91 protein-coding genes and 5 pseudogenes are annotated in these 93,753 nt (G+C 61.4%); 58 read left to right on the top strand and 38 right to left on the bottom strand.

Features of this window, described 5'->3' with window-relative positions; translation table 11 throughout:
- Positions 1-8: 8 nt before the first annotated feature.
- Entirely contained in the window at positions 9-1,220 is a 1,212-nt protein-coding gene (locus EXE44_RS12065) for a DNA cytosine methyltransferase (protein ID WP_137717332.1), read from the top strand.
- Positions 1,221-1,244: 24 nt separating this feature from the next.
- Here EXE44_RS12065 and EXE44_RS12060 read toward each other — a convergent pair whose 3' ends face one another.
- Together EXE44_RS12060 and EXE44_RS12055 are read right to left on the bottom strand one after the other, a co-directional pair.
- Positions 1,245-2,528, bottom strand: coding sequence for an McrC family protein (locus EXE44_RS12060; RefSeq protein WP_137717331.1), 1,284 nt, complete (start codon positions 2,526-2,528; stop codon positions 1,245-1,247).
- Entirely contained in the window at positions 2,525-4,867 is a 2,343-nt protein-coding gene (locus EXE44_RS12055; protein ID WP_137717330.1) for an McrB family protein, read from the bottom strand. The genes EXE44_RS12060 and EXE44_RS12055 overlap by 4 nt, the downstream gene beginning before the upstream one ends.
- A gap of 147 nt (positions 4,868-5,014) precedes the next feature.
- Here EXE44_RS12055 and EXE44_RS12050 point away from each other — a divergent pair, with 147 nt between their 5' ends.
- Complete coding sequence (locus tag EXE44_RS12050; RefSeq protein WP_137717329.1) at positions 5,015-6,205, top strand: hypothetical protein; 1,191 nt, start codon at positions 5,015-5,017, stop codon at positions 6,203-6,205.
- Positions 6,202-6,921: a hypothetical protein gene (locus tag EXE44_RS12045; protein WP_137717328.1), complete on the top strand. Its 720-nt coding sequence runs from the start codon at positions 6,202-6,204 to the stop codon at positions 6,919-6,921. The genes EXE44_RS12050 and EXE44_RS12045 overlap by 4 nt, the downstream gene beginning before the upstream one ends.
- A gap of 157 nt (positions 6,922-7,078) precedes the next feature.
- On the opposite strand, the gene EXE44_RS12040 is transcribed toward EXE44_RS12045, so the two are convergent.
- The 4 genes from EXE44_RS12040 to EXE44_RS12020 form a co-directional block, all read right to left on the bottom strand.
- Positions 7,079-7,333 carry a hypothetical protein gene (locus EXE44_RS12040; protein ID WP_137706922.1) on the bottom strand — a complete coding sequence of 85 codons (255 nt, stop codon included), beginning with the start codon at positions 7,331-7,333 and terminating at the stop codon, positions 7,079-7,081.
- Positions 7,334-8,237: 904 nt separating this feature from the next.
- Positions 8,238-8,675, bottom strand: coding sequence for a hypothetical protein (locus EXE44_RS12030; RefSeq protein ID WP_137717327.1), 438 nt, complete (start codon positions 8,673-8,675; stop codon positions 8,238-8,240).
- Positions 8,668-9,243, bottom strand: a complete 576-nt coding sequence (locus EXE44_RS12025; RefSeq protein ID WP_137717326.1) for a hypothetical protein — start codon at positions 9,241-9,243, stop codon at positions 8,668-8,670. The genes EXE44_RS12030 and EXE44_RS12025 overlap by 8 nt, the downstream gene beginning before the upstream one ends.
- Positions 9,244-9,952: 709 nt before the next feature.
- Positions 9,953-10,135 (bottom strand): hypothetical protein, encoded by a 183-nt coding sequence (locus EXE44_RS12020; RefSeq protein WP_137717325.1) that lies wholly within the window; start codon positions 10,133-10,135, stop codon positions 9,953-9,955.
- On the opposite strand from EXE44_RS12020, the gene EXE44_RS12015 reads away from it, so the two are divergent.
- The 3 genes from EXE44_RS12015 to EXE44_RS12010 all read left to right on the top strand — a co-directional run bounded on the left by EXE44_RS12015 (position 10,119) and on the right by EXE44_RS12010 (position 15,618).
- Entirely contained in the window at positions 10,119-11,039 is a 921-nt protein-coding gene (locus tag EXE44_RS12015; RefSeq protein WP_137717324.1) for a hypothetical protein, read from the top strand. The genes EXE44_RS12020 and EXE44_RS12015 overlap by 17 nt on opposite strands.
- A gap of 2,192 nt (positions 11,040-13,231) precedes the next feature.
- A complete protein-coding gene (locus EXE44_RS20245; protein WP_158293458.1) occupies positions 13,232-13,399 on the top strand; it encodes a hypothetical protein in 168 nt (55 codons plus the stop codon).
- Positions 13,400-13,488: 89 nt separating this feature from the next.
- A complete protein-coding gene (locus EXE44_RS12010) occupies positions 13,489-15,618 on the top strand; it encodes a phospholipase D-like domain-containing protein (protein WP_137717323.1) in 2,130 nt (709 codons plus the stop codon).
- A 195-nt stretch (positions 15,619-15,813) separates the two neighbouring features.
- On the opposite strand, the gene EXE44_RS12005 is transcribed toward EXE44_RS12010, so the two are convergent.
- Positions 15,814-17,070, bottom strand: a complete 1,257-nt coding sequence (locus EXE44_RS12005) for an RNA-guided endonuclease TnpB family protein (protein WP_137717322.1) — start codon at positions 17,068-17,070, stop codon at positions 15,814-15,816.
- Positions 17,071-17,364: 294 nt separating this feature from the next.
- Positions 17,365-18,123, bottom strand: coding sequence for a hypothetical protein (locus tag EXE44_RS12000; RefSeq protein WP_137706908.1), 759 nt, complete (start codon positions 18,121-18,123; stop codon positions 17,365-17,367).
- A gap of 121 nt (positions 18,124-18,244) precedes the next feature.
- Here EXE44_RS12000 and EXE44_RS11995 point away from each other — a divergent pair, with 121 nt between their 5' ends.
- From EXE44_RS11995 to EXE44_RS11935, 14 genes and pseudogenes are all read left to right on the top strand, one after another.
- Entirely contained in the window at positions 18,245-19,360 is a 1,116-nt protein-coding gene (locus tag EXE44_RS11995; RefSeq protein WP_137717321.1) for a hypothetical protein, read from the top strand.
- Between the two features lie 143 nt (positions 19,361-19,503).
- Entirely contained in the window at positions 19,504-20,058 is a 555-nt protein-coding gene (locus EXE44_RS11990; RefSeq protein WP_137717320.1) for a ribbon-helix-helix protein, CopG family, read from the top strand.
- Between the two features lie 144 nt (positions 20,059-20,202).
- The gene (locus EXE44_RS11985) at positions 20,203-21,537 is read left to right on the top strand and encodes an ABC transporter substrate-binding protein (RefSeq protein ID WP_241991830.1); all 1,335 of its coding nucleotides are present in this window, start codon (positions 20,203-20,205) and stop codon (positions 21,535-21,537) included.
- A 115-nt stretch (positions 21,538-21,652) separates the two neighbouring features.
- Entirely contained in the window at positions 21,653-23,704 is a 2,052-nt protein-coding gene (locus tag EXE44_RS11980) for a hydantoinase/oxoprolinase family protein (protein ID WP_137717319.1), read from the top strand.
- The gene (locus EXE44_RS11975) at positions 23,701-25,440 is read left to right on the top strand and encodes a hydantoinase B/oxoprolinase family protein (RefSeq protein ID WP_137717318.1); all 1,740 of its coding nucleotides are present in this window, start codon (positions 23,701-23,703) and stop codon (positions 25,438-25,440) included. Before EXE44_RS11980 ends, EXE44_RS11975 begins: the two co-directional genes overlap by 4 nt.
- Positions 25,437-26,588, top strand: coding sequence for a nitrate/nitrite transporter (locus EXE44_RS11970; protein WP_199241210.1), 1,152 nt, complete (start codon positions 25,437-25,439; stop codon positions 26,586-26,588). Before EXE44_RS11975 ends, EXE44_RS11970 begins: the two co-directional genes overlap by 4 nt.
- Positions 26,589-26,639: 51 nt before the next feature.
- Complete coding sequence (locus EXE44_RS11965) at positions 26,640-27,836, top strand: branched-chain amino acid ABC transporter permease (protein ID WP_137717340.1); 1,197 nt, start codon at positions 26,640-26,642, stop codon at positions 27,834-27,836.
- Positions 27,836-29,095 carry a branched-chain amino acid ABC transporter permease gene (locus EXE44_RS11960; RefSeq protein ID WP_137717317.1) on the top strand — a complete coding sequence of 420 codons (1,260 nt, stop codon included), beginning with the start codon at positions 27,836-27,838 and terminating at the stop codon, positions 29,093-29,095. The genes EXE44_RS11965 and EXE44_RS11960 overlap by 1 nt, the downstream gene beginning before the upstream one ends.
- Positions 29,088-29,924, top strand: a complete 837-nt coding sequence (locus EXE44_RS11955) for an ABC transporter ATP-binding protein (protein WP_137717316.1) — start codon at positions 29,088-29,090, stop codon at positions 29,922-29,924. Before EXE44_RS11960 ends, EXE44_RS11955 begins: the two co-directional genes overlap by 8 nt.
- Entirely contained in the window at positions 29,921-30,625 is a 705-nt protein-coding gene (locus EXE44_RS11950; protein WP_137717315.1) for an ABC transporter ATP-binding protein, read from the top strand. Before EXE44_RS11955 ends, EXE44_RS11950 begins: the two co-directional genes overlap by 4 nt.
- Before the next feature lie 464 nt (positions 30,626-31,089).
- Positions 31,090-31,821: pseudogene (locus EXE44_RS21415) on the top strand (LLM class flavin-dependent oxidoreductase); the annotation flags it as partial.
- A 3-nt stretch (positions 31,822-31,824) separates the two neighbouring features.
- On the top strand, positions 31,825-32,142 hold the full coding sequence (locus tag EXE44_RS21410) for a hypothetical protein (protein WP_241989509.1): 318 nt from the start codon (positions 31,825-31,827) through the stop codon (positions 32,140-32,142).
- Complete coding sequence (locus tag EXE44_RS11940; protein ID WP_137694986.1) at positions 32,142-32,738, top strand: NADPH-dependent FMN reductase; 597 nt, start codon at positions 32,142-32,144, stop codon at positions 32,736-32,738. The genes EXE44_RS21410 and EXE44_RS11940 overlap by 1 nt, the downstream gene beginning before the upstream one ends.
- A 252-nt stretch (positions 32,739-32,990) precedes the next feature.
- On the top strand, positions 32,991-33,566 hold the full coding sequence (locus EXE44_RS11935) for a GNAT family N-acetyltransferase (protein WP_241991829.1): 576 nt from the start codon (positions 32,991-32,993) through the stop codon (positions 33,564-33,566).
- A gap of 34 nt (positions 33,567-33,600) precedes the next feature.
- Here EXE44_RS11935 and trpB read toward each other — a convergent pair whose 3' ends face one another.
- The 3 genes and pseudogenes from trpB to EXE44_RS11925 all read right to left on the bottom strand — a co-directional run bounded on the left by trpB (position 33,601) and on the right by EXE44_RS11925 (position 35,612).
- A complete protein-coding gene (gene trpB, locus EXE44_RS11930) occupies positions 33,601-34,764 on the bottom strand; it encodes a tryptophan synthase subunit beta (RefSeq protein ID WP_137717314.1) in 1,164 nt (387 codons plus the stop codon).
- 104 nt (positions 34,765-34,868) lie between these two features.
- A pseudogene (locus EXE44_RS21405) lies at positions 34,869-34,984 on the bottom strand (EamA/RhaT family transporter); the annotation flags it as partial.
- Positions 34,985-34,991: 7 nt separating this feature from the next.
- Positions 34,992-35,612 (bottom strand): hypothetical protein, encoded by a 621-nt coding sequence (locus tag EXE44_RS11925; protein WP_137706902.1) that lies wholly within the window; start codon positions 35,610-35,612, stop codon positions 34,992-34,994.
- A 98-nt stretch (positions 35,613-35,710) separates the two neighbouring features.
- Here EXE44_RS11925 and EXE44_RS11920 point away from each other — a divergent pair, with 98 nt between their 5' ends.
- Positions 35,711-36,127, top strand: a complete 417-nt coding sequence (locus EXE44_RS11920; RefSeq protein ID WP_137717313.1) for a transcriptional regulator — start codon at positions 35,711-35,713, stop codon at positions 36,125-36,127.
- Positions 36,128-36,217: 90 nt separating this feature from the next.
- Here the strand turns inward: EXE44_RS11920 and EXE44_RS11915 are convergent, their stop codons facing one another.
- The 3 genes and pseudogenes from EXE44_RS11915 to tnpA all read right to left on the bottom strand — a co-directional run bounded on the left by EXE44_RS11915 (position 36,218) and on the right by tnpA (position 39,224).
- Positions 36,218-37,543 (bottom strand): M20/M25/M40 family metallo-hydrolase, encoded by a 1,326-nt coding sequence (locus EXE44_RS11915; protein ID WP_137717312.1) that lies wholly within the window; start codon positions 37,541-37,543, stop codon positions 36,218-36,220.
- Positions 37,544-37,625: 82 nt separating this feature from the next.
- Positions 37,626-38,838 (bottom strand): annotated as a pseudogene (locus EXE44_RS11910) (RNA-guided endonuclease TnpB family protein).
- On the bottom strand, positions 38,835-39,224 hold the full coding sequence (gene tnpA / locus EXE44_RS11905) for an IS200/IS605 family transposase (protein WP_137717338.1): 390 nt from the start codon (positions 39,222-39,224) through the stop codon (positions 38,835-38,837). Before tnpA ends, EXE44_RS11910 begins: the two are co-directional and overlap by 4 nt.
- A gap of 292 nt (positions 39,225-39,516) precedes the next feature.
- Between tnpA and xseA the strand changes: the two genes are divergently transcribed.
- Positions 39,517-40,887, top strand: coding sequence for an exodeoxyribonuclease VII large subunit (xseA, locus tag EXE44_RS11900; protein WP_137717311.1), 1,371 nt, complete (start codon positions 39,517-39,519; stop codon positions 40,885-40,887).
- 42 nt (positions 40,888-40,929) lie between these two features.
- Positions 40,930-41,139, top strand: coding sequence for an exodeoxyribonuclease VII small subunit (locus EXE44_RS11895; RefSeq protein WP_137695115.1), 210 nt, complete (start codon positions 40,930-40,932; stop codon positions 41,137-41,139).
- A gap of 59 nt (positions 41,140-41,198) precedes the next feature.
- Here EXE44_RS11895 and EXE44_RS11890 read toward each other — a convergent pair whose 3' ends face one another.
- On the bottom strand, positions 41,199-41,627 hold the full coding sequence (locus EXE44_RS11890; protein WP_137706991.1) for a TRAM domain-containing protein: 429 nt from the start codon (positions 41,625-41,627) through the stop codon (positions 41,199-41,201).
- Positions 41,628-41,783: 156 nt separating this feature from the next.
- Between EXE44_RS11890 and EXE44_RS21400 the strand changes: the two are divergent.
- Both EXE44_RS21400 and EXE44_RS11880 read left to right on the top strand, forming a co-directional pair.
- Positions 41,784-42,037: pseudogene (locus EXE44_RS21400) on the top strand (hypothetical protein).
- Between the two features lie 98 nt (positions 42,038-42,135).
- Positions 42,136-42,720, top strand: a pseudogene (locus tag EXE44_RS11880) (helix-turn-helix domain-containing protein).
- A gap of 997 nt (positions 42,721-43,717) precedes the next feature.
- Here the strand turns inward: EXE44_RS11880 and EXE44_RS11865 are convergent.
- Together EXE44_RS11865 and EXE44_RS11860 are read right to left on the bottom strand one after the other, a co-directional pair.
- Positions 43,718-44,692, bottom strand: coding sequence for a DUF3179 domain-containing (seleno)protein (locus EXE44_RS11865; RefSeq protein ID WP_321167241.1), 975 nt, complete (start codon positions 44,690-44,692; stop codon positions 43,718-43,720).
- Positions 44,689-45,048, bottom strand: a complete 360-nt coding sequence (locus EXE44_RS11860) for a helix-turn-helix domain-containing protein (RefSeq protein ID WP_137717308.1) — start codon at positions 45,046-45,048, stop codon at positions 44,689-44,691. The genes EXE44_RS11865 and EXE44_RS11860 overlap by 4 nt, the downstream gene beginning before the upstream one ends.
- A gap of 148 nt (positions 45,049-45,196) precedes the next feature.
- Here EXE44_RS11860 and EXE44_RS11855 point away from each other — a divergent pair, with 148 nt between their 5' ends.
- The 4 genes from EXE44_RS11855 (at position 45,197) to EXE44_RS11840 (ending at position 49,365) form a co-directional block, all read left to right on the top strand.
- Positions 45,197-45,820, top strand: a complete 624-nt coding sequence (locus tag EXE44_RS11855) for a cysteine hydrolase family protein (protein WP_137717307.1) — start codon at positions 45,197-45,199, stop codon at positions 45,818-45,820.
- A gap of 155 nt (positions 45,821-45,975) precedes the next feature.
- Positions 45,976-47,514: a histidine kinase gene (locus EXE44_RS11850; protein ID WP_137717306.1), complete on the top strand. Its 1,539-nt coding sequence runs from the start codon at positions 45,976-45,978 to the stop codon at positions 47,512-47,514.
- 112 nt (positions 47,515-47,626) lie between these two features.
- Entirely contained in the window at positions 47,627-48,766 is a 1,140-nt protein-coding gene (locus EXE44_RS11845; RefSeq protein ID WP_137717305.1) for a DUF3179 domain-containing protein, read from the top strand.
- Between the two features lie 56 nt (positions 48,767-48,822).
- Positions 48,823-49,365: a hypothetical protein gene (locus EXE44_RS11840; protein WP_137717304.1), complete on the top strand. Its 543-nt coding sequence runs from the start codon at positions 48,823-48,825 to the stop codon at positions 49,363-49,365.
- Positions 49,366-49,422: 57 nt separating this feature from the next.
- On the opposite strand, the gene EXE44_RS11835 is transcribed toward EXE44_RS11840, so the two are convergent.
- Positions 49,423-50,385: a prenyltransferase gene (locus tag EXE44_RS11835; RefSeq protein ID WP_241991828.1), complete on the bottom strand. Its 963-nt coding sequence runs from the start codon at positions 50,383-50,385 to the stop codon at positions 49,423-49,425.
- A gap of 1 nt (position 50,386) precedes the next feature.
- Positions 50,387-50,911 carry a peroxiredoxin gene (locus tag EXE44_RS11830; protein ID WP_137717303.1) on the bottom strand — a complete coding sequence of 175 codons (525 nt, stop codon included), beginning with the start codon at positions 50,909-50,911 and terminating at the stop codon, positions 50,387-50,389.
- Between the two features lie 99 nt (positions 50,912-51,010).
- On the opposite strand from EXE44_RS11830, the gene EXE44_RS11825 reads away from it, so the two are divergent.
- Together EXE44_RS11825 and EXE44_RS11820 are read left to right on the top strand one after the other, a co-directional pair.
- Positions 51,011-51,799 (top strand): DUF547 domain-containing protein, encoded by a 789-nt coding sequence (locus tag EXE44_RS11825; RefSeq protein WP_137717302.1) that lies wholly within the window; start codon positions 51,011-51,013, stop codon positions 51,797-51,799.
- Complete coding sequence (locus EXE44_RS11820; RefSeq protein WP_137717301.1) at positions 51,796-52,026, top strand: hypothetical protein; 231 nt, start codon at positions 51,796-51,798, stop codon at positions 52,024-52,026. Before EXE44_RS11825 ends, EXE44_RS11820 begins: the two co-directional genes overlap by 4 nt.
- A gap of 34 nt (positions 52,027-52,060) precedes the next feature.
- On the opposite strand, the gene EXE44_RS11815 is transcribed toward EXE44_RS11820, so the two are convergent.
- Positions 52,061-52,846: a TSUP family transporter gene (locus EXE44_RS11815; RefSeq protein WP_137717300.1), complete on the bottom strand. Its 786-nt coding sequence runs from the start codon at positions 52,844-52,846 to the stop codon at positions 52,061-52,063.
- Positions 52,847-53,025: 179 nt separating this feature from the next.
- On the opposite strand from EXE44_RS11815, the gene EXE44_RS11810 reads away from it, so the two are divergent.
- The 6 genes from EXE44_RS11810 to EXE44_RS11790 all read left to right on the top strand — a co-directional run bounded on the left by EXE44_RS11810 (position 53,026) and on the right by EXE44_RS11790 (position 57,511).
- Positions 53,026-53,541, top strand: coding sequence for a redoxin domain-containing protein (locus EXE44_RS11810; RefSeq protein ID WP_137717299.1), 516 nt, complete (start codon positions 53,026-53,028; stop codon positions 53,539-53,541).
- A gap of 130 nt (positions 53,542-53,671) precedes the next feature.
- Positions 53,672-54,103, top strand: coding sequence for a hypothetical protein (locus EXE44_RS11805; protein ID WP_173230860.1), 432 nt, complete (start codon positions 53,672-53,674; stop codon positions 54,101-54,103).
- 141 nt (positions 54,104-54,244) lie between these two features.
- Positions 54,245-54,388 (top strand): hypothetical protein, encoded by a 144-nt coding sequence (locus EXE44_RS20240; RefSeq protein ID WP_158293457.1) that lies wholly within the window; start codon positions 54,245-54,247, stop codon positions 54,386-54,388.
- A gap of 3 nt (positions 54,389-54,391) precedes the next feature.
- Entirely contained in the window at positions 54,392-55,303 is a 912-nt protein-coding gene (locus tag EXE44_RS11800; protein WP_137717298.1) for a sulfite exporter TauE/SafE family protein, read from the top strand.
- 87 nt (positions 55,304-55,390) lie between these two features.
- Positions 55,391-56,857 carry a dihydrolipoyl dehydrogenase gene (locus tag EXE44_RS11795; RefSeq protein ID WP_137717297.1) on the top strand — a complete coding sequence of 489 codons (1,467 nt, stop codon included), beginning with the start codon at positions 55,391-55,393 and terminating at the stop codon, positions 56,855-56,857.
- A gap of 81 nt (positions 56,858-56,938) precedes the next feature.
- Positions 56,939-57,511 carry a hypothetical protein gene (locus EXE44_RS11790; RefSeq protein WP_137717296.1) on the top strand — a complete coding sequence of 191 codons (573 nt, stop codon included), beginning with the start codon at positions 56,939-56,941 and terminating at the stop codon, positions 57,509-57,511.
- 240 nt (positions 57,512-57,751) lie between these two features.
- On the opposite strand, the gene EXE44_RS11780 is transcribed toward EXE44_RS11790, so the two are convergent.
- On the bottom strand, positions 57,752-58,801 hold the full coding sequence (locus EXE44_RS11780; protein WP_137717295.1) for an RNA-guided endonuclease TnpB family protein: 1,050 nt from the start codon (positions 58,799-58,801) through the stop codon (positions 57,752-57,754).
- Between the two features lie 236 nt (positions 58,802-59,037).
- Between EXE44_RS11780 and EXE44_RS11775 the strand changes: the two genes are divergently transcribed.
- A complete protein-coding gene (locus EXE44_RS11775; protein WP_089308263.1) occupies positions 59,038-59,394 on the top strand; it encodes a DsrE family protein in 357 nt (118 codons plus the stop codon).
- A 27-nt stretch (positions 59,395-59,421) separates the two neighbouring features.
- Here EXE44_RS11775 and EXE44_RS11770 read toward each other — a convergent pair whose 3' ends face one another.
- Entirely contained in the window at positions 59,422-59,886 is a 465-nt protein-coding gene (locus EXE44_RS11770) for a DUF302 domain-containing protein (protein ID WP_137717294.1), read from the bottom strand.
- 125 nt (positions 59,887-60,011) lie between these two features.
- Here EXE44_RS11770 and EXE44_RS11765 point away from each other — a divergent pair, with 125 nt between their 5' ends.
- A complete protein-coding gene (locus tag EXE44_RS11765) occupies positions 60,012-60,440 on the top strand; it encodes a desampylase (RefSeq protein ID WP_137717293.1) in 429 nt (142 codons plus the stop codon).
- A 66-nt stretch (positions 60,441-60,506) separates the two neighbouring features.
- Here EXE44_RS11765 and EXE44_RS11760 read toward each other — a convergent pair whose 3' ends face one another.
- Positions 60,507-61,364 (bottom strand): molybdopterin-synthase adenylyltransferase MoeB, encoded by an 858-nt coding sequence (locus EXE44_RS11760; protein WP_137717292.1) that lies wholly within the window; start codon positions 61,362-61,364, stop codon positions 60,507-60,509.
- A gap of 273 nt (positions 61,365-61,637) precedes the next feature.
- Between EXE44_RS11760 and EXE44_RS11755 the strand changes: the two genes are divergently transcribed.
- The gene (locus tag EXE44_RS11755; protein WP_137694690.1) at positions 61,638-61,901 is read left to right on the top strand and encodes a MoaD/ThiS family protein; all 264 of its coding nucleotides are present in this window, start codon (positions 61,638-61,640) and stop codon (positions 61,899-61,901) included.
- Positions 61,902-61,934: 33 nt separating this feature from the next.
- Here the strand turns inward: EXE44_RS11755 and EXE44_RS11750 are convergent, their stop codons facing one another.
- Positions 61,935-62,954 carry a PLP-dependent cysteine synthase family protein gene (locus EXE44_RS11750; RefSeq protein WP_137717291.1) on the bottom strand — a complete coding sequence of 340 codons (1,020 nt, stop codon included), beginning with the start codon at positions 62,952-62,954 and terminating at the stop codon, positions 61,935-61,937.
- A 150-nt stretch (positions 62,955-63,104) separates the two neighbouring features.
- On the opposite strand from EXE44_RS11750, the gene EXE44_RS11745 reads away from it, so the two are divergent.
- Both EXE44_RS11745 and EXE44_RS11740 read left to right on the top strand, forming a co-directional pair.
- The gene (locus tag EXE44_RS11745) at positions 63,105-63,404 is read left to right on the top strand and encodes a sulfurtransferase TusA family protein (protein ID WP_137717290.1); all 300 of its coding nucleotides are present in this window, start codon (positions 63,105-63,107) and stop codon (positions 63,402-63,404) included.
- 2 nt (positions 63,405-63,406) lie between these two features.
- Positions 63,407-63,742 (top strand): rhodanese-like domain-containing protein, encoded by a 336-nt coding sequence (locus EXE44_RS11740; RefSeq protein WP_137717289.1) that lies wholly within the window; start codon positions 63,407-63,409, stop codon positions 63,740-63,742.
- Positions 63,743-64,100: 358 nt separating this feature from the next.
- Here EXE44_RS11740 and EXE44_RS11735 read toward each other — a convergent pair whose 3' ends face one another.
- Positions 64,101-65,309, bottom strand: coding sequence for a YeeE/YedE family protein (locus tag EXE44_RS11735; RefSeq protein WP_137717288.1), 1,209 nt, complete (start codon positions 65,307-65,309; stop codon positions 64,101-64,103).
- A gap of 156 nt (positions 65,310-65,465) precedes the next feature.
- Between EXE44_RS11735 and EXE44_RS11730 the strand changes: the two genes are divergently transcribed.
- From EXE44_RS11730 to EXE44_RS11710, 5 genes are all read left to right on the top strand, one after another.
- Complete coding sequence (locus tag EXE44_RS11730) at positions 65,466-66,818, top strand: hypothetical protein (RefSeq protein ID WP_137717287.1); 1,353 nt, start codon at positions 65,466-65,468, stop codon at positions 66,816-66,818.
- Entirely contained in the window at positions 66,818-67,888 is a 1,071-nt protein-coding gene (locus EXE44_RS11725) for a sulfurtransferase (RefSeq protein ID WP_137717286.1), read from the top strand. Before EXE44_RS11730 ends, EXE44_RS11725 begins: the two co-directional genes overlap by 1 nt.
- Entirely contained in the window at positions 67,885-68,922 is a 1,038-nt protein-coding gene (locus EXE44_RS11720) for a YncE family protein (protein ID WP_137717285.1), read from the top strand. Before EXE44_RS11725 ends, EXE44_RS11720 begins: the two co-directional genes overlap by 4 nt.
- Positions 68,923-68,991: 69 nt before the next feature.
- Positions 68,992-69,375, top strand: a complete 384-nt coding sequence (locus tag EXE44_RS11715) for a SaoD/DsrE family protein (protein ID WP_137717284.1) — start codon at positions 68,992-68,994, stop codon at positions 69,373-69,375.
- Positions 69,350-70,183 carry an NAD(P)H-hydrate epimerase gene (locus tag EXE44_RS11710; protein WP_241991827.1) on the top strand — a complete coding sequence of 278 codons (834 nt, stop codon included), beginning with the start codon at positions 69,350-69,352 and terminating at the stop codon, positions 70,181-70,183. The genes EXE44_RS11715 and EXE44_RS11710 overlap by 26 nt, the downstream gene beginning before the upstream one ends.
- 23 nt (positions 70,184-70,206) lie before the next feature.
- Here the strand turns inward: EXE44_RS11710 and EXE44_RS11705 are convergent, their stop codons facing one another.
- Entirely contained in the window at positions 70,207-70,620 is a 414-nt protein-coding gene (locus EXE44_RS11705; RefSeq protein ID WP_137717282.1) for a hypothetical protein, read from the bottom strand.
- Positions 70,621-70,881: 261 nt separating this feature from the next.
- On the opposite strand from EXE44_RS11705, the gene EXE44_RS11700 reads away from it, so the two are divergent.
- A complete protein-coding gene (locus tag EXE44_RS11700; protein WP_137717281.1) occupies positions 70,882-72,573 on the top strand; it encodes a glutamate synthase-related protein in 1,692 nt (563 codons plus the stop codon).
- A gap of 66 nt (positions 72,574-72,639) precedes the next feature.
- On the opposite strand, the gene EXE44_RS11695 is transcribed toward EXE44_RS11700, so the two are convergent.
- The gene (locus EXE44_RS11695) at positions 72,640-73,614 is read right to left on the bottom strand and encodes a DUF3179 domain-containing protein (RefSeq protein ID WP_137717280.1); all 975 of its coding nucleotides are present in this window, start codon (positions 73,612-73,614) and stop codon (positions 72,640-72,642) included.
- Between the two features lie 103 nt (positions 73,615-73,717).
- Between EXE44_RS11695 and EXE44_RS11690 the strand changes: the two genes are divergently transcribed.
- Both EXE44_RS11690 and EXE44_RS11685 read left to right on the top strand, forming a co-directional pair.
- On the top strand, positions 73,718-74,236 hold the full coding sequence (locus EXE44_RS11690) for a cupin domain-containing protein (RefSeq protein WP_137717279.1): 519 nt from the start codon (positions 73,718-73,720) through the stop codon (positions 74,234-74,236).
- A gap of 4 nt (positions 74,237-74,240) precedes the next feature.
- A complete protein-coding gene (locus EXE44_RS11685) occupies positions 74,241-75,527 on the top strand; it encodes a M20 family metallopeptidase (protein ID WP_137717278.1) in 1,287 nt (428 codons plus the stop codon).
- 6 nt (positions 75,528-75,533) lie between these two features.
- Here EXE44_RS11685 and EXE44_RS11680 read toward each other — a convergent pair whose 3' ends face one another.
- Positions 75,534-76,562, bottom strand: a complete 1,029-nt coding sequence (locus tag EXE44_RS11680; RefSeq protein WP_137717277.1) for an NAD(P)/FAD-dependent oxidoreductase — start codon at positions 76,560-76,562, stop codon at positions 75,534-75,536.
- Positions 76,563-76,671: 109 nt separating this feature from the next.
- Positions 76,672-77,049, bottom strand: coding sequence for a hypothetical protein (locus tag EXE44_RS11675; RefSeq protein WP_137717276.1), 378 nt, complete (start codon positions 77,047-77,049; stop codon positions 76,672-76,674).
- A 478-nt stretch (positions 77,050-77,527) separates the two neighbouring features.
- On the opposite strand from EXE44_RS11675, the gene EXE44_RS11670 reads away from it, so the two are divergent.
- Positions 77,528-77,734 carry a hypothetical protein gene (locus EXE44_RS11670; protein ID WP_137717275.1) on the top strand — a complete coding sequence of 69 codons (207 nt, stop codon included), beginning with the start codon at positions 77,528-77,530 and terminating at the stop codon, positions 77,732-77,734.
- A 56-nt stretch (positions 77,735-77,790) separates the two neighbouring features.
- Here the strand turns inward: EXE44_RS11670 and EXE44_RS11665 are convergent, their stop codons facing one another.
- Positions 77,791-78,135 (bottom strand): co-chaperone YbbN, encoded by a 345-nt coding sequence (locus tag EXE44_RS11665; RefSeq protein ID WP_241991826.1) that lies wholly within the window; start codon positions 78,133-78,135, stop codon positions 77,791-77,793.
- A 158-nt stretch (positions 78,136-78,293) separates the two neighbouring features.
- On the opposite strand from EXE44_RS11665, the gene EXE44_RS11660 reads away from it, so the two are divergent.
- Positions 78,294-80,348 (top strand): glycoside hydrolase family 15 protein, encoded by a 2,055-nt coding sequence (locus EXE44_RS11660; RefSeq protein ID WP_137717274.1) that lies wholly within the window; start codon positions 78,294-78,296, stop codon positions 80,346-80,348.
- Positions 80,349-80,387: 39 nt separating this feature from the next.
- On the opposite strand, the gene EXE44_RS11655 is transcribed toward EXE44_RS11660, so the two are convergent.
- From EXE44_RS11655 to EXE44_RS11635, 5 genes are all read right to left on the bottom strand, one after another.
- Positions 80,388-80,813 (bottom strand): helix-turn-helix domain-containing protein, encoded by a 426-nt coding sequence (locus tag EXE44_RS11655; protein ID WP_137717273.1) that lies wholly within the window; start codon positions 80,811-80,813, stop codon positions 80,388-80,390.
- Entirely contained in the window at positions 80,806-81,234 is a 429-nt protein-coding gene (locus EXE44_RS11650) for a helix-turn-helix domain-containing protein (RefSeq protein ID WP_137717272.1), read from the bottom strand. The genes EXE44_RS11655 and EXE44_RS11650 overlap by 8 nt, the downstream gene beginning before the upstream one ends.
- Before the next feature lie 99 nt (positions 81,235-81,333).
- Positions 81,334-83,754 carry a PAS domain S-box protein gene (locus EXE44_RS11645; RefSeq protein ID WP_137717271.1) on the bottom strand — a complete coding sequence of 807 codons (2,421 nt, stop codon included), beginning with the start codon at positions 83,752-83,754 and terminating at the stop codon, positions 81,334-81,336.
- Between the two features lie 177 nt (positions 83,755-83,931).
- Entirely contained in the window at positions 83,932-84,297 is a 366-nt protein-coding gene (locus EXE44_RS11640; protein ID WP_137717270.1) for a DsrE family protein, read from the bottom strand.
- A gap of 115 nt (positions 84,298-84,412) precedes the next feature.
- A complete protein-coding gene (locus EXE44_RS11635; protein ID WP_235681779.1) occupies positions 84,413-85,981 on the bottom strand; it encodes a methyl-accepting chemotaxis protein in 1,569 nt (522 codons plus the stop codon).
- Positions 85,982-86,294: 313 nt separating this feature from the next.
- Here EXE44_RS11635 and EXE44_RS11630 point away from each other — a divergent pair, with 313 nt between their 5' ends.
- On the top strand, positions 86,295-86,600 hold the full coding sequence (locus tag EXE44_RS11630) for a putative quinol monooxygenase (protein WP_137717269.1): 306 nt from the start codon (positions 86,295-86,297) through the stop codon (positions 86,598-86,600).
- Between the two features lie 34 nt (positions 86,601-86,634).
- Here the strand turns inward: EXE44_RS11630 and EXE44_RS11625 are convergent, their stop codons facing one another.
- Positions 86,635-87,417: a methyl-accepting chemotaxis protein gene (locus EXE44_RS11625; protein ID WP_241991825.1), complete on the bottom strand. Its 783-nt coding sequence runs from the start codon at positions 87,415-87,417 to the stop codon at positions 86,635-86,637.
- 78 nt (positions 87,418-87,495) lie between these two features.
- Between EXE44_RS11625 and EXE44_RS20235 the strand changes: the two genes are divergently transcribed.
- The 4 genes from EXE44_RS20235 (at position 87,496) to EXE44_RS11610 (ending at position 91,630) form a co-directional block, all read left to right on the top strand.
- Positions 87,496-87,642 (top strand): hypothetical protein, encoded by a 147-nt coding sequence (locus EXE44_RS20235; RefSeq protein WP_158293456.1) that lies wholly within the window; start codon positions 87,496-87,498, stop codon positions 87,640-87,642.
- A gap of 421 nt (positions 87,643-88,063) precedes the next feature.
- Complete coding sequence (locus EXE44_RS11620) at positions 88,064-89,155, top strand: PAS domain-containing sensor histidine kinase (RefSeq protein ID WP_137717268.1); 1,092 nt, start codon at positions 88,064-88,066, stop codon at positions 89,153-89,155.
- A 91-nt stretch (positions 89,156-89,246) separates the two neighbouring features.
- Entirely contained in the window at positions 89,247-91,235 is a 1,989-nt protein-coding gene (locus EXE44_RS11615) for a thiamine pyrophosphate-binding protein (protein WP_137717267.1), read from the top strand.
- A 122-nt stretch (positions 91,236-91,357) separates the two neighbouring features.
- The gene (locus EXE44_RS11610) at positions 91,358-91,630 is read left to right on the top strand and encodes a hypothetical protein (RefSeq protein ID WP_137717266.1); all 273 of its coding nucleotides are present in this window, start codon (positions 91,358-91,360) and stop codon (positions 91,628-91,630) included.
- Between the two features lie 16 nt (positions 91,631-91,646).
- On the opposite strand, the gene EXE44_RS11605 is transcribed toward EXE44_RS11610, so the two are convergent.
- Complete coding sequence (locus EXE44_RS11605; RefSeq protein WP_094552827.1) at positions 91,647-91,904, bottom strand: helix-turn-helix domain-containing protein; 258 nt, start codon at positions 91,902-91,904, stop codon at positions 91,647-91,649.
- Positions 91,905-91,985: 81 nt separating this feature from the next.
- Complete coding sequence (locus EXE44_RS11600; RefSeq protein WP_137717265.1) at positions 91,986-92,330, bottom strand: helix-turn-helix domain-containing protein; 345 nt, start codon at positions 92,328-92,330, stop codon at positions 91,986-91,988.
- Between the two features lie 76 nt (positions 92,331-92,406).
- Here EXE44_RS11600 and EXE44_RS11595 point away from each other — a divergent pair.
- Positions 92,407-93,753 (top strand): NAD(P)/FAD-dependent oxidoreductase (locus EXE44_RS11595; protein WP_137717264.1); only part of this gene is annotated, 1,347 nt, incomplete at its 3' end.

Genomic DNA, 93,753 nt, shown 5'->3' with positions numbered 1-93,753 from the left:
TCCGATAGATGAGTCAGCAGGACCTGACCTACGTCGATCTGTTCGCGGGAGCGGGCGGCCTCTCCGTCGGCCTCGAACGCGCCGGCTTCGAGCTCGTCCACGCCGTCGAAGTCGACGACGACGCCCGCGCCTCGTTCGCGAACAATCGCGAGGGTCTGGAGCCGGATGAGCTGACGCAGGACATCCGTGAGGTCGACAACCAGGATGTCACCGAGGTCGTCGGCCGCGACACCGTCGACCTCGTCGCCGGGGGGCCGCCCTGTCAGGGCTTCTCCGAAGTGGTTAGCCCCGACGGGAGCGACGACCGGAACCACCTCTTCGTGAACTTCATCTCGTGGGTGAACGAGCTCGATCCGAAGGCGGCGCTGTTCGAGAACGTCCGCGGCATGCAAAACACCGCCGACGGGAAGTTCCTCGACGCCGTCGAGGAGTCGTTCGGCGAGATGGGCTACGACGTCAGCTACCGAGTCGTGAAGGCGTCCGACTTCGGGGTCCCGCAGCAGCGCCACCGCCTGCTGGTGCTCGCGACGAAGCGCTCGACCACCGAGTTCCCCTTCGACGGATTCGAGTTGGACCCGATCGAGACGCCCGGCGTGATCGCCGGGATCGGCGACCTCCCAGAGGTCGGGCCTGGTGAGGAAAAGACCGAGTACGACGCCGAGCCGACCACGGTGATTCAGGACGACCTCCGCGGCGACAACACCGAACTTACTCACCACCAGGCCGCGAACCATACCGAGGATATGGTGGAGATGATATCGCACATCTCCGACGGCGGGAACCGGACCGAGATCCCGGACGAACTCCAGCCGTCGTCAGGCTACCACAACTCCTACTCCCGACTCGACTCGCAGGAGCCGGCCGTCGCGATCACCTCGAACATGTCGAAGCCCTCCAGCGCTCGGTGTATCCACCCGTTCCAGCATCGCGGGCTCACGCCGCGCGAGGGGGCGCGGCTACAGACATTCCCGGACTGGTACCGGTTCGACGGCGGGCTCGTCTCAGTCCGAAAGCAGATCGGGAATGCGGTTCCGCCATACCTCGCGGAGTCGGTCGGCTATTACCTCAAGCAGAGTGTCTACAGTCAGACGCTCACTGACGCGGAGCGAGAGCGTATCTACAAGCTTCGGTGCGGGGGGATGGACCTTGCCGAGTTCGAGGACGAAAAAGCTGACATCGGCGGTCACGCACAGCAGGTTACGCTTGACTTCGCCAACTGACTCGTAACTCGATACAAGTGAAAATCACAGCTCTGGAAGTTGTGCTTGTAATGCTTCCCTAACCTTCTCTCTGGCTTCTCGCTCAAACTCTTGATAAGTCTCACCACCTAGCGGTACCTCGACTATCCGCAATTCACTATCTTCCTGTGTGTCATGCTCGTCGTCTGAGAGTCCATAGACGGTTTCGAGGGAACCCCCTTGCTCAGGATAGAATATCACTGAATCCCCTCCCACCTTCCGTTGGTAGCTTGTGACTTGATACAGGTCGTTTCGTGCCGGCGAGTCACTCTCCTTCCACTTTGCGTCGGCAATCCAAACTGGTGTTCCTCGATCCCTGAGGAAAATATCTGGTTGCATTCCTTGTATTCCATCTCCTGATTCGTCCCTCAACAGATGCCCGATGTCCGAATCTGCTTCTGACTCAGGATCTCCATCTCCTTCTGGAATGTAACGAGAGCCATGGACCACGTCAGCGACGAGAGAATAGACTACTTCTTCGAACAATGTCTCTGTGTTGATGAGCAGAGATTCAATCACCTTAGTCTGCTGACCGAAGGTATCGATATAATTCTCGTCGAGGATCTGTTCTGCAAACTTCACCAGCGGCTTGTACCCCTGCGTTTCTCTGGTAAGCGTGACTTCGGATGGATGTGGTGGGGTTAGAGGGAGTGAGACTATCCGTTGAAGATCTCTGATCTGTCGCCTGAGTCTGTCCTCTACTGTAGGTTCCGGAACCTCTTCTGCCAGTTTAACAGCAGCAAATAGAATTAACTGATTGAGAGGAATGTCCGCCGTGAGTTCATCATACTGACTTTCGAAGGAAGTTGCGAACGGCTCCTGACGAGCTAATTGTTTGGTCACCTGAAGCTGACCCTTGACGTGGTCAGTCGCTCGCTGCTTGGGGAGGTATCGTTTGTGGATCCCCCTTCGTAACAGTCGTTTAATCTCTTGCGCGTAGACCTGTCCTACGACTTCAATGAATGACTCTCCAACCGAGAACCCGATCTCTCCTCTACTAGTGACAAGTTCTTCGCTTACCCGACCCGCCTTCGCTAGATAGTATAATAGTTTGAATCCCTCTAGGCTATCTTTGGGGAGTACCTCAAGATACGCTCCACTTGGAAGCCCGATATGTCCAATGTGCTGCTTTATTTTGACTTTTTCAGAGGCAATGGACACACTACTTACATTATCATGCTTATCAAGGGCGGCGTAATCTTCCTCCGTGAGTGCTTGATTGGAGAGGTCCGTCTCTGTCCGCTCCTGTAAAGTAATCACCTCCTCAGTTGATTGAGAATTAGAACTCATTCAGGCGATATTTCGATGTCAAGTTCACCCTGATTGTCAATCACAAAGGTTCTGAGATTTTCTTTGAGTTTTGATGGCGTCATACTCACAACGTCGTTTGTTGACTCATTAATAAAATCAGAATCTCCACGTAAGATACTATCTTCTAGCTGTTGAGTGTCTTCGAAGAAGTACTCTTCCAAGAGCGGTAAGACATCGTACCTCCAGACATCAGTCAGTTCGATATCTCGTGGATCTTCACTATCACTCATCCAGGTATCTGGGTGTAAATACGCGTGACCGATTCGTTTCCCCTTTCCAAGTCCTCGAACAGCAGTGATCCGTTTATTAATGATCTCGAGCGCAAGCACCGATGCTGCTACCATTGCCTCAACGTCCTTCCGACCTGTCTCGACTAGCTCTGCGGCTGTTTCCTTGTCTTCAGGAAACACACTGTGGGAGTCATATAGAGCATCATAATCAGGGCTGAGCGAAATTGAAGCAAAACGTCGTCTCAGAGCGGCATCTAGTTTTGAAATCGATTGATCCGCAGTATTCATCGTCGCGATGATAAATACGTTTTCTGGGATCGTGAATTTAGCCCCAGAGTGAGAGAGGAACCGCTCTTGTCCGCGTTTATCTTTTTCAAGCAGAGTGATGATTTCGCCAAATATTTGCGGAACGTTGCCACGATTAAGCTCATCAATGACGAGCACGTATCGTGGTGGTGTTCGGTTTTCAGGTGTAGCTTCTAAGGCCTGAGCGGCTTCGATACAGATTTCCCGGAAGATCCCCTTCTTCAGTCCATATGGTGAGCCGTTCGATATTTCGGTTCTTTTCTCGTTCTCTTCCGCTGAATCCACAGCAGCTATCCCATTTGACTCCTCCCTATCTCCGGTGATCGTGTATCCCTCTATGAAATCTTCGTACGAGAAGGAAGGATGGAACGTGACGGACTCAGTTTGATACGTTCCTGGATCTGTTCCTGGCTGCTTACCCGTCCACAGCCTCGCAAATCTCTCTGCGAAGAATGTCTTTCCTGTCCCGGGTGGTCCGTACAGGATGACCTGTCTTTTCCTCTCAAGCTGACGGGCCAAGTGACGGGCGAAGTTCCCATCTAACGACCAGTTCTCATACGACCAAAAATCAAACTGGAGTTCGCCTCTTGCTTCTCTAATAAATGCCTCAACTGAGTCGTACTCATATGTGAGAACCTGACTCTGTCTCTGATCGAGTCGACTCCACTGTTGCTTTGGGTGGCTCTCCCAGCCAAAAAGCTCGAATAATTCTTCTTCTGAAACCACGGCATCATATACCTCTTCAAAGTAGATAGCAGTATCAAGAGTTGATATCGGAATATCAACCGTATCCGCTTCTAACACGGTTGTAACGGCCATATATCCTCTGTCCACGTGATGGAACAGAATTACGTCTCCTCTGGTCAGTCCACCAACGGTGTCGAGTTCATTACTGTCACATAGCCAGTATCGAACTGAATTATTCTGATACTCTTCGATGAAGAGGGGATCATCCGACTCAAGAGTTTCGTCGGACTCGACGGTACTTTCGTACCTCTCATCTGTGTTATTGCTTTTTGGCACGTGAACTGAGATTACTTTCTTATTTTTCCGCTCAATAAAAGGAAGAGTAACTGACTGATCCGTATCATCTGATGTAGTCGTCTGCGTCCCGGACTCAGATCCTTCTAAATCAATTTCAACATTCGCTTCCTGAGATGCGTTTTTATGGGGTGTGGAATCATGATCGGATCCGAGGAGGGGCAGAATATCCGGTGTCCCATATTCGTCCTGTAAGTTACTGTATACCTCTTCGCCTTGAGTAGAGAGTGTATATTCGTTAGCAGAATTCAAATCGATTACTCCTGCCAGTCGTAACCAGTCAGCCCGCTGCTTAGCCTGGCTCTTCGACTCCCAATCTAAATCGTATTTCTGGTTTAAGATTGTCTGTAGTTGGCTCACTCGCAACGGAACAGTGGAAACCAGTGCGATCGTGTCATAGAACCCGATGAACGTTTCGCAGAAAGATTTTATTAGTACCATCGGGGTATCAGGGGACCCTTCTCGCTGAAGTTCACTTAGTACCTGTTCACCAGTAGGCCGCAGTTCAATAGTCCGTGAATTTCTGCTAACGCGGACTAAACCCATCATCTCCATTTGCGTGAGCCATGACTGCGGTACTGCCGAGGCCGAATTCACTTCACGTTGATAGCCTGATTGAACCTCTTTAAGCTCTGGACCGTAATTCTCGATTGAAATTAGAAAGTGAGCCAATCTACTGAGCTTCTCTGTTGCTGTCTTGGAGAACAACGTCAGAGAGGATCGCAGATTTTCATCATCCATGATTAATTGGAAATCTAAACTCTATAATAAATTAATTACGGGTACCTGCGAATCTCTCCCACTTTCAGGAATAGGCACGTGATGTAATTTTCAGCATCGGGAACGCAACGTTTCTAAGCGTGTCTGCCAAGTGGACAGTATATTCAGATGAGCAGATGGAGCGACGATCGCGCTGATCACGAGCACGAGGCGATCGAGGCCTTTCTGCGGAGCCACTTCCCGAGTACCTACTTCGAAAATCAATCGGATCTATCCGAATACGACGGCTCAGACAAGGAAATCTCTGACGCGGAGCGTGCGATAATCGAGGCGCTCGTGTCCGAGGCGGAGACGCAGTTCAAATCCTCCAAGGGAACGCTCGGGCTCGCGATCGACTTCGTCGTTCTCGCCGAGGAGTTGGCGGAACACGACGACTGGCTCGCCGGCTTCGACCCGGACATCACCGTCGACGACATCCTCGACCGATACGAGAGTATGGCGAAGTCGTCGTTGACGCTGAAACGCGGCAACACACGGGAAGGGATCCGAACGTTCCACAACGAACTGATCGAACTGTTCCGGGAGGACCTGAACCGAACGAACTTCCCGAGCTCACCGGGTCACCACACCGGCGAGTGGGAACGGTACGACGACATGCTCGAACTCGCGTTCCGGCTCTCCCGCGACGGTCGCTTCGTCGCCGCGCAGGAACTCTTCGATCTCGGGCTGGAGCGATTGGAATCGAGCGAGTACGAACGGCGCGACCCACCGTTCGAAGAGCCGTTCCTGAAGGTACTCCGAGACTACACGCGCAAGGCCCCCAACGAGCAGGGCGGCTCGGCGTACCAGGCCCTCTGCTACGGGTACGTCAAGGCGGAGTGGCCGCACCTCTCCCTCCGCGCGAGCAAGGTTCGAACCGGCTCCTCGCGCCAGCAACGGTACGGGGACATCGACGGCTACCACGGGCCTGACCTCATGATCTCAGTCGAGGTCAAAGACCGCGTCATCGACGAGTCGAACGTCAGCGCTGAGCTCGGCACGATGATGAAAGTCGCACAGAACACGACGGCAATCGCCATCGCGATCTGTACGGAGGTGAGTCAGGGAGCTCGCGAGACGCTCAAAGAGGCGGACGTCCGGGTTCTGGATGACGAAGACCTCGGCCGACTGCTCCGATTCTGGGACTATCATAAGCAGAACCGCGCGCTTCATGGAATGGTCCACTTCTTCGCAAACGTTGAAGAGAACCCCGACGGCGTTCAGCGACTACTGCGGTTTGTTTCGAGCATTGACCCAGACAACCGCGTCCTCGACCACCTCGCTGAATCTGACATACAGATGGGGCTCGATGAAACATGAAGCGGCCAGAGGTTCGAGAGCGGTTCGTTAACCGCGACGCAGATCTCCCTTATGGACTCGAAGTCTCGCAGGTCGTGAACGCGATTGAGAGCTTCTACGAGTACTGGCATGAGGTAAACGAATGGCACCTCGACCAGGGGTACGGACGGTTCCACGAGCAGTTCCGAGCGAACAACGCGATTGGTGGATTCGTCAGCCACCGCCTGACGACCCGATTTAGAGAGGAATCACCGGACTTCGTGCTCAACCGACTCGACGATGGGTACCCAGACTTGCTATACGACGGGACTGACCACGAATGGCCAGACGATTACGCCGTCAAAGACTCTGACAACGGTCCGGGCCTGGAAGTCAAAGCCTCGATGGGCAACACGTTCTACGCGCACCACAATGTTGAGGGGTGGCTCCTTGGAATCCACTATCGAATAAACGCACGGAGCGAATCCCCAACGGACGATGCCCCTTCGCCGGACGACATGCCACCAATTGAGATCACACAGGTCCTGTGTGCGAGCATGGATCACGGAGACTGGGAGTACCGTGACGCTGAGGGCTCAAATCGGACAAACACCAGCGAATTGAAGGCGAAGGTCGGGCTCCACGAGATGCGGAAGAACCCGATCATCGAGATGGAGTCTGCCATAACCGGGGTGGGCGATCTTCTCCAAGAGTACAAGCAGACCCACGCCGAATTCGACCCAGAGTACTCGGTATAACTAAGTGGAAATCTCCACAGCGGCGCAGCACGCACCGAGAAGGAGGCATTGTTTTGCGGGCGATGCTATGCGGCCGAGAACTCTTCGAGCCGCCCGAGCGTCTATCGCACGACCAGGTCACCACGAGGTCGTATACCGGTTTCCCGCGCCGAGCGCGTCAGCCGTGATCTCCGAGGCAGACGTGTCCCAGTAGCCGAGTGGGGGGGAGCCCAAACAGCGCCGCGACGACCGCGACGCCGATAGTGGTGGTTGACAAAACGCCGCAGAAGGTAAGAGCATCGTGCGGGTCATCGTTCCCGAGGATGCCCGTGTCACTGACGAGTTCGATCTCCGGGATCGGTTCCAGCGCGACCTCGATATCGGTTGTGTGATCTCGCTTGTCGAGGACTTCCGTTTCCACGCCGACGAGCACAGTTCGTACTGATGACAGTGTCGATTAGCGGATAAGAGCTGACAACGAGCACCAAATGTGATTGCGGCGTCAGGAAAGGTGAACGCGCAAGTGTATGACTCGGTCTGGTGTGCCGTTTACATTAGTCTATTCCAAGGGCTAGATACAGTAATTTTTGCTGGAAAAGTCAGCTGATTGCCGATGTCGGTAACAACCCTGAAGATCACCTTGCTCGGGTCATGGACGTATTTCAACTCTACCCTGCTGGTCGCGACGACGCGTTTGAGGACTACAAGCAGTTCATCCGAGATGGGCACCCAATTGAGGATATTGAGTCATATCTCAATCAAGAGAGCCATGAACCGTTTCCCACGACATCTGATGTCGATCTCGTCCACATCAGGGGTACCTCACTGGACAGAACGTAGCGGAATGTCGATCGCAACGATATCTCGTTCGTCCACTATGATGGCGCATTCATCGCTAAGCATGAGAGAGTGTTCGAGATCGAGCGGCTTAACCAACAGTATAACCTCCACTGCGAATTTGTTGGGTAAGACTTGGTAACTAGTCAGTACCGCTGTTCGGCTGGTGAGCCATTTCTACTCAATGAACCTGATATCGAGCATTTACCTGCTTATCTTGGCGATAGCGCGGTTGCGTGTGCTCCAGCCCCCCAACCTCCCCCCGCGGTGGACCGTAGAGAATTTACTGAGGGGTTGCCGTACTGCTCACGAGCTAAGCGAACATCCTCCACATCGGAACCTACGTACGTTCACCCGAGTTACCGTTCGACTTCGTTTTCATTGTAATCGATAACTTGGTGTCACCAATTGAAGTTTATTACAGTGTGAGATTTTACTTATATACGAAGTGAGTGCGGCGCAGCGGCTCAGACTGGAATCAATTTTTCCTCGTCAGATAGTCACTGATCCCAGAAGGCTTCGATCCGGTCATCAAGATCAGTAAGCACAGTTGTGAGTACGTCCCGCCAGTCGTCGGGATAATCGGTATCCGCTCCAGGGGTCGATGTATCTGGGGGCGGATGAAAGTGCTTGCGGGTGTTATGATCATTGGGGTGCCGATCCCATCGGCAGTCCCACGAGTTCCCAGTCTGGTACTGCTCAGAATAGTGGATGTTGAAGTCGTCAGTCTCGAACCATCGAATCCGTAGATACGCACGGGTGACCCCGCCTGGATAGAATCCGAGATCGTAGTCAGCGACGACTGCGTTCGGCGCGTATGCTGGTTGTGTCTGGATGTCGTCGAACCGATCGCTCCGAGCGAGATGTGTAGCAATCCGGTCAAGGACCTCTGTATCGATGGGACCGCGACTGGGTGGGTCAGCCGTGTCCTCAGGCATCGACTGGTCCAGGCTTGCTCCCAGCGACTGAATTGTTTCGACGTGCTGCGTCGAGGAGTGCGGCTCGTTGTTCAAGCGTCTCCCACTCAGAAAGCGCTTCCCAGGCTGCCTCAGTGGATAGATTCTGCTCCCGAGTCGCGTCGACGAGTGACACTTTGTCCGGGTGCGTTACATCGAATTGCGCTCTGTAGTCCTCGATCTGGGTGATCGTATCGTCGAGTGCGTCAACGATCTCTTGCTCAGAGTATTCCTCTCGGATCTGGTCGATGCGCCGCCACTGGAAGTACGAGTCGTTGCGCTCATAGCGGACCGGGCGACCGGTGTGCCGGTGAACCATGCCCATCTCGTCGAACCACTCTAAGTAGTCCCGTGCCGTTTCGGTACCGCAATCAGCACGTTTGGCGATCGTCGAAACCTTCGTCGGCGTACGAAGTCCGACGACAACGTCGAGAAGTCGTTCTCGGATTGGTCCGTCCCTGAGCAGTGTGTCGGGTGATTTCAGTTCGTCGAACTCAGGGGGTGATTCCTCGCCGCCGTATACATCGTCGGGGATGTCTGTGAGGTCCATAAGAGGGGCTCCGTAGTGTGACCTACTATGGTTAGCAATTTATATCTGTGGTACACTAAATTATTTCTGCTCTAACACAGCTATCTCTCTCCTCCAAGAAAGATAGTCGTCCGAGATACACAGACTGGAACCAAGTCTGCGCAAGAGGCTCGGTTTCTTGACCGATCAGGTCGGGGTGGTTCCACTGACTGATACAAATACGAGACGCTGACTATAGCCCCTGTGCTGAGCGATCCGGCTTGACCGAATCCGAAAGAAGCTGCGTACGAGGCTCGCGCGCTGTATTCAGCACGAGATGGATAAACCATCAGCTGCTGAGGATTTCAACAGAGCCGTATTTGTTGGAATATCGGGCGCGCTATGGTCAGTGGGTTTTGTCACCGAGTGTCGGATTCATCCCCGCCCTGAAGGGCGGGGCTTTCTCCTTGTACTTCCGTAATCTCCCCGCACCGGCCTCTTTTCTCAAACCCTCTACACCCAAACAGGTAAACCAACTAGGGGCAAACCGCTTGCCAACCACGGAAAGCGGCATCTACCAGTCATGAAACGACCATCTCGACTCCCCGACCCGAGAGAAAAGATATCAGATCATGCCGTTCCAGATTCCATCGAGCACCTCCGCCACGGATTACTCACTTCACGCCCGTACGACGCGATTGCCATCTCAGGCGAGCAGGCACAACAACTCGAAGAGGCAGCCGAGTCGTACTCAGGCCACCTCAACCGTGTCCGACCGTTCGAAGGCGAAGATGGCCTCGAATATGCCGAGGAACTCATCGCGAGTCTTCACAGCGATACGGTCTCTCACTCTCCGATCGCACAGGCACTGAATGTCGCTGAAGACCCCAAGAAATTCAGTTTCGAGCTCCTCCTCGATGACGAGACAGTCCATTTCCACTGGGGGCTCCCGGATAGCATCCAACAACGGGAGTTCCGACAGCAGGTCTCCGGGCTCTACCCGAACTCCGAAATCAAACCCGTCGACTTCGGCAAGTGGTCAGACTCTCGATGATTACGAATACTTCCAACTGTGGAAGTACTGCCGAGAGAATAACCTCGTCCCAGACCACACCCCCATCCCCCTCAAGGGGCTGGTCGGATACGCACTCAAGCACGACTTCTGTGAGCCGGACGACCTCGAACAATTCTCCGACAATTCAAGTGAAAACAACAGCGACGAAAACGACGATGAGGCGGACGATGAGAAGACGGGGAAACGCAATCTGAAGCTCCCCGATGATCAGTACTTCCCAGTTCTCAAAGATATCGAGGATCGGACTGGATACACCCCCGCTCGCCTCAACGACAACGGCCGCTCGGGGGAGGGACAGACCGGCCACGGACAGGAGAGGAACAGCCCCGACGTCGACACCAAAACGGTCGCACTCGAGAGCGCGATCGACAAGTACGGCGGGTGCCTGTTCGGGGACAACTACCCCCACCCGATGAAACAGTTCGCCACCGTGTTCCTCGAGTTCGAAAATGACCCAGTGGTGGACGAGGACGAGTCGGCAGTCACCCCCACGTCTAACATCCGCTCGGCCTACAACGCATGGGCCCAAATCAACCTCCATCAACTTAGTAAAGAATCTGATATGGACCCCGACGATGTCGACCTCAAAACCCACGCGCCGGGTGGTGCTGTCTCGAAGATGAAATCGAAAATCACCCCCGATCCGCCGAGCGAACGCGTCACTCTCGACGAGGGTCGCAAGCGCGTCTGGTTCGGCGTGAGTCTCACCGAGCGTGGAGAAAAACTCGTCGAACTTGAGGACAAATTCCCCCTCGACGAGTAACCAACTGCCTCTCTTTTTCACCTCCGTACCCGCTCGTGTAGCGGGTAGTATCTCGCAAACCTACCACATTCCGGAGTATTCTATCACCCTTGTTTTCACTACTACTCACCGTCGACAGATACCATCCTTTCCGACCAATTGCCCGGCATATTGAGGTAGCACCTCGATGGAGATTCGACCAGATCACCAAGCACTTCTCACCAACTACCCACTAGAATAGAGCCGAGTCGAGCGAGGAGTACGATACACCCATCGCAACACTCTGACCGCCGGAAAAATGACCGGCAAAATCCTCCCAAACACCCCTGTCCAATCGCAAGACGGCGGCGGGTGGACAGGGGTAATCGCCCCAGTGGATATTCGCTCGTATTCACCGAGATCTGCCGATCCCTGATCGAGCCCCGATATCTCACTTTGTTCCATTCTTGTCGAGGCGCAATATGGGTAGTGGCTAAATTCGAAAATAACCATACGGTAGCGGGTGGACAGGGGTGCCCACGATTTTGACGATTCGCGCTAACACCCCTGTCCAATCGCATGACGTGAAGGGGTGGACAGGGGTGTAACTACCGCTAGACCTCACTTTATTTCGCATAAAAGTACCAACTTCTCGATATGCGGGCCAATATTTCTGAAAATAACCACACGTCGCCGTGTTAGCCCCCATATCGACCCTTTACAGGCCCCAAAAATTACCCCCCTGTCCAATCGCATGATGGCGGTACGATCAGTGGGGTTTTCACCAGATTTGACAGTTTGATCTGAATATCAACGTCTCGCACATATGAGCGGCCAACATATCGCCGATATTCTACCCGACAATATCTGACTTTATTTCAGGGGTTTCGGATCACCCCCAGATTTCCCAGCGGCGTCTGCGATATACCGGGTAATACCCCCGTTGGGTGGGGGGTCTTCGGGCCAGAGGGCCAAGAGTAAAGAAGATGATACAGGGTGAGACTCTGAGGAGTCAGCAACAATACCCCCACCACCCCCTCTGAGGGGGTCTGGTATATGGCCATGCCAGAGGGGGAGGTGTGGCTAGTGAGAGAGACAGTCCAGCTGGTCTCTCAGCGGCCGTCTGGCCTCAGTGGTGTCTGGTCGAGACCAGTCGGCGGCCGATACCACTGGCCGCCTCGAGGGGGGAGGCACCACTGGCAGATTTGTCGGGGAGGATTATACATCGAATCCCCGGGTGACCTCCCACGGTCAGCCGGACCGACAGGCAGGGGGACACGGATGCGACTCCCCGGCGGTCGCGACAGCGGTCAGGACTCAGGCCGGTGGCCGTGGGTCACCAACTCGATCTTCGCAACGAGGGTCTAGCGACCCTCGACCCCGACCAAGGTGGCGACGACGATCGCGACGACGACTGGTGGCCCAGCACATGTCGATCCCACCGGCGACGACGTCGCCTCTCAACTGTCTCAGAATCCTGAGAAGTCGGTGGTCGCTGACCACCTCGTCTCACCGACGGTTCGTCCCTCAGGCTTGGCCACGAATCGGCCGGCAATCGACGACAGTGACCACGGGTGATGACGCGGTGGCTATGCGACGACCAGCCAGCTGAGTCGTGGTCAGCCAGTCGGCGATCGGCACTCCGATTCACCACTCAGACGCGGTGGGTGATCCCCGGCTATTGACGACGTCGACGACCACCTTCAGACGACCGGTCGGCCTCGGCTGTCAGCACCTCCAAACGCGGTGGCGACACCACCGCTTTCGAAACCCGAATGCTCCGGTGTTCGAGACCACCGTTCTGTCACCTCAGCGGCGGATGCCTCAGGAAAGTGAAACACCGGTTCGCTGGGTGGACACCCGCGACTCGACTGCGCCACAGACGCGGGGGGACACCGCTTCGAGCTGGAGGGACGGACAGGCAGTCGCGGCGACCGCAGCCGCCCCGTCTCTCTCGGCCGCTCGGGCCTCGCCGCGGTCCTCGTTCCTGCGGTCCTTTCGTCGGCCGGGACGGGCCGAGACGAGCCGTCCCAGCGGGTCCACCCAGCACGTGGACTGCGGCAGAATACCTCAGGAATCGTATGTACAGTTGCGACGCCTCGAGTCACCACACGCCGGTGGCAACGATGGCCCCGCAGACGGTAGGTGGCCACGTGGGCAGTCGGGCCGAACGAGGTCGGCCCTTGGAACGGTGAGACATTGTCACCCCCTGTCGGAGACGAGGTCATTCACCGATGCTACTCCTCATCGCACTCGTGATGAACGCACTGCTCGCTATGGTCATCGCAATCATCGTCAAGCTGGGGATCCGCATCCTGTCGCATTTGTCGACGGAGGCAGCGGCCGCCCCGGAAGACGACTGCTTCTTCTGCTCGTCGGACGACGTCGCCTCTATCCGGTGACGGTATCTTGCGTCAACAACAGTACTCACCCAACAGCTGGCCAAACACCTCGCCAATTCTTATTACCAGTCCTCACAACTCCCTAACAAATGGACTGGGATACGACGATCAATCTCGGCGGGTTTGGCAACTCCGCACAGATGGAGTGGCAAACCGTCAAGAGCTGGAAATCCTTTACAAACTTCTTCGACGAGGCGGTCCACATCGACGCAGTCACCTATTGTGAATCCCCCGAACTGCTCCTGGAACTGTTTGATCAGGAGGGCTCCACGCTGGAGACGATGGACGTCCTGATCGGGGACAAAGATGCGTACCAGTCCGCTGTCGACGATGCCACGGTAGCCCGCCGCCTCGAACGCTACTATGAAGAGGACAAACTAACTGTCAGACTCAAAAACCGGAAAGTCGTCCACTCCAAGCTGTATCGAATCGTTGCGGCCGATGAGACAGTGACGCTCATCGCTGGGAGCGCGAATCTATCCTACAACAGCTGGACAAACCAGACGAACAGCGTTGTCGTGTTCAACACAGAGGTCGGAACTCAACTTGATCAACAGTTTAAACAGTGGATCGAGCACCACCGGGAGGAGTATGCTGATACCATCTTCATGGAGGATCTCGCGGCAGAACTGGAAGACCTCGATGATGAAGAAGAGGTTGAACGCCGGATCGAATTATGGATAGACAACCGTAACACGCAGCTCTCCGAGCAGGGTGAGATCCACTCGAATGTTGGCCAAGAGCTCGAAGCGTTAGGCGATGAGGTAGACCAAGTCGTGAGCGTCACTGATGACCCCGATGAGGCGGATGAGGTCGTCAGCATCGACCCCGAACAGATCGAACCTGAGGATGGTAGCAACGACAACGGTGAGCAGTCAGAGACGGACTCAGCTGAGGGAATTACGGCAGCAAAAACACCCGAGTACTCAATCACCCTCTCAACGCAAGGATACGAAAACGACGGCTACCTCGACCAGATGGAAACCGACCTCAAGCGTCGCGGGGCGGATGTCGGCGCGGACGCCATCACAACACCCGTAGAGGGCTACACCAACTATCTCCAAACGCGGTATGACGTGCCGAAAATGTGGATCGACGAGGAGAACCAGCGCGTCCATCTCCAACACGGTAAACACCACCGTATCCTGACCGCTGACCACGAGCCCGACCCGGACCTCCTTGACGCATCCCTCGAGAACATTGAGAACTACATCAAGACCATCGACCGCTGGGGCGAAACGAACAACCCGAAGGCGGTGAAAGCCCACCTGTACGAGGGCGTGCTCTACGGGCTCTGGGCGCCGTTTGTGAACCTGTACGCGAAGCAGTTCTACGGAAGCGTCACTCTCGATAATGCCCTCCAGTATCTCTACATCTTCGGCGAGTCAGACGCTGGCAAAGACAAATTCACGGAGTTCGTGTTGCGGCTGGTCTCTGACGACCTCGTCCGTGGTGGGGCTGACGCAGACGACGTCGGAAAGAACCAGATCCGGTCGCTACGGAATATCGACACGGTGTTCCCGTACGTCGTCTCAGACATCTCCAAACAGAAAATTGAGCGGATCGATACGCTCCGGAACTTCTGGCAGGACTCGTGGCACCCATCGAATGAGATCGCGTATCCAACGCTCATCTTCACCAGTAACGACTCTCGGCCAAACGATTGGTTCCGAAACCGAGCGAAGATGCTTCATTTCGACGTCGCGTTTCCTTCGAATCCCGAAGACGAGGGGTTCTACAAAGCGCAAGAAGATCTCAATACAATCCTCGACGCTCGCAACCCCATCTTCTCGTACGTGTCACGGCGCATCTTGAGGGATGAGCGGTATCTCGATGCCGGTGGAACTGTCGACGACGTTCGCCAGGTGTTTCTCGAGTTTTACGAGCGTGCTGACCGTGAGGTCCCAAAATTCTTCCCGAAAGAGCCGGCGAACCGGAGATACAACATTGGCAAGCGCAAGTGGAAGCAAGCCTACGAGCGCGGTGACGTAACATTCGATCGGCGCGAAAATCGACTTATTGCTGAATTCGATCTCGAGCCACACGAGCTCTACAGTTATCGCAAGACCCTCCCGACGAAGATGCGGCCCGAAAAGAGCGGTCGGAGCATCATCATCAAGAACCCAGACGGCTTCGAAGAGTGGATTGAGCTTGCTGAGTTGGGAGGAAGCAACGAACAAGCGGGAAGTGAAGGATTTCTGAGCCGCCTATGGGGCTAGATCATTGACGTCAGCTAGATCAAGCGGGTCCGGTTGTAGCACAACTATATGGCTATAATTTGATTTAGAGTGGTCTTCCATCCATCTTATCCAAATTTGTTTATAAGCCGTATGACTAAGCTGCGGCAGAAACTAACTTATTCAAATTGACCTCCTCCCACCCCTGAAGGGGTGGGATTCCCGAGCGTTGGGATATTACGGTTTGCAGTCTCCCTGTTCTCTCGGTGTGAACCGTCCGCTCTCGCGGTCGAACAGGAAGACTCCGGGCTGGGCCAAACAGCCGTTACTCATATCCCCCGTCGGGGGACTCTGAGTTATCTTGCGACGAATATTCACCGCACCGTTCACGTCCGCGTTCATCGCCGTCTCGCACGACGAACAGACGTACAACCCGCGCTCCACCCGGTTCGCATCTCGAATCTGCCCGCAACACGAACACGTCTTCGAGGTGTTCTCCTCGTCCACACGGTCAACGAGAATCCCGTGTTCTTCCGCCTTGTATTCCAGCAGGGTCGTGAACCGGTCGAACTCCCACCCGTGTAACTTCTTGTTCCCCGACGTACCCCAGTTCCGCGAGCCGCCGTTCTCGGCCTTGCGGATGTCGCTGAGGTCGCCAACCGCTATCTTCCCCACACCTTCTTCGACACACCGATGGATGATGTGCTTGCTGAGGGTGTGAAGGAAGTGGTCTTTGCGCCGGGAGAGTTTCTGTTGAGCCTTTCGCGCTCGCTTCGACGGGCCGTTCTCACCTTCTGTCTGGTACTCCTCACGGGTGAAGTAGTGCTTGTCCTCTTTCAGCACGTTCCCCGGATACAACTCGCTCGACCCGTCCTCGTAGTTGATGGCGAGGTAGTTGCTGATGCCAAGGTCGATACCCGCCGTCTTGTCGCCCGGCGCGTCTTCGACGGGAATCTCTTTTTTACAGACGAGGTGGAGTTCCCACTCGTCGCCATTCCAGACGGCACGCACCTGCTGGATGTTCTCGACCCGTACGTCAGGTCGAGTTTCGTACTCGGCGAGGATGAAGTCAGACCGTGACTCTTTCAGGTTCCACCCTTTCGAGAGGCGGACACGGTTGTGTTTGGCGTCGTGTGTGATGCCTTTCTGCTTCCACGTCACGGTGGAACGCGGGTGTCGGTCGCCGCGTTTCCGGTAGCCCGGCGGATTGTTGCCGTCGTCGGAGTTGTACCAGCCGGTGAACGCCTCAGCAAGTTCTTCGAGAACTCGCTGACTTGACTGCGAATGTAGGTCACTGTAGCGTTCGTGGTCTTTCAACACCGACTTCAACTCGGCTTCGTCAGGTATTTCGCCGTCGTCATCCCACCGTTGTTGGATGTAGTAGCGGCCGACGTTCCACAGTTTCGACGCGGAGAACCCGCACTGATCGAAATCGTCACGAACCTGTTGGTGGTTCGTGATGCGTGCGACGTAGGTGCGGGTCGTCTCCAGCATCGACTGTGGTTATAACTAGTTATGAGTAAGAGCATATTAACGACTGTGTTTGGCGTGGAATATCCGGCCGACTGTTCGAGGGTGGTAAGTCACCCAGTTGTCGGCTTCATCCCACGGCTAAAGCCGTGGGTTTTCGCCTCGCACCTTCTATAAGAACAGAGGATTTGCCACCAGATGCCCCGGGGCACTATCAACAGTCGCATCCTCCCCCCTACTATATTCCAGAGAAATTGCCTCTCTCGTCGCCGATCGAGAACGACAAGGATCTCGCGGCGACGAATCAGTGACCCGGCGCTACGGAACTTTGTCCACGATATTGCGCAGGTCATCTTGGCTGGACCAGGCGAAGCATCGGTTGTGGAGTTCGAAGAGGCGGAATTCGTTGAGGTGAACCCAACTGTATGAGACAGGTGCTTGTTCGTCATCCTCTCGTTCCTCTAATCGGTCAATAACATCGGACTTCGTGAGTCTGATGTCGTTCTTATTGGCTGCGGCGAGGAGTGAGTCAAGCTCTTTTTCGGCGGTGGCCTGGTCGAGGTCGTCGTTGAAGTAAATGGTCGCGGCAGCTGCGATGACATCTGCCTCTGTATCGAGGTTCTGGTCAGTCATCCACGTGTAGTCTCGTGGGAGGACGTACGATTTGTCGAAGTATGGTGTCGTGCTGATTTTCCCGAGTTCGGTGACTTCACCGCCAGCATCCTGTTCGTACACGGCGACGATGGTATCAGCGTGCGCGGCGAGGAGGGTGAAACGGATGCGGAAGACTGGGAGCCGATCGATATCCAACTCGGGGAGATCAGCCATCAGGAAGGGGTATGTGCCGATTCGCTTGTCCAATTCGTTCTGGACGATGCGAAGGCGTCGAAGGTACGGGTCACGGTAGCTGCCAAGAATGAAATACGAGTCTTCAGGTGTGTGGAGATGTGGGAGTTCTCGGTTGGCGAACAACAGGATCTCAGAGGTTTCGCGAGGTTCTAATTCGAGCCCTTGGAGCGTGTCGTTCACGCTCTCCATAATCTCTGCCGCGTTTGGAGGCGGGCCGGGGTCAGTCATACTGTGTGCTCCTTGGCGAGTGAACAAATAGGTTACTGACCAGTATGCCTAATACGGTTTTTGACCACATTAGTTGACCCAAAGTATTATTCACGCCGCTGAAGTACTCTCAAGTGAGACCATGAGTGACGCACCTGCCGCAGAGGGTGACGGCCCGTTCGAAGAGCAGCGGCAGATCTACGATCTCCTATCCCAGGAGACGCGGCACTTGATCCTACAGTTCATCCTTGGCCATCCGGAGCATCTCCCGTCGCTCGATGAGTTGGCGTACATGATGCCGAAGAACAAGGCCGCAGTCAGAGATCAGCTGGAGGTTCTCAGTGACAACGATATCATCGAATGTTATCGGTACCCGCCGAATGAGGACGCGCGCGATCTTCCCAGTCAGTTTTACGGTCTGACTGAACACGGAGTTGAGGTTCTCTATGAGTACAATTATCTCCGTGGCCTCCCCGTAGCGCGTGCTCTCTACGATAACACGCGCCTGTCCGAAAAAGCACAACGGCACCGTGACGCGCCGCGCCCGGAACTTCCAGACAAGGTCAGAGGTGCCCTCACGGTTGATGAAGATGACAGCACTGATTTCGACCGCTTGGAGCAACACATCCGGGAGCGAAAGGGGAATACACACAGCGTTGATGATCAGGTCGCCGTCGCAAAGGCATTCTACAACGCGGAGATAGGTCCCGAAAAAGAGGGTATCAAGCGAACTGAGCTGCTGGACTCGCTTGATGTCGACATTGAGTATCAACCGCAGACGGTACTGAATCACCTTGTTGATGCTGAAGTGCTTGCGCAAACCGCTCCTCCCGGGCCGGATGTCTTTGCGATTAGCGAACGGATTGATGAGATTGTGAATGGGCAGGTGACTGAGGAAGCGGAAGCGAACCTGGATGCGCTGATCGCGCACATCGACGATGAAATACAGGTCACAGCGCTTTCTGAGGACGCTGCGGAGCGGGATGGCCCGCAGGCCCGGGTATCAGCGCCGTCTGTCGCGGTCGCTGACGGGGCTGGTCGAACAATTCGGAGTATCCTGGCCGCGGAGTTTGGTATCAAGCCAGAACAGGTTGTCGAGTTTCTTCGGTCTGGCGACGCAGTGGATCGACTCAATACGGCTGTTGAGGTGATTGAGTCCTCTGAAGAGGTCACGAAATCAGAAGATTACGGGCAGATCGTGTTTGTTCGACCGGCGTATCGCTACCGGCTGACTGAACAGGCGATGAATCTCGTCTAAAAGTGGGGCCTGCCGAGGCTTGACCAGACCGTAATTATAAGCCCTGATGGCCGGTGCTATCACCTATACGTCACTTGATTCAAATTCATCATACTGTTGTGGGAACCGTTGACTATTCACGTTCCGGGTGAGGCCGGTCGCATATGGCGATCGATCGTGTGACTGTGTCACTTGATGAAGATGCGAAAGAGGCGCTTGATGATCTCACCGAGCGAACCGGCCACGGACAAAGCGAGCTGTTACGGCGTGCGTTGACCTTCTATGCTGCTAATTACCAAGCTGCGACGACTGACGCGGGGACAAAACTCGGCGATTATCACAAAATGCTCTCGGGTGGTGAACACGTCCTGCTCGATGTCGATTTCCTCCACTGCTTCCTTGATTACGTTTCTGACGCCGACGGCGAACCGGATCCCGACTTCTTGACGAAGGCGGATCAAGTCTCAGAGTATCACGCTCACGAATACGACGGTGAATTTGAGACGCTCGATGAGTTACTTGAGTGGCTTTCACTATGCGGATTTTTGAGTGTTCGTCGTAGTGACGACAACCGGTATCACGTCGTGTTTCCCTCTGATCAGATCCGGTGGTTCATGACTCGGTTTATCGAGCGAAGTGCGGCGAACCTTCCATTCGATCTCGTTATCGAGGAGGGACTCACGAAGGTACTGATCACGGAGATTGAACCCGATAACTGAGGCCGTCTGTTCGCAGCTGGCATTCCCATGTTCGGTTGTGTTCAGTCTTCATACTCATTCATACGATAACATCGATGGGGTGCGCTCAGTGTGAGTTTCTAACAACCACATATTTATATTGAGATATGTATGTCACTCGTAGCCATGTCGAATGATACCACGTTCGCGGAACGAATTAAGCGCCGTCGGTTCGTCCGGCTGAGCGGCGCTGTGGGTGCAGGCGCATTAGCGGGGTGTAGCAGCCAAGAGGAGCTCCAAGGAGACGGTGGTGACGGCGGTGACGGGTCGTCTGATGGCTCCGATTCGGACGATGGCGGAGACGGTGGAGCGTCCGGCGGTGACCCGATTGGTGTCGGGGTCGTCATCCCATTCAGCGGCGATCTCAGTGACTTCGGCCAGCCGATGCTGAACGGGCTACAATTGGCGCTAGAAGACATTAACGCAGCCGGGGGGCCGCTTGGACGGGAGATCGAACTGTTCGATGAGGACTCGGAAACGAACTCGACGGCGGGAGTCAACGCAGCAAACTCTCTCGTCAACACGCAGAACGTGTCCGGGTTGATTGGGGCTGTGTCGAGCGGTGTGACGATCAGTATCGCGCAGTCAGTGACGATTCCGAATGACATCCTACATATCACGTCGGCGTCGTCGTCACCGACAATCAGCACGTTAGACGATGACGACCTCGTGTTCCGGACGCGGACCAATGACCGGTTCGTCGCACAGGTCATGGCGCGGATTATCGAAGAGGAAGGCGCGGACTCTGCGGCGGTGCTCTACATCAACAACGACTTCGGGGCGGCGCTCGCGGATACCTTCGAGGAAACGTTTAGCGGGACGACGACGACCACGGTCGGGTACGAGTCTGGACAGTCCTCGTACCAGCAGGTGTTGTCAGAACTGTACGCCGACGATCCGGAGTTCATCGCGTACGCTGGGTACCCCGAAAGCGGGACCACGATCCTCAATCAGTGGAACGAGGAGGGGTACGGCGGGAACTGGGTGCTCCACACGAGTCTCCTCTCACAGGATTTCCTCAACAATGTCGGCGCAGATATCCTCAACGGGATGTACGGCGTTCGGACGCTCCCGCCGACCGGTGACGCCACAAGCAGTTTCGAAGAAGATTACGCCGACGCGTACCCGGACGCCGACCTGTTCTCGCCGTACTCGTGGAACTCGTACGACGCGCTGATTTCCTACGCGCTCGCGGTCCATCACGCCGGGACGACAGATCCGAACACGGTCAAAGAAAGTATGCGCCCGGTCTCTAATCCCAACGGCGAGACCGTGAGTTACGGGGAGGTCGGTGACGGGTTCGACCTGATCGATGACGGGACGACAATCGATTATTCGGGGCCGAGCGGCCAGGTGAATTACGACGATAACGGTGACGTCGCCAGTGACATGGCGATCGTTCAGGTTCAGGACGGCGAGTTCGTCGATCAGGAAACGATCCCAGCCAGTGACCTGGTCTAATCAGCTTTGCGTCCCGTAACCGCACTACGGGACGCCTGCGATTTATCACCAACTCAATCATGACTAGCAGATATACGCAACAGGTGTATCGGCCTCTCCGCGGTGGGGAAAACCAATGACCAGCGATGATGTCCGTATCGGTGTCGATATTGGTGGCACGTTCACTGATCTCGTAACTGTCTCGGACGGAACGCTTGATGTCACAAAGACGTCTTCGACGCCTGTAGCACCGGAAGACGGTGTGAAAGATGGTCTCGAAAATACGCGTGAGAAAACCGGGGTTCGATTCGATGACGTCGATTTCTTCGCGCACGGCACGACGGTCGCAACGAACGCTGTACTGGAGGAAGACTGGGCGGACACAGCGTTAGTCACGACCGACGGGTTCCGCGACGTGCTCGAAATCGGGCGGCAGGCGCGTCCCGACATCTACGATTTCCAGACGGAGAAACCGGCGACCGTAGTTCCGAGAAACCATCGCTACGAGATTCCTGAGCGGTTGGACGAGCGAGGTGACGTTACGACACCGCTCGATGAAGGGGTCGTTCGTGACATCGCAGCGCAACTCGTGGACGCCGATATTTCGAGCGTTGCGATTAGCCTCCTCTTTTCGTACGAGAACGCCTCGCATGAGCGTCGTATCAAAGAGATTCTAGAGGCAGAGGGGGTTGACGCGTCCTTCTCGCTGTCGAGTGAGGTGCTACCAGAGATCCGCGAGTACGAGCGGACGCTAACAACGGCACTCAACGCGGCGCTAAAACCGGTTATGGACCGGTATCTCGGTAATCTCGAACGCGAGATTGCCGACCTTGGGATACGCCCGGATCTTGAGATCATGCAGTCGAACGGCGGTATCATTACCGCCGACATCGCGCGGACACGCCCGGTCAACACGTTGCTTTCGGGCCCGGCAGCTGGCGTTCAGGGGGCGAGTTACGTCGCTGGGCTCGCCGGCATCGAGAACCTGATTACGATGGATATGGGCGGGACATCGTGCGATGTCTCGCTCGTCGAAGGCGGCGACCCGATGGTTGCCACCGACGTGGAGGTCGGCGAGTACCCGGTTAACGTGCCGATGATCGATATCCATACGGTTGGTGCCGGTGGCGGCTCAATCGCGTGGATCGACGACGGTGACGCGCTTCGCGTCGGGCCGCGGTCTGCTGGTGCGGAACCGGGCCCGATCTGTTATGGTCGCGGCGGCACCAGTCCGACGATCACGGACGCACAACTCCTCTTGGGACGTTTAAACCCTGACGCGTTCCTCTCAGACGAACTGTCGGTCGATGTGGATCGCGTCGAGGAGATTTTTGAGCAGGAACTCGCCGACCCGCTCGGAAAGTCCGTCGAGGACGCCGCACAAGGCGTGCTTGACGTCGCAAATGCCAGCATGGAGCGGGCGTTACGCGTGGTGTCGGTCGAACGCGGGTACGACCCGCGTGACTTCGGGCTTGTCGCATTCGGCGGGGCCGGACCACTCCACGCAACGACACTCGCCGCTGAACTCGATATTCCGCGGGTCCTCATCCCGCGGACCGCGGGCGTGCTCTCCGCGCTCGGGTTGCTGATTAGTGACATTCTGTACGACTACAGTACTTCTCGCGTTCGGAGCTGGGAGAGTGTCGACCCAAGCTCTCTCCAAGCGACCTTTGACGAGTTCGTCGCTCAAGGCCGCGAACAGTTAGCGAACGAGAATTTAGACGAGTCACAGATGCGGTTCGAGCGGTCAGTTGATCTGCGGTACGCTGGGCAGTCGTTCGAACTGTCTGTGCCGGTTCCTGACGGAACACTTGACTCGCAGAGTAAAGCCACGATCCGAGATCGGTTCCACACCAAGCATCAGCAGCGCTACGGACACGCATACGACGACGAGCCGATTGAGTTGGTCACCCTCCGCACTCGCGCCCGCGGTGTCGTCGAAACGCCAAACCTACAGCACGACGCGGAGACGGGGGATGTCGCAGACGCAATCATCGAGGAGCGACCGGTTCACTTCGACGGCGCGGTACGTGATACGCGCGTCTACCAGCGTGAGCAGCTACCAGCCGCCGGCAGTTTCACCGGACCGGCGATAGTGGAAGGTGCGGAGAGTACAGTCGTCGTTCGCCCGGAACAGTCCGTCCAGGTAGACGAGTACGGCAGTCTCATCGTGGAGGTTCAATCATGAGTGACACCTCAGACATCGACTCGGTAACGCTAGAAGTGACGCGGAACGCGGCCGCGGCAGTCTGCGAAGAAATGAATGCGAATCTGATTCGGACGGGGTACTCCCCGAATATCAAGGAACGGCGGGACTGCTCGTGTGCCCTGTTCGACGCAGACGCTGAGATGATCGCGCAGGCGGAGAACATGCCCGTCCACCTCGGTTCGATGCCGTTCTCGGTTCGGGCTGCCATTGACCGGTTCCCGCGCGCGTCCTTAGACCCTGGTGATGCGATCCTGCTCAACGATCCGTTCTACGGCGGGGCACATCTTCCGGATCTCACGCTCGTCACACCAGTGTATCATGACAACGAGATTATCGCATTCACCGCAAATCGCGCGCACCACGCGGACGTTGGCGGGTCACACGCCGGAAGTGTGTCCGCGGATTCGACCGAAATCTATCAGGAGGGGATCAGGATTCCGCCGGTGAAACTCTTTGAAAAAGGCGAACCGAACGACGCCGTCTTCGAGATGATCCTCTCGAACGTCCGGACCCCGGACGAACGTCGCGGCGACCTCAGAGCGCAGGAGGCCGCAAACGAGACTGGGCGGCGGCGGTTCGGTGATCTCGCGGAACGATACGGAGCTGACAAACTGGAAGTCGCGCTCGAAGAAATCAAAAACTACTCCGAACGCCGTATGCGGTCGGAGATTGAGTCGCTGCCCAACGGTGAATACTCGTTTGAGGACGTGCTTGATGATGACGGCGCTGGGAACGTCGACCTCCCCATCGAAGTTACACTGACGGTTGACGGCGATGAGATCCTCGTCGATTTCGCTGGCACCGCAGATCAAACTGCCGGCCCGGTCAACGCGGTGTTCGCCGTGACTGCGTCGGCGACGTACTACGCGGTGCGATGCGTGACCGACCCTGAGATCCCGCCGAACCACGGATGCTACCGCCCGATTACGATCGAAGCACCAGAGGGAAGTATCGTAAATCCGAGTCCGCCCGCAGCTGTCGTCGGTGGGAATCTGGAGACATCACAACGCGTGACGGACGTTGTGCTTGGGGCGTTTGCTGAGGTCGTCCCTGAGAAGGTCGTCGCAGGGTCGCAAGGGACGATGAACAACGTCACGTTCGGTGGAGAGGATCCCCGTTCGGGCGAAGCATACGCGTTCTACGAGACTCAAGGCGGCGGGTTCGGGGGACGGGCCGGAAAAGACGGGCTGGACGGCGTTCATGTTCACATGTCGAACACGATGAACACGCCCGCGGAAGTGCTCGAAACCGCGTACCCGCTCCGGATTTCCAGATACGAACTTCGAGAGGATTCGAGCGGGGCGGGCGAGTTCCGGGGTGGGCTCGGCCTACGTCGTGATATCACCGTCAGAGATCACACGGCGACGTTTAGCCTCCTCGCAGACAGGCAGACACACCGTCCGTACGGGCTGCTGGGCGGCGACGACGGCGAATCCGGGAGCGCAGTCCGTATTGACCCTGACGGCGAGACGGAGCGGCTGCCGCAGAAATCCACTCACTCGCTGCCTCCGGGGACGACGGTGAGTATTCGGACGCCCGGAGCTGGTGGGTACGGCGATCCGACCGCCCGGTCGAAGACCGCAATCGAACGGGACCTCCGAACGGAGAAGCTCTCGGTCGAGCGAGCCCGAGACACGTACGGGGATTCAATTATTAATGATATTACAGAATCAGGTACTGACTCCGTGAGCGACGGTGAGCAATCCAATGAATGAGTCAGACCGATTCCCCGCTCGGCCTGCGGATTGCGCCTCACCTCGCCGTTGTGAGCATGGGCTACGTGATGTTCGGGTACGCCGGAGTTCCGGACTTCTACCTAAATCAGTACGACATCAGCTACGCGTCGTTCGGCCTCATGCTCTCAGCAACGCTACTCCCGTTCGTCTTGGTGCAGTGGCCGGCAAGCAGACTCGTAGAGCGAACGACGACGACCCGATTACTGATCACCGGGACAGTCATCCAAGCTGGGCTCGCGGTGACTGTGGACTTCGCTCCGACATTTCCGGTGGTTCTCGGTCTCCGGTTCTTGTGGGGTGTCGCTGCTGGGCTGGTTCTCAGTGTCGGCGCCACACACGTCGCCCGTCTCTACAGGGGGGACGCAGCGAGCCGACAGCAAGGCGTGTACGGCGGGATGCTGACGTTCGGTGGAGCGTTCGGCTTCTTGATCACGCCGCGGCTCGTGACCGCGACGAACGGCATCGGCATCCACGGGCTCGGGGCTCTCATTGCGATTCCCGCCGTCGTGACACTGTATCTCAATCGAACCGATCGATTAACGGCTCCGTCGGAAAGGGTGTCCGATGCCGCCAGCGGATCGGTACTCACAAATCCGGTCGTCGTGCTCGCGTCGGTTTGCTACGTCGCCGCAATCGGATCGTATCTGACGCTCTCGGCGTTTATCACCTCCTATTTCGAAGATGTAGGGATTCTCGGGCCGTTGAATGCGCTCGTTCTCGGGGTCGCAACCCTGGGGCGGGCGGCCGGCGGGAGCGCTGTCCTCAGCTTTCGGGTAACGGATCCGAAAATCATCGCGGGCGCGTCGACAGTCGCCGTGTTCGGGTTCGGCACCCTCGCCGTAGCCCCTTCGGGTCCGCTTCGCGTCGGACTGCCGCTGCTCGTCATGCTGGCGGTATCGATCCCCTTCGGCGCGATATACAATGTCGCCGCGGATGCAACAGCCACCGAGGGCAGCGCGCTAGCGATGGTTATCGCGGTCGGCAATCTCGTCGCGCTTGTGTTACCAGTTGTCACCGGCTCAATCCGGGACGCCACTGGGAGTTACGAGGGGGCATTTTTGATACTGGTCGGACTGAATGTACTCGCAATCGGTGCAGCGGTCCTCATTACACGAACACACCAATGACACGACACTCGTCATCACACAGGAGTCGTCCCGCGCTTGGAGGTGTACTCCATGGTTAGCCCCGGTCTTCTGGACGCGACAGTTCAAGGGCTAATTACCGGTGCAGTGATCGCTGGTGGAGCCCTGGGGCTCTCGCTCATCTATGATATCGCGGAAGTTCCGAACTTCGCACACGGCGACATGATCACGATCGGCGCCTATCTCGCGCTCGTTTTCAACAACCCGGGTGGGATACCGTTCCTCCCGGACTTCGGATCCGTGCCGCTCGTGATCGCAGCGATCATCGGAGTCGTCCTCGCCGGGATTCTCGGCGCAGTATACGAGCTCGCTATCTTCCGGAAGTTCCGCGAGAAAGACGCGGACCTGATCACAATGGTGATCGTGTCGCTGGGTCTCGCGCTCGTGCTGCGGAACGCGGTGCTGTTCCTCGTTGGCTCGAAGAATATCCAATACCAAACGTCACGCGTCGTCACGACGAACTTTGACTTCCTGCTCACCCAAAGCGGTATCACGGTCATCACGACTCAACGGCAAGCCGGTGAACTCACCACGACCGGCGAGTGGGGGTACCCGTGGTGGCTCATCGTCGGCGGGATGCTCGCCGCCGTCGCAGTCGGGTACGCGCTCTTCGCGCTCTACCGCCAAGAGGAGGATTTCACCACCGTCTACCTCATTCCGCCAAAAATCCTGGGTGCTGCCGGAAGCATTGCTACTGTCCTCCTCCTCGGCGCGTTCGCCAGGCTCGGCCCGCAGGGGACCGACTACATCCTCGGCACGCAGATCGGACTGAACGTCAAGCACATCACGATACTCGCGGTGGTTATCGCGGCGATGTTCGTCCTCAACGTGATTCTGAAAACCACCAAATTGGGGCGTGCTATGCGCGCGACCGCAGACAACATGGATCTGGCAGAGGTCCGTGGCGTCGACGCCGACCGCGTTCAACTCGTCGTGTGGGTCGTCGCTGCGATGTTGGCCGCGCTCGCCGGGATTCTCACCGGCTGGTTCGCAACGAATCTCACCCCGAACATGGGGTTCGCGCTGTTGCTCCCCATCTTCGCGGCCGTGATCCTCGGCGGGATCTCTTCCCCGTACGGCGCCGTCGCGGGTGCGATGATCATCGGACTCAGCATGGACGTCGGCGTTTACCTGATACCCGGCTCGTCAACATACAGGGTGGCGATCGCATTCGTCATCCTGATCGGCGTCCTGCTTGTCAAACCCGAAGGAATCTGGGGTGAAGTCTAATGGCGGTCGCTGACTTCATCATCTCGCTGCTGACGTTCGTTGCGATTTACAGCCTGTTCGGTATCGGGTTGAATCTCAAATTCGGGTTTACAGGTCTCATCGACTTCGGTCATGTCGCGTACTTCATGATTGGCGCGTACGTAACCGTGGTTCTGACCATGCCCGCCGGAGCCGCTGGGTACAACGGCATCGGGGGGTTCGCACTCCCAGAGATATTCGGTGTGCTCGGCCCGGTTGGAAGTCTCTTCGGCTGGGTACTCGGCGTCCTCGGCGGTATGATCGCCGCCGCGTTGATCTCTCTTGCGGTCGGAGTGCCGACGCTGCGCCTCCGCGAAGACTACCTCGCCATCACGGCGCTCGGAATTGCGACAATCCTCACCACCGTGGTAAACGACGAAGAATGGTTGTTCAATGGGCCGTTCGGGATCAACACCGTTCACACACCGCTTCGTGAGGTGTTCCCGCTTAGTTTGGGCGGTTTTACGGTGAATATGGTTATCTTTGGTGCCCTGTCACTCGCGACGTTCGCACTCACCGGCTACTGGCTCGTGAGGGTGTTCCAACGGCAAGGCCGCCGCGGGCGACTCATTCTCGGTGTGTTAGTCCCGCTGATCGCAGTCTGGTACTTCGTCCTTCCAACGGTGAGCGGTGGGATGGTCGAACTGACTCGGAACACGCTCTGGCTGTTCGACCCGACCGCCGGCCCCAACGGCGGGATGGATTACGATCGGTTCGTCCTTCTGTTGTCCGTCGCGGCGCTCGGCGGTGGGTACTGGCTCACCGAGCGAACAATCAACAGCCCGTACGGGAGGATCCTGCGGGCAATCCGCGAAGATGAAGATGTCCCGCGAGCGCTCGGGAAAGAGACCTTCCAGTACAAACTACAGGCGTTGATGCTCGGATCGGCGCTCGCCGGGGCCGCCGGCGCGCTGTGGGCGATCAACATCGGGTTCATCGCCCCCGACCAGTTCGCCGCGACGATCACGTTCTATGCCTTCACGGCCGTCATCGTTGGCGGCACCGCCAACAACAAGGGCGTCATCCTCGGTACCGCGTTCTTTTGGGGTATCCGCAACGGAACGCGGTTCATCGACGTACCGTCTCAGTACTCCATTCAACTCGCAGCAGCTCGCCTCATGCTGATCGGTATCGTGCTGATACTCATCCTGTACTACCGGCCCGAGGGCCTTCTCGGCGAACAGGACTACGACATCCCGCTACCGTCACGGGACACTTCCGGAGGGACCGACGATGTCTGAACAAAACACACCAACCCCGACATCCGACGCAACGCAAACGGAGAACGCGGACCAGAGAACCGGTCGCGACGCGATTCTCCGTATCGAAGAGGTCACAAAACAGTTTGGTGGCATCACCGCGCTTGACAGCGTTAATCTGAGGGTCGACTCCGGAATCACCGGTCTCATCGGCCCGAACGGTGCCGGTAAAACGACTCTGTTCAATTGCCTCACCGGCTTCCACAAGCCGGATAACGGGCGAATCCGCCTCTACGAGACGGACATCACTGGCAGAGAGCCGCCAGCTATCGCCCAGCAAGGCATGGTTCGGACGTTTCAAATTCCGCGCGAACTCGCCGATATGACCGTGTTCGAGAATCTGCTTCTCGCTCCGATGAACCAGCACGGTGAACGGCTCCGTGGGGCGTGGGCCCGGGGAGACCAGTTCGTAGAGGAAGAACAGGCGATCCGAGAGCGTGCTCGCGAAATCGCGACATTCTTCGAGATCGACCACCTACTCAATGAACCCGCTGGCAGTCTTTCGGGAGGTCAGCGGAAACTCCTCGAAATCGCTCGAGCACTATTGACAGACCCGGATATCGTGCTGTTAGACGAGCCGCTAGCCGGGGTGAACCCAACTCTCGAGCAGAAGATCCTCAGTCGAATCGAAGATCTCGTCGAGGACGGTTACTCGTTCCTCCTCATCGAACACGACATCGATCTCATCATGGACAACTGCGAGCGAGTCGTAGTCATGCATCAAGGCGGGGTCCTGACGACCGGTTCCCCGGACGATGTGAAATCAGATGAGCGCGTAATCGAGGCGTACCTCGGTGGTGATGACGTGTGACTGTTCTTGATGTAGAAGGACTGGACGCCGGGTACGGCGATCTACAGATCTTATCCAATGTCGATATGACCGTCGATGACAGTGAGTATGTAACCATCGTCGGGCCGAACGGCGCAGGAAAATCCACGGCGATGAAATCTGTTCTCGGATTGACGACGTACATGGACGGATCGATTACGCTCAACGGCGAGTCCATCGAAGGAATGGACACGAATGCCATTATCGAGCGGGGTGTTAGTTATGTGCCGCAGAGCGACAGCCTCTTTTCATCGATGACCGTTCGAGAAAATCTCCTCATGGGTGCGTTCAGTCTGCCGGAAGTTCCCGAAGATCGGCTGGAAGAGATTCTCGATCGGTTCCCGATTTTAAAAGAACGCCAGCGACAGCGGGCCGGGACGATGAGCGGGGGCCAACAGCAGATGCTGGCGATGGGGTCGGCGTTGATGGTTGACCCGGACATTCTTCTATTGGACGAGCCGTCCGCCGGGTTAGCACCAGAACTCGTGGAGGATATGTTCGACCGAATTGACGAGATAAATGACGCAGGGACTGCTATTCTGATGGTCGAACAGAACGCGAAGAAGGCATTACGTCGATGCGACCGAGGATACGTTCTCGTGAACGGCGAGAATGCGTACGAAGGGCCAGGCGACGAGTTGCTACAGGATCAGGAGGTCCGGAAGCGGTTCCTCGGCGGGTGATAATCAAACAGAATCCTGTCAAGAGGGTTCTGTTGAATTTTCTCTCAAACAAAACCGCATCCAAATCGGTCGGTATTGAGAGCTACGTGTTGGCTGCTGGAACCCCTGCCAAAATTAACTAATTTCCAGAGCCGAGTATAAATACCGAATATTCCGTAATCATGCCGAGGTTTTGAGTTCAGCCTCGCATCCGAATCCTGAGTTGTTTTATAAGGTCTAGAGGGACACCACAGTCGGTACACGAGACCGAGTTCTCCGCAACGCTTGCTGGCGTCCGAGTCCAAACACAAGGCTGGCCGCTGTCGCGGAACCCTGACAGCGCTCGCCGTAGTGACTCGGATTAAGCCGATACGAACGGACGGGCTGGTATGGACACCGAGTTCGCGTACTGGGTGCCGAACGTCAGCGGCGGGCTGGTCGTTTCGGACTGGGAGACAGAGACGGACTGAACCTATGACTACAACCTCGAACTCGCCCGTACAGCGGAGGAGGTCAGCTTCGACTACGGGCTCGCGCAGGCGCGCTTCTTCGGCAGCTACGGGGCCGAAAAACAGCTGGAGGCGCTGTCTGTCGCCAACGCGCTCGCGGCACAGACCGACGAGCTACACGTCATCGGAGCGGTCCATCCGGGACTCTGGGAGCCCGGCCCTCTCGCGAACTTCATCGCGACCGCCGACCGCATCAGCAATGGGCGCTTCTCGATCAACGTCGTCTCTGGGTGGTTCAAGGGTGAATTCACGGGGTTCGGGCAGTCGTGGCTCGCACACGACGAGCGGTACGCCCGCTCGACAGAGTTCATCGAGGTCCTGAAAGCGCTTTGGACGCAGGACCGTGCGACCTACGACGGTCGGTTCTACACCATCGGCAAGGACATCGACGGGTTCGATGGCGCACCGATGGAGCCCAAGCCGGTCCAAGATCCGTGCCCGCAGGTGTTTCAGGGTGGGAACTCGCAGGCGGCCCGCGAAATGGCCGCGAAACACGCCGATGTCCTCTTCATCAACGGGGGGAGCCTCCAGGATATTCACGATGTGATCGAGGACGTCGAGGAGTACGCTGCGGAGTTCGGAACGGAGTCGCCGCGGTTCGCCGCGAACGCGTTCGTCATCCAGCGGGAAACCGAGTCCGAGGCCAAGTCGGTCCTCGAAGGAATCATCGAGAACGCTACAGACGAGGCGATCGACGCGTTCAAATAACAGGTGAAGCAGGCCGGGCAGTCGTCGGCGGCGGGCGACGGCATGTGGTCGGACTCCGAGTTCGAGGATCTCGTCCAGTACAACGACGGCTTCAAGACGGGACTCATCGGAACTGATGAGCAGATCATCGAGCGCATCCGGAAGCTCGATGCGATCGGCGTCGACATTATTCTCACTGGATTCCTCGATTTCAAGCCGGAGCTCACGCGCTTCGGCGAGACGATCATACCGGCTATCGAGGCGGCGGACCCACTCGATCCGGATGCGGTCGACACGGACGACGAAATTGAGGACATCGCCGGCGCGAAGGTGGCAAAGTAATGACCGACCGGACGCTCCTTGGGATTGTCGGCAGCGTCGCTACTGACTCCCGGACGCGGACCGCGATCGAAGTCGCCCTCGATGCGGCAGCTCAAAGCCACGACGTCACGACCGAGATCCTCCATCTGGCCGACTACGACCTCGCAACCGCGGACGGGCGCGGTATCGAAAACCACGAGGGCGACACCGCCGAGGCGCTTGACCAGATCGTCGAGGCCGACGCGTACCTCGTCGGGACACCCGTCTACCGTGGGTCATACTCGGGAGCGCTGAAGAACCTCCTTGATATGATTCCACGCGGGGAATGGCAGGGCGATGTCGCGCCGTTCGAGAACGCGGCGGTGGGACTTGTGGCGACGGGCGCAACCGATCACCACTTCCTCGCGGTCGATCAGGAACTCCGCCCGGCGTTCGCGTTCTTCGGAGCCCACACTGTCGGCGGTGCGACGTACGCGACCGACACCGATTTCGAGGACGGCGAACTCGTCAACGAAGCTGTCCGCGAGCGCCTCGCCACGCTTGGCAACGCAACCGTCGAACTGGCAGCGGCAATCGAAGAATCGGCCGCGCTGCGGTCGCTCGGTCCAGCGATCTAGCTCGGTCATCCGTATTAGCAGTAAATCAGAAGGACGCTCGCTCAGCAACTGGGTCCGTGTACGGTCTGTCGGATTGCTAGTTGTCCGGATTCACAGAGGACCAAGGAGACAGCCCACGGCTGAAGTCGTAGTAGAAATCACCGCGCGCTATCCCGTCACCTTTATTGGATACAACGGGGCGACCGTACGGAGACACCGAGATCTAGGTTTCCGATCCGTGTTTTGAAGCAGCAACGACCGTCACCCAATAGTGTGGAACCGAACGAATTGTCTCTCCGATCATACGACACGCGGGACGACGCGGCCATCTGGGCGCTTCATGAGTGGGCGATGCGGGAGACGGGCGTCAATCCGGCTGATATTCCTGGAACAGCTGATCTCCGAACAGTAGAAACGTCGTATCTCGAGACGGGAGGAACATTCGTAGTTGCCACCGTCGACGGCGAACAGTCATATATCGACCAATCAACTGAGACTGAGCAATCGGGGTACACACTATCGGACCTTACAACCTACGACGGGCTCCTCGTCGCAATGGGAGGGATTCTACCGAATCAAGCTGGTCACAGCGACGAACGAGATAGGCCCGGGGCCGCAGAACTACATCGAATGCGTGTCGCCCCACCGCAGCAACGACGGGGGTATGGGAAGCAAATTCTTCGTGAGCTTGAGCGGCGAGCTGCTGCTAATGGCTTTGAGACGCTTCTCGCGACGACGTCAACGCGACAATCGGCCGCGCTTGACTTCTATGCCGGGCAAGGGTATGAACAGACAGGGACCTCAACCGCCGGATCATACGAGCTCGTCCATTTTGAAAAGCAGCTGTAGTCAACGGACAGCGGCGGGTTCTTTGGGAGAAATCTCAGTCTGAGAGATCAAAGTGCTCCGCAGCCGTTTGCATGTCCTTATCGCCACGGCCACAGAGGTTCACAAGCAGTGTATCGTGGCGATCTTCCTCAGCCAGCTTCGCAGCCAACGCAAGCGCATGGGCTGGTTCTAGGGCAGGAATGATCCCCTCTGCTTCGCTCAGTTCACGGAAGGCAGCCAACGCCTCGTCATCGGAAACAGCGTGATACTCGGCCCGCCCCATTTCTTGGAGTGCGGCATGCTCGGGGCCAATCGCCGGATAGTCAAGCCCAGCCGAGATCGAGTGGTTGTCAGTCTCGTCGCCGATGGTCTTCGTTTTCATCCCCTGGAAGATCTGTGGCTCCTCTTGCTTTGTCTTCGACAGCGGCGCCGAGTGGTTCGCGTCATCAGTCCCACCTGGCTCGGCACCGTAGAACGCGACATCATCGTCTTTGAACGCGTGCCAGAGACCGATCGAATTCGATCCGCCTCCAACACACGCAACGCACGCATCCGGTAGGTCGCCGTGGAGCTCTTGGATTTGTTCGCGAGCTTCCTTGCCGATGACAGACTGGAACTCGCGCACCATCCGCGGGAACGGGTCAGGGCCGACGACACTGCCGACGAGATAGTGCGTAGACGCAACGTTTTCAGCAAAGTCCTCCAAAGCTGCGTCGACTGCTTCAGCAAGCCCCTCGTTGCCACGGTCGACGGGCTTCACTTCAGCGCCCATGAGCCGCATCCGGAAGACGTTCATCTCCTGCCGCTGCATGTCGTGGCGGCCCATGTACACGGTTGTATCGAGGTTCAACAGGGCACCAACCATCGCGGTTGCGGTGCCGTGTTGACCGGCGCCTGTCTCTGCGATCAACCGGTCTTTCCCAGCTCGTTTTGCCAGCAGCGCCTGCCCCAGCGTGTTGTTGAGTTTGTGCGCTCCGCCGTGGAGCAGGTCTTCATGCTTGAGATAGATATCCGCACCATATCGTTCGCTGAGCGTTTCTGCGTAGAACACTGGTGTTGGACGCCCAGCAAAGTGTTCCAGCAGGTCGCGGAACTCGGCCATGAACTCGTCATCAGCGATCGCTTCTTCGTACGCAGCAGCGAGTTCTGCCAATGGTTCCTCAAGGGGTTCCGGAACATGTCGCCCACCAAATTCACCAAACTGGCCTGGCGTCGCCATGGGATATCTGCGGACTCAATTCTCAAAAAACCATCTGAGAGAGCAAGACGAAAAGACAGCCACTCTGGCACTACTACACGCCAGTCTGTCTCTCGCAACGCCCACTACTTTGCGGCGACAAATCCTGTAGAATAAATACAAAGCCGGCAGCGGTCGCAGGCGTCACTTCCTGTCCGAGCACGAGCCAGCCCGCCAGCGCCGCGAACACGGGGATCACATACTAGAAATCAATCCAACATGTCGAGGTCTCCGCGACGCTCTTGGTGCATAATACCAGCTGTGAATAGCCGAAGTTTCGAAATCAGTTCTGACTCAGTTTCATACGTTCCTACCCGGAGATCCCATCGCACCTGTGCTGACCGAATCATCGCACTCGTCACATCGTCTTCATGGAAGAAGATGAGACGATCACTATGTGTTTCTGAGAGTGCTTCGAGGATGCTCCCAGCTTCTTCCCCGACACCGAAATTATGCCCGAGAAACGGTAAAATGAACGCAGTTGCGTTACTACACTGCGTATACTCGATACTTTGTGTCGCCGCATCCACCTCGTCAGTATCTACATCAACGTCGACGGCAAGAAAGGCGTTCACTCCGGGGGTGACACGAAGTGCGCCCTGTATCCGTCGTAGCAATGCCTGCGCCGCGTCGATCTCGTCTTTGTTTTGGAACAATCGCCGGAGCGGCCCTGGGAGGTCGTCCACCGCAATTTCCTGACGCTCCTCCTCGGTGAGGATGTAGTTGAGATTGAACGACTTGTATGGGCCCATTAAGTAGAAGAGAAACCGGTCGTACGGTACGTGGCCTAATCGGTCAGCAATTAGTTCACGTGTTATCTCCTCATTCATATTCAATTGTGTTCGCTGATAGTATTTAAAACACCCATATTTTGAGATATCTTGGCTTGAGAAAGACTAAGAGCTTTTCCGACCAACAAGAGCCTAAGATGGCGACGAATCACACACAGGCGGCTCCCGGAGAGTTCCCGGAAGATCCCGAAGAATTGCTCCCAGAAGAGAGCGTTCTCAGTCTCGACGAGTATCTTGCGATGCACGCGGCCGTAGGGCATCGGACCAGATATGAGATTCTCTACCGACTCGTCCACGGCGGAGACATGAGTCCGAAAGAACTAGACGAAGTGATTGAGATCGATGATAGCACACTTCACTATCACCTCAACAAACTCGTTGATGTGGGCCTCGTCGAAAAACGTCAACAGACAGAGCGAGGCCAAAATGGGTTGTACACGTACTACCGAGCGACGGTGTTCGGAGAAGTGACGCTCACACGCGGCGTAGATGAGTTGATTCGTGGTGAAGGTGACTTCGACGAGATGTATAATAGTTCAGCCGACCGCCAGTGATTGTGGAGTCGATGCCACAGTCGTCCACAACACGTTCAGCTGCCGGGAAACAGGAGCGGAGGAGTTCCAGCACTTCAGCCCTGAAAGGTGTCAGGCAGCATCGTACTCTCGAATCACGGTCGACAGTGTCTCAGTCCCAAACTCGACAGCTTCGATAGGAACTCGCTCATTTGCTGCGTGGACCAAGGATTCAAACTCAAACGCCGGCGGCAGCTTCAGCGGGGTGAATCCGTAGGGTTGGACGTCAAGCTGTTCAAAGAATCGCCCGTCAGTGGCGCCAGTAAGAAGGAAGGGGACTGGAATCGCTGCTGGGTGATTCGTCCGCAGGGACTCGCTCAGTAGATCAAACAGCCCCATATCGATGGACGCACTCTCACCGCCATCGAATCGTGTGACTTCAAATTCCACACCCTCAAGCTCACCAATAACCTCCCATACCTCCTCGAGGAACGCATCCGGTGTCACCCCCGGAAGCAGCCGTGCGTCGAGGCGGAGGTCGACCTCTGCCGGATGAACGTTCACCTTCCCGCCGCCGTTGACGACTGTCGGGCTCACCGTGTTGTGAAGCATCGGATCCAACCGCTCCGAAATGGGGCCGAGCTCGTCCAGAATGTCATCAGTACGGTCGGGATCCAGCAAGCCCCGCAACTGCTCGGCCCGCTGGGAATTGGCTTCGGCGGCGAGTGCCTCAATGAATTTGCGGGCTGGCGGTGTGATGTGAACGGGGAGGCGCTGCTCGGTCAGCCGTGTGAGCAGTTTCCCAAGCGTGTTCATTGCGCCATCGCACTGGGGTCGAGAGGCGTGACCACCACGCCCAGTTACTGTCGCTTCAAGCCAACAGACCCGCTTTTCAGCGACCTGAATGGGGTAGAACTCTGTCCCATCGATGCGCAATGGGAAGCCACCGAACTCTCCGATCGCGTACTCCACGTCCGCAAAGCGTTCTGGGTGGTGTTCGACCAGATATTTCGCACCGATATCACCGCCAGTCTCCTCGTCTGCGAGAACGAGCAGTAACACATCGCCCGCGGGGTTAATCTCCTCTTCAGCAGCCCGGAGCAGCGCCGCGACCATCATTGCGACACCCCCTTTCATGTCCAGCGCACCACGGCCCCAAACGAATCCGTCTTTCTGTATTCCCGAAAAGGGCGGCTCGTCCCACTCTTGGCCGTCCGTTGGAACGACATCAACGTGCCCTTGGAGTAGCAGAGGTGGCGCATCGCCACCGGGCAGACGGGCGAGCAGATTCGGTCGCGCAGCCTCAGTCGCGAGGGTCTCAGTAGTGATGCCCGCTTCAGTGAGAAGCCCGTCAATGTACTCAATACAGGCACGCTCGTCGCCTGGCGGGTTTACCGTCTCAAATTGGATGAGTTCCGACAGCAGGTCACCCGGCCGTTCGTGGATTGGCGTTGTCATAGTCCGGAATTTGACCTCCTCCCGCGCCTGAAGACGCGGGAATCCCACCACGGGATTTCAGGCCGGGCGTGGCCCTACGGTTTCAAGACGCATACGTTCCAAGCGTCTCTTGCTTGGTAGCATCGGCTTGGCTGTCTTGTGGGGCGGTCAAACGCCCCCCATCCTCAGCCGAGTCATCGTCGTTCTCGTGTTCTCTGAAACGACTCTCTCCGCTGAGGTAGCGGTCTGCGATGTTCACCGCTCCGTTCACGTCCGCTTGGTACTCACCCATCCAACACGCATCGTTCGTACACTTGAATGTCGCCTGTCGTGGGCGGTATCCTACCTCACCGCACGCATGGCAATCTTTCGAGGTGTTGCGCGGGTTCACCGTTTCGACAGGGATACCCTTCTCGACAGCTTTGTAGCGTATCTGCGCGTGGAGTTTGGCGAATCCCCATCCGTGGAGACGGCGGTTCATGTACTCGCCATAGTCCATCGACTCCCGTATGTACGTCAGGTCTTCCAGAACAAGAACGGGATTCTCGACGGACTCGGCGTACTCCACGACTTTGCGGGTGACGCGGTGGAACACGTCGTCTATCTGGTCCCACAGGTCGTCCCCGAAGGACTCCGAGATACGCTCACTTCCGCGCGTCTGGAGTCGCCGTGTGGCGGTGAAGTAGGTCTTTCTGAGCCGACGGACGGTTTTGCCCTCGTCGGTCCACAGTTCGGGAGCGGTCGGAGAACCGTGCCTGTCGCGGTGACACACCGTGACGAGTGACGCTTCTCCAATATCGACTCCGATGGGCGTCCGTTCTTCGGCGGACGCCTCGGAACCATCCTCTACGTCGCGGGTCACGGTGACGTGGAGATACCACGTTCCGTCCCGCTCAAATAGCCGACTCTCGCCCATCGTGGCGTCTCCCGCGTTCAACGCTTCCAACCAGTCCCTCTGTTCGGGATTCGGTTGTGCTGGCATCCAGAGGTGGTAGTCCTCGTGGTGCGGGATTTTGACGTACCATTCGATTGCGTTCTTGGGCTTGTGGTCGAGCCGTAGCCCTTCGTTCGTGAAGTTCGCCCGCGTTGTACGTCGTCGTGAGTTGCGGGACGTACTTCTTGAGCGCGTTCTTCGCGTACCCGCTCAGGTCGTAGTTGACCACCACATTGTTCGCTTCGGTCTGCGTGGTGCATTGGGCGTCGAAGGCATCGTGAAGGGCCTGTTGGTACGCCTCTCGCGTCTCACGGAGTTTCCTCCGTTTGTGCGCGTTCGGCTTTACCAGTTTGAGTTCCAGCGTCTTCGTGAGTTCGGTCACGAATCGTCCCCTTCGTGCCTCTGGATGTAGTTCATGACCGTTTCGCTGGATACGTGTCCCGCCGTTCCTGCGTAGTATCCGCGCGCCCATCCGATTTTCTCACCGTCGTGGTCAGCGTAGCGGTGGTTGTACTTCCGCGAGGAAATACCCTTGAACCAGTTAGCGAGGAGAGAAGGGGCGTGCTTCGGCGGGCTACTAACGAACAGATGGATGTGGTCGGGCTGAACGGTCAGGTCAAGTATTTCGAGGCCCTTGTCGTCGGCTATTTCGTGGAGGATGGTTCGCACACGGTCTGCGACCTCGTTGACAAGTACCGACTGTCGGTACTTCGGTAACCACACTATGTGGTAGTTGAGGTTGTAGGTCGCGTGACGTGTGGTCTTCATCCGTGCCACACACTATGGGGCAACGTATCTTAATACCGGCGGTGAATCGGTGGGAAATCCAGCCGTAGCGTCGTCGGTGGAGATGTACGCTATTGTCCGCTCGACCCCCGCCTAAAGACGGGGGTATGCGCTCGCAACTCTATCACGCAGGGACTATAGCCGCACGGGGTGGTCAACCCGACATGAGTACGACCGAAACAGCGGTGCCCCTGAGCCTGCGGCAGGGATGGCTGAGTCGACACGACGGAGCAAGCCCATAAACTAAATCACCTGCTGTCATAGGCGTGAGCGAATGGCCGTTGACGATGAAATTGGGAGTGGGAACGCGGAAGCCAATGAAACGGCGTGGTCAGTAGCCAGGCTCAACGACGAGATCGCGGCAACCCTCGAATCCGCAGCTGACCGATTTCCAACGTATGTCGTCGGCGAAGTATCGGATGCGACAGCGAAGGGGTATGGAACGTTCTTTACGCTACGTGATGTCGACGGCGACGAAACAATCCAGTGTATTATTTGGTCATCGTACCGTGATCGGATTGAGGGGGATATCACAGAGGGCGAGGAGGTGATCGTCCGTGCGAACGTCGATTTCTACACAGATGGCGGCCGGACCCAGCTCAACGTCAAAAACTACTGGCCGGTCGGCAACTCTGAGCGGTCTCAACAATTAGAAGCATTGCGTGCTGAACTGGCCGATGAGGGCCTCTTCGCTGATGATCGCAAACAGCCGGTGCCGTCATTTCCGTCGAATATCGGCATCGTCACCTCACTCACGGGATCCGCACGGGAAGATTTCCGGGAGGCTGCCTGGGGACGCGCACCGGGAGTAACGCTCACGTTCTTCGGCGCAACGGTTCAGGGCACCAACGCGGTGCCGTCGCTCGTCGGCGCAATTCGGCAAGCCGACCAAGATCCGGACATCGACAGTATCGTCGTCACCCGTGGTGGCGGCGCAGACGACACGCTGTGGTGTTTTAACGAAGAGCCCGTCGTCCGAGCCATTGCGGACTGCCAAACGCCCACAGTCGTCGCGATCGGCCATGAGGACGATGAGACGCTGTCCGAACGTGTCGCAGACAAAGCGGCGATCACACCGACTCAGGCTGGGGTCGTGGCGACGCCTGATATGCGTGCTGTCCGTGACCAAGTAGTCGCACTCGAACGCCGACTAGAAACTGGATACGCGGCGATTGTCACCGACCGCTTGGACGCTATTACCCGTCGGGTCGACAACGCGATCGTCAGTATCGAACGAGCAGCAGACAATCGACGAGCGCAGATTCAGCGCGCCGCTGATCTCGAACAGCGAGTCGACACCATCTACGCGACACTCACGTCAGCTCGACTCGACGAGCTCGATTCACGGATCGAGAGCGCCCTCCAAGGGGTAGAACACGCCGCAGAGACGGAGGCTGTAACGGCCACCGCAGCACGCGGTCGTGTCGCTGGCCTCGAAGCACGGATCGACCAAGCGTACGAGACGCACGTCCAGCGAGAGGTTGGGGCCCTCGAACGCAGGATCGAACGAGGGTATCAAGACATCGAAACGAGCACAGACGTTCAGGCGGCACAGCAGCAAGCTCGGAGACTACAGATAGTCGTTCTCGTCCTTCTCGGCCTCCTGTTGCTCGGTATCGCGTTGTGGGCTACCGGAGTACTGTGATGGAAGCCGGATATTCAAGACAGCCCCGGCCAACCATCGGGTATGAGCGAGGACGATGTCGACATCGCAGAGCGGATCGAGCGACTCGAGGAGATCGCAGAAACGCTTGAGGACGGGGAAGTCGATCTGCCGACAGCAAAGGAGCTCCGAGAGGAGGCTGACACACATCTTGAAGAGCTCCGTGAAGCGTTGGACGTCGGGGACGGTGACATTATTGAGATTGATGGCGCCGAGGCCGAGATCGGATCTTAAACAGCGTCAAGCAAGTCACGTCTGAGCGGCCCCAGTAACCAACTCAGTGTCAAGCTGAATTACTGGGCCTGGCGAAGGTTTCGATCAACGACCGTGGCGAACGCAACGTTATCCTGTACTTGCTCGATCTCGACAGTGACCGTTTCACCGAGATCCGTATCCGGAACGATCACTACGTAGCCACGATCCACCTTCGCGATGCCATCTCCCTGATCGCCAATACTCTCGATGTCAACCTCTCGTGTCTCGCCCACAGAAACCGGCGGTCCAGTTGGCTCAGCAGGTTCCGTCGGCGGTTCTGGGCTCGATGCGGCATCACCAGGTGTCGTTGTCGATGACGCTGGCGAGAGTAGCGCTACACGGACAGACTCCTCGACTTCGAGCGATCCCGTCTCGATTTCTCGGGCTGGCACCGACAGATAGTACTCTCCGTCCCGTTCCTCGACAGTCGCAGAATACAGTGTCTGAAGCTCCTCAGAGATTTCCATGGTGATATTTCCTATCTTACGTTCTTCAACTTGAGATTACGGGTCTCTCCGTATGGGTGGCTGCGTCAGATTTAGTGGTTAACCAACGCCGGATCGATATCGTCGGAATTGTTGGTTAACACCGATGTCTAATTGACAACCGAACCACGCTCGGTGATGCCCCCGCCCGGTACCGAGACTGGCGAGGCCCACACCTGGGGGCAAGACGAGCAGGTCACCCACCCGATCGTGTCGACTGCGCGATTCAGATGGAGCCGGGTCCCGACAAGCGCGATCACGTCGCCTGTGACGGCTGTGGGTTGGTCGTCGACACGCTCGCACCGCTCACGCGATTCCGGGTCGAACTCGGGCATCTGGACGGCCCGATACAGCTGTGCGCCCGCTGTAGTCCGGATGAGCTCGCGACGTAATGGACGCGCAATCTCGAGGAGCATCTCGTCGCGACGCCGGCAAAGTGGCCCCAACCACTTTTTATTGATTCGCTGTAAACTGTAATCAAGAACGAATCGTGTCACGCACCTCAAACCGCGCCGACGGCGACATCGTCCAGGACTTTCTCTCGGTCGCGGACCTCCTCGAAGAGCCACAGCTCGCCCAGCTGTACGCGTACCTTGCTCGGTAAGGGGAAGCGATCGTCCAGAACGTGATGGACGACCTCGAGATCGTACAGGGGACCGCTTACAGCTATGTCAACCGCCTCGTCGACGCCGGCGTCGTCAACATCACCGACGACGAGCAGCCGCGGCGGTACGCAGCCCGAGAGATTGACCTGACTGTGACCATGGCTGCTCGCGATCGTGAGTACACGATTACACCGGCGCTGATCGACGCCGTCGGCCGCCGCGAAACGGACGCCGACATCGACACCTACATCGACCGCCACAGCGTCGCCGGCCTCGCGACCGCGCTCACCTACGCGATCGCCCGCGAACGGGGCAGGGTGACCCACCGCCTGATGGCGGAGGACCTGGACATCTCGCCGATGGCAGCGGAGATGATCTTACAGGTGCTCCGGCCCGTCGTCCACGAACATTACGAGATAGATGAGTCAGGAGCAGGACTCAACGAGTTGGACATCGACGGCGACGGCTGACGACACGTGAGCCGGCTCCACATCGCCGACACCGGCCTGTTCGTCGCGATGGAGCAGCCCTCGAACAGCCGCTACCAAGCCGTTCGGCGGTTCGCTCGCCGAAACGACATTATCGTCCATATCCACGTCCGCACCCTCAATCTCGGCCGACTCGATAGCCTCTTTCCGCACGAGCGACGTGTAGAGAAGCGGCGGGTAGTCAACCATCTCACTGAGGCCACTCAGTTTCCCGAGCCAGAAGGACGCATCCGAGATTGTACCCGAGAGTTCCTCATCAGTCACTAACTCACGTGTTGATGGGAGCGGTTCGGGCTTGTAGTACGAGCGCTGGCCGTAGGGTATGCGCTCTCCTGGTGCGTGTTCGCTAAACTCCCATGTCTCCATTGCATACCACGCTCGTATCTCGGCCTGTGAATTAAATTTGATAGGTAAAATTGTAACCCACGGTGCGATGTTCTTCCATTAGCTATAGCCAAGCTAGGGGACAATGGGTCACAGGCCTCGCTAGCCAGCGAACGAGCGCTGGCGAGCATCGAGCGCGTCAGCGACGATTTATTGGAGAAGGTCGACCAGTTCGAGAAGCGTGTGGACGAGCTTCGTGAGGGGTTTCAGGACGCGATGAGCTGAGAGGTCCACGGACAAAACAATTGAAAAGCAAATTGGAATTAATTATTTTTAACGCGACCCAGCCTTATTGTTAGTCGCCTTTGTTTTTATTTTCTTGAGGTTTTATAACCTCATCGCATGTTGGACACTCAGCGAAAACACCGATATCACCGTCTGCTCGTTCGTATTCAATAAGTTTCCATGCCTGTGAAATTTCACGATTACAGGTAGGACAATGACCAAGCGAGAGTGGGTTATTGGTCATGGGGGAGAGGAAGGGAGCGTGTGTCCCAGATTCCTCCGTCAAAATCTGAGATTCAAACGATATTAAATATGGCGTGAAAATGCGCCGCCAGCGACAGGCCGATGAGTCCAACGCACCGCGATACGCTCACAGCGAGTAGAACGAACGACGTCCATGGTCGTCCTGCCACGCAAACGCATAGAGACGACGGCTTTCGACACGCCGGAGCTGGCGGCCGTCGTTACTTTCGCCTGTTGTGAGTGTCCATGTCGCGCCATCACCGCTGACCAAGCCGCTCTCAATTCGAAGTTCGAATTCCGGCTGCTCGAAGGCATGGAGACCGTCGTCGGTCGCGAGGACAACAACATCAGTGTCACCCACCGTTGCCTCCACGACGCCGCCCGCCGCCTCAACGACCGGAAGCGGAAAGCCAAGCGCGCCGCCGTCAGTCGGCGTCACGCCGAGGACAACTGTTTTCGGATCGAGGTCATCGCGGTGCCACTCACGCTCCGGACCCTCCCCGCGCATCCCACGGAGGCCGAACGCCTCGCGCTCTTCATAAGCTTCGTACCCGGAGGGGTCGTAGCCACTCACCGCGGCCGACCCCTCTGACGCGGGCTGGAGCACGATCCCGTCCGGATACGCCTCGCGGAAGGCCCTGTACGTGGTCATCGGCCCGGGTCGAACGCGGAGTCGCTCGCCGGCGAACTCGCCTGCGATACACTCGCCGGTGGACTGCTTCCACTCGGAGTCGGTCTCGTGGTCGTACAACACGAGGTCGTCGTCGGCCAGTTTCCCCGAGACGCCAAAGGTGAGCCGTCGGTCGTCGACGATCGCTTCGTACACGACCGCACTGCCGCAGATCGGACACCACGTGACGGCGATCGAATCCGCGTCGCCGTCGGCGACCGGGACCGTGTCGTTGACGATCTCGTGGTAGTTGAGGATCCGGATCGGGTAGGCGCGCGCTGGGGATGCCTCGTCGCCGGGGTCTACAATCAGTACTTCGTCGTCGGGACCGCCGAAGTATTCATCACCGAACGTCGGGTCGTCGATGCTCGGGATCGCGTCCTTCGGTAGGACTGAAATCACGTTCATCGCCGAGTCGCTCGAGTCGTTCACTGGTCCTCCGGAGCGGTGAGATGTTCTCGTCCCCAGTCACGCATGGCGATAATTACGGGCTCGAGCGACCGCCCGCGGTCGGTCAGCGAGTATTCCACGCGGAATGGCTTTTCGCTGACGACGGTCCGATTAATAAATCCGTGTTCTTCGAGGTCTTCGAGGACGTCCGACTGGACCTTACCTGAGATCCCGTCGACCTCTTCTTTGAGCGCGTTGAATCCCAGCGGTCCGTTCTCTAAGAGGCGGTGAATGACAACTGGATGCCACTTTTTGCCAATCAGTGTCGCAGTCGTCGTAATCGGACACCAGTCGCTGCCCGCACACCAGACCTCTAACGGTTCTGAATCGGTGCTCATGTCCTTTCTATGGACTCCATTAAAATAAAGATACGTTTAGTAACCAGGTGAGTAAACGAAACCGGTGTTACCCCTCAGTTACCCGGTTACCTGTCGGTTCGCGCGAGCTTATCAGTTACCTCTCCATATGAAGTTACTGTAGGTAACTATGACCGAACTCGAAATCGATGCCGACAGCACGGCCGTCCTGATCACCGACCCGCAAATTGACTTTTTGAAGCCTGAGAGCGTTGTGTGGGACAAGGTCGGCGAGACCGTTGAGGAGAACGCCGTGGTCGATAAGATCCGCCGACTCCGCGACGCTGCTCGCGAAGGCGACGTACCCGTCTTTTATTCCCCGCACGAGTACGAGGATGCCGAGTACGACAGTTGGGAGCACCTGAACACGATCGATCAAATAATGTTCGACACGCGAATGTTCGATATCGCCGGCGACGGCGCCGATTTTGTTCCCGAGCTCGAACCCGACGACAACACGTTTGTGCTCTCACCGCACAAGCAGCTTTCCGGGTTCTGGAGCAACGACGCGCAGATTCAGCTCCGGCAGCGCGGTATTGATACCATCGTGCTCGCGGGGATGAGTGCGAATCTCTGTGTGGAGTCGCACCTGCGCGACGCAGTCGAGAACGGCTTCGAAGTGCTCACCGTCACTGACGCTACGGCGGCCGCCGGCGAGGAGGCTCTTCAGGCGGCGCTCACGAATTACGGGTTTATTGCCCACGAGACCGCCGAGACTGACGACGTTGTCGAGCGGCTAGCGGCGGCGGAGTAGGACCGGCGTCGTAGGAGAACTCGGCTACGCGGCGTCCTTCCACACGTTAGTCGTTTGTGGCCGACACACGTCCGACCGATGCGACTTCTCACGAGGTCGCGCGGTCGAGTCACACAACCAGTACAACTCTTTATAAACGGACAATAATCGAACGTATGGACCGACCGTCTCCGAGCGACCGTCTCGCGTTCAAACCCGAGGGCGTCGTGATAGCGGTCGTCGCGTTCGCACTGACGCGGGGGACGGTTGCCGGCCTGTTGGTGACAGAACGGGGATTCGCAACGGAGGTGAGCGCGGTACTGGTGTTAGCGGTCGGGTTCAGCGTTGTCCTGTACGGGATCAACCTCGCAGTCAGCACCCGAGACCGGACGTACACCCAGACCGTTCTAGTCTGGTTTATTAACGGCGCCGCGGCGGTCGGACTCGTGCTCGGTCCGTTGCTGATTGCGTCGTCGTCGGGAGACGCCACCGCCACAGCTGCCGCCGTCGGGGTTGTCGGCGGCGCCGCGGGACTGCTCGTCGGGATCCGCGGCGCGGAGACGGATCGACGGCAGGCCACTGTGGACCGGCAGATCGAACAGGCGCGACTCCTCAATCGGATCCTCAGACACGAGGTCCGGAACTCCGTCACGATCCTCCGGGGCCACTCGGAAATTTTGTTCGAGAACCGCGAAGGGACCGCCGACCGGAGCAAAACAGCGATCACCGACGCGATCGCGCGGATCGAACGGGCGGTAGACGAGACACGCTTTCTTACGGTCGGCACTGTCGACGGTGGCAGCGCGCTCGGGCCGGTACGGCTCGACGACGCGATCCGGAGACACATGGAGCGCACCGGTCGTGACGAGTCGGTGGTGGCGGTCCCGTCGGTGACGATCAGAGCGGACCGATACGTTGATCGGCTGCTCGACGAACTCGTCGCACTCCCCGACTGGGCTGATACCGGGGCTGATCCCCTCGCGGTCGACGTCGGGGACCGGTACGTCGAATTGTCCGTCACGGCCCCCGGAGCGTGGCTCAGCGCTCGCGAGTGCGACGTGCTCGTCGAGGGGATCCCCGAACAGGAGCGGAACGACGTGGACTACGGCGTCCCGGTCGTCCGGCTTCTCGTCGCGAGATACGGCGGGGATGTCAGGGTCGACGACACCGACGAGGCGACTACCCTCCGGGTGCGGCTCCCGCGGACCGGCCAAACTGGCGCGGACGACGACACGCCGGGACTCGCGAGCGGAACGCTATGGCGGACGCTCGGTATCGGGCTAGCGGCTGGCGTCGCGATGGGGGTGTTCTTTCAGGTGACGACCGGAACACTGCCGGTGATCGGCGCGCTGTACGGGGCGTCCGTCTCGTCGGTGGGGTGGGTCGCGCACCTGTTCCACAGCGCCGTGTTCGCGACCGTGTTCACCGTGGTCCGCTCGGAGATATTCGGCAGGCTGCTCGGTGAATCCGTCGGGGCCAGCGTCGCCGCGGGGATCGCATACGGGCTCTTCCTGTGGTTCGTCATGGCGGGAGTGGTCATGAGCCTCTGGTTGAACGCCGTAGGGGTCGCGACGCCGCTCCCGAATCTCGGCCCGGCCTCGCTCGTCGGTCACCTCCTCTGGGGCGGACTCGTCGGCGCGCTCTTGACGACGCTGCCGCCGCTTCCAGACCGGCAGACGATCCGGGACCAAGTGTTGGCAGCCATCGGCCGATAACGGGGTGATCACCACTCGACGGTAGAGCACTTTCTCGGTTCGGTCGAACCGCCTGTGCGCTCTCGCCGCACGATCTGAACGCTGTTAACATCCGTTGACGCCAACCTATTGTATGGTACAAATTGACAGACGAACCCTCCTCGGCGCCCTCGGGGTTGGAACATCATCAGTTTCGGGATGTCTCGGATCCTCTGATGCCGGCGCCGAATCTGGGTCGATTACCGACAGCTCTGACGGATCGACCGGGTCGGCTGTCGAGGGACCGCCGACAGTCGAGCGGTCGCTCCCGGCGGCGTACACCGCCGACGAGCTCGAAGCGGCGACCCGATCCGGCGGGCCGCCGCCCGACGGCATTCCCGCGATCGAGGACCCGCAGTTCGCCGAGGCGACGGACCCCCCGGCGTTGCTCGACGACGGTGACCCGGTGTTCGGCGTCGTCCTCGACGGCGAGGCGAAAGCGTACCCGCAGTCCGTCCTCGTCTGGCACGAGATCGTCAACGACGCTATCGCCGGGACGCCCGTCTCCGTGACGTACTGTCCGCTCACCGGCACCGCACAGGGATTCTACCGCGGCGAGACGACGTTCGGGGTCTCGGGACAGCTGATCAACGCGAACCTCGTCATGTTCGACCGGGCGACCGAGGAGTGGTGGCCGCAGATGCTCGCGACGCGGATCACCGGCGACGACCCCGGCGATCACTTGGAGGAGTTCCGGGTCGTCTGGACGAATTGGGAACGGTGGCGTTCGGCTCATCCCGAGACGGTCGTGCTCACCGACGACACCGGATTCGCCCGGAACTACGGCAGCGATCCGTACGGCGGGTACAATCCCCGAAGCGGGTACTACGCCGGCGATTCCTTCCTGTTTCCACCGCTCACGGAGGACAACCGGCTCGCCCCGAAAACCGTCGTGATCGGGATGCGCTCGGCGAACGGCGCCGTCGCTGTCCGCAAGGAGACGCTCCGCGAGGAGCGGGTCATCGAGTTCGATCTCGGCGGTGTCCGCCACGCGGCCGTCTACGACGAACCGCTCGACACCGGGTACGTGTACCGGAGCGGAGATGCCCCCGAGAGCGACGGGACCGATAGCGTCGACCTCGAAACCGCGACGCTCTCGTGGGAGGATGGGGACGTCGTCGTCGACGGCGCCGTTCACGCTCCCGACTCACTGCCGTTCGAGCGGGAGATCGTCTTCGACGCCATGTGGTTCGCCTGGTACGGCTACTACCCTATGACCGACCTCCACCGATGAGCGCTCGCAGCACACGTGCGACGTTTTATGTTATCATTAGAGACATCGACGGGGCGGTGCGACTGGCCATCGGTCGCCGCGATAGCGCGGCGGTCGTCGCCGCCGTGACAGTCGGCTACCTGCTGGCGTACCTCTGGGCGACGGGCGATCTGTCCCTTCGCACAGGGGTCGCACCCGGCGTACTCGTGATCGACGACCCGCTCGGTCGCCTGTTCGCCCGGACCGGTCCGGCGTCGTTCGGCGCGATCGCCACGGTCGACACTGGCATCGTTCGACTGCTTCTCTCGCCGGTCAACGTCGCGATCGGTGCCATCGTCGCCGGGCTCGTCGGGATCAACCTCGGAATGACGTATCTCGCGGTTCGACGGCCCACAGCCTGCGGGATCGGAGCCGGGTCGGGCCTGCTCGCGTCCGTTCCCGCCCTCCTCTCCGGGACGGTCTGTTGCGGCCCGGTCGTGCTGCTCGCGATCGGCGTCCAAGCGACGGCCGTCGTCCTGACGGCGTTCGTCTGGCTGTTACCGATCGGGGTCGCGCTGCTTCTCGCCAGCCTCGCGTACGTCGCAACGAAGATCGATCCGGGACGGCCGATCGAATCTTGATCACCGATCGGGTCCGGGGCGACCGATCGAATCGCTGCGTCTCCGCCGCCACGAGCGCTATCCGGAGACCGCTCCTGTGGCGACAAGACTCCACCCGACGGTCGATCCCGCGGCGACGAGCACCATCGTCACCACGGCCGGAAGGGGCGTCTCGCGTCTCGTGAATCGGTAGTACCCGGGGACGAGACCGACCATCGGCAGTATGGTCCCGAGCGTGACAAATAGCGGGAACACGGCACCGAGAAATGCGAGCGCGACGGCGGACCCCGCGGCGGCGAGACTTCCGAGGCCGTAGGCCAGCCGGAGTCGACCGGCGGACCACCGCGTCGCGAGCGTTCGCTTCCCGACGGCTGCGTCCGCGCGGCGGTCGGGCCATTGCGTCTCCAAGAGGTTCACGAACACCACGAGCGCGAAGGGAAGGGTCGCGAGCGCGGCGGCGACGGTGACGCCGCCGGTGACGACCGAGAACCCATACAGCGGCAGCGCGACCCCGCCGAGCACTGCGTTCGTCACTTCACCGAGTCCCTTCCACGCGAGTCGGAGTGGCCTGACTGAGTACTGCCAGCCGGCGAGGAGTATCCCGACGAGGACCGCCGCCGGGACCGCTCCCAGCACCCGACCGTCGACCGGCGCCGTGCCGGCAATGAGCAGCGCGACTCCGACTGCCCCCGACGCGACTGCGGCATGGAGTGCGAGAGACCGGGGAAGCCCGCTCTCGACCAGCGCACCGCTGCCGCCCGAGAAGGGTGTCCGGTCGGTGAGCGCGTCCGTCTCGGCGTCCGCGTACTCGTTCGCGTAGTGAACGCTCGCGGCGGTCGGCAGCAGCGCTGCCAGCCCGACCACGACTGCTCCCGCCTCCGCCTCCGCGCCTCGACCGAACGCCATCGCGACGCCGAGGGCGTACACGAGCGCGATCAGCGCGAGTTGCGCCGGTCGGGACATCTGCCAGAGAGCTACAAGAACGACACGGCGCTCCGGCTCGCCGTCCTTGCCTCCGTGGCGCGGTCCGGTCTCGCTCACCTCACTCGCCACGCAGCGTCCTGATCTCGTCGAGCAGGTCGTCGATTTCCGGGCGGTCCGCGGGCATCCGTCCCTCGTAGGTGTACGCGACGACGGGCTCGTCAGACCGAGTGTCGAGGACCATCGCGACTGGCATCCGGCCGACCAGGTCGTGGAGCGAACCGAGGACGCCGAACCGCACGGGCTGGTCGTACGCGTCGCTCACGTCGGTGTTCGGATCGGCGAGCAGCGCGAACGGGAGGTCGTACGACTCCTGCCACTCGCTGGCTCGCTCGACGGGTTCCGGGAGGATCGAGACAACGGCGGCGTTCAGCGCCCCGAACTCGTCGTACCTGTCGCCGATCGCTTGGACCTGTTTCCGGCAATTCCCACAGTGGTAGTCCCGCTGGAACAGCAGCACCACAGCGTCCGTGTCGGCATCGGCCGCGGCGGCGGAAAGAGAAAATGGATCCGGACCGGCGCCGGCGTTCGGCAGTTCGAAGTCCGGCACGCCGTCCGCCGTCGGTGACGCAGTCGTATCGCTCATGCCTCCGATACGCGGAGCCGCGGGATAACGCCGGGTCGGTTTGGTGCGCGAGGTACCAGACCCCGTCAGCTATTCTCACGCGGCGAGTAACCTTCTATCATGTTAACACCCGAGTCGACGTCCGTACCGGACCCCGACCGGGCACTCTCAGACGATCCCGACTCTACATCTACCGAGGGTCCCTCCCTTGTCGCTGCCTCGCAGCGATTCCTCCACGCGGTCCGAGCCCCCGACGATCGCGGACACGTACTCGACGCCGCCCGAGAGCGGCTCGCCGACGCCTCGCCCGACGAACTGGACGCGCTCGGCCCCGATGAGCGACTCGCGTTTTGGCTCAACGTCTACAACGCGGCGACCGGGGGCGCGCTGCTCGCGGAGCCGGAGCGGTTCGAGGACCGGCGGCAGTTCTTCGGCGAACCGATCGTCTCCGTCGCCGGGACTGACCTGAGTCTCGATCAGATTGAACACGGGATTCTCCGCGGCTCACAGTGGAAGTACGGGCTGGGCTACGTCCCGAATCCCTTCGCATCGGCGTTCGTCCGTCGGCACCGCGTCGCCGATACCGATCCCCGAATCCACTTCGCGCTCAACTGCGGCGCCGCCTCCTGTCCCGCGGTCGCGGCCTACGACGCCGACGACGTGGACGAACAGCTCGACGTCGCCGCCGGCTCGTATCTGCGAAGCGAGACGGTCGTCGAGGACGGGACCGCTCGCGTGCCGCGCCACCTCCTGTGGTACCGTGGCGACTTCGGCGGGCGGTCGGGCATCCGTGCGCTCCTCCGCGAGTACGACGCGATCGATCCCGACTCGATCTCGCGGATCCGCTACCGCGAGTACGACTGGTCGCTCGCGCTCGATGCGTTCCGGACCGAGGAGGAGAGCCGATGAGCGACGACGGCCTCCTAGGATCGCTGTCGGTCGTCGGCCTGTTGAGTCTCTGTTGTATCGGGGTCGGCGGGATGGCGGGCGGTGCGGTCCTCGCCGGCGGCGGCGCCTCTGCCACCGTCCTCACTACGGGCGCGTCGAGCGCTCGCGGTGCGCTGATCTCGGGCGGCGTCACGTTCGCGACCGTGTTCGTCGCCGCCGTAGCGATCCGGTGGCGGCTCAATCGATAAAAACGGCAGAATGGGGCAGTATCGTTGCCAGCAATCACAGGATTCCCGCGCCGCCGAGGATCAGCCGAACGCCGATGACCGTCAACAGCCCCAAGACGACCCCGCGCCGGAGGCGTTCGCTCACGCGCTCGCGGAGGCGTTTTCCGACTGCGACGCCCGCGACGGCCGGGACCGCGGCGGCGACCGACGCGAGGACGAGACCGAGATCCGGGTACAGTCCGAGCGCTCCAGCAGCGCCGACCCGCAGACCGTTGATGCCGACGAACACGAGCGCGACGACGCCGACGAACAGCCCGTGTGAGAGGTCGAAGCTCCGAACGAACGCGACGAGCTGGACTCCGACATTTGTCGCGCCGAACAGGACGCCTGAGACGACGCCGACGACAGCCATGACGAGCGGCGTATCGGCAAACTCCCGCTCGCTCAGGACAGGGAGTGACGGTAACGGGACGGCGTGCTGATTCGTCGCGACGAAGCCGAGCGAGACGAACCCGAGCAGGATCCGGAGCGGGGCTTCCGGGAGCCGGTCGAGGAGTGCCATCCCGAGGAGAGTGCCGATGAGAGCGGCGACGAGCAGCGGCGCGAACCGGGTTCCGCACGTGCGGAGCTCCTCGCGCGTGAGATCGCCGACGAGCGCGAGATTGACGGCGAACATCGGAATGATCATGAACGTGACGGCGGTCGCGGGATCGAGTGTCGCGGCGAGTACCATGGTCCCAACGACGGCGAATCCGAACCCTGCGACCCCGTTGACGGCGCCCGCGACCCCGACGACGACGGCGATCGTCGCCACCAGTTCGACGGAAAGCGCGAGGGTCATACGCCTGAGATGACGCGGTTATTCATAAATGACCGCTGACTGTGTGGCGCCGAGACACGGCCGCGAGGTCGGCCGTATGCTGACGGCGGCTCTCGGGTGGTCGGACGCGTAATGTGGTGTGTGCGATCACCCCGCATGATCGGCCGAGGCTCATACCCGTCGGCCGTCGTTATTCAAATATGCTCCAAACCGGACAGACGGCGCCAACGTTCGAACTCCCGGGTGCGGGCGGCGGACGGATCGACACGCACGGCCTCGCCGAGTACGTCGATAACGGGTGGGCTGTCGTGGTGGTGTTCTACCCGTTCGACTTCCACCCGGTGTGTACCAGCCAGATGTGTACGCTGCGGGACAGCGAGGCACTGTCGCTGTTGGAGAATACCGTCGTCCTCGGTATTTCGACCGACAGCGTCTACAGTCACCGCGCGTTCGCCGAACAGCATCGCATCGACTTCCCGCTGCTCTCAGACAGCGACGGCCGTGTCGCCGAGGCGTACGGCGTGCGCGCCGAAGAGATCGATGACCACCGCGGGGTCGCGCGTTCGGCGGTCTTCGTGGTCGATCCGGACCGCACCGTCCAGTACGCGTGGCGGAGCGAGGAGACCGACGACGAACCGGACCTCGAAGCCGTCGAACACGCCGCGCGGTGTCACGGTGACGAGTGCGAACTGCCGGACGGGAAGTCGTATCTGTGAGTACTACCGACGACAACGATTACCGGCCGGTAACCGGGTTACCGATCCGTTCGCGCGCCTTTATCCGATAGTCTCGCATCTAGGTTACTAGAGGTAACCTGCGTCGGCTCGCCGGCGCGTGTCACACATCATGGTAAGCATACTCACCGGACTGATCGCTGGACTGATCGCGACCGTCGTCATGACGATGTTCATGATGACGATGGGAGACGACTCGCCGCCGCCGACCGCCGCCCTCTGGGCGAAGTACGTCGGCGACGAGGGGCCCGAGGCGTATATGAAACAGGGCATGCTGCTCCACATGCTGTACGGGGTCGGTGCGGGGGCTGCCTTCGCAGTCGGTGCGACCGCACTCGGGCTCGCTGTCGGCGCCGGGGCTCTCGTCGGGAGCGTCCTGTGGGGGCTCGCCTTCGGCCTCGTCCTGATGGTCGGCGGAATGATGTTCTGGATGCGAATCGTCCTCGCGATGGAACCCGATCCGAAGACGATGACTGCGTTCGGCTTCTTCCACGTCGTCTACGGCGTCGTACTGGGCGCGGGAATCGCGCTGCTCCCGGTGTAAGGCGTGGGCACGAACACGAACGCGGACGGTCGTGGCCCAGGATGCCTGCGTGACGACCGCCCGGTACGCAGCTGTACCGCGGCGGCCGGATCGGCAGTCGGTCGCGGAATAGAAGCGACCGTTCGACGCGTCGCATTCTGGATGTCGATCGCGTTCCCAGCAGTCTACGTCTTCGGAGCGGTCGATCCCGTCGCGGCGGTGCTGCCAGTCGGCTGGCTTCCGCTCGCGATCGCAACGCATCTGCTGCTGCTGTGGGTCGGACACGGCGCTCACCACCCGGAGTAAGCGATGCCAAGCTCACTAGCACTAGCGAGCGGGGTCGACCCGCTGCCGCTGCTCTCGGCGGTATCGGTCGATCAGGTCCTCGATCACTGGTGGGTGTTCCCCGCGTCGGTGCTGTTCTCGATGGTCGCCATCGCGGCCGGCGTCTCGGGCGCGCTCTTCTTCAGCCCGTTCTTCCTGCTCGCGGTCGGGCTCGGCCCCGCCCAGGCGGTCGGCGCGGGCCTGATGACCGAGGTGTTCGGGATGGGGAACGGGCTCCGGTCGTACGTCAAGCAGGGCGTCGTCGACTACGCGACCGCGAAGTGGCTGTTGGTCGGCGCGCTGCCGGCGATCGTGATTGGATCGTTCGCAGCACATTACGTCCCAGACACGCTGTTGCGCGGCGGGTTCGGCGTCGGGCTGTTCGTGCTCGGCGGATTTCTGTTGTACTCTGACTCTCCGGAAGAGACCGAACCCGGCGAGCGCGAGGGCGAGTTCCTTGAAAAAAAGAACGCAGAGTGCGGTACCACCGTTGTTAACGCTACCGACGGCGAGCGGTTCGTCTACCCGACCTGCTGGCGCCCGCCGGGTGTCGCGCTCGCGGCACTCGGCGGGGCGATCACGGGGTTGATCAGCGCCGGTCTCCCCGAAATTGTGACGACCCAACTGGTGGCGCGGTGTCGAATGCCACCGCGAGTTGCGGTCGCCACGTCGGTGTTCGTGCTCGCGATCGCCGCGGTCGCCGGGGCCGCCGTCCACGCGCTGGCGGCGACACCCGTGTGGTACGTGGTGGTCTGGTCGATCCCGGGCGTGATCGTCGGTGGAACAATAGGTGCCCGCGTCGGCAAACACGTTCCGAGCGGGCTGATGGAGCGCGGGCTCGGCATCGTCTTCGGGATCGTCGGCGGGATCGTTCTCGTGACAATATTCGGCGTCTAAACGCTCGCACACCGGTTCTGGGCGGTCGTGTACAACTCACGCCACAACGGACCGGGGTTGATGACCGTGGGTCCCGTCGATCATTCCATGCAAGAGTTCGATTTCCTCGTTATCGGGTCTGGATCAGGATTGGACGTAGCGAACGCGATGGCCGGTCGGGGGAACTCGGTCGCGGTCGTCGAGGAGGGCCGGCTCGGCGGGACCTGTCTCAACCGCGGCTGTATCCCCTCGAAACAGCTCCTCTATCACGCAGAGGTGCTGGAGACGATCGAGGGCGCCGATGCGTTCGAGATCGAGGCGGAGGTGACCGATATCGACTTCGCGGAGATCGTCCGGAAGGTCAACGAGGACGTCGCCGGAAGCTCGGAGTCGATCCGTCGCGGGCTGGAGTCCTCAAACAGCCACGACCTGTTCTCGGGAACCGGACGGTTCGTCGATGACCGCACGGTCGAGATCGTCGACGGTGACGACGAGGGCGCCACGCTGCGGGCCGACACCGTCCTCGTGGCCACGGGGACGCGTCCCTCGGTCCCGCCGATCGACGGGATCGACGGCGTCGACTACCTCACGAGCACGGAGGCGCTCCAGTTGGAGACGGCGCCGGACCGCCTCGTGATCGTCGGCGGCGGGTACATCGCGGCCGAACTCGGCCACTTCTTCGGGACGTTCGGCACCGACGTGAGGATCGTCGGCCGGCGCGAGCACCTCCTGCCGGAGGCCGACGCGGAGGTCGGCGAGGCGTTCACCGACCGCTACGCCGACCGGTTCGACGTGTACACGGGGTACGAGGCCGTCGCCGCCGAGGAGGCCGACGGCGAAGTGACCGTCGAGGCTCGCCCGTACCCGGAGGCGGATTCGGTCCGCGCGGGCGACGAGCCGGTCGGCGCGCCCGAGGAGGCCGAGCCGGTGACCGTCGCGGGCGACGAACTGCTCGTGGCCGCGGGCCGCCGCCCGAACACCGACTCGCTGAACCTCGACGCGACGGGCGTCGAGACCGACGCGAACGGCTTCGTCGAGACGGACGAGTACCTCCGGACCGACGCGGAGGGGGTGTGGGCGCTCGGCGACGTGGTCGGCGAGTACCTGCTGAAACACAACGCGAACCACGAGGCGAAGGCGGTGGTCCGGAACCTGCTGGGCGACGAGCCGGAGCCGGTTGACTACTCGGCGATGCCGTTCGCGGTGTTCGCCTCGCCCGAGGTCGCCGGCGTCGGGGCACGTGAGCAAGACCTCCGCGAGGCCGACGCCGAGTACGCCATGAACACGTACGCGTACGACGACACGGCCCGCGGCAGCGCGATGCACGCTGAGGGGTTCGTGAAGGTCCTCATCGACCTCGACGGGAACATCGAGGGGTGCCATATCATTGGGCCCGAGGCGTCGAACCTGATCGAGGAGGTCGTCGTCGCGATGACCGCCGGCTCGGGGACCGTCGCGGACATCCGCGACGCGGTCCACATCCACCCCGCGCTCTCCGAGGTCGTCGACCGGGCCTTCTCCGGGCAGTTCTCACGCGGCGGCGGACACGACCACGGACATCATCACCACGGATAGCCGTCAAGGCAGCGCTGCGGCCGAACACGGCGACTTCTCGGTCGGCCGAGCGGTTTTATTATCTCCTACCGAACTCATCTTATGAACGACCGCGGTCATCTCTCTCGGCGTCGACTGTTGGCCGGCCTCGCGAGCGGCGGCGCACTGGTTGCGCTGGCCGGCTGTACCGAGAGCGACACCGGTACCGACGGCGATGCTGACGCCAAGGGCGGCGTCGATACCGGCTCTGGGGGCGACGCCAACACCGCCGGCGAAACGGGATCGGAACCACCCGCTGCCGAAGACCTCAATCTCCAAGAGGCGAACGTCGTCGACGTCGGATTCGAGGCTACGGACGGCGGCTACGCGTTCGACGTGACGCTCCATCACGACGACGACGGCGAGGAGGGGTACGCGAACTGGTGGCAGGTCGAGCGGCTCGACGGGACGCGGCTCGGTCGCCGAGAGCTGCTCCACGCCCACTCCGAGCAGCCGTTCACGCGGTCAGAGACGGTCGCGGTTCCCGACGACGTCGCCCGTGTCGTCGTCCGCGGCCACGACCAGACGCATGGGTACGGCGGGGTGGCGGCACTCGTTGCCATCGACGACGGGTCGGTTCAGTTCATTGATCAGGGACCCGAGCCGCGGTCGTTCGACGCCGAGGACTTCTCTTGACATCCTCCCCGCGCTAAAACGCGAGGATTCCCCGAAGGGGATATTCAGGTTGCGCGTTTCCTCGGGCCTCAAGTACGCTTTCGCGTGGGCCGTCAACGGTCGCCACCGAGTTGTGACCAACGGTGTGCTTTTCAGCGCGTGTAGCCCTGTCAATGGGGCCTTCCTCCCCGCAATCTGCGGGCGTCGAAGACGGCTGGCTATTCAACCAGCGAGGTAGTACGGTTCGCGTCAGCCGAACTGCTACGCCGTACATGGTTCACCCTCCCGTTGTGCGATATTCTCTGAAGCGTTCAGGTCCGCGTGGCGTCCTCGACCGCACTCCGAACACGAAAAGTGGTCGCCATCACGGGTTCCCATCGAACCACACGCTGAACACCGCTGGCTGGTATGGTACGCATCGACCTGCTCAACACGAATCCCAGCTCGCTCGGCTTTGTACGTGATGAACTGTTGGAGTTGGTGGAAAAACCACGAGTGAACGCCTGACCACGAGCTGTCCTCGCGGATACCTTCGAGGTCTTCCATCCGGATGACGGGATTCTCGAACTGTTGCGCGAACGTGATGAGGCGACGAGAGAGTTTGTGATTCAGGTCTTTGATTCGACGCTGTTCTTTGTCACCTACACGGTTACGTGCGCGAAGCGCACCCGCTTCCGAGAGCGAATCGCGTAGGGAACGGTATTTGCGTCGAACGTACTTCGTCTCACCACCAGACACCAGCATTGATTCGTCCTCACCGTAGGCGGTCACAGCGAGGATATGCCGTTCACCAATATCGACACCGATAGGCGTCTCACCCGACGTGTCGGTGTCGTATTCCACGTTGAACGTACAGTACCAGTCGTCGCCGCGACGGTAGATCTGTAGGCGGGTCTTGTCAGCGTCACCCTCCACCAGTCGGTCTACGGGGTCGGCAATATCGTCGTACACCTCTATCGGTGTGTACCACCATTGGGAGACGCACGGGAAGCCGACGACGAGTGTGCCGTTCTCGGTCGTGTCAATTTCCCAGTTCTGGTTGTTGATGGCGAATGGTTGACTTTCTCGGTAGCGAACCTCCCCGTCCTTGTTGTGGTCGGATTTCGCCTCTCGGATGGCTTGGTTCTGAATGGCCGAGTAGAGGTCGTTGTCGATGGTGGCCGTGGTCACGGACTTCCCGAAGTCGCCGTTCTCCCATCCATCGATACAGAATTGCTTGGTGTCACGGTAGAGTCGAGTGGCGCGTTGCCACTCTTTCCGCCGTGAGAGGGATGGATTGTGGAACTTCGCGGTGACAGCCACCGTGACCATTACAACTGTAATCAAGTATGCGATATTAAATATCTGTTGGAATATCAGGCCGTGCTATCATCGATGGTTTGTATCATCGTTTGTCGGATCCATCCCCGCCCTGGAGGGCGGGGATTTCTCCTTACACTTCCGAAACGCGCTCCCACGGGCCTGGCACGCTATCACGTGTCGAGATGGTGTCCCGGACACACATCCGCGGACGGGTTTTGTACGTATGCGATTTATAAGGGTGTACGATGGCAAAAGCAGCAATCGTGATTCTCGCCGGCAACGAATCGCACTCGGACTACGGTCGCCTCGCGAACGCGCTCGAAGCGGCCAAGGAGTTCGCCGAGAACGACGACGACGAACTCGAGCTCATCTTCGACGGCGCCGGGACGCAGTGGATCCCGGAGCTCGAAGACGAGGAGAGCGACTACCACGAGCTCTACCAAGCGGTCCGCGACGACGCGGCAGTCTGTGACTTCTGTTCCGGCGCGTTCGGCGTCGAGGACGCCGTCGCCGACTCCGGGCTCGTCACGCTCGACGAGTACGACGGGCACCCGAGCATCCGCTCGCTCGTCGACGACGATTACGAGATCATCACGTTCTAATCCGGGCGACCGGCTCGGCGGTGCCTATCATTTTTGACCGTGTTCTTCGATGTTCGCCCAGACGACAGCCATCAGCTCACCTGTCTTCGTGACCAAGTCCTCTACAGCCTCGTCAGAGTCGGCTGGCGCGCAACCTAAGTCCCGTATCGCTTTTGTCGCTGAGACGTGATGGACGTGGACGCGGTCGTCCGCAGCGCGCTCGTAGACGGTCGTCGTACACGGTAACATACCGGCCAGGGTTGGATCGATCTGGAGGGCATCGTGTGCGATTTCTGGGTGACAGACCACAATTAGCGCGGTTCGCTCAACGTCGTCGTGTCCGAGCATACCCGCGATCATCTGATCGAGGCGAGTGACGCGTACCGTTTCAAAATCAGCCAGTTCATGTTCGATCTGGACGAAGGGGACGGCGTCCTCAAACGGCATGTCGAGAGTCGTATGAAGAGCCTCATCAGCCGTCGGTGTCGGTGATCGGGATGACGCGTCGCTCATGCGAGGTGCTCTCACGCCCGAATATAAATATCGAATCGCACCCTCGACAACTGCCGTTACCTCTGACGCGCCGTGCCCGTTGCCGGTCGGGACGGACTTATGACGCCGTCGGGCCATCTCCCGACATGATCGAACTCACGCGAGCGGCGTACGACGACATCGTGTATCGGGCGTACGAGGGCGGGGAGGCCGAAATCTGCGGCGTCCTGGCCGGCGAACACGGCGACGACGGCGACCCGAGCGTCGTCACGGAGACGTACGCGGCCGAGAACGTCGCGGAGACGCCGGAGATCCGGTACCTGATCGATCCCGAAGAGCAGTTCGAGCTGATCGAGACTGTCGAGGAGGCGGGCCTCGACGTGGTCGGCTTCTACCACTCGCATCCGACCGGCCCCACGCACCCGAGCGAGACGGACGCCGCGCGGGCGACGTGGCCGGGCCACTCGTACGTCATCTGTGCGCTCAACGGCTACCCGTTCGTCGGGTCGTGGCGCTGGCGCGACGATACGGACGAGTTCGAACAGGAGACGGTGTCGGTCCGGAGCGAACGGTAGCCGGATTAGTCTGGAGTCGGAATCGAAGCGGAAAACCGGAACGGAGAGCAGCGGGTCGCGCAGGGCTCAGTCGCTCGCCTCGATCTCCGGTTCGGAGTCGCCGCCGACATCGATCGCACAGGAGGCGGTGTACTCGACGTCGTGGACGGACTCGATGGCAGGGTCGTCACCGCAGACCGGACAGTCGTCCTGCTTGGGGATCTCGACCTTGTCGAACTCCATGTCGAGCGCGTCGAAGAACAGCATCGAGCCGTCGAGCGTCTCGCCTTTGCTCATAATGTGTTTGACGGTCTCGGTCGCCTGGAGGCAGCCGACGGTGCCCGGAAGGACACCCAGCACGCCGGCAGTCGCGCAGTTCGGGACCATCCCGGCCGGCGGTGCCTCCGGGAACAAACAACGGTAACACGGCGAATCGTCGTCGCCAGCGAACGTGGTCACCTGGCCCTCGAACCGGAAGATGGAGCCGTGCGAGAAGGGGATCCCGGCGAGGGTACACGCGTCGTTGACGAGGTAGCGCGTCTCGAAGTTGTCCGTGCCGTCGACGACGAAGTCGTAGCCGTCGATGAGCTCCTCGATGTTGTCCGGCGTGACACGCAGCTCATGGCGCTCGACGTCGACGTCGGGGTTGAGGTCGGCGACGAACTCCGCCGCCGAGTCGACCTTCTTCCGGCCCACGTCGTCGTCACCGTGGATGACCTGTCGCTGGAGGTTCGACAGCTCAACCTCGTCGTCGTCGGCGATGCCGAGCGTGCCGACGCCGGCAGCGGCGAGGTACTGGATGATCGGCGCGCCGAGCCCGCCGGCCCCAAGGACCAGCACCTTCGCGTCCAGTAGGTCCTTCTGTCCCTCCGGCCCGACGTCGTCGAGGATGATATGTCTGGAGTAGCGGTCGAGCTGCGTCGGATCGAGGTCGAGATGGCTCATTCGCCCGTACGTAGCGTCCGCGGACGGTTAAGCCGGCCGTCCACCGGTGGGTACTGCCGCCATCTCGGAGGTGCGCCGCGGACGCACAGGCGGCGTGCGAATCCCTCGTCGCCGCGGCGAAACCTCTGTCTCCGTCGCTGTTGGCGTCGGCGAGGGGGCAAGCAACGGTCGGAACCGCCGGAGCGCCCGCAGACGCGACCGGAGACCGTGTCAGACCGTGGTCGACGTTGCCGTCGACACGCCCCTTTTGAATGTGAGCCTCGAACGGGAGGTATGGCGACGATTAAGCTCCCGGCCGCGCTGGTCGGCGGGTCGGCAACCTCGAAGGTCGAGGTCGCCGGCGAGACGGTGGCGGAACTGTTCGACAACCACGCCGCGGAACACGGCGACGAGCTGCGCGACAGCGTGATCGAGGACGGCGAGATCAAGGAGTTCATCAACGTCTACGTGGACGGTACCCCGGTCGACGGACTCGACGCGGAGGTCCCGGACGACGCGCAGGTGCGAGTCATCCCGGCGGCGAGCGGCGGTCGGTAACGCGGTCGACAGTTCTCGGTTTCCTTACGACGCTTAGAGGTACTCTTCCCACAGCGGGATGTCCGCGTACTTGTCGCCGCGGTCGCACAGCATGAACACGACGGCGTCGTCGTCCGCGAGGTCGCCGGCGTCATCGAGGGCGGCGACGGCGGCCGCGCCCGCGCCGGCCGAGGTCCCCACGACGAACTGCCCGTCGACGCGGAGGTGCTCGCGAATCGTCTCCGCGTCGTACTGCCCGGCATCGACGATCGGGATTGGGTCATTGGCGTACCGCTCACGCAGGGCGCGGGCGCGGTCGTAGGCGTCGTCGGTCGGGACGTACAGCTTCTGATCGAGCACCGACTCGTCATACGTCTCCGGGTGGTAGTGGTCGCCCGTTCGGAGGTACTTCAGGCCGTCAATGGCGTGGAGCGGCTCCTCCGGCTCGAAGCCGACGATCTCGGCGGCCCCGTCGGTCAGGTTCGTCAGCCCGCGGCCCGTTCCGGTGATCGTCCCGCCGGTCCCGGCGCCGGCGACGAAGTGGGTCACCCCGCCGTCGGTGGCCTCGTGGATCTCGGGCGCGGTCGTCCGCTCGTGAGTTCCGGGATTGTCGGGGTTCTCGTACTGGTTCGGGCGGTAGTAGGCGTCGGGGTCCGCGGCGATGATCTCCTCGCAGCGCTCGATGACCGCGTCGTACCCCAGGTCGGCGTCGACGAAGTGGATCTCGGCGCCGGCGTCGCGGACGGCCTCGACTTTCCCGCCGGCGGCGTTGTCGGGCATGACGATCTCGACGTCGTAGCCGCGCGCCCTTGCGAGTCGGGCGACCTCGCTGCCGGTGTTGCCCGAGGTGGGCTCGATCACAGTCACGCCGGGTTCGAGGTCGCCGCGCTCCTCGGCGCCGTCGAGCATCCCCTTCGCGATCCGCGATTTGATCGACCCGCCGCCGTGGGGAGCCTCGTAGAGGTTGAACCACTCGGCTTTTGCGTACACCGCGGCGTCGCTCTCCAAGTCGAGGTCGAGTTCGAGCAGCGGCGTCTCGAAGATCGTCGACTCGTCGACGGCGTGTCCGGTCATACCCCCCGTTCGCCGCTCCCGAATAAGAGTCCGACGGAAACGGCGGTCTCGGACCTCGAAGCGGTCGTGCGCGGCGAACACCCGTCCGAGATACGGGAGAAGCCTGCCGGTCACGAAAGGGGTTCCACGACGAGTGTCGTATGGAAGTCTATGAGTGAACTATCGTGGGACGACGTCGTCGAGATGCCCGACGAGCTCGATGACGAGACCGCCGAGGCGCTCTTCGAAGACGCGACCGAGGTACAAGATATGACCGGCGAAGTCTGTCCGTACCCACAGGTCGAGGCGAAGAAGGCTATCGCGGGGCTTTCGCCCGGCGACGTGCTCGTCCAAGAGACCGACCACGTCCCGAGTACCGAGAACGTCCCGAAGGCGGTCGGCGATGACGCGACCGCCAAGGTGTGGAAGTCCGGGGACGGCCGCTACCGCATCTTCATGCGGAAGGAGTGATCATGGTCGAGGAACTCACCCCTGATGAAGTCAACCAGCGCGTCCAGAAGGGCGACATCCGCGTTATCGACACACGACCGCCAGCGGAGTACGAGCAGGGCCACATCCCCGGTTCGATCAACGTTCCGCTCGGCGACCTCCCGTCGATGGTCCCCGACATCGACTGGGACGACACCGACGTGGTGTGCGCCTGTCCCGTCGGCGAGTCGTCGAAGCAGGCCGCGATGCTGATCAGCAGCTACGAGGGCGTCGAGGACGACGTGGTTGTCGCGAGCATGGCCGGCGGCTACGAGGAGTGGACGTTCGAACTGGAGACCGGCACGGCGGCCGACGCCTGAGCAGGTAGTCTCGTTTCTCGGGTTCTTTTCGCAGAGTTTTAGATCCGAGTAGGGTTGTGTCTGAAAGACGTATGCGGCGGTTTAGGTCTGAAACCCGCGATGGCGCGTACCGACGAGCGCCCGCAGGGCGCGAGTCACACGCGCGAGGGAGTCGGCCGACCGGAGCGAAGCGGAGGGAAGCCGACGAGGCTGGGGGCGTGAGGTGTGGTTGCCGTGCGGTGCGGGACGGGACTCAAAGGGGAAGCCGCGAGGCTGGGGCTTTGGAGATGTTCCGCATCTATCCCCCAGAAGTCACTCCGTCAAACTCACGCGTATTATCGACTCAAACAAGAAATTCGGAACCGGTTGGAAATCCCGATTAAATCGCGCAGCCGACCTCGCGGTACATGTAGTGGGTCATCACGTAGACGCCGAGGATGATCCCCGCGCCGGCGAGGAAGGAGTGGACCGACAGGAGCGCGACCCCGGAGAACAGGTTCGCGATGTTACAGCCGGCCGCGAGCCGCGAGCCGACACCCATCAGGAGCCCACCCGCCGCGTAGTTCGGAACGCGGTTCAGCTTCGGCTTCCGGATTCGGAAGTCGCCGGAGGCGTACGCGGCGATGAACGAGCCGACGATCAGCGACGCGATCATCAGCATGTCGATGGTAAGCGAGATGTTGCCGTCGCGGAACAGCACCGAGCCCCAGTAGTCGACGCTCGCGACGTCGAACCCCGCGCCGGCGAGGAGGTAGCCGGCCCAGCGCGCCTCGCTGCCGGTGATCGCCCAGTGGCCGTGGACGGAGAACCAGAGGCTCGCGACGAGCGCCATCGCGACGCCCGCGGTCCGGGCGTCCCACGAATCGCGCAGGCGGACCTTCAGCGGCCGGTCGTCGTCGCGGAGCGCGCGGACGTACTCAACGGTGCCGTCCGCGATGCCGCGGAGGCCGAGCGCCACCGACGAGAGCAGTCGTGAGCCGCCGAGCGCGACCTGTGCCCGCGCGTCGCTGGCGACGCCGGTGCCGCCGGAGGGGTCGTCCGGGAGTTGGCTGCGACCCTTCACGAAGGCGTAGGCGAGCGTCCCCACGGCGACCGCGAGCGCGCCGGTGACGGCCGGCGAGAATGGGAGCGCGAGGTAGAGCGTCTGCCCCTCGAACGGGTTCAGCGTCTGGAAGTAGTACGTCTCGGCGACCGGGAACGCGAACGCGAAGAGGACGTATCCGACGAACATGAACAGGAGGACGAGCCAGAACTGGAGGTATCCCTGTCCCGCGCGGTACAGTGTCCCCGACGCGCAGCCGCCGGCGAGCGTCATCCCGAGCCCGAAGACGAAGCCGCCGATCAGCGACCCGAGGCCCCACGCGGGCGTCCAGAAGCCGCGGAAGTAACCGAACGTCGCCTGAAGGCTCCAGAACACCGTCATCACGGCGATCCCGGCGAGCAGTCCCTTCAGCACGCGGGTGTCTTTGAACGCGACGAAGTCGCGGAAGGCGCTGACGAAACAGAAGCGCGCCTTCTGGAGCAAGATACCGAAGGCGAGACCGACGGCGATCGAGACGCCGATATAGGCGCTCGGCGAGAGTATCATCGGCTCGTTCTACTGTCCTCGCACCTAAATCCGCGCCGGACACGGTAACGAACCCCTTTTATCGCAGATTAGCGTAAGTGTTGCCGAAATGTGGGACACGGGGCAACGAGACGGGCGTTCGGCGAGGCTTTAGCCACAAAGGATCATCCGATACGTATGAGCGATAACTGCGGCTGCGGGTCGAGCGACTCCGGGGACGGGGAGACGGCGGCGTCCCCGCGACCCGCGAAGGGAGAGGAACTGGCGAACAACGACCGCCAAAACCCCTTCGCGGACGGTGTCGACCGGCGACGCCTGCTTCAGGCCTCTGGGACCGTCGGCGCGACCGCCGCCCTCGCCGGCTGTTCGGGCGGCGGCGACGGCGGCGACGGCGGCGAAGCCGTCCCGACGATGTTCGTGTTCAACAACGGCGACCGGACGCTGAGCGTCATCGACGCCGAGTCCGACGAGCTCGTCACCTCCGCGTTCCTCGGGACGACCGCCTCCTTCCCGGCCAACCAGTACTCCACCGGCGCGGAGTCCGACCACGACGTGCTCTGGCTCAACGTCTCCGGCGGCGTCCGCGCCGTCGACCAGCGCACCCTCGAAGAGCTGGCGTACGTCGAGACCGGGTTCGGCCCGAACTACCCGAACCTGACGCCGGACGGCGACCACCTGCTCATCGCCTCCGGCGGCACGACTGGGATGGCACCCGAGGGCGACGCGAACCACGCTATCTTCCGCGTCGACGCGGACCGCGAAAGCGACACCTTCGGCGAGGTGACCGCCGAGATTGAGACCGGCTACGTTGGGCCCTGTGACATGACGCTCGGGCCTAACGGAGACTACGCGTTCGTCGTCGATGTCGCCGACGAGGCGATCCGCGTGCTGAGCGTTGACCCCTTCGAGACGGTGACCCGAGTCGACGCCGGCGAACCGATCACCGAGGGGAACGTCCTCCCGTTCATGTGTACCGCCTCCTTCGACGGTGAGCTGCTCCTCGTGGAGAACGGCGAGGGGACGCTCGGCGGCGACCCTGAGGTTCCCCGCGTTGGCTCGGAGAGTGTTTGGGACATTTCTGACCCGGAGAACCCGGAAGAAGTCGCGAAGATCACCGGCGACGATGGCCTACCAGGCGCGCCGATAACGAGCGAGGTCGCCCCGGACAACTCGGCGGCGTACCTCTTCATCCCGGGTGAGGGCGTCGGCGTGATCGACTTGGAGACGAACGAGTACGCGACAACGCTCGACATCGGCGGGAGTAGCATTGCCGGCGCGTGGGGCCCGAACCGCGAGAAGCTGTACGTCCCGGTTCAGGACGCGAACCAGGTCGCGGTCATCGACCACGAGAACCGCGAGGTCGCGACGACGATTGAGGTCGGAGAGGCACCCACGGGCGCGGCCGCCGGGACGGTCCGCCCCGAGAGCGACGCGGTATCGAGCCTTCAGGCCTCGCTCGCGTCGCTCGGAATCGCGTTCGGCGAGATGGAGGCGTCGTGGTGTATGGACGACCACTGCTACTGCGGCTAATGACCGACGAACCTCCGGAGACCGACGGAAACGAAGGCGGCGACGCGACGCGGCGCGGACTCCTCCGCGCCGCGGCCGGCGCGACGGTGGCCGGCGCGGCGAGCACGGCCGGCTGTCTGAGCGTCTCGACGCCGGCCAACGTGGCGGCAGAGTACGAGGTGACGGGCAACGTCGCCCACTTCGTTGGCCCTAGTTGGCTGGCCGAGCACCGCGACGACGCCGTCGTGCTCGACGCGCGGAACGCGGAGCGGTTCCGCGAGGAGCGCGTCTACGGCGCCCGCCGCGTCCCCTTCGACGCGATCACGAGTCGGCGCGGCACTGAGGACGGGGCGGTCCCGGACGCGGACGCGATCGCGGCCGCGTTCGAGTCGATCGGCGTCGCACCCGACGACGACGTGCTCGTCTACGGCGCGAGCGTCGGCTCCCGCGTCACGCGGACCGCGTTCGCGCTCGCCGCGGTCGGCCACCGCGGGGATATCAAGGTGCTGAACGGCGGGCTCGACGGGTGGAACGGCCGGCTCGGAACCGGATCCCGCGGCGACGTGTCGACGGCGACGTACGACGCCGACCCGGCGCCGTCAACGTGGGTCACCCGGGAGTGGCTCGCCGAGCGTGTTGGCTCATTTAACGACGGCGGCCCGGGGCTGGTCGACGTGCGGGTGCCGGAGGCGTATCTGGCCGCGGCCGGCTCCGACGCGCTGAACGACGACCACGAGCGTCACGGCCACCTGCCGGGCGCGATCGATGTCCACTGGGTCGGCAACGTCTCCGGCCGCCGGATGGCGGATCCGGGGCGACTCGTCCAGCTGTACGAGGGCGAAGCGGGGCTCGATCGCAGCGCCCCCGTCGTCGTGTACGGCGACGACAACGTGGACCCGACCTCGACGTGGCTCACGCTGCGGGCGATCGGTTTCGATGACGTCCGCGTCTACGACGGCGGCTTCGGTGAGTGGGCGAACGCGGACGACCGCGGGCGACACCCGGTCGAGACGGCGACGAATGTCGTGGTCGAGACCGAGGGGAGCGTCGGCGGCGACGACAGCAGCGGCGACTTCTCCTGTACGGGATGAGCTCGGACGGTGCCGGCGAGGGAGCGGAAGACGCGCCGAACCGTGTCGTCGCCGTCCCCTGCGAGGGCGCCGACGTTCTCGCGCTGTTCGCGCTCGCCACGGGCGACTCGCTCGGCGAGGTGCCGGTCGGTAGCCACCCGGTCCACGCGACGACGACTGCCGACCGGACGTTCGTCGCGACGATGGGCGAGCGGTCGGTGACCGCGGTCGACCCCGGTGGCGAGGTGAGCCGCATCGACACCGGCGTCTTGGGCCCTTCGCACTTCGCGAGCGCGAACGGCGAGCTGTACGTCGCCTGTTCGGCCGGCGACGCGCTCGCGGTGATCGATCCGGTGGAACTGGCACGTACCGACCGGATCGGCGTCGGCGCGGAGCCGCACGAACTGGCCGTCGCGCCCAACGGCGACCGCCTCTACAGCGGCAGTCGGCGAGACGGCGTCGTCGATGTCGTCGATACCGCGACTCACGAGCAGATTGGTACGGTCAACGTGGGTCCGGAGGCGAGGGTACAGGGTGTCGCGCTCACGCCCGACGGGCACCACGGGTACGCCGTCGATCAGGACGGAGACCGGATCGTCGTATTCGAGCCGGCTAGTCACGGGGACGAAGAGCCAGACGCACCTGCGACCCGAGTCGGCCACGTTCGCAAAGAGGCCGCGGTCGGGGCGGACCCGTACGACCTCGTCGTCACTGCCAACCGCGTGTTCGTTCCGGGGCGGGCCGACGGGACGGTCCACGAGTTCTCGCCGGACCTGACGCTCGAAGCGGTCCACGACGGCTTCTCCCGACCGGTCGACCTGTTCAGGGCGAACGGTCACTGGTGGGTGCTCGACGCCGAGGCCGCTCGACTTCGCTCGCTCGACGGCCAGGTGGTCGACACGAACGCGCCGGGGCTCGTCGCAGCCCCGGTGGGCGGCGGCCGGCTCCTCGTGTCTCACTACGACGACGACGGGATCTCGCTCGTCGACGTCGCGAACGGCACCGTCTGGACCGCCGACACGCCGGCGTACCCGTTCGGCGCGGTCGTGGTCTGAAGCGTCACGGACGGCGGGGAACCCTGCCGGAGTCGCTGCCGTAATTGCTCCGTTCTCCGTCCCTGCTGTATGAAGGTCGCATACGTCTTCGCGACAGCCGGACAGACCATCGACTACGTGCTCGGCGACATGATCCTCCCGCAGCTGGAGGCCGGCGCGCACGGCGCCGACGTCGTCGGCATGTTCTTTTTCCACGACAACACGTACGCGCTCCGCGAGGACGACCCGCTCGGACAACGGCTCGCGGACGTTGCGACCGAGCAGGAGATCCTGCTCATGCTCTGTGACCAGTGTGCGACCCGTCGCGGGCTCGCGGAGTACGACCGGACCGACGAGCACGGACGCGACCGCTACGAGCCGACGAACACCGTCGAAGGCGCCACAGTCGGCTGTTTCCCCGACCTCTACGAGGCGCTCGGCGAGGTCGGTGTCGACCACGTCATCACCCTGTAGCTGGCTTGTATTGGGGAGACCTGGACTCTCCCGCACCGTTTTTGACACCGGTTTCGAAGGGCAGCACATGGACGCGTCCACCTTCGTCGGTCCGAGCGGTCGAAGCGTGACGGCGGTCACAGCCGATGAGATGCGGGACATCGACCGCGTTGTCGTCGAAGAGATCGGCCTCGATCTCCGGCGGATGATGGAACACGCCGGTCGCGGGCTCGCAGAGGCCGTTCTCCGTGTCCGATCGAACGGCCGGAGCGACGTTCCTATCTCGGTACTCGCCGGTAACGGGGGTAACGGCGGCGGCGGCCTCGCCTGTGCCCGACACCTCGCGAATAGGGATGTTCCGGTCCGAATCGTTCTCGACCGCGCACCGAGCGAAGTCAGCGGCGTCACCGCGGAACAACTGCGAATACTGGAAGCGATGGACGTAACGATTGAATCGCCCGACTGCGATACGGACACCTACACGGCGCTCGACGATCTCGTCGTCGATTCGCTGATCGGCTACGGACTGACCGGGGCGCCCCGCGGCGCCGCGGCAGAACTGATCGAAACCGTCGACGGCGCGGCGGAAACAATCGTGTCGCTCGACGTTCCCTCCGGCACAAACGCGACGACCGGAGAGGCGCCCGGGGTCGCGGTCGAACCGGACCTCACCGCCACCCTCGCGCTACCGAAGACGGGGCTCGCGACGGTCGGCGGCGATCTCCGGCTCGTCGATCTCTCGATTCCGCAAGTAGTGTACGACCGCCTCGAGATCGAGTACTGTAACCCGTTCGGTGGCGGGTTCGCCGTCCCGCTATCGACGAGGTGACACGAGGAGCGTGCGGTACGAACCTACTCGTCCGCCATCTCGTACGCCAGTCGGTGCGGCATCAGCGCCAGCGTCCGGACGATCGCCGCGAGCGCGACGAAGATCCCGACGAGGACGTGCGCGACGCCGCCGAGCTTCAGCCACAACAGCACGGATGGGAACGAGTGGATCGTCGCGAGCTGCGAATTCAGGGCGGTCTCGCCCGCCCGGTCCGCGCCGCCGCCGGCGAGGCTCCACCCGGTGTGCGTGGCGAAGTACTCCTCCAACAGTGGGTGGAACGCGGTGATCTCCACGAAGAGCGCGAACCCGACCAACAGGTAGCCGACGGCGGCGAACGCAGCCCCGATCTTGAGCATGCGCTTGATCCCGGCCATCGTCGATTCCATCTCGGCGGTCGTGAGCGGCTCCAACGCGGCCGCTTCGGTCTCGGCTGCCATACCCTCCACGACGCGACACCGCATATAAACGCTCGCTGAGGGGCATGTGACCCGGTTACGTTCGTGTGACTTCTTTTCACGGTACTTGACTGTCGACCGGCCACGGACCGACGTTCGACGGGGCGGTTACGTCACGCTCACCGGAGCGTTATACTCTGCGAGCCGGTGGGTACGGTCGTCAATGGCGCCAGTGATCGGCGACGCGAAGCGCGGCACGAGCGGCGACGGACGCACGGGCCTGACGGAGGAGCGACGGGCCCGATGAGCGCCGAGAGCGCACGCGATCCCGAGCGGGTCGCGACGTGGAGCGACCTCGGAGACCGGGAGCCCACCCACGCCCGGGCGGCCGGCGTCGACCTCGTGGTCGTCCGGTACGACGGCGAGGTGTCGGTGCTGTACGGCCGGTGTCTCCACCGGGGCGTGCTCCTCGGCGACGGGCACGTCGAGGGCGAGGACCTCATCTGCGGCGTCCACGGCTGGGACTACCGGTACGACACCGGGATCAGCGAGTACGACAACTCAGAGCGGTTAGAGAAGTTCCCGGCGTGGGTCGAGGCCGACGGCGACGGCGAGGCGGCGGTGTACGTCGACGCGGCGGCGGTCGCCGAGTGGGCCGCCGACCACCCGGAGCCGTACGACCTCCCGGACGACGCCGACGGGGCGGACGACGTGGACGCTGCGGTGAACCCCGAGTTCTACGGCGAACCGGAAGGGGAGACGGAGCCGCACACGCACTACATCCAGAAGCTCGCCCGCGAGGGACCCGAGGGGATCGGCGAGCACGGAAGCGTCTCTGCGATGGGCGTCCCGCGGACGGAACTCCCGAGCTGGGACGACCTCCAGATCCTCACGGCCCAGCTCGACCGGACTCCCCTCGACGACGAGGCGCCGGTCGACTCCGGACTCGTGATCGGCCCGAACGCGAAGAACCCACTCGAACTGGAGATCCCGGTGTTCGTCAGCGACATGAGCTTCGGCGCCCTGAGCGAGGAGGCGAAGGTCGCGATCTCGAAGGGCGCGGACGCGGCCGGGACAGGGGTCTGCTCCGGAGAGGGCGGCATGCTCCCCGAAGAGCAGGCGGTCAACTCGCGGTACTTCTACGAGTACGCCACCGGGAAGTTCGGCTGGGACATCGAGAAGGTCGCGGACGTACAGGCGTTCCATTTCAAGACCGGACAGGGCGCGAAGACCGGTACCGGCGGCCACCTCCCGGGCGAGAAGGTCCAGGGAAAGATCGCGGAGGTTCGGGATCTCGAACCGGGCACCGACGCCGTCAGCCCCGCACGGTTCGACGACTTAGAGACCCCAGACGACTTCGCGGCGATGGCCGACCGCGTCCGCGAGGTCGGCGGCGGCATCCCCGTCGGGTTCAAGCTCTCGGCGCAGCACGTCGAGGACGATATCGACTTCGCCCTGGAGGCGGGGGCGGACTACCTGATACTCGACGGGCGAGGCGGCGGAACGGGCGCGGCGCCGGACGTGTTCAAGAACAACATCTCGGTGCCGACGATCGCGGCGATTCCGCGGGCGCGTCGCCACCTCGACGCGCGCGACGCGGACGACGTGACGCTGATCGCGACCGGGGGGCTCCGCACCGAGTCGGACTTCATCAAGGCGCTGGCGCTCGGCGCCGACGGCGTCGCGGTCGCGAACGCCGCAATGCAGGCGATTGGCTGTCTCGGAATGCGCGCCTGTGACTCGAACAACTGCCCGGTCGGGATCGCGACACAAAAAGAGGGGCTTCGCGACCGGCTCGTGATCGACTCGGCCGCCCAGGGGCTCGCCAATTACTTCGCCGCGACAGTGAAACTAATGAAAGTGATGGCCCGCGCCTGCGGTCACGACGCGCTGACCGAGTTCGGGCGTCGCGACCTGACGACGTGGAAGCGGGACATCGCCGACCTCACCGGCGTCGAGTACGGGGGCGTGGGCGCGGCGGGACAGAGGCGGTGAGCGACGGAACGTCGGCGGTGAACGGTGGGCTCGACAGAGAGCACCTACTCAGCGGAGACCGGCAGCTCAGTCGAGCGAGTCGGGCCGGTGGAACGCGTTGGGGCCGTGGTCGTCTAGCCACGTGAACGCGTACAGTCGTCGCGTCGGTAGTCGTTCGAGTCGACGACCGTCCGCCGCAGCGCCAGTGGTCGGGTCCCACATCGTCCCGTCGCCGGAGACGCCGCTGTCGATCATCTCGAAACGGTGACCGGGGTCCGCGTACCCGTGGATACTGTCATCCGTCGCGAAGGCGACGACGTCCTGCTCGCCGACCGTCGCTCGTGCGACGCCGCCGACCGCTCGGACTCGGGAGAACGCGAAGCCGAGTGCGTCGCCGTCGAATTCGACGCCCAACACGACGGTTTTCGGGTCGAGGTCCGTGGGACCGTCCCACCCCCGAGTGTCGGCCGCGCCTCGATGCGCGGCGAGCCCGAACCCCTCGCCCGCGGCGTACGCCTCGTACGGCGACTCGGCGTAGTCGATCGGGGCGGGCTCGTCGTCGTCGCTCGCCGCCTCGCTCTCTCCGCCCGGCGGGTCGAGGATGACGCCGTCCGGGTACGACTCGCGGAACTCCCGAGCAGAGAGCATTGCCGCCGGGCGGACGGCGAGCGATTCGCCCTCGAACGCGCCGGCGAGACACTCGCCGGTGGACTGTTTCCACTCGCTGCCGGTCTCCCGGTCGTACATCACGAGGTCGTCGTCCGCAAGCTTCCCGGACACGCCGAACTCGAGCGTCCGCCCCGCGTGACTCCGGTCGTACACGACCGCGCTTCCGCAGAGCGGACACCACGTGACGGCGATCGGATCGCCGCCGTCGCCGCTGTCGAGGGCGTCGTTGACGATCTCGTGGAACTGGAGGTACCGCACCGGATACGCTCGCGGCGGATCTGCGTCGGTCACGGCGATGACCGCGTCGTCGGCGTCTCCGTCGTACGCTCCGCTGAACCGAGGCTCGTCGACGCTCGGGATCGCGTCTCGGGGGAGGACTCGTCGGACGTTCACGTCGGCGACTGGCGTTCGTCTAATATAATTCGGTCGTCCGCGGATTGGGTCCGCCGCCGCACAGCGCCGCGCTGTTTATTCGATTGGCCCTGGACAGGCAGGTATGAAACGCGTCCGCGTCGACGACGTGGAGAACTCGCTCCAGCCGGCCGCGGTGATGCGACCGCTCACCGACGCGCTCGGGCTGACGGACATGGCCGTGAACTACTACGAGCTCGACCCGGGCGACAGCTTCGCATTCGCGTACCACAGCCACGAAGTCCAAGAGGAGGCGTTCTACGTTGTTTCTGGCACCGCGACATTCGAGACCGAGGAGGGTCCGGTCGAGGTGGGCGAAAACGAGGTCGTGCGGTTCGACCGCGGCGAACTCCAACGCGGCTGGAACCGGGGCGAAGAGCCGGTCCGCGCACTCGCGCTCGGCGCTCCGTTGGAGTACGGCGAGATGCCGCGGCTCCGGTACTGTCCCGACTGCGACGCCGATCGGGACAGCGAGTTCGACCGCGTCACCGAACCGGGCGACGGCGAGGCGACGGGCCGCGAGGCCGTCGTCACCCGGTGCGCCGAGTGCGGGACCGAGACGGGGCGCTGGTACCGCGGATCGATGGACGGAGAGGTGCCGTGAGTCGATGACGCGGCAACGTCTTCCGGACTCTGTCGAGAGGTTCCTCGCCGCGAACCGGGAGGCGCTCGTCTCCTCCGCGGAGACGCTCCTAAGCCACGACACCGCCAATCCGCCGGGCCACACCGCGGCGCCGGTCTCGTGGATCGGGTCGCGGCTGGAGGCGGCCGGCGTCGAGCCAGAGCTGATCGCGGTAGACCCGGAGAAGCCAAACCTCGTCGCGACGCTGCCCGGCACCGCCGAGCGGACGCTGTGTTTCGTCGGCCACCTCGACACGGTCCCGTTCGACGAGACGGAGTGGTCGCGTGACCCGCTCGGCGAGCGCGACGGCGACCGACTCTACGGACGGGGCGCGACGGATATGAAAGGCGCCGTCGCCGCCATGGTTCATGTTGCGCTCGCGTACGCGGAGTCCGACTCGGCGCCGCCGGTCGACCTACGGTTTGCGTTCGTGAGCGACGAGGAGACCGGCGGCGACGCCGGCCTGCCGAGCGTCAGAGAGGCGATCGAGTTCGCACCCGATGCCTGCGTCATTGGGGAGACCACCTCGCGGGACAGCCGCTGCGCGGTGTCGATCGCGGACCGCGGCGCCATCTGGCTGACGTTAGAGGCGACCGGGGAGGCCGCACACGGCTCGCGGCCGATGCTCGGTATCAACGCTATCGACCGACTGACGGCCGCGATCGACCGGCTCAAACGAGAGTTCGGAACCCGAGAGCTGGATGTCGACCCAGAGATGGAGCCCATCGTCGAAGAGTCGGTCGGCTTCCACGAGGAGGAGCTAAACGCCGAGACCGTCCGCGATCTGTTCCGGTATCCGACGGTCAACCTCGGCGTGATCGAGGGCGGGAGCGCGGTTAACGCCGTCCCGGTGTCGGCGCGCGCAGAGATCGACATCCGACTGACCGCGACCGTCGAGACTCGCGACGCGCTCGGATCGATCCGGCGCTGTCTCGGTGGAATCGAGGGGATCTCAATCGCGGACGTCTCGTGGAGTCGCGGGAGCTACGAGCCAGTCGACTCGCCGCTGGTCGAAGCGAGTACGGCTGCGGCGGAGTCGGTCGTCGAGGGGCAGGTCTACCGGCGAAGCGCCACCGGCGGCGGCGACGCGAAGGATCTGCGCCACGACGGGATTCCGACCGTGGAGTTCGGCTTCGGAACGGACACCGCCCACGCGGTCGATGAATACACAACGGTTGACGCGCTTAACCGGAATGCCGAGGCGTACGCGCGGCTCGTCGGTGAGTTCGCGGCTCGGCTCGACGGCGGAGCCGTCGGGTCCGACGACCGCTGAATTCGGTCAGTCCCCGCCGTACGTGTGGAAGTCGACCGCCTGCTCGAGTAGCTCGTCCGGGATGCCGGGGACCTCCTCGTCGCGGACGGGACCCGCCTCCCGCAGCGCCTCGTGCGTTCGCGGGAACTCCCTGAGCGCGAAGTGGATCGAGATGCCAGCCTTCGCGCCGTCGGCAAGCGCGATCGGGAGCTGGTTGTGGCCCGGCGTCACGTCGCCGACAGCGTAGACGCCGTCGACCGATGTCTCGCCGTGATCGCCGACGTCGACGGTCCCGTCGTCGTTGAGATCGCAGCCGAGCTCGCGAGCCAGTCCGTTGTTGTACTCGGAGCCGTACATCGCGAACCCGCCCTTGTACTCCCGGGTCGTCCCGTCCTCGAACTCCAACGCCTTCAGCCAGCCGTCCTCGCCGTTCTGTACGCCGGAGACATCCGAACGGACCACGTCGATCGGGTGGTTCTCCAGCATCTCCGCTGTGTCGTCGCTCCACTCTGGGTCATGGCCCCGCGTGAGGATGTCGACGTCGTCGGTGAAATTGAGCATGATCCCGGCCACGTGAGCGGTGCTCTCGGCGTGCCCCATCACGTACACCGGTTTGTCGACGAACATGTGGGCGTCGCAGTGCAGGCAGTAGTGGAGCCCTCGTCCCGTCCGCGGCAGCGGCGGATCGGGGCGCACGTCGTTGAAGCCCGTCGCGAGGACGACCGCGTCAGTCTCGTACACCGCACTGTTGCCCTCCAGCGCGATGCGGTCGTCGTCGCTCGTGCGATTACACGACGCGATCACGTCGCGGTGGAGGTCGCAGCCGTACTCCTCTAGCTGCTCTTTTCCGACACCGAGTAGCTCGTTCCCGCTCGTTTCCTCTCGCGTGCCGATCAGGTTGTGGACCTCCTGCATCATTGCTGCGCGACCGCCGCCGCGGTCAACTAAAGCGGTCCGGTGACCTAATCGGGTGCTGTACAATGCCGCGGTCTGGCCGGCGGGACCTCCGCCGACGATGACCACGTCGTACGACTCCGTCGGTAGCTCCTCAGACATATGACACCCGTCTCGCGCGAGGAGCAAAAACGTGCGTTGTTGCCGAACCGCACAGACGCCGACTATTTATAATCGGTCCACGCACTCTCCCGTTTGGTCGTCCGCCCCGCTAGTCCCGGTACGCGCAGTGGAAGCCGGCGGCGTGCCGGTAGAACGCCGGTATCACTGTTCCGCGTAGGTCGGCGTCGGGCTCGTCCGCAAACTCCACCTCTGCCCAGACGCGGGCGTCGTCTATCGCGGCCGCGACGTGCGGCGGGAGTTCGTATGCGCCAGTCGCAGTGAGGTATGCCCGCGTGAACGCGTCCGCGAGGCGGTCGAGGAACCGATCCGTCGGCTCGAACGCGTCCCGGTTGTCGGCGACCAGTCGGTAGTAGGTGCGCCGGATCAGTTCTGACCCGTCATCGATTCCGTGGTCGTCGAATGACCCCGTCGTCGTACAGTCGTTTGTCCCGTCGTCTCTGTTCGTGTGGTCTATGCTCTCGTCCATACGAATGAAGACGTGCGGTTACTATAAGTAACCATAACGGGCGTGTGCCTCCGTCGCACACGCGAGCCGATCTCATCCACGAAGCGTGTCACACACCGCTGGAAAGCCGTCGTCCCGGCCGTAATCCCGTGATAGATACGAGAAACTCGCTCGCACCGAGAACAACGTCGGCGAGCCGTCGCAGTTCATTGCCTCCCGGTCGAGAGAACCCCTGTGAGAGCGTGGGACCCTGTCAAGAATTGCTAACTTTTGTGAAGGAACCGTCCCGAGCCTGAACAATGAGGCTTCGTGGCCGTAAGGTCTCGTTCTGGCTCCTGCTCCTGCTGTTCGGTGAGCTGACGGTTCGCGCGCTTGTCGGTGGCACAGCTCTACTGATAGTACCTTCTGGCGAACTTGTGGGGTTGCTGGGCCGCTCGACAACGCGCCGATCGAGAACTTCCTCCTTCCCAGTCTCGCGTTATTTTTGTTGTTCGGTGTAGTGTCGTCGATCGTCTGTTACGGGCTCTACACGCGGCGACGGTGGGCGCGGCCGGGAGCGATAGTCGTCGCGCTGGCGCTTCTCGTTTGGGTGGCCGTCGGGTTCTCCCGGCCGACAGTCTACCTGAACGTCGCGACTGCGGTCGGCGTCCTGGGAGTTGCTCTGTCCTCGGCGGTTCGTGCCGATCTGCGGAACGAGAGCGCGTAGGCCCTCCCGATCACTCTACTGCCGTCCGGCAGGAGCGGTCCGATACTCTCCCGCCCTCACTCCAACGCGGCCCGGATCTTGTCGGCGCCTGTGACGCCGACAAACCGCTCGACCTCCTCGCCGTCGCGGTAGACCGCGACCGTGGGGATCGACCGGACGCCCGCCTCCGCGGCAAGCCCGTTGTGTTCGTCGGTGTCGACGCCGAGAACCGGCGCGTCGATCGTGCCGGACAGCTCCTCGAGGATAGGCGTCTGCTGCTTACAGGGGCCACACCAGTCAGCGAAGTAGTCGACGACGACCTGGTCGTTTTCCGCGATCGCCTCGTTGAATGATTCGGTACTTTCCACGTCGATGATTCCGCCGACCGATGCGTCGTCGCCGGAAGCCGCGTCTGATGACATACTCGAACGGAGGGCTCGAAACGGCATATTCCTTCCCAAACCGCGGGGTAAGCGGGTTACCCTCGGCTCACCGCGAGCCGAGCTCGTATTGTATGCCGAATGGTAACGTGGATACATTTTCGCATCGCACTTATTCGCTCATCCGCCGTCTTTCGGCCATGCCAGTCGAGTCAAACGCGCCATCGGTACCGAGCGACAAGGACGCGATCCTCAGCGCGCCGCGCGAGGAGGGTGCGAACGTGCTGCTGACCGCGAACCGATATGACAATCCCGATCGCGGCCGTCACGGGGCGATCATCGAGGAGACCTCGGCGTTCCGGTCGGACATCGAACTGTTCTACGACCTCCACGCGCTCGCGTGGAACGCCGACGAGGGGCACACGCTGGACGCTCGCGACGACGCCATCGAGAGTGACGTCTCGTACGCGTCGAGCAAAGTCCCCGAGATCACTCTCGAGAATCGCTTCGACGAGGAGGGATCGACCGGGACGCTCACGCAGCGGGTGGTCGCGAGCGTCGACACCTGCGGCCTGCTGATCGAGATCGATGCCGAGTTCGAAACGGTCGCGGAGCGGACGTTCTACACCGTCGCCGACCTCGGGATCCACGGCCACGACCACGAGGATCCCAACGCGGTTCAAGAAGCGTTCGTTATGGAGCGCGACGGCGCCGAGCTAGTGGTCGCCACCGATGGAGACCGATGGCTGGCACTCGCACAGGGGCGCGACGGCGACCGCGGGTTCGACGGGCGCCGGATCGGTCACACCGGCGTCACGGAGGGACCCGACCGGAGCGCGTGGGCAGATATTTACAGCGGCAACGACGGCTTCGTCGACGACACCGAGCGCGGCGTGGGGAATCTCGACGTGGGCGTCGGGCAGTACGTCGGCGAGACCGACGCAGCGTCCTGGCTCACGGCAGTCGGGTTCGGCTACGGCGAGGACGCTGCGGTCGAGCATGCCCTCCGGCTCCTCGACCGCGGGTACGAGTCGGAGCGGGAGTCCTTCGCGACGGCATGGGAGGAGTGGCACGAGACGGTGTCGGACGGCCCGACTGACGACCCCGCGGTCAACGAGCTGTACGAGCGATCGCTGACAGCGATGAAATGCGCACAGGACGGCTGCTGCGGCGTCATCGCCGGCGCGTTCAAACCGAGCGACATGACGTACAAATTCATTTGGCCGCGCGATCAGGTTATCATCACGCAGGCGCTGATCGCGGCCGGGGCCGAGCACGAGGCGCGGCTCGCGCTCCGGTGGTTCGACGAGAACCAGATCACCGGTGACGTCGTCGACGACCGAGGGATCGACCGACACGGGACGTGGTGGCAGAACTACTACGTCACCGGCGAGGCTCACTGGCGGGCACTTCAACTCGACCAAATCGGCGGTCCAATATACGCCCACTGGCTCGTCTGGCAGGAGACGGGCGACGACGATCTGCTTGACGCACACTACGAGATGTCTCGCCGCGCAGCCGAGTTCCTCCTCTCGTACGACAACGGGTATGGCTTCCCAAAGAAGCACCAGGACCCGTGGGAGGAGATCTGGGGCCACAGCACGGAGGGCACCGCGGCGGCGATCGCTGGACTCCGTTCGATGGGTGAACTCGCTGACGCACACGGTGACGAGGGGTTCGCCGAGGAGTGTCGCGAGCGGGCGGCGGTGTGGGCCAATAATTTCGAAAAATACTGTTTCAAATCCACGCCGTACGGCGACGCTTTCGTCACGGCCGACAGCCCTGAAACGCCGTCTGACCCGTCGGCTGACGCTCGGCCTGACGCGGCGGCGTTCATGACCGTCTGGCCGTGGAACGTCGTCGATTCAGACAGCGATTCCGTCGCCGCGACACTCGCCGCCGCTGACGACGAGGCGTGGGTCGCGGGCGATTCCCCCTGCCTCGGGCGGTATCCCGGCGACCGCTACACGCCGACTGGCACCGTCGAAGACGGTGGCTGGCCGCTTTGTGAAGCATACGCCGACGCCGCTCGCTGGCTCGGCGGGAGGGATCCGGACGCAGTCGCCGACCACGTGTTTGAGGACGCCCACGAGTGGACGACTACCGCCGGGCTCCTGCCCGAGCGCGTGGACGGGACCGGGCAAGTGAGGTGGAACTCGAACCTCCAGTGGAGTCAGGCGACGTACCTGCTCCTTGTTGAGAACCACGTCCGCAACAAGGCTTTTGGACTGGCACCTGATGGTGGAACTGATTAAGTGATAGAAGGCTTCGGAGTGCTCCGGGGAAACGGAGCGCTATTCCGGTCCGACAGCGTCTAGCGCAGCAGACTTCCATTTATTAACCGCGTGGGTGACAGGATCCTCTGACATTTCGTCATCGACGTAGTACTGGTAGACGTGGCCGCCCTCATCGAGCAGGCGCCGGCCCCGGGTCACGAGACCAGTCTCGCGGAGCCGTTTCAGCGACCGGTTCACATTGCTGCGGTCGGGGTCGAGGTGATCGCTAAGCTCACTGGCTGTTGCTCCAGTAATCTCCACGACGGCGTCATACGTGCGAACGTCCTGTACTCCGAGGCCGAACACCGTTTGGAGCACCTCTTCGCGTGTGGGTTTTTTTACTGAAATTTCGGTCTCGTCGGCTTCTGCTGCCCGGCGCGCAATTCCGCGCTCAGCTTGGTTGTCGGGTGAAATATCTGATGACAAGTCAGTTCGACTACTCATCATTTGCCACCTCCTCGCCTGAGCGATCCGGAAGACGCGGGCCGGTCGGCTTCCGCATTTCATCGACCTCACCATTAAATAAATATTCTCGGCCCCACCTGAGCATTGGATCGAGAACCGATTCTAATTCTTTACCTCGAGGAGTTAATGTGTACTTGACTCGGACTGGCTTTTCGCTCACCACCTTCCGATCGACAAGTCCCTCGGCCTCGAGCGTCGAGAGACTATCCGAGAGCATCTTGTTCGACACGTCGTCGATGGCCGCGCTGAGTTCACTGAACGTGTGCTCCCCATTCAGCAACTGCGTGAGAATAACTGGATGCCATTTGTGACCCAGGACATCTGCGACCTCAATGAGGACGCGCTGCGTGCGTTCGTGTGAGCTGTCGAGTCGGGACAGCGGGATCTGCTCAGTGCTCATATAGGGAGAGTCACGCGCCACCAATATGATCACCCACGCTACGTGTCTCGGGGGAGGCATACCGAGACACATAGGTGGTCGGTCAACATTATATAAAACTCATTCATCGTCGACGTACGATGAGACCAGCACGTGCTCCGCCGCACGGAGGTGCTGATGGAGCGTCGATGAGGCGATATCGAGGCTCTCGGCGATTTCCTCAGCAGTGTGGTCGCGGGGCCAATCGTAGTATCCTTTCTCGTAGGCGGTCTCCAGCACCGACCGCTGCCTGTCGGTGAGGCCCGCCGCACTGTCGGGCGGGATCGGGAGGTCCGCCCCGCGGGTCGGAGTTTGGCGCTTGGCGACCAGTTCGACATTGTCCCAGTACTCTGAGAGCGCGTCAACCACGCGTGTGACATCCTCGTCGCTTGGGACTTCGGCAATCAGCCTCGTCTCGCCGTTGCTTGCGTGGAGTGACACCAGGCCGAATCCGGCCTCGGCGAGAAGCCCCGGCGGTGCGCCCGCTACCGTGACTTCGACGAGACACGTCTCGCCGCGACACTCAACGAGTCGGCACTCGCGAATTTCAGGATATTTATTGAGGAAGGCCTGAATCTCGTCGAAGTCTCCGTGCGTAATTCGTGTCTCGTACGCGTGCGTATCGTCGCCATCGACGACGCTTCCTAAATGGTCACAGCGGCAGCCGAACGCGGCGGACAGGTCGGCCAGCGGGCTCGCAAACGAGAATTCTAATTCAACAGCGTCGCTCTCGATCAATGTATTTCGGCGCCGGTCGGCGATGATGGCGAATCCGAGTGTCTCCCCGAGCAATTCGAGCCCGCTTTGTGCCGTCTCGGAGAATCCGCTCTCTTCGGTCCCAGCCACGGCGAGCACGCCAAACCGCTGTCGGCCACAGGCCACAGGGACTGCTGCGGCGATGGACTCCATGTCGTCGTTTGGCGCAGTCTCGTTTGCGGACTCAAATCGTCGCCGCTGGACGACTGCGGCGTCCTTTTCGCTGGCTTGTCGGACTAGTTGGCGCGCGAACGGTGACGTGAGCAATGACTCCGCGTTGGTTTCGCTGAACGAATCCGTCGCGACTGAGCTGGAGTCGATCGTTACGGCATCGGCGTCGTCTCCCGTCTCGACGGTCGCGATCCACGCTGCTTCGTACAGCGACGATTTGGCGAGATCCTCACAAATAGACTGTTTGACCGCTGCTCCGCTGGTCACCCGTAATACTGAACGAATCACTTCAGTGACGAGAGAATTGAACCGGTCCGCAGCGGTTAGCTCCTCGCGACGTCGCTCCAATTGATTCTGGCGAGACCGGAGCCGCTCATCGCGCTCGGCGCGGGTCAATGCCGAGCGGACGACGCCGGCAAACAGTTCGATCAGCTGGACATCTCCATCCGTCAACGGCTCCTCGCGGTCAAAGACACTCAAAACCCCGAACTCGCCAAGCGGTACATGGGCCTCGGCCCGACACGGGTCGTCGGTGTACGCGTCGTCCGCCCTCGACTCGTTTCGGACCGTCTCCTTGCTTCTGTACGCCGCACCGGCGTTCGACGATTTGAGGTCGTAGGCCACCGCCTGTTTAACGAGCGCCGCGGCTGCGTCCGATGTTGCGGTCCGCACCAGCTCGTTGGTGTCGGGGTCGTACAGCCGCACGCACGCGACCTCGTGCCCTAGCGCGTCAACGACAGTCCGGATTGCGGTTCGGCTCACGTCGTCGCGATCGGCAGCGGCGAGGAGTTCGCCGCTTGCCTCAGTCACCCCAGTAAGTCGCCGCTCTCGACGGCGCTCTGTGCTCACGTCGCGGGCGACACAGACGAACTCGCCGTCTTCAAGACTCGTCACCGACGCGCGGACTGGCAGATCGTCGCCGTTCGTTCGGGAGGCCGTCAGTTCGCCGCGCCACTCCCCTGAATCGACGACGGTCGGTCGACAATCGAGTTCGAACCGATCCGGGGCCGCGTACAACTCATCCCAGCACCTACCGACGATAGCGTCCGGATTATTGTACCCGAACAGCGAGGCATAGGCAGCATTCGCGTGGACGACAACGCCGTCCGCATCGAGTACGGCGATCCCATCATCCGCCGCGGCCATCGCTGCCGATCGGCGGCGTAGTTCTCGTTCCTGTTCCGTCCGTGTAGATGCGTCCCGCACGATCGCGAGTATCCGGTCAGCCCCACCGAACTGGACGGCCGTCGCAGTGACGTCGACGGGAACAATATCGCCGTCTCGGGTATGGCACGACAGTTCTGCGGTGAACCCGCTTCCCCTATCGTTGACGCGCTTGACGAACGATTCAAAAACATCGTAATCATGCGGGTGGATATCCGGTGGGCCGAGCGAGAGGAGGTGGTCTCGGTCGTACCCGAGCAACTCGCATGCCTGGTCGTTACACCGTAGGATACGATTCGCCTCTGTATCGATGACGAGTACCGCGTCAGGGGTGTGCTCGAACAGCTGTTCAAAAACTGCTGACTCCGGGTCATCACCCGTTACGGAACCGGATTCGGGCGCGTCGCTCATGCCGACTGGTCAAGCGGAGAATATTTATTGATCATTCGGCGTGCCACTCAGTTGCTCCGTTCGGCGCGCATACTTAAGAAACCAACCGCGAAATAATAAATTGGACCGTCGGGGTCAAGCCCCGAAGCACTCGGTCTGCTCCGTTTGTAGACCGATTCGCCCCCGACCGCGCGGCAGTCAAGACATTGTGAGCAGCTCGTAGCCGTCGGCGACGAGGGCCGCGATGTCCGGACCGTGCTCTTCGCCGGCCGTGCCGAGAAGCGGGATTTCGTTCGTTTGACAGCCCGTCGTCGCGTCGAAGGCGGCCGCACAGTACGCACAGGCGGCGATCTCAACGTCTCCAGCCACCACCCTGTCGAGCCCGTCGCGGAGCGGATGATCGGTCCGGGTCGCAAGCTCTTCCGGCCATCTAGTCGCCGCCCCGTCAAGAAACACCCGCACGTCGTGGCCACCGTCGGCGAGCCGAAGGGCGTACTCCACCCCGTTGAGCGCGCTCCCGGTCCGGTCCGGGCCCGCGCTGAGCAACACCGCGTACTTTCCCATACAGATTAGCTGAGAGTATTTATATAAACGCTATCGGGGAGCTGGGTTATGTTGTTACGTTGCGGTTACGGTGTGGGGAATCAACCGGACCTGTGAATTCGAGAGCGACGCCGCATCAGTCGTCGGCAACTGACGCCGAGCTGTCGGATTCTCCTCCGACCTCTGCCGGCTCCGTGCGGTCACGGGTCCGGAATGTCGCAAGCGACTCGCGAAGGCGTGTCGTGCGCTCGGCGAGTCCCTCGACTTTTTCGGAGACACGGTCCGAGGAAACAGCTTGTTCCTCAGCGGCAGCTGCGACCGACGAAGCGTTTGTCGAGGTCTGCTGACTGATTTCGGCGACATCGTCGACTGAGGTCGTTACGTCATTGACCGCGCGGGCCTGCTCATCCATCGCGTCAGAAATCTCCTTGACACCGTCATCTGCCTCTGTGATGCGAGCGTCGATATCGGCGAGTGCGGCCTCCGCAGCTTCCACCGTGTCTACACCCGCATCGATCCGCTCGCGGATCGCCGCCATCTCCGTCACGCTCTCGTCGGTTCGCTCTTCGAGTTCCGCGATGAGCGACTCGACCTCTGCGGCGGCCTCGCTCGTCTCTTCGGCCAGGCTCTTGACTTCATCCGCAACAACGCCGAATCCGGAGCCTGCCTCGCCGGCCCGTGCTGCCTCGATCGAGGCGTTCAGCGCCAATAGATTCGTTTGATCAGCAATCTCGGTGATCGTGTCGACAATGATGCCGATCCGCTCCATGCCGTCTTCGAGTTGGCTGACGGCCTCCGTCGCAGACCGGGACCGCTCTTCGACGGCATGGAGTTCCTCGACAGCACGTCGCGTCGCCGACCGACCCTCGTCGCTGAGTTCGGTCGCTCGTTCAGACGTCGCCGCGACTTGTTCGGCCGAAACGGCAACCTCCTCCGTCGTCGAGGACATCGTCTCCATTTCGCCGGCGATTTCGACGAGCCGGTCGTTCTGTTTCTCCGCGCCGGCTGAAATCTCGTCTATCGACCCGCTCGTTTCCTGGGCGGCCGCGGCGACCTCTTCTGCGCTCGTCGTCATCGCGTCACTTGCGTCGGCCACCTGGTCGGCGAAGCGACGCACGTCGGAGACCGTGGTCTCCAGTTCCGACAGCGCCTCGTTGAACGCGTCTGCGATCTCGTGGAGCGCTTCCGGATCGTCGCCCTCGACCGAGAGCCGAACGGTAAGGTCGCCATCTGCGGCCTCTCCCATCGTTCCCGCAAAAGCCTCAGCGCGCGTCTCGAGCGTGTCGGCAAATCTTTCTGTCTCACGTTTGGCTTCACGGGCGCGCTTCCGCTCTGCCTCCACGTCCTCGATGCGACCCTTGAGCGCGGTCCGCATCGCGTCGAACGACTCGTATAGCCGGCCGATCTCGTCGTCTGTCTTCGGTTCCAGATCGACATCGAGATCGCCGTTTTCTAGTGCTTCAGCCCGTCGGCCGAGTTCGTCGAGTTCGCGGATCGTCGGCCGTGCGAGGCCCATTCCGACGGCCCCGAGGCCGACGATGGCGACGCCGATAATCAAGAGGATATTTCGCGTCACGGCGGCGTGTGCGGCCGGGTCGACTACCCCGGCCGTCTGTCGGATAGTAAAGAGGCCTGTTACCGCAATCACAGCGATGACAAAGGCAATTGAGAGGCCGAACTTGACGAGTCGGTTCTGTTCCACCACGGCGGGGACAAGTCGACTTCGAACCATTTCGCGGCGGTTTTGATCGGACGTCACGCTCTCCACCTCCAGCGGCGGTCAAGCGAGACGCAGACAGTGATCTGTCGCGAGTCCATGTGGATGGCTGTGACAGTCTCCGATTTAATTCGTCGGTGCCGATTATCACGCACGGGTCTCATGGGTAACGGCGACGTAACGGCGTTTCTCACGGCTCACGTCGGGGGTCGCCTCGGGATCGGTTGATACCCTCCGTCTGCCCGAGTCGAATGCCCTCGCGGCGAGAGTTTATGCGTCGCAACCGACGAAAGAGAATCGCATGATTGTGTTACACGCAGTCTTTCCGCTCGATCCCGAGAAGCGCGACGAGGCGCTCGAACTGATCGCCGACCTCGCGGAGAAATCCCGCGCCGAGCCGGGGATGATCGATTACCGGCCGGCGACGGACGTGGACGACCCGAATGTAGTCCGGTTCTTCGAGCAGTACGAGGACGAGGCCGCCTTCGAGGCGCACTCACAGACCGACCACTTTCAGGAGTTCGAGGCGGCGCTGCCCGACCTGCTCGCGGGCGAGCCGGAGGTCACCCGGTTCGAAGTCGATTCGGCGGCAGAGATGGACCTCTAAACGAAGGCTCCCAGTCAGCCGCCATCAAACCGAATTACTGCTCCGCCGAAGGGTTCGTCCGCTCGTCAATCTCGTTCGCCTGACTGATCGCGTCGATTACATCCCTCGCGATGTGGTCAAGATCGTCCGCGTACGCTTGTGTCGTCTCGCTCACCTCGTCGACGTTTTCCGAGGTTCGAACTGCGCTGTCAGCGATTCCGTCGAGATCGTCGACCGCGTCTGTGATCGATTCTGCCGCAGTGTCCGTACGCGTGTCGACAGTTTCGATCTGGTCTATCGTCTCGTCCGCGGTTGAGCGCACCTCCTCGACGGTCGCTTCTATTTCAGTCGCACGCTCTTGTGCCTGTTCGGCGAGGTCTTTGACTTCGTCTGCGACGACGGCAAAGCCCGAGCCTGCCTCGCCCACACGCGCGGCCTCGATCGAGGCATTCAACGCGAGCATGTTCGTCTGGTCGGCGATCTCGTTCAGCATCGCGACGATGTCGTCGATCTCGGTGACTGTCTCGCGGAGCAACTCCAGTTTCTCCTCGGCCGCGGCGGCTGCGGCCTTGGCTTCGTCGACATCAGCGTTTGCCTCACGGGCCGACCCTCGGGCCGTCTCCGCGAGCGAGGCCGTATCGGAACTTGACTCGTTCGCCTCCGCGGCACCCCGAGACAGCGACTCGATCGCGTCGCTCGACTCGCTCAGTTCCGTCCCGATCTCCGAGAGGAGCTTCGCGTGCTCGGCTGTGAGCGTCGAGAGCGGCGTCTTTCCCTCCGGATCGGCCGCTCCGTCCGATCCGTCACGCCCGTTTCGATTGTGTGATTGTCGACTCATGAGTGTGCTCCCGCTGAGGCGGTTGCCATACACTCCCGCGGGGGCTATTTAATCGTGGTCCACATATTATCAAATGCGATGTCTGACCACGAGCATGACCACGACGACGGCGATATCCACGCGTGTGACTGCGGCGCGACGTTCGACACGCTCGACGAACTGAAAGACCACGCGAAAAAGAATCACCCTGACGCCTACGAGGAGAACTTCGGGGACGAAGCGTAGACTCAGAGGTCAGATCGAATCATGAGCGGAGACGCCACCTGTCCGACCTGCGGGGACGAGACGGAAAGCAGGCTCGCCATCATCGAGCCCTCGGAATTAAAAAAAGAGCGCGAGTACTGCCTCACCTGTGAAACGTTTGTCGACGATGACGCTCGGAAGCCGGAATAAATCGCGGTTCAGGCGGTGTCGCGGTGTAATGTGAAATTGTAGGCCAGAGACGAGAGCAGGTATCGTTTCATATCTGTAACCATCGAATAACTGTCGCGAGTGATTCGTATCTCTTGAGATTGTGAAATATTATATTATTCGGGGACAAACACGTCTCAGAGAGACGTGATAGGGTTTAGTTCGCAGCGAAGGGTGCGGTGGATCCCGGCCGTCCGCAACAGACACCAAACTCTCAGGCAGGGGTGGCTGATACATGAGTAACGAATCGACGGACGAGGGTGACATCGAGACGGGGGAAACCCACGAAATCCGGTCGTCGGTCGAGGAGCGGTACCGAAAGGTCTTCGAACACAACAACGACGCCATCATGATCGTCAACTTTGAGACCGAGTCGTTTGTCGACGTCAACCCGCGGGCGTGCGAGTTGCTGGGATACTCCCGCGAAGAGCTCCTGTCAATGGAGCCCGAAGACATCCATCCTGACGACATCGCCCGGGTTCGCGAGGAGTTTATTTCGCAGGTCAAAACGGAAGGAACCGGCTTCACCGACGACCTGACTTGCCTGACGAAGGACGGAGACGAGGTCCCGACGGAAATATCCGGAGCGGCGCTGGAGCCGGCAGACGGAGCCGATGCCGCGGCGGATGCCGAACCGAAGCAGATGGTCGCGATGCTCCGGGACGTGTCCGATCGCGTCCGGAACCGCCGGCAATTAGAAGAGAAGGTCGAACGGCTCGACCGGTTCGCCGGTATCGTCTCACACGATCTCCAGAACCCCCTTTCAATCATTCAAGGGCACGCGGAACTCGCCCGACAAACCGGCGATGTCAAGCATTTCGACGCGATCGAGGACGCCGCCGATCGCATGGAAGAGATGCTGTCGGAACTCCTCCAGCTCACCCGGGAGGGAGACTTGGTTCACGAGCGGACCGAGGTCGATCTGGCGGCGATCGCGGAGACCGTCTGGACTGACTGCGATATGGCGCCGGCGACACTCGAGATTGAGTCCTCGACGACGTTCCAAGCGGACCGAGACCGGCTTTACGAGCTTTTTGTGAACTTCTTTGAGAACGCCCGCGATCACGGAGGATCGTCGGTGACGGTCCGAGTCGGGGTGCTGGAAGGACCGGAACAGAACGGTTTCTACGTCGAAGACGACGGGGCGGGCATTCCGGCGGAAGACAGGGACGACATCTTTGAGTGGGGTCATACGACTACGGGAGACGGGACCGGATTCGGGCTCGCGATCGTCGCCGAAATCGCTGAGGCCCACGGCTGGGAAATCGGAGTCGGAGAGTCCGCGAACGGTGGAACCCGGTTCGAGGTCACCGGAATCGACTCTTGACCGCGTGAACCCACATATATTTGCCGCGAGCGGATGATGCGGTCGAACACCCGCCGCGGTTTTAATCTCTCTCGGAGCGGCTGACGAACTCATGGCCGAACGCTCGTCTCCAGACGGTTCGAGAGGCAACGTGACGTGGCACAGGGCGCTCGGTCCGGACGAACTCCCCGAGGGGCGGGTGAAGCCGGTAACCTGCGGCGACACGACAGTCGCGATGACTCACCAAGACGGCGAGTATGGGGCGCTCGACAATCGCTGTCCCCACCAAGGCGGACCGCTCGGCGAGGGATCTATCGAAACCGGGCTGCTCCGCTGTCCGTGGCACGGCTGGGACTTCGACCCGCTGACGGGGGAAACACCCGGATCCCACGACGACTGCGTCGAGACGTTCCCGGTCGAAGTGCGCGAGGACGGGATCTACGTTGGATTCCCCGACGAGGAGCCGCACGAGCGGACGGTGTCGGATGTGATCGCCGAGACGCTGGTCAACTGGGGGGTCCGGCAGGTGTGGGGGATCGTCGGGCACTCGAATCTCGGGCTCGCCGACGCGCTCCGCCGCGAAGCGGCCGGGGGAAACCTCGCTTATTACGGCGTCCGCCACGAGGGGGCCGCCGCGTTCGCCGCCTCTGCGTACGGGAAGCTCACCGGCCGTCCGGCGGCGTGCTTCTCCATCGCCGGCCCCGGTGCGACGAACATGCTCACCGGACTGTGGGACGCGAACGTCGACCGTTCGCCGACGATCGCGCTCACCGGACAGGTCGAGTCGCAGGTGCTCGGCACAGGGAACTTCCAGGAAGTCGATCTGGAGGCGGCCTACGGCGACGTTGCTGAGTTCGAGGCGACCGTCCTCCCCGACAGCGACCACGCCGAACTCGCGACTCGGGCGGCCAAGACTGCGATCCTCGAACGCGGTGTCTCACACCTCGTCTTTCCCGACGAAATCCAGACCCAGTCGGCCGAGGGCGTCGATCCCGGGGACCCGGAGGGACGTATTACAGACCGCGACATCACACCCCCGGAGAGCGCCCTCAAGGATGCGGTAGAACTACTGGAAACTGCCGAGCGGCCGGTGATCGTCGTCGGGCACGGTGCCCGCTTCGAGATGGACGGAATTGTGGACCTCGCCGAGCGGTTCGACTGCCCGGTGCTGACGACGTTCAAGGCGAAAGGGCAGATTCCCGACTCGCACCCGCTCGCGGGGGGCGTACTCGGCCGGAGCGGGACCCCGATTGCGAGCCACTTCATGAACGAGGCGGACCTGCTGGCCGTCTTCGGCGCGAGCTTCTCGAATCACACCGGGATTGCCGAGTACAAGCCGACGATCCACGTCGATTACGACGCGATGACGCTCGGGAAATTCCACGGCATCGACGTGCCGGTGTGGGGCGAGATCGGCGTCACCGTTGACGAGCTCGAGGAACGACTTGGGGACGACCTCGCGGCGGAAAACCAGCGCGAGGAGCTCGCCGACCGCTGGGAAATTTGGCGCGAAGAGAAGGCGACACGGCGGGAGCAGACGCCCGAGCGCGGCGTCAATTACGCCACTGCCTTCGAGGCGATGACCCGACTCGTTCCCGACGACGCGATCATCCCCGTCGACGTGGGGAACAACACCTACGCGTTCGGCCGGTACTTCGAGCCGGAACACCAGTCTGTACTCATGTCGGGGTACCTCGGTTCCATCGGATTCGCGTTCCCGGCGGCGCTGGGCGCGTGGGCAGCCACCCAAGAGCCGGAGTCGGAGTTCGCCGGTCGCAAGGTGGTCTCGGTATCCAGCGACGGTGGCTTCGGCCAGTACATGAGTGAGTTCACGACCGCGGTGAAGTACGACATGGACGTTACCCACGTCCTGTTGAACGACGACGAACTCGGGAAGATCAGCAAAGAGCAGCGGACCGGGGGCTGGGACGTCTGGCAGACCGACCTCGTCAACCCTGAGTTCGCTGCGTTCGCAGAAAATTGTGGGGGCCTCGGTCTCTTCGTCGACGACCCCGCCGACCTCAACGACGCACTCGAAAAGGCGATCGCCCATGACGGTCCCGCGCTCGTCGAAATCCTCACCGATGCCGATCCGGTGTGAACGCCAGTCTCGATGCGTAGCTGCGGTCTCCGAGACGCCTATATTCAATAAATCCACCGCTCGCGTGTCCAGCCGGTGACCGGACGCGATACGTATTAATTTTTATTGAGAGACTATCGGACATGGGAACTGACACTGCTCGGGAGAGACCCACCCCGAACCGCGACACCGCTGTCCCCGATTCTTACGCGATCTACGTCGACGATCGAGGCGTCGATGTCTGGCAGTATCGCGTCGACCTCGAGGAACCGGGCGGCGCTTGGCGGTTCGTCGAAACGCACGACGCCGAGAGCGACCTCCGAGTGTCGCTCGACCTCGCCACGCTGACGCCCCCGTCCGAGAGCGGGTACTGGGTGTACAGCAGGACCTACGACTGCGAAACCGATTGTAAATAGCGCGCGGCCGGGTCGCTCACGCCTCTATTTCGAGCGAGTAAATCCGCTTTCGGGCGTCGGCGAACGAGATTCGCGACGAAACGACCTCGGCCTCTTCGAGCTGATCGAGCGCGTACCGAACGGTCCGCGGGGGGAGAAGCGTCGACTCGGCGAGCGCCGACTGCGTGCTCTCGCCCTCGTAGTCGAGGGTCTTCGCCACCAGCTTCGCGCTGGGCGAGAGGTCGGCAAGGGCGTCCGGCGCCGACTGCGCCGAGAGCGTGAATTCGTCCGGCATTCCGTGCGGAGGTAGCGCACGAGCCGTCTTAACCACCGAGCGATCGTGTGGTCCGTCCGCACGATCGGTCGCCGCCGGGAGTCACTCGGTCGCGGCGGCCCACTCCAAGAGCGGTTCGAGCCGCGTCCGGAGTTCGTCGCCCTCCTCGGTGAGCGCGTACTCGACGCGGGGCGGGATCTCGTCGTACTGCGTTCGGGTGATCAGATCCGCCTCCTCGAACTCGTCGAGCCGCTTCGAGATGGTCGAAGTGCTGGCGCCGGGGAGGTGATCCTCGATCTCGGCGAACCGGAGCGACTCGTGCGCTCCGACGATGCTTATCAGTTGTATCGCGTACTTCCGACTCAACACGGTAATGACGCCGGTCAGCGGACAGTAGCACGTTCCGTCGACGTCGCACGCGGGCGGTGATGGTGTCGTATCTGCCATAGCTTTGGAGCCTCGGAGTTACTCTATAGCTTCGGACTTCACAGTTTAAACACTTCGTATTCTAAACCAAGATCAAATGGACGACGCAAACTCCTATGATCTGGTCATCCTCGGCGGCGGGGCGGCCGCGTTCGCCGCCGTCACCGAGGCGGACCGCCGCGGGCTGTCGACGGCGATGGTGAACGCGGGCCTCCCGATCGGCGGGACCTGCGTGAACGTCGGTTGCGTCCCCAGCAAACGGCTGCTGGCGGTCGCGGAGAGCGCCTTCGCGCCCCGCGACAATCCTTTCGACGCGGTCCGGTACGGCGACGGCGAGCCGAACGTCGACTGGGCGGCCGCGCTGGACGGCACCGACGAACTCGTCGACCGGTTCCGCCGGGAGAACTACGTCGACGTCGCCGAGCAGTTCGAGACCGACGTCTACGAGGGTTACGGCCAGCTGACCGACGACACGACTATCGAGGTCGTCGACGGTCCCGACGAAGGGGCCCGAATCACCGGAGAGAAGGCGCTCGTCGCGACCGGAAGCTCACCTCGGGCGCCGCCTATCGACGGCCTCGGCGCGGTCGACTACTGTACGAGCGAGACCATCTTGGAGGAGCACGACCTCCCGGAGCGGCTCGTGATGATCGGGGGCGGTTACATCGCGCTCGAATGGGGGCAGATCCTCCACCGCGTCGGCGTCGACGTGACGGTTCTCCAGCGCTCCGACCGCGTCCTCTCCGGAATGGAAGGCCAGCTCGGGCGAGAAGTGAAACGTGCCTTCGAGGAGGAGGGAGTCGAGGTCGTCACCGGCACCGACTTCGAGCGCGTCCGCGGCCCGGCGACCGACGGCGGGACCGACGCCGGCCCCGAGGCGACGGGGTCGGGCGTCGCCGTCGAGGTGACCGTCGACGGCGCCGAGCGCACCGTCACCGGCGACGCGCTGTTCGTAGCGACCGGCGTTCGGCCGAACAGCGAGGGGATCGGCCTCGGAACCGTGGGAATCGAAACGAACGACGACGGGACGATCCACGTCGACACCCATTTCCGGACGACGAACCCCGATATCTACGCCGCCGGCGACGTGATCGGCGAGCCCGAACTGGAGACGGCCGCCGCCAAGGAGGGCAATCACGCCGTAAAGAACGCCTTCGGCAACGAGGGCGTCAGTATCGACTACGACGCGGTCCCGTCGGTCGTGTTCACCAGCCCCGAGGTCGCCTCGGTGGGGACGACTGAACTGGAGTACACTGAGGAACACGGGACCTGTTCGTGCCGGACGGTTCAGATGGGGGATGTACCACGGGCAAAAGCCGTCAAGGACACGGATGGTCTCGTTCAAGTCGTCAAGCACCACGAGACCGACGAGATCGTCGGCGTCCACATGGTCGGCCCCCGTGCCGCCGACATGATCATGGAAGCGACGCTGGCGGTGAAGTTC

This window comes from Halorubrum sp. SS7, from assembly GCF_005435055.1.
Taxonomy (GTDB): Archaea; Halobacteriota; Halobacteria; order Halobacteriales; family Haloferacaceae; genus Halorubrum; species Halorubrum salinarum.
This window is presented reverse-complemented; position numbering and strand designations above follow the sequence as displayed.

Bases quoted from the DNA above. Each gene is read 5' to 3' on its own strand.
- EXE44_RS12065 (WP_137717332.1), top strand. From the start codon at position 9: ATGAGTCAGCAGGACCTGACCTACGTCGATCTGTTCGCGGGAGCGGGC.
- EXE44_RS12060 (WP_137717331.1), bottom strand. From the start codon at position 2,528: ATGAGTTCTAATTCTCAATCAACTGAGGAGGTGATTACTTTACAGGAG.
- EXE44_RS12055 (WP_137717330.1), bottom strand. From the start codon at position 4,867: ATGGATGATGAAAATCTGCGATCCTCTCTGACGTTGTTCTCCAAGACA.
- EXE44_RS12050 (WP_137717329.1), top strand. From the start codon at position 5,015: ATGAGCAGATGGAGCGACGATCGCGCTGATCACGAGCACGAGGCGATC.
- EXE44_RS12045 (WP_137717328.1), top strand. From the start codon at position 6,202: ATGAAGCGGCCAGAGGTTCGAGAGCGGTTCGTTAACCGCGACGCAGAT.
- EXE44_RS12030 (WP_137717327.1), bottom strand. From the start codon at position 8,675: ATGCCTGAGGACACGGCTGACCCACCCAGTCGCGGTCCCATCGATACA.
- EXE44_RS12025 (WP_137717326.1), bottom strand. From the start codon at position 9,243: ATGGACCTCACAGACATCCCCGACGATGTATACGGCGGCGAGGAATCA.
- EXE44_RS12015 (WP_137717324.1), top strand. From the start codon at position 10,119: ATGACGAGACAGTCCATTTCCACTGGGGGCTCCCGGATAGCATCCAAC.
- EXE44_RS12020 (WP_137717325.1), bottom strand. From the start codon at position 10,135: ATGGACTGTCTCGTCATCGAGGAGGAGCTCGAAACTGAATTTCTTGGG.
- EXE44_RS20245 (WP_158293458.1), top strand. From the start codon at position 13,232: ATGCTACTCCTCATCGCACTCGTGATGAACGCACTGCTCGCTATGGTC.
- EXE44_RS12010 (WP_137717323.1), top strand. From the start codon at position 13,489: ATGGACTGGGATACGACGATCAATCTCGGCGGGTTTGGCAACTCCGCA.
- EXE44_RS12005 (WP_137717322.1), bottom strand. From the start codon at position 17,070: ATGCTGGAGACGACCCGCACCTACGTCGCACGCATCACGAACCACCAA.
- EXE44_RS12000 (WP_137706908.1), bottom strand. From the start codon at position 18,123: ATGACTGACCCCGGCCCGCCTCCAAACGCGGCAGAGATTATGGAGAGC.
- EXE44_RS11995 (WP_137717321.1), top strand. From the start codon at position 18,245: ATGAGTGACGCACCTGCCGCAGAGGGTGACGGCCCGTTCGAAGAGCAG.
- EXE44_RS11990 (WP_137717320.1), top strand. From the start codon at position 19,504: ATGGCGATCGATCGTGTGACTGTGTCACTTGATGAAGATGCGAAAGAG.
- EXE44_RS11985 (WP_241991830.1), top strand. From the start codon at position 20,203: ATGTCGAATGATACCACGTTCGCGGAACGAATTAAGCGCCGTCGGTTC.
- EXE44_RS11980 (WP_137717319.1), top strand. From the start codon at position 21,653: ATGACCAGCGATGATGTCCGTATCGGTGTCGATATTGGTGGCACGTTC.
- EXE44_RS11975 (WP_137717318.1), top strand. From the start codon at position 23,701: ATGAGTGACACCTCAGACATCGACTCGGTAACGCTAGAAGTGACGCGG.
- EXE44_RS11970 (WP_199241210.1), top strand. From the start codon at position 25,437: ATGAGTCAGACCGATTCCCCGCTCGGCCTGCGGATTGCGCCTCACCTC.
- EXE44_RS11965 (WP_137717340.1), top strand. From the start codon at position 26,640: ATGGTTAGCCCCGGTCTTCTGGACGCGACAGTTCAAGGGCTAATTACC.
- EXE44_RS11960 (WP_137717317.1), top strand. From the start codon at position 27,836: ATGGCGGTCGCTGACTTCATCATCTCGCTGCTGACGTTCGTTGCGATT.
- EXE44_RS11955 (WP_137717316.1), top strand. From the start codon at position 29,088: ATGTCTGAACAAAACACACCAACCCCGACATCCGACGCAACGCAAACG.
- EXE44_RS11940 (WP_137694986.1), top strand. From the start codon at position 32,142: ATGACCGACCGGACGCTCCTTGGGATTGTCGGCAGCGTCGCTACTGAC.
- trpB (WP_137717314.1), bottom strand. From the start codon at position 34,764: ATGGCGACGCCAGGCCAGTTTGGTGAATTTGGTGGGCGACATGTTCCG.
- EXE44_RS11925 (WP_137706902.1), bottom strand. From the start codon at position 35,612: ATGAATGAGGAGATAACACGTGAACTAATTGCTGACCGATTAGGCCAC.
- EXE44_RS11920 (WP_137717313.1), top strand. From the start codon at position 35,711: ATGGCGACGAATCACACACAGGCGGCTCCCGGAGAGTTCCCGGAAGAT.
- EXE44_RS11915 (WP_137717312.1), bottom strand. From the start codon at position 37,543: ATGACAACGCCAATCCACGAACGGCCGGGTGACCTGCTGTCGGAACTC.
- tnpA (WP_137717338.1), bottom strand. From the start codon at position 39,224: ATGAAGACCACACGTCACGCGACCTACAACCTCAACTACCACATAGTG.
- xseA (WP_137717311.1), top strand. From the start codon at position 39,517: ATGGCCGTTGACGATGAAATTGGGAGTGGGAACGCGGAAGCCAATGAA.
- EXE44_RS11895 (WP_137695115.1), top strand. From the start codon at position 40,930: ATGAGCGAGGACGATGTCGACATCGCAGAGCGGATCGAGCGACTCGAG.
- EXE44_RS11890 (WP_137706991.1), bottom strand. From the start codon at position 41,627: ATGGAAATCTCTGAGGAGCTTCAGACACTGTATTCTGCGACTGTCGAG.
- EXE44_RS11860 (WP_137717308.1), bottom strand. From the start codon at position 45,048: ATGAGCACCGATTCAGAACCGTTAGAGGTCTGGTGTGCGGGCAGCGAC.
- EXE44_RS11855 (WP_137717307.1), top strand. From the start codon at position 45,197: ATGACCGAACTCGAAATCGATGCCGACAGCACGGCCGTCCTGATCACC.
- EXE44_RS11850 (WP_137717306.1), top strand. From the start codon at position 45,976: ATGGACCGACCGTCTCCGAGCGACCGTCTCGCGTTCAAACCCGAGGGC.
- EXE44_RS11845 (WP_137717305.1), top strand. From the start codon at position 47,627: ATGGTACAAATTGACAGACGAACCCTCCTCGGCGCCCTCGGGGTTGGA.
- EXE44_RS11830 (WP_137717303.1), bottom strand. From the start codon at position 50,911: ATGAGCGATACGACTGCGTCACCGACGGCGGACGGCGTGCCGGACTTC.
- EXE44_RS11825 (WP_137717302.1), top strand. From the start codon at position 51,011: ATGTTAACACCCGAGTCGACGTCCGTACCGGACCCCGACCGGGCACTC.
- EXE44_RS11820 (WP_137717301.1), top strand. From the start codon at position 51,796: ATGAGCGACGACGGCCTCCTAGGATCGCTGTCGGTCGTCGGCCTGTTG.
- EXE44_RS11815 (WP_137717300.1), bottom strand. From the start codon at position 52,846: ATGACCCTCGCGCTTTCCGTCGAACTGGTGGCGACGATCGCCGTCGTC.
- EXE44_RS11810 (WP_137717299.1), top strand. From the start codon at position 53,026: ATGCTCCAAACCGGACAGACGGCGCCAACGTTCGAACTCCCGGGTGCG.
- EXE44_RS11805 (WP_173230860.1), top strand. From the start codon at position 53,672: ATGGTAAGCATACTCACCGGACTGATCGCTGGACTGATCGCGACCGTC.
- EXE44_RS20240 (WP_158293457.1), top strand. From the start codon at position 54,245: ATGTCGATCGCGTTCCCAGCAGTCTACGTCTTCGGAGCGGTCGATCCC.
- EXE44_RS11800 (WP_137717298.1), top strand. From the start codon at position 54,392: ATGCCAAGCTCACTAGCACTAGCGAGCGGGGTCGACCCGCTGCCGCTG.
- EXE44_RS11795 (WP_137717297.1), top strand. From the start codon at position 55,391: ATGCAAGAGTTCGATTTCCTCGTTATCGGGTCTGGATCAGGATTGGAC.
- EXE44_RS11790 (WP_137717296.1), top strand. From the start codon at position 56,939: ATGAACGACCGCGGTCATCTCTCTCGGCGTCGACTGTTGGCCGGCCTC.
- EXE44_RS11780 (WP_137717295.1), bottom strand. From the start codon at position 58,801: ATGGTCACGGTGGCTGTCACCGCGAAGTTCCACAATCCATCCCTCTCA.
- EXE44_RS11775 (WP_089308263.1), top strand. From the start codon at position 59,038: ATGGCAAAAGCAGCAATCGTGATTCTCGCCGGCAACGAATCGCACTCG.
- EXE44_RS11770 (WP_137717294.1), bottom strand. From the start codon at position 59,886: ATGAGCGACGCGTCATCCCGATCACCGACACCGACGGCTGATGAGGCT.
- EXE44_RS11765 (WP_137717293.1), top strand. From the start codon at position 60,012: ATGATCGAACTCACGCGAGCGGCGTACGACGACATCGTGTATCGGGCG.
- EXE44_RS11760 (WP_137717292.1), bottom strand. From the start codon at position 61,364: ATGAGCCATCTCGACCTCGATCCGACGCAGCTCGACCGCTACTCCAGA.
- EXE44_RS11755 (WP_137694690.1), top strand. From the start codon at position 61,638: ATGGCGACGATTAAGCTCCCGGCCGCGCTGGTCGGCGGGTCGGCAACC.
- EXE44_RS11750 (WP_137717291.1), bottom strand. From the start codon at position 62,954: ATGACCGGACACGCCGTCGACGAGTCGACGATCTTCGAGACGCCGCTG.
- EXE44_RS11745 (WP_137717290.1), top strand. From the start codon at position 63,105: ATGAGTGAACTATCGTGGGACGACGTCGTCGAGATGCCCGACGAGCTC.
- EXE44_RS11740 (WP_137717289.1), top strand. From the start codon at position 63,407: ATGGTCGAGGAACTCACCCCTGATGAAGTCAACCAGCGCGTCCAGAAG.
- EXE44_RS11735 (WP_137717288.1), bottom strand. From the start codon at position 65,309: ATGATACTCTCGCCGAGCGCCTATATCGGCGTCTCGATCGCCGTCGGT.
- EXE44_RS11730 (WP_137717287.1), top strand. From the start codon at position 65,466: ATGAGCGATAACTGCGGCTGCGGGTCGAGCGACTCCGGGGACGGGGAG.
- EXE44_RS11725 (WP_137717286.1), top strand. From the start codon at position 66,818: ATGACCGACGAACCTCCGGAGACCGACGGAAACGAAGGCGGCGACGCG.
- EXE44_RS11720 (WP_137717285.1), top strand. From the start codon at position 67,885: ATGAGCTCGGACGGTGCCGGCGAGGGAGCGGAAGACGCGCCGAACCGT.
- EXE44_RS11715 (WP_137717284.1), top strand. From the start codon at position 68,992: ATGAAGGTCGCATACGTCTTCGCGACAGCCGGACAGACCATCGACTAC.
- EXE44_RS11705 (WP_137717282.1), bottom strand. From the start codon at position 70,620: ATGGCAGCCGAGACCGAAGCGGCCGCGTTGGAGCCGCTCACGACCGCC.
- EXE44_RS11700 (WP_137717281.1), top strand. From the start codon at position 70,882: ATGAGCGCCGAGAGCGCACGCGATCCCGAGCGGGTCGCGACGTGGAGC.
- EXE44_RS11690 (WP_137717279.1), top strand. From the start codon at position 73,718: ATGAAACGCGTCCGCGTCGACGACGTGGAGAACTCGCTCCAGCCGGCC.
- EXE44_RS11685 (WP_137717278.1), top strand. From the start codon at position 74,241: ATGACGCGGCAACGTCTTCCGGACTCTGTCGAGAGGTTCCTCGCCGCG.
- EXE44_RS11680 (WP_137717277.1), bottom strand. From the start codon at position 76,562: ATGTCTGAGGAGCTACCGACGGAGTCGTACGACGTGGTCATCGTCGGC.
- EXE44_RS11675 (WP_137717276.1), bottom strand. From the start codon at position 77,049: ATGGACGAGAGCATAGACCACACGAACAGAGACGACGGGACAAACGAC.
- EXE44_RS11665 (WP_241991826.1), bottom strand. From the start codon at position 78,135: ATGTCATCAGACGCGGCTTCCGGCGACGACGCATCGGTCGGCGGAATC.
- EXE44_RS11660 (WP_137717274.1), top strand. From the start codon at position 78,294: ATGCCAGTCGAGTCAAACGCGCCATCGGTACCGAGCGACAAGGACGCG.
- EXE44_RS11655 (WP_137717273.1), bottom strand. From the start codon at position 80,813: ATGAGTAGTCGAACTGACTTGTCATCAGATATTTCACCCGACAACCAA.
- EXE44_RS11650 (WP_137717272.1), bottom strand. From the start codon at position 81,234: ATGAGCACTGAGCAGATCCCGCTGTCCCGACTCGACAGCTCACACGAA.
- EXE44_RS11645 (WP_137717271.1), bottom strand. From the start codon at position 83,754: ATGAGCGACGCGCCCGAATCCGGTTCCGTAACGGGTGATGACCCGGAG.
- EXE44_RS11640 (WP_137717270.1), bottom strand. From the start codon at position 84,297: ATGGGAAAGTACGCGGTGTTGCTCAGCGCGGGCCCGGACCGGACCGGG.
- EXE44_RS11630 (WP_137717269.1), top strand. From the start codon at position 86,295: ATGATTGTGTTACACGCAGTCTTTCCGCTCGATCCCGAGAAGCGCGAC.
- EXE44_RS11625 (WP_241991825.1), bottom strand. From the start codon at position 87,417: ATGAGTCGACAATCACACAATCGAAACGGGCGTGACGGATCGGACGGA.
- EXE44_RS20235 (WP_158293456.1), top strand. From the start codon at position 87,496: ATGTCTGACCACGAGCATGACCACGACGACGGCGATATCCACGCGTGT.
- EXE44_RS11620 (WP_137717268.1), top strand. From the start codon at position 88,064: ATGAGTAACGAATCGACGGACGAGGGTGACATCGAGACGGGGGAAACC.
- EXE44_RS11615 (WP_137717267.1), top strand. From the start codon at position 89,247: ATGGCCGAACGCTCGTCTCCAGACGGTTCGAGAGGCAACGTGACGTGG.
- EXE44_RS11610 (WP_137717266.1), top strand. From the start codon at position 91,358: ATGGGAACTGACACTGCTCGGGAGAGACCCACCCCGAACCGCGACACC.
- EXE44_RS11605 (WP_094552827.1), bottom strand. From the start codon at position 91,904: ATGCCGGACGAATTCACGCTCTCGGCGCAGTCGGCGCCGGACGCCCTT.
- EXE44_RS11600 (WP_137717265.1), bottom strand. From the start codon at position 92,330: ATGGCAGATACGACACCATCACCGCCCGCGTGCGACGTCGACGGAACG.